This is a genomic window from Pseudomonas marincola (genome assembly GCF_900116605.1).
GTDB lineage: Bacteria > Pseudomonadota > Gammaproteobacteria > Pseudomonadales > Pseudomonadaceae > Aquipseudomonas > Aquipseudomonas marincola.
In genome coordinates, this window is the sequence record NZ_FPBC01000008.1 from 1 (window position 1) to 114448 (window position 114448).

Below are 114448 nucleotides of genomic sequence, written 5' to 3' on the forward strand. Positions count from 1 at the left end.
AAGCTGTTTTTCGAAGAATTTCTTCAATCTACTCAACCACTTGCGCTTCCGATCAAACCAGCTTCTCGTCAGCGGGAGGCGCATTCTACAGCGTTCAAAGCCGCTGTCAACACCTCGTTTTCTACCGCTTCCGATCACCGTGGCGATCACTCTAAAAGGCTTTAAAACCACCCTTCAGAGCCCGACGCATTCTACACAGCTTTCGCTGTTTTGCAACCCCTCTTTTTAAGCTAACTTCTTGTTTTCTAAGAAGTTTTCCGAGAGGTCGACGCCGGAAGAGGTGCGCATTATAGGCACCTCAGTTTTGCCGTCAAGGGTTTATTGCGGATTTGTTTCAATCAGCACTAAAAGGCCATCATCCAGGACAGAGTCCAGCAGAACCTTATGGCTTCAATTCATCAATGATCTGCAGCGCCGCCTTTACTCTCAGTGCATTCGGGTAGTTCTTGTTAGCCAAGAGCACTACCCCCACTCGCTTGGACGGGATGAACACGGCGTATGCACCGAACCCATTGGTTGAACCGGTTTTGTTAACCAGCCATTCGGAGCCAGCCTGCTCGCGCGCTGCTACCGGCTTAAGCGGATGTGGCTCCAGCGCCATGCTTGATGAGTTGCCTTGCAGCAACGTCTCCTGCGTTGTCGGGTAGCGGTACAGCTCCCAGCCCAATCCCTGGTACATGCCTTTAACCTTGTAATAAGGCCGTTGCGTCGTCGCTATCGCCCGTTGATACGGTTGCTTCAGTGCTTCACCTGACATATTCAGCTGAATAAAGTGCAGCACATCGCCTGCCGTGGTTTTAACCCCGTACGCTTGTGCGTCGAGCATTCCTTTACTCACGCGTACCGGCTGACCATTGGCCATGTAGCCTTGCGCATAATCAGGCATTCGGGCGGCAGGCACTTGCAGATAACTATGGGCAAGACCCAGCGCCGGAAATAGCTGTTTCTGCATTAACGTATCGAACGGTTTGCCCATGCTTCGCGCAGCGATATAGCCGAGCAGCCCGATACTCGGGTTTGAGTATTGCCGATGACTGCCCGCTGCATAGCTCGGCTGCCACTGACGGTAGAAGCGGTACATCTCAGGCTCATTATTAACGCCATCAGGAAACTGCAACGGCAAGCCGCCCGCACTGTAGGTGCCGAGCTGCAGCAAACTGATGTTATCGAACGCGCTACCACGCAAATCCGGCAAATGCTGCGTCACACGGTCAGTCAACGCCAAGTGGCCGCTCTCTTGCGCATACGCCGCCAGCGTTGCGGTGAAGGTTTTGCTTAGTGAGCCGATCTCGAAAAGGGTTTCTTCGGTTACCGGAACAGCCCCCTCGGCCGCGGCCAAGCCATAACTATATAGATAGCGCTCGCCATCTACGGTCACCCCGACCGCCATACCTTTGATGCCCTGCTCCTGCATCAGCGGCAATACGCTCTGATCCACTGCTGACTTAACTGACGTCTCGCTAAGCTTGGCTGCCTGCAGCGGATTAGCCGCCAACAGCGCCAGCAGTGACAACCCGGTTACCGCCGTGCGTCTTCCGTACATAGAAAACCCTTCTCCTGAATAGCCATTAGCAACAGATCTTTTATGACCGCAGCCTTACAGCACCTGCGCAGAATTGACCACGACACTGATCACCTAAACCCATCGCAGGCTGATACGTCTGACTAATCGCACCTTATAAGCGTTCCAAACCATGGCTTTGTTTGATTGACGCTCAGGCCAAAGCAACGTTTGATCGGCACATGCGTTATCTAAACCGAGCCGCCATGTGTCTCGATATTTAACCTGGCAATACCTCACCAATAACAACAATGAGGTCAGCTACATGCACGAGTCCCAGCAAGCCAAGAACGCCTGGCGCGTATTATTTCTGCTTTTCCTGGCCAACCTGTTCAACTTTTTTGACCGCACCATCCCCGCCATCATCATAGAACCGATGCGCATGGAGTGGAGCCTCAGCGATTTACAGGTGGGCCTGGCCGGCACCGTATTCACAATCGTCTATGCGATTGCCGGAATCCCGTTGGGCCGCATGGCCGACACGGGCTCAAGGCGCAAGATCATGGGCTGGGGCCTGCTCGTCTGGAGCGGTCTTACCGGCGCGACTGGCATGGCCGGTAATTTCATAACCTTCCTGTTTGTGCGCATGGGCGTAGGCCTTGGCGAGGCCAGTTACGCGCCTGCAGCCAACTCGTTGATCGGTGACTTGTTCCCCACCCAACGCCGTGCTCGCGCAATGGGCATTTTCATGCTCGGCTTACCGCTCGGCTTGGTCCTGGCGTTCTTCACTGTAGGTGCAATGGTCGAAGCATTCGGCAACTGGCGCGCGCCCTTCTTCATCGCCGCAGTGCCGGGCATGTTGTTGGCTGTGTTTATCTTCCTGATCAAAGAACCTTCACGCGGGGCGGCTGAGGTGGTCAAGTCTGCCACCACGCCAGTCGAAAAACCGCTGCGCAAAGTCCTGGCCATTCGCACCTTCTGGTGGTTGCTGCTGGCGGGGCTGGCATTCAATTTCGCAAGCTATGCGTGCAACACCTTTATGGTGCCTATGCTGCAACGCTACTTTCACCTGCCGTTGCAGCAGGCGGCGGTGGCCACGGGCGTGATTGTCGGGATTACCGGCCTGTTCGGCCTGACACTTGGCGGCTGGGCTGCCGATAAAGTTCATCAGCGCTGGGCCACCGGCCGCCTGATGTTTGCCGCCATCAGCATGTTCATCTCGGCACTGGCAACCGGTTACGCATTGCTCGCCGGACAAATAGAAGTGGGCGTATTCATCGCGGTGTTCAGCGTGGGCTGGCTGTTTTCGTACAACTACTTCACCTGCGTGTACACCGCCATTCAGGACGTGGTCGAGCCACGCCTACGCGGCACGGCGGTCGCGCTGTTTTTTGCAGGCTTGTACTTGCTCGGCGGCGGGATGGGCCCAGTGGTTGTCGGAATGTTGTCGGACCATTACGCTCACGCCGCCATGCTGGCAGCTGGCGCCAGCGAGATGAACGAAACCTTCAAGGCCATCGGCCTGCACGACGCAATGCTGCTGATTCCCGTTGCATTTGTGCTGACCACATTGGCCTTACTGCAAGCCTCTCGCTGCTTTGTAAAAGATGCAGAAACCATGCGCACCGGCATGGAGCAAGCGGCGCTGGCGTGAACAATCAGCTGCGCAAGATGAAGCCCATCTTGCGCAGCGTCCACTCAAGCGACGCACTGATCGAAGGCGGCTTGCAGATTGGCCGGATCAATTGCGCCGTGCGTCCCGATTACAATGAACTCACTGTAAGGGCTGGTTCCACGCCACGTGTCTTGCGGCTTGATTTCACTACGGCTGCCAACCAAATGCAGCACACAGCGCTTGTCTGCCACCTCAACCAGATTACAAACACCTTTGGCCCGGTAGATGTCAGCAGGCAACGATGCCAGAGTTTGGCGCAAGGCTTTGAGCGACAATGGCTTGTCGCTGCGCCAACTCCAGCTCGCAAATAGCGCCGAGTGATCCGTCACACTCGGCGTTTTAACTGAGGGTGCAGCGGCGTTAACCGGCCTGAAGGTTTGCGCCGATTTGAAACGTTCAACGCCAAGCACTAACTCCAGCGGCACATCACACTCAACGGCTTGCAACAGCCTGACATTGGGATACAACCAGCGCGAACGCAGAGCGTCCACCTGCTGCGGACTGACCTGATCGATCTTGTTCAACACAATAATGTCTGCCGCATCCAACTGCTCCATGGCCAATTGCGCCATGTCACCCTCAAGTGATTCGAACTGCGCGGCATCGACCACCGTCAGAATGCTGTCGATATGCAAAGCGTTACGAAACTGTGGATAACGCAAGGTGCTGGCAATCTTCACCGGATTGGACACACCACTCGCCTCGATCACAATGTACTCGGGCCGGTTCTCGCGGTTGTCCAGCAGCCGCCCCATCTGCTCGATCAGGTCGCTTTCGACCGTACAACAGATACAGCCGTTGGCCAGACTGACAGTCGTCTGGGTCTGGCTGACGATCAGTTGGCTGTCGATATTGATGGCACCAAAGTCATTAACCATGACGGCCATACGCAACCCGTGATCGCTGTTAAGAATGCGATTCAACAGGGTGGTCTTGCCTGCCCCCAGAAATCCGGAAACGATGGTGACCGGAATACTTTCTCGCCTGTGCATAAATTTCCGCCTCTTGGCTTGCAGTCAGGGCCAGGCCCTGACCCGATCAATCAGAAGTTTGGCAACTCGCCCTGCCAGACTGCGGCATGGTCGGTGTTGTTGAACTCGCCCTGTCGATCCCACATCACCTCGCCCTCAAGCAAGGTCAGTTGAACTTGAGTGTCATGAATATTGCCCTTGGCCGAGCGTGCGAACAGATCGCGGTCGAGCACAATCAAGTCCGCCGACTTGCCGACTTCAATGGAGCCGGCCTTATCTTCCATGCCCATGCACCAGGCGCCATTGATGGTCATTACACGGATGGCCTGCTCTAACGTAATCGGGTTGCCGTAAAAGCTGCCCTCTTCGCTGCCAAAAGGATTCTCGCGGGTGATCATCGCCTCGAAGCCGATCCATGGATTGATGCTGGATACCGGCCAGTCGGTGCCCATCACGGCTACGCCGCCAGCATCGAGCACGCCTTTGAAGTTATAGGCGCGTTGCATGCGTTCCTCACCGAACACCGTACGGGCGTTGGCAAAGGAGGACGGAAACCAGCCCACCGGGGAAAATTCAGCGGTTACCTGCAACTGGGCGAAGCGTTCCAGGTTGGCATCGAGCAGAGTCGTGCTGTGCGCACATTGGTGACGAACACCGCTGTCGCCATTACGCCGACGCGCTTCAGCCACTGCATCGAGAAACAAATCAGACGCGCCATCGCCGGTGCAATGCGCGATAACCCGCACGCCTTTTCGGTCCATGTCCACGACCATGTCGCTGATATGCTCAGGCGTCAGATTCAGATGCCCACGCCAGCTGGTTTCACCCGGCCATACGCTCGACAGGTAAGAGGAACGCGACTCATGAGTGCCGTCGAAATGGAACTTCACCGCGTTGGCATTGAGCCGGGCGCTGCGATAGAAATGCCGTTCACCCGCGAGCAACTCCCAACGCCGCTTGACCGGGAAAATATCATCCTGCCAACTGATTGCGGCTTCGACCCGCACCGTCAACTCGCCGGCCTGATCAATAGCTTTCAGTGCATTCAGGCGATGCTCGCAAACATGCACATACTTGGTTCCCACCACGCCATGACCACTCTGAAACTGCACACCCTCGCGGTACGCACGCTGCAAAGCATGCTGCGGGGTTGGCGGCATGGCGGCGTGGATCAACGCGTATGCACCGTCCACCAAAATCCCGTTAGGCACGCCGGTCACACTGTCGCGCTCGATATAACCGTGGCGCGGGTCCATGGTGTCGGCATCAATGCCTGCCAGCTCCAATGCCTTGGAGTTGACCATCATGCAGCCCCATGAACGGTCGAGAATTGCTACCGGACGATCCGGCATAAAGCTGTCCAGCCATTCGCGATCCGCTCCCAGGCCTGCTTGCTTGAAGGTGTACCGGACAAAATACTGCCCGTAGATCCAGCCCTCACCGGGGTTGGCCGCCGCGTAATCCAGCACAGCCTGCTTGACCTGCTCAGGCGTCGGGTCATCCAGCCCGATGTTCAAATCTCCGGAATAGCCGGGCGCCAGCGCAAGGTCGGGATGGGTGTGCATGTCGTACAGACCCGGCATGGCAAAGCGGCCATTCAGGTCCAACACTCGCGTTCGCTCGCCAATCAATGGCTGAACATCGGCGTAGCTGCCCACCGCGACAAACCGGCCATGTTTAATAGCGACGGCCTCAACCCAAGGCTGCTGCTCATTGACCGTGTAAATACGGCCATTGAAAAGCACCAACTCGGCAGCGCCGATGGCGCCCGCAATATTGGAGGAGAGATATTGATCAGACTTGGCCATTGGATAGTTCTCACATGTTCAAAGCGCGCGGGTGCTACGAAAAACCCTCTGCGCAGTAAATAGCGAATAAAAAAACCTTCACTTAGACGCCACTCGGGTGTCTGGGTGAAGGTGGGAAAATTGCCGGACTACAGGACCAGGTGCGCCATCAGCGACAGCACGGGCAAGGAGATCAGCACGCGCAGCAGATAGATCGCCAACAGGTCACGCAAGTGCAGGCCGAAGTTGGCACGGACCAGAATGATGGCCGCCTCGGTGAAGAAGATGATCTGGGTAACCGCAACGCCTACCAGCACAAAGCGGGTGATTTCGCTCTCAATCCCAGACGCCAGAATCGACGGCATGATGCTGTCGACAACACCCGCCAGCAGCGCCGGGGCTGCCTCAGCGGCCTGCGGAATCTGCAGCAGTTCCAGATAAGGCACCAGCGGCATGGACAACACATGAAACACCGTGGTGTATTTGATCAGTGACAGGCCGACGCAGCCGATCAACATCATTGCCGGATACACCGAAATCGCGATGTCGGCACTGATGTGCACGCCTTGCTTGATCAACTCCAGCGGACTGCTGGCTTTTTCAGCGCGCTGGATTGCGCGGCTAAGACCCAGGGCAAACAAACCCTGCCCATGGTCGTCATCGGTCACCAGTTGCTTGCCAACGCCTGGGGCGTAGGTGTCGAGCTTACCACGCAGTGGCGGCAGTTTTGGCACGATCAGGGCGCAGATAATTCCGGTAACCGCTACCGAGAGATACCACTGAATAAACACATGCTCCATGCCAATCAGCTTGAGTAGCAGGTAGGAATAGGCAATGGATACGATCGAGAAATTGGTCGAGATCACGCAGGCTTCACGACTGGAGTAGAAGCCGTTTCGGTATTGCTGGGTGGTGAGCATGATGCCCACGCTGGACGCCGACAGCCACGACGCCGCGCAGTCAACCGCCGCGCGACCCGGCAGGCCGAACAGCTTCTCGAACACACGACTGACCAAGGTACCGATGAACTCCATCAAGCCAAAGTCGGTCAGCAGCGGCAACAAAATGGCGGACAGCAAGTAGATCGCCAACACCACCGGGCCAACGTCGTACAACATCACCCCGCCAGTGTCGCGGCTCCAGATCCACTCAGGGCCGACCTCGAAAAACACCATCAACATCAGCACCGCACCGATCACCCTGACGGCGGTCCAAGCCAGGCTTGGATTGAACAGTTGAATAAAACGATTGGGGTTGTTTTTCAGCGGACTGAATCGCACCAACAAGGTAATCAGGCTGGGAATCGTCGCCACAGCAACGGTGGCCGGTACCATCATCGGTTTGAGCACATCGTTCACGTAGTCGATGATGAACGCAATCATCACCGTAATGCGCCCATCCACGCTCAATGGCGTCAGAAACAACAAAACACCAAACAAAGTTGGAATGATGAAACGCAGTAATTGCTTGGTGGTGTAGGGTCCCAATGGCGCTCCATGTTGACTTGACGTGGTTTGTGTCTCGCTTGATTCCAGCATGTTTTCACCTTTTTATAGTTGTGGTGCTGCCTGGTTTGCACGCAGTTCTAGTCATTCAAAGTCACGCGGTTGCGTGTATTCAGTCGCGAAACGTCGGGTCCAAACGGTCCAGTTTGCGTAATTCGGCCTGCCACACCAGCTCAACACTCTCCTGGTGATAAGCCGGGTGTTCGAACTGCTGAGCTGTCATTTCACAATCTTCACTGGACGGCATAATCAAAGGACGCCCGGTTTTCAGGGCCTCCAGTTGAATCTCACACGCCTTGTTGAGATAGAACATGAAGAAGTAGGCCTCAGCCACGCTGCGCCCAACGGTCAACAAACCGTGATTGCGCAAGATCGCGCAGTTGCGGTTACCCAGCGCCGCAACAATCCGCTCGCGTACTTCGAGGTCTAGCGGAATGCCTTCGTAGTCGTAGTAAGCCACGCGGTTGTAGAAGGCCATATTGGTCTGATTCAGCGGCAACAGCCCCTCCTCCATTGCCGCCACAGCCATACCCGCCAACGTGTGCGTGTGCATGACACACACCGCATCGTGGCGGTTCATATGAATGGCGCTGTGAATGGTGAAACCGGCGGGATTGACATCACTCAGGCTCGGATCAAGCTTTTTGCCGTTAACGTCGATGGCGAGCAGATTCGATGCGCAGACTTCGTCAGGTGCAAGACCGTACTGATTGATCAGAAATGACGGCTCGGCGCTCGGCAGGCGAGCTGAAATATGGGTAAACACCTGATCGCTCCAGCCATTAAGGTCGAGCAGGCGATATGCTGCTGCCAGATCGGTGCGTAACGATTGCTCGTGTACTGAATCACTCATCGAGTATTTGCGCCTTTTGTTATGTCACTCTGAAAACTGACTGATGCAATGCCGCACGCAGGCTCAGTCAGTGCAGCGGCATAGCTGCCATCCCTAGGCGTCAGGTTAAGGCGCTTGTTGTGTCAGAAATATCGATTTATCCTTGATACACTCATTCCAAAACGTCATGAACTATTGTGCGCCGACAACTTCCCAGCATGATCTCGCTCAGTTGTTTCACCGCTTTCGCGCGCCACATGAGCGTGACCAAGGCGGCGGCGGAACTGAACCTGACGCAAAGTGCCGTGAGCCGGCAAATCAAGAACCTTGAAGACATGCTCGGCTGCTCGCTGGTCGAACGCGTCAAGCAACGCCTGTTGCTGACTGATACGGGTCGCCAGTACGCGCAAGAGATCAGCCTGCTGCTGGACCAGATCGAAGCGGCTACGCATCAGGTTCGCAGCAGCCATACCGGGCACTTGCGCGTGGGCGCCGAGCCTTCTTTCACCACGCGCTGGCTATTGCCCAAGCTGCGTGATTACGCTCGCCAGCACCCCGAAATAGATCTGGAAATCATGAATGACCTGCGCCGTTTGTATGACGGCCACGAGGGATACGACGTCGGAATTCTCTACGGCGACGGCAACTGGCCCGGTTTCGATGCGTATCATTTGATGAATGGCGACATGCTCGCGGTGTGCACGCCGGAGCTGCTTGAGCGCTATGGAGAAATCCACCAACGCCGGGACATCTTGCGCTACCCGCTCTTGCACCATGCTGCGCATTCGGCGCAATTTCGCTCCTCGACCCAGCTATGGCTGGATGCAGCAGGGCTTTCGCAAAAGGAAATTGAAATGCTCCCGGGCCAACGCCTGGAACACTTCCAGTTTGTCCGCGATGCCGCGCTGCATGGTTTGGGCGCCACAGTGCTGCCGCGCTTTTTTATCACCGAAGAGGTAGACGCTGGCCGGCTGGTTATCGCCTGCGAGCAGCCTTTGAACTGCGGTCAGTACTACGTCGTAGTCCCCAAACACAACCGCGAACCCAAGGTCGATCACTTCGCCCAATGGCTGTTGCAATGGCGTGAAGCGTAACCAACACGGCAGCTAAACAGGCTGCGTCAATGCAACCTGAGCCTACTATCGCTGCATTAATACACCTGCGGACAAAAACTAGCTGCTGCGCCGTGCGGTGGATTCGCGGGCAATCAACTCAGAGCCGACATCATTGAGCATCGCGCCAACGCCTTCACCCTTGATTTGCTGGGTGAGTAATTCCACGGTGGTGTTGGCAACCAATTCTGCGGGCACCCGCACGCTGGTCAAGGCCGGTGAAGCCACGCGGGCGATTGGCAAGTCCCCGAAGCCACAGATGCCCAGCTCGCCTGGCACATCAATGCCATTACGCTGACAGGTAAACAACGCGCCGATGGCCGGCATATCGTTGGTGAAGAAGGCGCCGTCGAACTCAAGTTCACCGCGCACATAGCGTTCAATCACCGCAACTCCGTCATCAATATGCGGAATCGCCGAGGTGTTGTAGCGCAGCGGCTCGATGCCAAGCCCTTCGACTACAGCTTGGCGAAACCCCTGCCAGCGAAGATTTTCACGCGCATCTTCGTAGCCGAAGAATGCCGGCCGTTGATAGCCACAGTCGACCAGATGCTGACCCGCTGCTGCGCCTGCCGCCCAGTTCGAAAAGCCGACCACCTGCCCCACCGGCGTACGCGGCTCATCGCCCTCTGGTAAGTCCCATAACTCGACCACCGGAATGCGCGCCGCCTGCAATAACGTGAGGGTTTCGGGGGTGTGATAGCCGTATGCGAGGATCAGCCCGTCGAGTTGGCGACCGAGAAACGCACGGAGCATCTTGGTTTCTTCTTCGGGCGAGAAACGCGTCTCGCCGATCAACATGTGCAAACCCGCCTTGCTCAGGCCTTGTTGAAGAATTTCGATGGTGGTCGCCAGAATCGGGTTGGTGATTGTGGTGATCAATGCGCCCACGACTCCGCTGCGCCTAGTAACCAAGGCACTGGCAGCCAGATTGGGCACGTACCCCAACTCACGCACGGCCTGTTCAATCCGGTTGCGGGTCTCTTCCGAAACCAGCTCAGGCTTGCTCAGCGCGCGCGACACGGTCATGCCGGACACGCCCGCCAAGCGCGCCACATCCTGCACGGTGGGTTTATTTTTGATCACGCAAACAGTCCCCTATTGGTCACTCAACAATTATCCCTATCAACAGAGCGCAGGCCAATAAGGGCTGTGAAATGCATGTAACTGAAGGCGCAAGGCCGCGCCAACTGGTGGCTGCGGCGCAACTGCTTACACGGCGGACAGGAACTCGGCATGTTCCTGTATTTCAATAATCGTTGGCCGGTCAGCCTTGGCCGCGCTCAACAACAACTCACGCAACTGCTCGAAACTTTCAGCGCGCTCGGCATTGCAGCCGAAACCCTTGGCCAGCGTGAGGAAGTCCGGGGTGTAGATATCGACACCAATGGTCGGGATGTCACGATTTTGCATGTAGCGTTTGATTTCGCCGTAACCGCTGTTGTTCCACAGCAAGACGATCACCGGTGCATTGGCTTCCACCGCCGAAGCCAGTTCCGACAACGTGAACTGAATACCGCCGTCGCCGATCAACGCCACCACCGGACGCTCGGGAGCGGCCAGTTTGGCGCCAATGGCTGCTGGCAAACCGTAACCCAAGGTGCCGTAACCGGTGGATGAATTGAACCAGGTGCGCGGCTGATTGGCTTCAAACAAGTGATTACCGGAGTAGACAATCTGCGTTGAGTCGCCCGCAAAAATCATCTCAGGCAAGGTTTCCTGCAACACATCCAGCACGCGCTTTTGCGCACGCCAAGCTTCAGGAACTTGCGTATCCAATTGCTCACGCACCTGCGCCGCAAGTTTGCTGCCGGGACCTTGTGGATTGAATGCCGGCACTTCACCCAAGCCTGCCAACAGCGCCTTAATTGCCAGGCGCGAGTCACTGAGAATGGCGATGTCGGCCGGGTAATTGCGATTGAGCTGTTCAGCGTCGATATCAACCCGGATCAACTGGCTTTCAATCTGGAAGTTGCCGTCGAACACGGCGTCGTAGTCAGTCTCGCCCAGCTCAGTACCAATCGCCAACACCACATCGGCTTGCAGCACCAGCTCGCGCACCGGCACCAGCGACTGATTGGAGCCCAGCGCCAGCGGGTGGCCCTTGGGCAAAACGCCCTTGGCATTAATCGTATACGCGGTGGGCGCATCCAGCGCCTCGACCAGACGCTCAGCCTCGGCGCAGGCATGGGTTGTGCCGCCGCCGAGCAGCACCAGCGGGCGCTTGGCCGACTTGAGCATGTCTACCGCGCGCAGAATTGCATCCGGGCATGGCGCCGGACGGCTCGGCACAGCGCCTAGCTTGCGCTTGACGTGATCGGCAGAGGCGGTGATCACATTGATCGGAATCTCGATATGCACCGGTCGCGGACGGGCGCTGTTGAACACCGCAAAGGCGCGTGACAGCACCGCAGGTAATTCATCTGCGCGCATCAGCGTATGGCTGAACGCTGCAACTCCCGCCACCAGATTACTCTGCGAAGGCAGCTCATGCAGACGCCCGCCGCCCATGGCCAATTGCTCGGTGTTGTTGACACTGGAGATCACCAGCATCGGGATCGAGTCAGCATACGCCTGGCCCATTGCGGTGGTGATGTTGGTCATGCCCGGCCCGGTAATAATGAAGCACACACCCGGTTTGCCGCTGACGCGCGCATAACCATCGGCCATAAAGCCTGCGCCCTGCTCGTGACGTGGTGTGATGTGCGTGATTTGGGTGGCCGGCAAGCCGCGATAAAGCTCCACGGTATGTACCCCGGGAATCCCGAACACGGTGTCCACACCGAAACCTTCCAACATCTCGACCAACAACTCTCCACACGTCAGCATGACAGCACTCCAAGCACATAATTAAGCGATGGCAGTACTCTAACATCGAAATGTTATCGCTAACATAGCTCGTATCAGATTTGTCCAAATCACCGACAAAACGCCTCTGCCAGCTCAGGCTCAAGCCTGATAACCTCGCACTCTGGCATTAATGGAGAGACGCCATGGGCACCGCGTTACTGATCATCGATGTGCAACAGGCACTGTGCACGGGTGAATATTCAGCCTTTGAGGCTGACCGTGTGATCGCGGCAATCAACCAGCTCAGCGCACAGATGCACGCCGCCAACCTGCCAGTTGTTTTCATCCAACATGAGGAGCCCAGAGGCTTGCTGCAATTTGGAAGTGCTGGCTGGCAACTGGCAGCGACACTTGCAACCGGCCCGAATGATTTTCGCGTGCGCAAAACCACACCGGACTCGTTTCTCAACACCGAGCTGAGCGCACTGCTCGACGCACATGGCATCGATCGCCTGGTGATCTGCGGATTACAAAGCGACTTTTGTGTCGACACCACAACCCGCCGCGCTCTGGCCCTCGGCTACGAAGTGGTGCTCATCACCGATGCCCACTCGACGGTCGATAACGGTGTATTAAGCGCCGCGCAGATAATCGCTCACCACAACGCCACGCTGACCAATATTTCAAGTTTCGGTAAGCGCGCGATTGGCATCACCGCAGCCCAATTGCAACTTGATCCCGCTACTTGCCCGGCTAACTGAGAGGACGCCCCGCGCATGAGCCCATCTACACCCGAGCCTCAACTGCCGCAAAAACGCCTGTTCTTCGCCCTGCCCTGCGCCCAACCGCAACGCAAGGCCATCGCCCAATGGCGACGCGAGCTGGGGCTGCGCAATGGCAGCCCGGTGCCCAGTGAAAACTTCCACCTGACCTTATTGTTTCTGGGCGCGGTCGAACTCGACCAGATTGAACAGGTTTGTCAGGCGGCAGCAACCGTGCGTCGCCCGCAAGCGCCGCTGCGCATCACACTCGACCGCTTTGAGGTCTGGCAGCGCAACGCCCTCTTAATGCTTACGCCAAGCCAGCCGCCGAAAGCCCTCGGCCAATTAGCCTACGCCTTGCAACAAGCACTGCTGCCGCTCGGGCTCGGTGCCGAAGCCAAGGAGTTTCGCCCGCATGTCACCCTGTCGCGGCGTTTTAACTCAACGCTTCCCGAATCTCCAAGCGAACCTGAATTTTGGTTAAAATGTGATTACTTTGCGTTGTTTGAATCCCATCAAGGCCGCTACCGTGAAATCGCCCGCTGGCCACTCGACGGGGTTTAGCACGGCAGTCGATGAACAAGCCTGTTAGGGTGTTGCTCAACCGGTGAAGGTCGCCGGTTTGCAGTGCTGTCTTAACTCGATAATCCTGCCTGATTGCCCACGCGCAAGCTCTCTTGGCCACCCACGTGGCCGAATCACCCGAACAAGCATTCAGGGAAACTCCCCATGCGCAGTTGTAAATCACTTATCAGTCTGGCGCTGCTGGCCGCCAGCTATGTTGTTAGCGCCACGAGCGCAGTGGCTGCCAGTGCAGTGGCTGCCAGCCAAACGGTCAAACACGGCGAGGCCACCATCGAGTACAAGGTCGATGGTGCGGGCCCGCCGGTGTTGATGATTGCATCGCTAGGCCGCCCGGCCAGTGATTATGATCACCTGGCCCAGGTGCTGGTTGATGCCGGCTACAGCACAATTCGCCCGGAACCACGCGGTATTGGTGGAAGTTCCGGCCCGATGCAAGCGTTGACGCTGGATGATCTGGCGGGTGATGCACTGGCCACCGTGCCTGCCGATGCCAAGGAGCTGATCGTGATTGGCCACGCGTTCGGCCAGCGTGTCAGCAGTTTGCTGGCAACCCGCCATCCAGAGAAGATCAAACGAGTGGTCATGCTCGCAGCCGGCGGCAAAGCGCCAATGCAGCCAGGTGCTGAAGCCGCGCTGATGGCGTCTTTCAACCTCAAGCTGTCACCCGAGCAACACATGGACGCAGTTAATTACGCCTTCTTTGCACCCGGCAATGACCCCGAGGTCTGGCGCGATGGCTGGCACGCCAAAGTCGCCAAAATGCAAATCACTGCCGCCAAGGCGCAGCCTACAGAAGACTGGTGGGGCGCAGGCAAAGCCAAGGTTCTGGTGATTCAGGGCGAGCAGGACAAGATCGCCACGCCGGAAAACGGTGAACTGCTCAAGCAAGAGTTCGGCGACCGGATAACCCTGCAGCGGGTCAATAACGCCGGGCATGCGCTGATAGCGGAGCAACCGCAAATCATTGCGGACTCGGTGCTGGAGTTTCTCAAAGCCAAATAACCCGCCCGCTCTGGCAACTGGCGGCGCGGGCGCTGCGTAGATCCCGCGCAGCTCTCGAACTCAGTTGGCGTTTTCGATATTGGCCCGCACCCGCGCCAGCAATTCATTAAGTTGCTGGCACTCGGCGTCGGTCAAACCTTTGACCGCGCTGTTCGACACGTGGCGACCTTGCTCCTCGACGGTGTTGAACACCTCATGGCCGGTCGCGGTCAACTCCATGCGAATACTGCGTCGGTCGGTCTGATCAGCGCAGCCCTGCACAAAGCCCTTGCTCTTCAAGCCCTGCATCAGCCGCGCCAGCTGGGCTTTATCGCGCCCGCTGTGGGCCACCAGATCACTCTGGGTTGAGCCCGGATGACGGGCAAAGAAAGCCAACACCTTGAACTCCATGTGCGTCAGCTCGAAGGGCCCGTCGCGCAGGGAGCGGTATTGCTGCGCCCGATACAAATGCATCAGCGAGTGGATGGACTCAAAAACCTGATTGGCAATATCGCTGCTCATACTGTTGACTTTATCAACCATGTGAAATTATGATTGTTGATATTATCAACTTAACCCACCGAGGTACAACCATGGCAACTACCCAAGAGCGCCGCGTGCAACGCGTACGCCACGAATTACGCCGTCGCGATGTCCAGGTTACGCGTATCAATGCGATTGGTTCAGGCTTTGTCAGCCTGACATTTGCCGGCGAGGCTCTGCAGGATTTCACCTCGCTGGGCTTTGATGATCACATCAAATTCATGTTCGCCGACGCCGATGGCGAAACCGTGCGCCGCGACTACACACCGCGTCACTTCGACTCCGTGTCCAATGAACTCACCGTCGAATTTGCCCTGCATGGCGACGGCCAGGTGTCGGAATGGGCGCGCAATGCCAAGGTCGGCGACAACGCCATTATCGGTGGCCCGCGCGGCTCGATGATTGTGCCGATGGATTACGCCTGGCATTTGTTCATCAGCGATGAAACCGGCCTGCCAGCCGTCAGCCGTCGCCTCGAAGAGCTGCCGGTAAACAGCCACGCCATCGTTATCGCCCAGGTTGCTGATGCAGCGGACCAACGCAAATTTGCCGCACAGGCCAATGTGCAGGTGCAGTGGGTACAGAACGCCGATGAGCTGATCGATGCGGTAGTCGCTTTGCAATTACCCGAAGGCGACGGTTTCGCCTGGGGCGCGGGTGAAGCCTCGAGCATGGCCAAGGTGCGCAAGATTCTGGCCGACGACAAAGGTCACTCCAAGCAAGCCATGCGCGTGGCCGCTTACTGGCGTCACGGGGCGAGCGACTTCCATGAAGAGCTCAGCCAGCCCGAGTAAATCCTGAACGTGGCTGATTACCTGTCAGCCACGCAACCCGCAACACTCGGCAAGCACCTGTAGCTTGATGGCTTCTAAAACGGCCTGACAAACCGCTATGATCAAGCCATGAACTCGTCCATCGCCACCCGCCAACCCTGCCCGCCCGGCGCTTGCAATTGCGAGCGCGAGCAGCTTGTGGAAATCCCGGGCGGCGATACACGGATATTGCTGCTCACCCGCAGCGAAGAGAAACGCCTGCTCGAACGGCTCGAGTCAGTCAGTAGCCTGGAAGACCTGGAACACATGCAACGACGCATGTACCAGCAACTTGGCATCCGGGTGTCCATCGCGCCGGGTTTTAACGAGGTGCGCAGCATGCGCGGTATCGTCATCGACATCGCCGAGCAAATCGGCCTGTGCCGTAAAACCCGTCAGGCCATCCCCGCCGCCATTCGCCGCGCACTGGAACAGCGCCCGGAAATTGCCTACCGCTTGCTGGATTCCCACGACTTGCTGCGCGACGCGTAGCGCAGTGCGCGCCCACCTGAAACTGCATCCTCGATAACCACCAGCGCCGGTCATGTGCCGCTTGATTGCGCGCCAAACACAGCCGGGGTGCGACAACGCGTCAGGCTGATATGCTTTTTTTACAAAAAACTGAGCCTGTTCTAAAACACCTCGCAACCTGATCATGCGCTCGCCTGATAAAACCAGACGAGGCTCATGACGTGAGCGAGCGCATCCCCGCAACACTTATCGAACCCGCAACTTCCTCCAGCCCAGTGCGCCAGACGCCGGCGATGGCGGGAGGCGCAATTCACACCCGCAGTTTCACCGGGCTCTATCGCTCGCTGCGTCTTTACGGAGCCGGGGCCTTGTTCGTGCTGTACTTCGGCACGGCCTGGCTCAACTGGAACGGTCGCCAAGCCGTGCTTTGGGATCTGGGCAAAAGCCAATTCCATATTTTCGGTGCCACCTTCTGGCCGCAAGACTTCGTGCTGCTCTCGGCCATCCTGATCATCGCGGCGTTCGGCCTGTTCTTCATCACCGTATTCGCCGGGCGCGTGTGGTGCGGCTACACCTGCCCGCAAAGCGTCTGGACCTGGGTGTTCATGCGCATCGAGCACTTCACCGAAGGCGAGCGCCATCAGCGGATCAAGCTCGATAACGCGCCCTGGTCAATTAATAAACTGCTGCGCCGCACCAGCAAACATGGCTTATGGCTTGGCGTCAGCCTGCTGACCGCGCTGGCATTCGTCGGCTATTTCACGCCGATACGCGCGCTCAGTCACGACCTCATCAGCTTCAACCTGGGCACCAGCGAAAGTGTCTGGCTGTTTCTGTTCACCGCCGCCACCTACTTGAATGCCGGTTGGCTGCGGGAAAAGGTCTGCCGCGACATGTGCCCCTATTCGCGGTTTCAGAGCGTGATGTTCGACAGCGACACCTTGCTCGTGACCTACGATGCCAGGCGCGGCGAAAACCGTGGCGCGCGTAAAAAAGAAATCAATGCAAAAGCCGCAGGGCTCGGCGACTGCATTGATTGCACCGTGTGCGTACAGGTGTGCCCGACCGGCATCGACATCCGCGATGGCCTGCAACTCGACTGCATCAGTTGCGGCGCGTGCATTGATGCCTGCGACAGCGTGATGGATAAAATGGGCTATGCCCGCGGCCTGATCCGCTACACCTCCGAACGCGCATTGGCCGGTGGCCAGACTCGCTTCTTGCGCCCTCGCCTCGTGGCCTATGCCGCCACCTTGCTGGTCATGTTCGGCGCATTTGCCTGGGGCCTTGAGCAGCGTGATCTGATTGCGCTGGACGTGCACAAGGATCGCGGCTTGTTCCGCGAGAACAGTCAGGGCCAGATCGAGAACATTTATGTACTCAAGGTCATCAACAAAACCCAGCAAGCCCGCGACTATGCAATTGCCTTGGTCGACTCGCCGGACTTCGCGCTCAACGGCCAACAACAAGTAAGCCTTGAGCCGGGTGAAATTCTTGATGTGCCCGTTAGCGTGGTCATGCTGGCCGATAAGCCTGAACGCAGCTCAGTGCCGATCTACTTTGCGGTCAGCGACAGCGACGATACTGCCAGCCACGTGCGTGCCAAGAGCGCATTTGTTGCGCCTCTGAACCGGTAAGTGTTCGCATGTTCAGGCGCGGTCAGTAAAGTGTCGTTACCGACTGCGCTGAACTTACAGGACCGCATGAAACGCTACGAGAAATTTGCCGACGAAATTGCCGAGCTGATCAGAACCGGCGTACTCGCCGCAGGTGAAAAAGTGCCCTCGGTGCGTCACGCCAGTCGCACTTACGGCATCAGCGCCTCCACGGTTTTTCAAGCGTATTACTTGCTGGAAAGCCGGGGCCTGATTATCGCCCGTGCCCGCTCCGGCTATTTCGTTCGCGAACTCGCCCAGCACCCCCTCGCAGAACCAGACATCAGCGCGACCGCTGCCACCAGCACCGAGGTCGATGTCAGCGAGTTGGTTTTCTCGGTGCTGGGTTCTCTGAAAAATCCTGACACCGTACCTTTTGGTTCGGCGTTTCCCTGCCCGAGCCTATTCCCGCTGCCGCGACTCGCCCGCTCAATGGCGCACACCTTGCGCGACATGGCGCCAAATGAAGTCATCGCCGACATGACCGAAGGCAACCCCAACCTGCTCCGGCAGATCGCCCTGCGATACGGCGGCAGCGGCGTCGCACTGCAACGCGAACAGTTGGTGATTACCACCGGCGCACTCGAAGCGCTGAACCTGTGCCTGCAATGCGTCACCCAGCCAGGCGATCTGGTGGCCATCGAAAGCCCGGCGTTTTACGCCACCCTGCAAGTGCTCGAACGGCTCAAACTCAAGGCAGTTGAAATTCCCGTGCACCCGCGTGAGGGCATCGACATCGACATCCTCAGCCAGCGCCTGGATGAATTGCCGATCAAAGCCTGCTGGTTCATGAGCAGCCTGCAAAACCCGCTGGGCGCGAGCATGAACGAGGCCAAAAAGGCCGCCGTCTACACATTGATTCAGCGCCATCAGGTGCCGCTGATTGAAGACGATGTTTACGCCGAACTGTACTTTGGCGCCAATCCGCCCAAGCCCCTCAAAAGCTATGACCGCGACGGGCTGGTCATGCATTGCGGCTCGTACTCCAAATGCCTGGCTCCCGGTTATCGGGTCGGCTGGGTAGCGGGTGGGCGCTTTGCTGAGCAGATTCGCCGGCTCAAGCTGATGACCACCATCTCTCCTTCGGTGCCTGCACAGGCTGCAATTGCCGACTACCTGCAACATGGCGGTTTTGATCGTCACCTGCGCAAATTGCGCCACGCTTTGGAAACCCAGCAAGCCTCGATGCTCGCCTCAGCTGCGCGGCACTTTCCACCGGGCTGCCGGGTAACCCGACCTACCGGCGGTTACTTTTTATGGTTCGAACTGCCCAAGCAAGTCGACTCCCTGCAACTGTTCCAGCAAGCGCTGAACGAAGGCATTAGCCTCGCACCGGGGCCGATATTTTCCGCCAGCCGCGGCTTTGGCAACTTCATCCGCCTCAACTACGGCCACCCGTGGAGCCCGCAATGTGAGGCGGCCATGGCTACGCTCGGCGGGCTGATTCGCAGGTTTTGAATAGCCACGGCGCATGACCGCAGGAACGTGTTGAGCAGATTGGAGCTAGACGACTGGTCTAATCGGGTTTAGCATGCACCACATGAAGACAGCCACAGACGACACTCGCCAGCACATTCTCGACACCGGTCACCGGGTCATGGCGGCTAAAGGTTTTTCCGGCGTGGGGCTCAATGAGCTGCTGCAGGAAGCGGGTGTACCGAAAGGTTCGTTCTATCACTATTTCAAATCCAAAGAGCAATTCGGTCAGGCGCTGCTGGAGGACTACTTCAAGCGCTACCTTGAGGAATTGAGCGGCCGCTTTGCTCTTACCGAACAGCCTGTGCCTGAACGCCTGATGGGCTACTGGCAGAGGTGGTTCGACAGTTACAGCGCTGGCACCGGCGAGCAGCGTTGCCTGGTGGTCAAGCTAAGCGCCGAGGTGGCTGATTTGTCCGAGCCGATGCGCCTGGCATTACGCGATGGCACCGCCCGCGTGGTGGCTTGCATCACCGAATGCATCGAGACGGGCAACGCGGATGGTTCGATGAATCAGGCCGATCCGCAGCAAACGGCGGCTGCTTTGTATTCGCTCTGGCTGGGCGCAAGCTTGCTGACCAAGATTCAGCGCACACCGGTATATCTTGAGCATGCCATGCTCACCACACGCCAAATGTTAATGACCTGATCGTAGCCTTCGCTGCGCGTGTTTTGCTACACCCATGAACTAGACGACCAGTCTATTTCATACAGTTATATCGCTGCATAACCGGCTGGCCCGGTTTAATTGTCACACTGAACATCGAGGCTTTATTGGGTTCAATACACCTTGAATGTCAGTTTTTATCACTCATTAGAGGACTGCCCGCATGAACCAGAACCAGACCGTTAACCGTCAAATCGTTCTCGCTTCACGTCCACACGGCGCACCGAAACCCAGCGACTTCCGCCTTGAGCAGAACCCAATCCCTGAGCCGAAAGACGGTGAAGTTTTATTGCGCACGGTGTACATGTCGCTCGACCCGTACATGCGCGGTCGCATGAGTGATGCGCCCTCTTACGCCGCGCCGGTTGAAGTCGACGCGACGATGTGCGGCGGCACCGTTTCCCGCGTTGCAACCTCGCGCCATCCAGATTTCAAGGAAGGCGACTGGGTGCTTTCGGCCAACGGCTGGCAGGATTACGCAATCTCCGACGGCACCGGCCTGAACAAGCTGGGCAGCAATCCAAGCAATCCTTCCTACGCCTTGGGTGTACTCGGCATGCCCGGCTTTACTGCCTACATGGGCCTGCTCGATATCGGCCAGCCAAAAGCTGGCGAGACTTTGGTAGTCGCCGCAGCCACTGGCCCGGTGGGCGCAACAGTCGGCCAGATCGGCAAGATCAAAGGTTGCCACGTGGTGGGTGTTGCCGGTGGCGCCAAGAAGTGTCGGCATGCCGTTGAAGTGCTCGGTTTCGATGCCTGTATCGACCATTACAGCGATGACTTCGCCGAACAGCTGAAAGCAGCCTGCCCGAAAGGCATCGACGTCTACTTTGAAAACGTTGGCGGCAAGGTGTTTGAAGCGGTGTTGCCGTTGCTCAATACCAGCGCGCGGATGCCGGTGTGCGGCCTGATTTCCCATTACAACCTGACCGCCCAGGCCAATGGCCCGGACCGTCTGCCCCAGCTGACCCGGGCTATTCTGACCAAGCGCCTGAAGGTTCAGGGCTTCATCATTTTTGATGACTACGCTCACCGCTACGACGAGTTCGCCAAAGACATGAGCACCTGGCTCAGCGAAGGCAAGGTCAAGTTCCTGGAAGACCGTGTCAGCGAACTGGAAAACGCCCCGCAAGCCTTTATCGGTCTGCTCGAAGGCAAGAACTTCGGCAAATTGGTGGTACAGGTCGGCGAGGAATAAAGCCCGCATTGGCACGCGACACACCCACTCACGGCTGGACTGCCCTGCGCAGCCAGCCCTGCCTGATCAAGGATTATCATGAGCAATAAAACCATTTACGTCGAAGCCGGTGGCGGCTACGACAAAGTTGTTGAGCGCGACAGTGAAGTACACGCCCCGCAAGCCGGTGAAATCAGCGTGCGTCTGCACGCCAACTCGCTCAATTACCACGACTTCGCCGTTGTCAGCGGCGTTTGGGGCCCGACCGAAGATCGCATTCCCATGGCCGATGGCGCGGGGGTTGTCACTGCGGTTGGCGCGGGCGTCGATGAGTTTAAAGTGGGCGACAACGTGGTCAGCACCTTCTTCCCCCAGTGGGTTGACGGCAGGCCGCACGTGCTTGGATTCACAACGGTGCCGGGCGATGGCATCGACGGCTATGCCCGCGAGCAGGTAACTGCCAGCGTCAATTCGTTCACCCTTGCGCCAAACGGCTGGAGCCACGCAGAAGCGGCCACGCTCACCACTGCCGGCCTCACCGCCTGGCGCTCACTTATGGACGACGGCGCTTTGCAGCCGGGCGATACTGTGCTGATTCAGGGCACTGGTGGCGTTTCGATTTTCGCCCTGCAGTTCGCCAAGATGGCCGGCGCAACGGTTATCGCCACCTCCAGCAGCGATGAAAAGCTCAAGCGCCTCAGCGACCTTGGCGCCGACCATGTCATCAACTACCGCAAAGACCCGAAGTGGGGCGAAACCGCGCTGAAGCTAACAGGCGGCTATGGAGTTAACCACGTCATTGATGTCGGCGGCCCGGCAACTTTGGAGCAATCCATGGCGGCTGCCCGCGTTGGCGGGCAAATCTCGGTCATCGGCATTCTCGGCGGAGTCACCGGGAATCTGGCATTCGTCCCTGCGCTGATCAAGCAACTGCGCCTGCAAGGTGTGCTGGTCGGCAGCCGCGCCCAGCAGCAAGCCATGGTGCGGGCGATCAATGCCAACGGCATGCACCCGATTATCGACCGTCACTTTCCACTGAGTGAAATTGTCGAGGCGTTCCGCTATCAGGAATCCAATCAGCACTTCGGCAAGATCTGTCTGGATATCTAAACGCGGCACACGCTTTACCCAAAGCCCGCGACTGCTGCAACAGTCGCGGGCTTTGCACATCTGCCCATCGCTGGCAGCGTTTCTCCAGTTTACCCACGCACTTTGATGGCGCACGTCAGCGCGCAGCAATGTGTTTGACTGCGTGTAAACACGCGGCTGCGGGGCCTGAAGGAATGCACCATTTTGGACGTTCAAAGCCTTCTAACGGAGCGAAATATTCAATAAAATTATTATTTGAATTATTTAATTCATTGCCCTAGTCTCAGTTCCCAAGTCGCCCGCAAACGTTGCGGTGACCACCTAAAAAAAACAGTGAACGGGGAGCAAACATGAAAGCAAAAGTAATGTTGGGAATGTTCATGACAGCCGCAATTGCGCTGCCTACCTGGGCTGCAGACTGGACTGTAGGTGCAAACGTCGGCAACGTACCGTGGGAATTTCAGGACAAGAAAGGCGACATCGTCGGCTTTGAAGTCGATGTGGTCAAAGAGGTTGCCAAGCGCGCGGGCAAGACTGTCGAGTTCATCAATATCCCATTCAACGGCCTGTTCAGCGCCGTGCAATCCAACCGCGTAGATATCGCCATCTCGTCGATCACCATCACGCCCAAGCGTCTTGAGTCCGTCGCCTTCGCACAGCCGTACTACGACAGCGACCAGTCGCTGACCGCCCTTTCTACCTCCAAGGTGAAAAGCCTGGATGACATGAACGGCAAGGTAGTCGGCGTCGACACCGGCTCAACCGGCGACATGTGGGTAGGCACGCACAAAGGCGAATACAAGTTTGCCGACGTCTCGCGCTATGAAGGATTGTCGCCGGCCATGCTCGACCTGGCATCGGGTCGCATCGACGGTTACATCAGCGACATTCCGGCGCTGCAGTACTACATCAAAGACAAGCCGCAATACAGCGTCGTCGCGCGCATCCCTACCGGCGAGCGTTACTCGCTGATGCACGCCAAGGGCTGGGCAATGGCGGATGAGGTCAACGACATCATCTCCAAGATGAAAGAAGACGGCACCATGGGCAAATTCCACCAGCAGTGGTTTGGCGCCGAAGCGGACAAAGACTCAAGCACTGTGAAGGTTACTGCGGTGCTCAAGTAAGCCACGCACGTACCGGTTTGAAAGCGGCGGACGCAAGTTCGCCGCTCGCCTTGATCGAGGTTGCTAATGGATCTGTTACAAACATTTTTTAACTGGAACGTGCTCGTCGAGTCGCTTCCACTGATGATGCGCGGCTTGGGTGTGACCATTCTGCTCGGCGTGACCAGCATCATCCTCGGCCTTGCCGGCGGCTTGGTGCTGGCCCTGCTGCGGCTGTATTCGTATGCCCCGATTCGGGCGCTGGCACGGATTTACATCGACATCATGCGTTCGATTCCGCTGCTGGTGTTGCTGGTTCTGATTTACTACGCGCTGCCCTTCGTCGGCATTCGGTTGTCTTCATTCGCCGCTGCCACCGCTGCGCTGTCACTGGTTTCCTGCGCCTACAGCGCCGAAATTTTCCGCTCCGGCATTGAAGCCATTCCGCGTGGTCAGTTTGAAGCCTCGGCCTCACAAGGCATGAGCTTTTTCAACACCATGCGCGATGTAATCCTGCCGCAGGCTATCCGCATCGTCATGCCGCCGATGACCAGCAACTGCATCAACGTGATGAAAGACACCGCACTGGCCTCGGTTGTGGCCATGCCTGATCTGCTCAAGCAAGCCACGCAAGCCCAGGCGCTTGCCGCCAACCCGACGCCGCTGGTAGGCGCGGCCATTTTGTACCTGCTGTTGCTGTTACCACTGGTGCAGTTGGTCAGCTGGGTTGAACGACGCAATGCAGCCGGAGGCAAGACCGCATGAGCACGCTGATCGAAATTAAAAAACTCGACAAGTTCTACGGCAACTTCCAGGCCTTGAGCGATATCAACCTGCAAGTCGAGCAAGGCGAAGTGGTGGTGATTCTTGGGCCTTCCGGCTCAGGTAAATCGACTCTGATCCGTTGCATCAATCTGCTTGAAGACTATCAAGGCGGCGACATTCTGGTCGCGGGCGAACGCGTCGAACACGGCCCGAACCTGGCTGATATTCGTAGCGAAGTCGGCATGGTATTTCAGGGTTTCAACCTGTACCCGCACTTGAGCGTACTCGACAACGTCGCCCTCGCCCCGATTCGGGTGCGCAAGCTCAGCAAGCGCGACGCACAGGCCCGCGCCAAAGAACTGCTGATTAAAGTCGGCATGGGTGATCACGCACATAAATACCCCAGCCAGCTCTCTGGCGGCCAACAACAACGCGTAGCTATCGCCCGCACCATGGCGATGGAACCCCGCGCCATTCTGTTCGACGAGCCAACCTCGGCGCTCGACCCGGAAATGGTCGGCGAGGTGTTGGATGTCATGCAGAACCTTGCCCGCTCCGGCGTAACCATGGTCGTGGTTACCCACGAAATGGGCTTTGCCCGCCGCGTTGCGGACCGGGTGATATTTATGGAAAGCGGGAAAATCGTCGAACAAAACACCCCGGAACCTTTCTTTACTGCGCCACAGGAACCTCGCACCCAAGCGTTCCTGCAAGCCATTTTGCATCATTGATTTCTGCCAGGAGAACACCTTGAAAGCTCTTGATATTGACTACGTTCGCGCACAATTTCCGGGCCTTGCCAGCGGTTACGCCTACATGGATAACGCCGGCGGCTCGATGGTGCTCAAGCAAGTTGCCGAGCGTATAAGCGACTATCTGCTCAACAGCAGCGTGCAATTGGGTGCCTCGTATCAGCCTTCGGTGGATGCCGGCGCGCGCGTTATGCAGGCGCGGCATTCGGTGATGCAGCTGATCAACGCCGCTCACCCCGAAGAAGTCATCATGGGCGGCTCAACCACCCACCTGCTGCAGATTCTCTGCCGCGCACTGGCGCCGTCTTTGGGCGCAGGCGATGAAATTGTCGTCACCAACTGCGACCACGAAGCCAACATCGGCCCGTGGATCAAACTGTGTGAAGCGACCGGCGCGACCTTGCGCGTGTGGGAAGTCAGCCTCGACACCTGCGAGCTGGAACTGACCGACCTGAAAGCACTGCTCAACAGCAACACCCGTTATGTGGCCATGACCCACACCTCGAATATTCTCGGCTCGGTCAACCCAGTGGCCGAAGTTGCCAAGCTGGTTCACGCCGCCGGCGCCAAACTTTGCGTCGATGCGGTTGCCTACGCGCCGCACCGCCTGGTTGATGTGCAAGCCAGCGGCGCTGATTACTACGTTTACAGCTTCTACAAAACCTTCGGCCCGCACTTCGCCGTGCTCTGGGGCCGTCGTGAATTGCTGCTGGAACTTCCGAGCCTGAACCACTTCTTCATTGGTCAGGATGTTGTGCCGTACAAACTGCAACCTGGCAACGTCAACTATGAGCTGTCGTTCGGCTGCATCGGTATTACCGACTATCTGCTCGATGTCGCCGACAAGATCGGCGCAACCGGCAGCGAGCGCGAGCGTATGCAAGCCGCCTTTGATGCCTTTGAAGTGCAGGAAGATTTGCTCGCCAAACGTCTGCTGGGCTTTCTGCGCGAATGCCCGGGCGTGCGCATCATCGGCAAGCCCGACACGCAAGACCGCGTGCCCACCATCAGTTTCGTGGTTGAGGGCATGCAGTCCGAAGCCATCGTGCGTCAGGTCGATGCGCACAACATCGGCATCCGTTTTGGTGACTTTTATGCCCGCCGCCTGATCGAAGCGCTGGGCTTGAGCCAATACGGCGCTGTGGTGCGCGTATCGCTGGCACATTACAACACCCTCGACGAGGTTGACCGACTCATAATGGCGCTGGATCAAGCCATTGATTCACTGCGCTAAGCGCACCTCTCAACCTGAACGAGCCTGACTTATGGCCTTACCGGAAAACCTGGCGCAGTTGCGTGACGCCATCACGGCTCAACAAGAGCAACTGACAGAACGCTTGCGCGATGCCGCGCGCTACCTGATCGACAACCCGCATGAGGTTGCATTGACCACAGTGGCCGAGCTGGGCAAGCGATCGAATATTGCGCCATCGGCTTACATTCGCCTGGCTCAGGCGCTGGGTTTTGCCGGCTACAAGGATTTGCAGAGGCTGTTTCGTGCGCCGCTGCAACAGGCCGCAGACACCCATTACAGTGAGCGGATTCGTCACTACGGCGGCGAAAAACTGCTCGAAGACCCCAGCGATGTCGGCGGGATTCTGCGTGAATTCAGCCAGGCCAATATCGTCTCCCTCGAACACCTGGCCGAGGGTGGCGAACAGGCCAATATCGAAGCGGCGATTGCTCACTTGCAAGCGGCCCGCACCACATTTGTGATCGGCCTGCGCCGGGCGTTTCCGGTGGCGGCCTATCTCAGCTACGCGCTCAGCCGTGTCGGCCGGCGCGCCGTGCACATCAGTGGCGCTGGCGGCACATTGCCCGAACAAATCAGTGCGATTGCCACCGATGACCTGCTGATTGCAGTGAGCTTTCCGCCCTACGCGCAGGACACCATTGAGGCGTGCCGACAGGCCACCGAGCGCGGGGTCAAGCTGGTGGTCATCAGTGACTCGGTGCTGAGCCCCATTGGCCAGATGGCCGATACCGTGATTGTCGTAAGTGACGCTGAACTGCTCGGCTTCCGCTCGCTGACAGCCTCGTTCTGCGTGGCGCAAACATTAGCCATGGGCCTGGCATTTCGTGAATGGCAAATCAACGGCTCGCTCAGCCATGAACGCCTCGAAGACATCGACTGCTAACAACTTAACCCTATTGATTGAGCCACTGGCTCCGGAGACTGCCCCGATGGTTTCACCTGCACGCGATTTGATTGGTTACGGCAGACAACGCCCAAAAGGCACCTGGCCCAATGGCGCCCGACTGGCCATCAGCCTGGTCATTAATTACGAAGAAGGCTCCGAGCGCTCGCTTGCGATGGGCGATCCGGATCAGGAATCGATGACCGAATGGGGCAGCTATTCGATCCCCGATGGCACGCGCAATCTGGCCATGGAGTCGATGTACGAATACGGCTCGCGGGTGGGCATCTGGCGGATTCTCGACATTCTCGATGAGCAGTCAGTGCGCGCCACCTTCCACGCCTGCGCTGTAGCGTTCGAGCAAAACCCAGACGTCGCCCGCGCCGCAGTAGACGGCGACCACGAGATTTGCAGCCACGGTTATCGCTGGGAAGAAGTGTTCCGCTTAACCGAAGAACAAGAGCGCGAGCACATGCGTCTGGCGATTGAATCGTTCGAGCGCACATGCGGCAAGCGTCCGGTGGGCTGGTATTGCCGCTACGGCGCCAGCGTTCACACGCGCAAACTGGTCGCCGAGGAAGGCGGTTTCCTCTACGACTCAGACGCCTACAACGATGACGTGCCGTACTTTGTCGACGTCGAAGGCAAGCAACATCTGGTGGTGCCCTACACCGCCGACGTTAACGACTTCCGCTACTGGAACTCACCGGGTTTGTCGCAAGCCTCGGACTTTCTGGAGTACATGAAGGAAAGCTTCGACGTGCTCTATGAAGAGTCCGCCGATGGCCCGCGCATGATGTCGATCGGCTTGCACCCGCGCATGGTCGGCCGCCCTGGTCGGGTACGCGCGATCAAGCAATTCATCGAATACGCCCAGCAGAACAGCGGCGTCTGGTTTGCCACGCGTGAGGAAATTGCCCGCGCCTGGCTTGAGCGCAGCGAACCCCGCTAAACGCGCTCGGATGCCCGCCCCAGCAGGAGATCCTGCTGGGAGTCGGCCATCTCGCGCAGATAGGTCCAGGTGGCTTTCATCCGCGCAATATCCTTCAGCTCAATCGGCATGAGCATCCAGAAGGTCCGCGTGAATTCGATGCTATCGCTGAGAATCGGCTGCAGTCGCGGATCGGCCTCGGCTGCAAACGCCGGCAAAATCGCAATCCCCGCCCCCGCCGCAGCCGCTTGTTGCTGCGCCAGAATACTGGTGCTGCGCAGCGACACCTGCAACGGCTTGCCGATTTCATCCAGGTAGAACAATTCTTTGCTGTAGAGCAGGTCGTCGATATAGCTGACAAACCGATGACTGCGCAGGGTTTCGCGGCTGGTAATCGGCGCATGCGCCTGCAAATAAGTCGGCGAGGCGTACAGGCGCAGCACGTAATCGGTCAGCCGGGTGATGATGAATGGCCCGCGCTCAGGGCGATCCAGAGTAATCACGATATCGGCTTCGCGCCGCGACAAGTGCATGGTTCTCGGCACCGCAAGCAGATCAATCCCCAAGTGTGGATAACGCTGGGTAAATTCGGCGAGCTGCGGCGCCAGCATGACCGAGCCATAACCCTCGGTGACGCCAATGCGCACATGGCCGGAGAGCATTTCGGTTTGCTCTTCGCGCTCGCGTTCAATCGCCGAACACGCGCTTTCCATCGCCTCCGCTTGTGGCAACAGGCTGCGCCCTGCTTCTGTGAGGCTGTAACCACTGGTTTCGCGGATAAAAAGCTGGGCACCGAGGCTTTTCTCCAGCGCCTGGATACGCCGCGAAACGGTGGTGTGATCAACCTCCAAACGCCGCGCTGCCGCCGTTAACTTGCGCGTTCTGGAGAGCTCAAGGAAGTAACGCAGGTTGTCCCAATCCATGCTGACTACGCCTAACTGTGCAAAAACGCAGAATAGCAGTGCAGATATGCCAATTGATACGGGTAAAAACGCGCTGCTAGGATCAACTCAAGACCTCTCACTGCACAGCTGGCTGTTGAGGTAGCACCTGCTTTGAGAACAATTACCTCTGCGCTGTTTTCTACAGGAGTCATAACAACAATGAATACGACTACTCAAGTGCCTACCGTCAAGCTGCTTATCGGCGGCAAACTGGTCGAGTCCAAGACCAGCCAGTGGCGCGACATCGTCAACCCTGCCACTCAGGAAGTCCTGGCTCGCGTACCGTTTGCCACACCAGACGAGATGAATGCGGCAGTTGCCAGCGCCAAGGAAGCCTTCAAGACCTGGCGCAAGACCCCGATTGGCGCGCGGGCGCGAATCTTCCTCAAGTACCAGCAACTGATCCGCGAAAACATGCAGGAACTGGCGGCCATTCTTACCGCCGAACAGGGCAAGACCCTGCCGGATGCCGAGGGCGATGTCTTCCGTGGCCTCGAAGTGGTCGAGCACGCCTCGGCCATCGGTAACCTGCAACTCGGCGAATTGGCGAATAACGTCGCCAACGGCGTCGACACCTACACCCTGAACCAGCCGCTTGGCGTGTGCGCCGGCATCACGCCGTTCAACTTCCCGGCCATGATTCCGCTGTGGATGTTCCCGATGGCCATCGCCACCGGAAATACCTTCGTGCTCAAGCCTTCCGAGCAAGACCCGATGGTGACCATGCGCCTGGCCGAACTGGCTATGGAAGCGGGCGTGCCGGCCGGTGTGCTCAATGTGGTGCACGGCGGCGCGGACGTGGTGAACATGATTTGCGATCACCCCGATATCAAAGCGGTGTCGTTCGTCGGCTCAACCAAAGTCGGCACCCATGTGTACAACCGCGCCACGCAAAACGGCAAGCGCGCGCAGTGCATGATGGGCGCGAAGAACCACGCGATCATCATGCCGGACGCGAATAAAGAACAAACCCTGAATAACCTGCTCGGTGCAGCATTCGGCGCCGCAGGCCAGCGTTGCATGGCCTTGAGCGTGGTGATTCTGGTCGGTGAGGCGCAAAAATGGGTGCCGGAACTGATCGAAAAAACCAAGACGCTGAAGGTCAATGCGGGCGCCGAAGCCGGCACAGATGTTGGCCCTGTGGTGTCGTGCGCGGCGCTGGACCGTATCAGCAGCTTGATCGCCACCGGCGAGCAAGAAGGCGCAACGCTGGCGCTTGACGGTCGCAATCCGCAGGTCGCCGGTTATGCCAACGGCAACTTTGTCGGCCCGACCATCTTCACCAATGTCAGCCCCGAGATGAGCATTTACCGCGAAGAAATTTTCGGCCCGGTGCTGTGCATCATCAACGCGGCAACCATGGATGAAGCCATCGACATCATTAACGCCAACCCGAATGGCAACGGCACCGCCATCTTCACTCGTTCGGGCGCATCTGCACGACGCTTTCAGGAAGACATTGATGTCGGTCAGGTCGGCATCAACGTACCAATTCCGGTGCCTGTACCGCTGTTCTCGTTCTCCGGTTCACGCGCCTCCAAACTCGGCGATCTGGGGCCTTACGGCAAACAAGTGGTGCAGTTCTACACACAAACCAAAACCGTTACTCAGCGCTGGTTTGAGGAGGATGAAACAGGCTCGACGGTGAACACCACCATCACCCTCAAGTAATCTGCTGGGCGGCTGTGTAAATACAGCCGCCCTTTTGCCATCTGCTGAACAGGAGTAATCGCGTGCAATTCGAAACCATCCTGCTGGACATCCAAGGCCGAGTTGGCCTGATCACTCTTAACCGGCCACAAGCGCTCAACGCCTTGAACAGTGAGCTGGTACGCGAAGTCAATCTGGCACTCGATCAGCTTGAGCAAGACCCGAATATTGGCTGCATGGTCATTACTGGTTCGGCCAAAGCCTTCGCTGCTGGCGCCGACATCAAGGAAATGGCTGAACTCAGCTACCCGCAGACCTATCTGGACGATCTGTTTGGCCCGGCCGACCGCATCGCGGCGCGGCGTAAACCGCTGATCGCGGCAGTTGGCGGTTACGCTTTGGGCGGTGGCTGTGAGCTGGCGCTGATGTGCGACCTGATTTACGCCGCCGACAACGCCCGTTTCGGTCAGCCGGAAATCAATCTCGGCGTGCTGCCGGGCATTGGTGGCAGCCAGCGCTTAACCCGCGCCGTGGGCAAAGCCAAAGCCATGGACATGTGCCTGACCGGGCGCATGATGAACGCCGAAGAAGCCGAGCGTGCCGGTCTGGTCGCGCGGATTTTCCCAGCCGATACGCTGCTCGAAGAAACCTTGAAGCTGGCGCAGGGCATTGCCGAAAAATCGCTGCCAAGCGTGCTGCTGACCAAGGAATGCATCAACCGCGTTTTCGAGACCAGCCTCAGTGAAGGCGTGCGTTTTGAGCGCCGGGTGTTTCAGGGCATCTTCGCCAGCGCCGATCAGAAAGAAGGCATGAACGCCTTTGTCGCCAAGCGAGCGCCCGAATTCAAACACCGCTAAACAGCTAAAACGCTAAAACGCTAAAACGCTGCTGGCAGCGTTCCGATAACAACAATATCAAGAGGTAACGATCATGAAAATCGGCTTTCTGGGTCTGGGAAACATGGGCGGGCCAATGGCCCTCAACCTGCTGAAAGCGGGCCACCAACTGAGTGTATTCGACCTCGTTGCAGCCTCGGTCGAGCACCTTGTCGAAGCAGGCGCGAGCGCTGTCGGCTCGCCTGCCGAGATGGCCAAGGGCGACTGCGAAGTGATCATCACCATGCTCCCGGCCTCGCAACACGTTAAGGCTGTATACCTTGGCGAAGACGGCCTGCTGGCCAATGTCAAAGCCGGCGTGTTGCTGATCGACTCCTCAACCATCGATCCGATCAGCGCCCGTGAAGTGGCGGGCGCTGCGGTAAAGCACGGCAATCCAATGCTCGATGCGCCGGTATCCGGCGGCACAGGCGGCGCAGCAGCGGGCACCCTGACCTTTATGGTCGGCGGCGAGCAGGCCGACTTTGACCGTGCGCAACCGATTCTCGCGGCCATGGGCAAGAACATCGTTTATTGCGGCGGCGCCGGTAACGGCCAAGTGGCCAAGGTCGCCAACAACATGCTGCTAGGGATTTCGATGATCGGCGCCGCCGAAGCGATGAATCTGGGCGTGTCACTGGGCATGGACGCGAAAGTCCTCGCCGGGATTATCAACACCTCCAGTGGCCGTTGCTGGAGCACCGACACTTACAACCCATTCCCCGGCGTCATCGAAACGGCGCCGGCTTCACGCGGTTATACCGGCGGTTTCGGCACAGACTTGATGCTCAAGGATCTGGGCCTTGCCACCGAGGCGGCGAAGCAAGCCCGCCAACCGGTGATGCTTGGCGCAGCAGCCCAGCAGATTTATCAAACCTTCAGCCAGCAAGGTAATGGCGGCCTGGACTTCTCCGCCATCATCAAGCTGTACAGCAAGCAAGAGGGTTGAATATGAGTGATGCTCAAGCGCCGGTTCTGGCTGAGGTGCGCAACCGCATCGGCCATCTGACGCTCAATCGTCCGGACGGCCTGAACGTACTGACGCTGCCGATGGTGCGCCTGTTGGCCGAACGCTTCGAGGCCTGGAAAAACGATCCAAATGTGCTCGCCGTAGTGATCCGCGCAAACGGTGAAAAAGCCTTCTGCGCCGGGGGCGATGTTCGGGCCATCTACAACAGCGTCAAGGCCGGTGAAACCGAGCACGAAGTATTCTTCGCAGAAGAGTATGTGCTCGATCAGGAGATTCACGCGTATCCAAAACCCGTTGTCGCCCTGATGGACGGATTGGTACTCGGTGGCGGCATGGGCCTGGTTCAGGGCGCCACGTTGCGGGTGATCACCGAGCGCACAAAAATGGGCATGCCGGAAACCGCAATCGGCTATTTCCCGGATGTCGGCGGCAGCTATTTCCTGTCGCGTCTGCCGGGTGAGCTGGGCACTTATCTGGGCGTTACCGGCCTGCAAGTCCGCGCTCAGGATGCGCTATATGCCCGGCTCGCCGACTATTGCCTGCCCGCCAGCATGCTGGAGGAGTTCGATCGCTGCCTCGACAACATGCAGTGGACCAATCATCCCCGCGAAGCCCTGCGCAGCCTGATCGCCACACTCGCGGTAAATAAGTTGCCAGCGCCGGAGTTGCAGGGTCTGCAGGCGGTTATTGATCAGGTCTTTGCCTTGCCCGATCTGCCGTCTATGCGCACTGCACTGCGCAATGAATCACGCGAATCCTACAAGGCCTGGGCTCAGGCCACGCTTGAGATTTTCGAACAGCGCTCGCCAATGGCCATGAGCGTGACCCTGGAAATGCTGCGTCGTGGTCGTCAGCTGAAAATTGCCGAGTGCTTTGCCATGGAACTGCATTTGGGTGATCAATGGTTCGACAAGGGCGACATCATGGAAGGCGTTCGCGCGTTGATTATCGACAAGGACAGACAGCCTCGCTGGAACCCCGCCACACTCGATGAAATTGATCCGAACTGGGTCGATGGCTTTTTCAGCCCCCAGGCAACCCACAAGAACGCCGCACGCACTGCCAAGGCATAGCCCGCGCAGCGCTTCAGGTTTATTCGCAGCACAGTAGAACAAGAGAGAAATGTGATGCACGACCTCGAACTCACAGAAGATCAGCGGATGATCCGCGACATGGCCCGTGACTTTGCCCGCCGCGAAATCGCGCCCCATGCGCAAGCCTGGGAAAAAGCCGGCTGGATCGACGACGCACTGGTCACGCAAATGGGCGAGCTTGGCTTGCTCGGCATGGTGGTGCCCGAAGAATGGGGCGGCAGTTACATCGACTTCGTTGCCTACGCGCTGGCGGTTGAAGAAATCTCAGCGGGCGATGGCGCTGTGGGCGCGCTGATGAGCATCCACAACTCGGTGGGCTGCGGGCCGCTGCTTAAATACGGCAGCACCGAGCAGCAACAAACCTGGCTGCCTGATCTGGCCAGCGGTAAAGCCATAGGCTGCTTCTGCCTGACCGAACCCCAGGCCGGTTCCGAGGCGCACAACCTGCGCACCCGCGCCGAACTGCAAGGCGAAGAATGGGTTCTTAACGGCGCCAAGCAATTCGTCAGCAACGGCAAGCGGGCGCAACTGGCAATCGTGTTTGCGGTAACGGATGCAGAGCTGGGCAAGAAAGGCTTGTCGGCATTTCTGGTGCCGACGGACACGCCCGGATTCTGCGTTGAGCGTACAGAACACAAAATGGGCATCAAGGCCTCAGACACCTGCGCGGTGACGCTGACTGATTGCCGTATACCGGCCGCCAACATGCTCGGCGAACGCGGCAAAGGCCTGGCCATTGCCTTGTCGAATCTGGAAGGTGGACGCATCGGTATCGCGGCCCAGGCACTGGGTATTGCCCGCGCCGCATTCGAAGCCGCCCTGCTCTATGCGCGTGAACGCACCCAATTCGGCAAACCGATTAGCGAGCATCAAAGCATCAGCAACATGCTCGCCGACATGCACCTGCAGCTCAACGCCGCACGGCTTCTTATCCTGCATGCAGCGCGTCTCAAGACCGCAGGCTTGCCGTGTTTGTCCGAAGCATCGCAAGCCAAGTTGTTTGCCTCGGAGATGGCCGAAAAGGTTTGCTCCAGCGCCGTGCAGATACATGGTGGCTACGGTTATCTGGAAGATTATCCGGTAGAGAAATATTACCGCGACGCCCGCATCACCCAGATATACGAAGGCACCAGCGAAGTGCAGCGCCTGTTGATCGCAAGAGAATTGGCGAATTACGGCATTTAAAACCGCAGAGTTGAAGAAAGGATTGCGGCCCAATCGCCGCGATCCACACAACCCACAAAACCCACATATATCCGGAGGATGGATGGCGAAGCAAAGCGCCGCGATCCGTCAGGCCATTTACGCCACCCCACCAATCACGGATCAAACCGTCAGACCATCATGTCGGAAGCCGCTTTGCGGATTCCAACCTCCGCAGCCAAACCGAAACGCCGCAAGACCACCCAATCCACAAACCCCACATATATCCGGAGGATGGATGGCGAAGCACAGCGCCGCGATCCGTCAGGCCATTTACGCCACCCCACCAATCACGGATCAAACCGTCAGACCGCCATGTCGGAAGCCGCGTTGCGGATTCCAACCTCCACAAACACAAAGCCAAAACCCACCCACAAAACCCACGTGTATTCGGAGGATGGATGGCGAAGCAAAGCGCCGCGATCCGTCAGGCCATTCACGCCACCTCCAACAATCACGGATCAAACCGTCAGACCGCCATGTCGGAAGCCGCGTTGCGGATTCCAACCACCGGTTAAAACGTCACCGCTGAGGCATCAAACCCACTGATCATTACGCTTGCGGCGTACGCGCAACATGGTCGGCAAGATCAAACCGGCCAACAATCCACCGCCGGCGATGCTGCCGCCGTAGATCATGTACTGCATGAGCACTTGTTTGTTTTCGCCGCCGAGTTGCGCCTGCAACTCACGCACTTGCGACTGTGCCTGGGTCAATTCGCTGTCCAGCGATGATCGCGCGGCTTGCAGCTCATCAATCAGCTTTTTGCGCGCATCCATCGTCTCTTGCATGCCTTTGACGCGGGTTTTCCAGGTCTCGTTAATCCCGTCCAGCTCTGTGCTCAACTCGGTGACCTTCTGCTCCAACATCGGCAGGCGCTCGGCCTGGCCCGGTACGTCTTGCAGGTCGCGGCTCGGAATCCACACGGTGCTGCCACTCTGGCCGCGGACCTGGCTGTAATCACCTTTGGTGTTGAGCAGTTCGACGCGCTCACCCGAGGTGAGTGTTCCGACAATCCTGTAGCCATCCGTGGGGCCACTGCGAACGTAGGTACTGAGGCTGTCACTGACCCAGCGCGCATTGTCATTGCTCTCCTCGGCTTGTGCCTGGGTACCGCCCATCAGCAAGCCGCCTAGCAAGCAGGCGCCGAGTACAGGTTTCTGGAAGGAGGAGACGCAAGCGGAGAAATGACGAGATAGGGACATGGGTAAATATCTTCACGTAGCTTAAAAATGAAGCCCGAAAAACGAGCGTGATAACAATCGGCCCGGCCATTTGTTTTAGGCATTGAGCGTTGTGAAGAACGGCGATCGCGCAGCCACCCAATGGCGACTGGCCATCCCCCTTCCGCGAGGCCGACTACAGACTGACAACCGTAAATTGGATTGAGTTCACTGCGGATTCAGTGCATGTGATGGGTGGCGCAAAACAGCGAATTTGCAGGGTTGCGCTGAACGTACTTCAAAGCGCTCGACTCAGGGCGCCGCGATGCGCGCCAACACCTTGGGTGGCTGGGTGAGTGGCAAAGCCAGAATCAGCCCCTCGCCAGACGCCGGATAGATGCCGCTAAGGGCTGTGATGTTGACCTGATGGGAAATCAGCACCAGCCGCTGACTGCGCTCAAGAGCGTTGATCTGGGCAATAAGCGCCTGGGTTTGGCGGTTTGCGTTGTCTCGCTCGGTAAAAAACGAATCGAGCGCTTGCAGCGTCTCGACCTTGCCCGCCTGCATGCCTTTACCGGTATCAACCGCGCGGCACCAACTGCTGGAAAGAATGCGCAGCGGCGTGATGCCCTGCTGCTGCAACAACCTGCCCCAGCGCGCGGCTTGCTCACGGCCGAGAGGGCTCAGATTACGCTGAGTGGAGCAATCGCCAGGGGTGAAGTTGGCCGGATCGCCAAGCCCCGGCGCATCTGTGTGGCGCAGCAACAGCAGCGCAGACCCGCTGCGCAGTTGTTGCCAAGCCGCTTCTACAGTGGTTTGAGCAGAACTTGCGGGAGCGCACACGCAGCACAAAACAAGCGCCGCGAATCGCCCCCAGACGCTAGACCTTAACACTCCCCCGAGGCCCCATCAGCGCCCAGATAATCAAACCGACTACCGGAAGGAACAGAACGAGTAACGCCCACAAGATTTTCTTGCCAGTGTCCGTGTTGCTTTTAACGATGTTGATAATCGCCCAGATATCCAGCGCGAGGATTATCAGCCCGATGATTTCCGATCCCATTTGAATACTCCTGGCTCTTGGTTTGAATTTAGAGAATAGACGGCTACGACCAAACACACGTCGCAGTTGACTGACAACTCTTCAAAAGCGGCCTGTTCGCACCTTCCGGGCAACTTTGGTGGCGGATGTGGCATCAATCTGGAGCGCTGCAAAAAATATTTTCTTTTGCCTGCATCCAATTGCCGCTCTGGCGGGTAGTACCAGTAGCAGCCACTAATTTGCTGCTCCTTTTGCCACTCTGGAGTGACTCGCATGAACGTTAAAAAGAATCTCGGCCTTGCCAGTATCACCCTCATCGCCAGCAGCCTGTTGGTTGGTACTTCGACCGCCTATGCACAAATGGACCTGCCAGACACCATTAAGGTCCCAGCCGGCAATAAAATTGCGCTGGAAACAGTAGGCGTCGGCGAAATCACCTATGAGTGCCGCGACAAGGCCAGTGCCGCAGGCGAAACCGAATGGGTGTTTGTCGGGCCAAAAGCGGCGTTGAATGATCGCAGCGGCAAACAGGTTGGCGACTATTTCGGCCCACCAGCCACATGGCAAGCCAAAGACGGCTCGAAAATCACCGGCACACAAATGGCTGTCGCGCCTGCGGGCGATGGCAATATTCCCTACCAGCTGGTCAAAGCCAACCCTGCCGAGGGCAAGGGCGCAATGAGTGGCGTCAGCTATATCCAGCGCGTTGCTATCAAGGGCGGCGTAGCGCCGAGCAAGCCGTGCACCACCGCCAACAAGGGCAGCCAGGAAATCGTCAAGTATCAGGCCGACTACATTTTCTGGACCGCCAGCTAAGCTGGTAGACATGAGCAGGTTACGCACGGTGCAAACTCGACTAATCTGCTCAGACACCTCCCCGGCCGAACAGGCTGGGGTATCCAAAGACTGCCGGCGCCCGAAACTATTGTCCGTACCTGAGCCTTCCTTCGACTACGAAGCGTGTTTAGCTGATTGCGCCCGAGGCGAGCAGCAAGCGCTGCACAACCTATACGATCAGGAAAGTGCCCGCCTACTCGGCGTGGCTCTGCGCATCGTGCGCGACACTGCTCTGGCTGAAGACATCGTGCATGATGCGTTCATCAAAATCTGGGCGCGTGCGGCCAGCTATGACGCATCGAGAGGCTCCGCCCGTGGCTGGATATTCAGCGTGACCCGCCATCTGGCGCTTAATTTTATGCGCGATAACGCCCGCAATGCTTCAGCCAGCGAGTTTGACGAAAACGCCCTGCCCGACGACTCGGCAACCGTTATCGCCGACTCCTTTGAATACCGTGAACACAGCGGACGAATCTACAACTGCCTCGAGTTGCTCGAACCGGCGCGCCGCAACTGCATTCTGCATGCCTACGTTGACGGCTATTCGCATGCGCAAATCGCCGCGAAACTGGGCGCCCCGTTAGGCACCGTCAAAGCCTGGATCAAGCGCAGCCTGTCGGCCCTGCGGGAGTGCATGGGATGAGCCCGCAAGCAATCGACGAACTGGCCAGTGAATACGTGCTCGGCACGCTCAGCGCCGAACAACGCGACGAGGTACGCCAGCGCCTGGCCAGCGAGCCTGAGTTGCGCGCGGCCGTGGATGCGTGGGAGCAGCGTTTGCTCGACCTCACAGCGCAAGCTGAAAGCCAACAACCTTCGCCGCTGTTGTGGCGGCGGATCGAACGCAGCGTTAACAGTGCCCGCAGGCAAACCCCTGCCCAGCCAACTACTCAGTCGTGGTGGAACATGCTGCCACTCTGGCGTGGCCTTGCCGGTGCTGGTATCGCTGCCAGCGTGGTTCTGGCCAGCGTGCTGATGCTGCGCGGCGCGGCGGTGAGTGAACCGAGTTATCTGGTGGTACTGGTTGCCCCGCAGGACAAAGCGCCGGGCTGGGTGGTTCAAGCCAGTAACCGCGAGGAAATCCAGCTGATTCCGTTAGGGGTGGCAGAAATCCCGCAAGACAAAGCCCTGCAGTTCTGGACCAAAGGGGATGACTGGCAAGCGCCGGTTTCGCTGGGTCTGGTTAAGCCGGGACAAAGCTTGTCGATCTCGCTGGACAAACTACCGCCCTTGGCGCCCAACCAATTGTTCGAGCTAACGCTGGAGAGCCCGACCGGTTCACCAACGGGCAAACCGACTGGCCCTATTCAGTTTATTGGCCGTGCCGTTAAGGTGATTTAGCTCTCTCTGGAGTCCACCATTTAACATCAATAAAAATGCACTTATAAGCCAATATCATTCATTGGATGATTCTATCCGTAACCCGCACACTATCCGTCTAGCCCTTGTGCATGGCCTGAAACGACCGTATCAGGCCTTCGGCAATACCAACTACCTCACCAAAAGCCGAAGGCAAGGCCCTTAGAACCTCTGCGTGCGACGGATTAAAATGCCTATTCAAAGCAGTACCCAAATTGACCAATCCTATAACTACGAGGTTGTCAGACGTTTTACTCTGGCCACCTTGTTCTGGGGGATTATCGGCATGTTCATGGGCGTGTTTATCGCCGCCCAGTTGGTCTGGCCGGAGCTGAGCTTCGGCCTTGAGTGGACGACTTTCGGACGCCTGCGGCCGATTCACACCAACGTGGTGATTTTTGCCTTTGGCGGCAGCGCGCTGTTTGCCACCTCGCTGTATGTGGTGCAGCGCACCAGCAGGATCAGGCTTATTTCCGATGGCCTGGCCCGCTTTGTATTCTGGGGCTGGCAGGCCTGCATTCTGGCAATGGTCATCAGCTATCCGCTGGGCATTACCACGTCCAAGGAATACGCCGAGATGGAATGGCCGATTGCGATTTTAGTTGCAGTGGTCTGGGTGGCTTATGGCTACTTATTCTTTGGCACGATTGCGCGCAGAAAGGTTAAGCACATATACGTCGGCAACTGGTTCTTTGGCGCCTTCATCATCGTCACGGGCATGGTGCATGTGGTCAATCACTTGTCTGTTCCGGTAAGCCTGTTCAAGTCCTACTCGGTTTACTCCGGCGCCACCGATGCCATGATTCAGTGGTGGTATGGCCACAGCGTGGTCGGCTTTATTCTGACCGTGGGCTTTCTCGGCATCATGTATTACTTCGTGCCCAAGCAAGCCGAGCGCCCCATTTATTCTTATCGCCTGTCGATTGTGCATTTTTGGGCGATTATCACCCTGTACATTTGGGCTGGTCCGCACCACCTGCATTACACCGCACTGCCTGACTGGGCGCAGTCTATCGGCATGGCCATGTCGCTGGTGTTGTTGGCGCCCAGCTGGGGCGGCATGATCAACGGCATGATGACGCTCTCAGGAGCGTGGCATAAATTGCGCGAAGACCCGATTTTGCGCTTTTTGGTGGTGGCCTTGGCGTTCTACGGCATGTCGACGTTTGAAGGGCCGATGATGGCGATCAAAACCGTCAACTCACTCTCGCATTACACAGACTGGACCATTGGCCACGTGCATGCAGGGGCGCTGGGTTGGGTCGCGATGATCTCCATTGGCGCGCTGTATCACATGCTGCCCAAGCTGTATGGGCGCAGCCAGATGTACAGCATCCGGCTGATCAACGTGCACTTTTGGATGGGAACCATTGGCACCGTGCTGTACTTGGCGGCCATGTGGGTCAATGGCATCACTCAAGGTTTGATGTGGCGTGCAGTAAACGCCGATGGCACGCTGACTTATTCATTCGTTGAAGGCTTGCAAGCCAGTCACCCCGGATACCTGGTGCGCCTGATTGGCGGCGGAATTTTCGCCAGCGGCATGCTGCTGATGGCTTTTAACGCCTGGATGACCATCCGTGCAGGGCACGCCGTGGAAAACCTGCGCATCGACGCCGCTCACGAACCGGCAGTGGCCTGAGGAGACAACCATGCACCTGTTGATTATCTGTATCGCCAGCATAATTTCAGTCTGGGGCTTGTATCGCAGTCTTTACCTGAACAATGACGAGGAGTTGATACAAGCGGGCTTGCTACCGTTTGCTGACGATCCCGATGCTGCCGAACGCGTAGAAGCGAAAACCGGCTTGCATTGTGATCATGTGTTCAACCCCGTCGCTGAAGCAGAGTTCGAACACGGCGATGTCTTTGACGCTTAACACGCAACAGTTCCATAACCAGGGATGGTACCTGCGGTGTCTTTAGGCACGGCTTAGGCTCTCCAGTATGATGGTGAGCCTTTTTTATATTTACTCTATTGTCGAAAGCACCTTGGTTTATGACTCGTTCACAACATTTTACGGCCTGGCTGCGTGCCTTCAAACCGGCCCCGATACATACCCGTCCCAGCGAATGGATCCGTGCCGCTCTCGGCGCCGGAGCCGCACTGCTGTTGAGCAGTTGGTTATGCAGTGTTCTCTTTGGCCTTGAAACAGCCCAGCATCTGGTCGGCCCTCTGGGGGCCTCAGCCGTGCTGTTGTTTGCCGTTTCATCCGGCGCACTGGCGCAGCCCTGGTCAATTATTGGCAGCTATCTGGTCGCCACTCTGGTCGCGCTCGGCATTACCCATTTTTTTGGCTACAGCCTGTTCAGCGCCAGCGCCGCATTGACCCTCACACTGATACTCATGTGCACCGTCCGCTGCTTACATCCACCCGGCGGCGCACTGACACTCTGCGTGGTATTCGCCAACCCCAAACTCAGTGAAATGGGCTTGCAGGCATTTTTGCCGGTGATTGTCAGCGGTGCGTGCTTGCTTTGTTGCGCCTTGATTTACAACAACCTCACGCGTGTGCGCTATCCGCGCCAGCCAGCCGCAGCGCCAGCATCCGGGGATCACCACACGCGTGACCCTGCGCCGCAGTCGCGCGTGGGTATTACCAGCAAAGATTTGGATCAGGCGCTGGATGAACTCGGCGAGTTTGTTGACGTGACCCGCGAGGACCTCGAAACGATTATCCGCAGCACCGAGAAACACGCGCTGCGCCGCAGCATGGGGGATATTCGCGCGTCACAGGTCATGTCGCGCGATGTGATTTGGGCCAATCCGCAGACGAGTGCGCAAGAAGGCCTGCGGATGCTGCTGTTGCACCATTTGAAAGCCCTGCCGATTCTCGATGAGAAGTACCACTTGGTCGGCATCGTCAGCTTGGTCGACTTGGTCACGCCCAGCCTGAGAATGGCGAAAAAGCGCCGCTGGATCGGTTTGCGCAAACGTGATGAGGTCGTTCTCAGCGACATCATGAGCAGCCCGGTGAGTTGCGTAAACAGTGATGCCCACGCCGTTGAGCTGATTCCGCTGCTCTCGGACCGTGGCTTACACTGCCTGCCGGTAATTGAGCATGGCAAGATGGTCGGCGTCATTACTCAGTCCGACTTGATCGCTGCCCTGCACCGCGATTTGCTCAGCCATCTGGGCTGAGCAAATACGCTTGAGTCGCTGCCTTGTTAAATCAGCGGCTCCCAACGCTGCGACCAGTCGGTATCACTCGCGACCACTTCGCGCAGCGCGCTGAACGCGTGCTGCAGCGTCTGGGAGTCACGCTCCCGTGAATAGACCAAATACGCCGGAAAACTAAACTCCGGCGCCTTGGGTACACGTTGCAGATAACCTTTCTCGATGTAGCTTTCGACCACGCGGGAGCGGAAATAGCCCGAGCCACCATTTTCAAGAATGTGCTGTAGCGCTAAGGGGCCGAGGTTGATACTCACCGAAGCCTTGGCCTTATCAGGCAAGGCGCTGTCGTGCTGACGGCGAAAGCCTTCGCCCCAGTCCACATAAACATAAGGGTCTGGGTTGGCCGCACGCACCATGACCAGCTTTTCTTCGAATAACTGCTCAACCTGCAGGCCAGGCCAGTATTCGGGTTTGAACACCACGGCGGCATCGAGCACACCGCGCTCCAGTAGGCGCAACAGCGTCATGCCTTCCGCCATTTCCGTGCGGATTGCATAGCTGGGAATTTGCTCGCGCAACGCACCGATCCACTTAAGCATCAGCGGATTACACAAGCTGACCTCCGCCCCAAGATGCAACACATGGTGGAAACCGTCAGGTAGCGGCAGCTCACGCTGCGCCGCGTCCCACGTCTCAAGCATCTGGGTGGCAAACACGACAAATGCTTCGCCATCGGCGGTAAGTTTCGCCCCGGCCCGATTACGGATGAACAGTGTGCAATTGAGGTGGCTTTCCAGTTTTTGAACCCGCGCACTGACGGCCGTCTGGGTCAGGTGCAGACGCTCGGCCGCCGCAATGAAACTGCCGTGACGGGCAATTTCCAGAAAAGTACGGGTCAGGTCGATATCCATGGGCTGCACTGCGCAAGAAGTGAGTCGCTATTGTAGCCAAACCATCCCAGCCGCATGCCCATTAAAAAGGGTGCGCTTGTGGCGCACCCTTGGGGATGTTGCAGATTGAACTGCTGGTAAGAACACCGCAAAGGCTTGTGGCCAGTGAAGTGTATTTGCCGGACGGCGTGCGTCTCGACGAATCAGGTATAACCCAGGACCGTTACAGCGGGGTGACCAATCGCCCGTGACGGGCATATTCCAGCATATTGGCCAGCACCAACTCTTCCATGCGCAAGCGCGTTTCAGCGGTGCCACTGCCAACGTGCGGCAGAAGCACCACGTTATCCAGCGCCAGCAACTCGCTTGGCACCAACGGCTCTTCGGCAAATACATCGAGCCCGGCGCCGCCCAGCGTGCCGTTGCTCAGAGCGCTGACCAAGGCCTGCTGATCGACCACCGACCCGCGCGCCACATTGATCAGAATGCCGTTGCGGCCGAGCGCGGCAAGCTCGGCTGCCGAAATAAGATGATGCGTGGCAGCGCCGCCGGGACAGGTCAGGACCAGAAAGTCCGCCCACTCGGCAAGCGCCAGCAAATCCGCTTCGTAGGCCAACGGTGAGCCTGCAACCTGACGACGGTTGTGATAACGCACCTGCATATCGAAACCGCTCGCACGCTTGACCACGGCCTGACCAATGCGGCCCAGGCCGACAATGCCCAAACGCTTGCCGGTCACGCTACGCGCCAATGGGAAGTTGCCCATCAGCCAGCCGCCGTCACGCACGAATCGATCCGCCGCACTCATGCCGCGTGCGGTGTCGATAATCAGGCCCATGGCCAGATCGGCCACGCAGTCATTGAGCACATCAGGGGTATTGCTCACGGCAATGCCGCGATCACGGGCAACGTCGACCGCCAACGCATCGGTGCCCACACCAAAGCTGCAAATGGCCTTCACATTGGGCAGTTGCGCCAATAATTCAGCGCTGCAGCCGAAGCGCGCCGAAGTGGCAACCACTTCGAACTCACCGCCGTGCTGGGCCAGAAACGCCTGCGGATCAGTCTGCTGCCAAAGGGCAGTCACGTTGTACTCGTCAGCAAGACGCTGATTGAAACGCTCGGTAAGCGCGCCCACTTGCAGCACATTGAGACGTTGCATACACACTCCTTTTAGCAGGCTCGATCAGGTGATTGGCGCCGGGTTGAACAGGGTAATGTCGTTGTGCAGTTTGTAGTGTTCAGCCCAGGTTTTCTTCTTGCCGCTGGCCACATCCAGGTAATAGTGGAACAACTCCCAACCCAGCTCTTCAATGCTCGCGCGGCCAGTCGCAATGCGACCTGCATCGACGTCAATCAGGTCTGGCCAGCGCTGCGCCAGCTCGGTGCGGGTGGATACTTTAACCACCGGCGCCATGGCCAAACCATACGGTGTACCGCGCCCGGTGGTAAATACGTGCAGGTTCATGCCGGCAGCCAGCTGCAAAGTGCCGCAAACAAAATCACTGGCCGGTGTGGCGCAGAAGATCAGGCCTTTGCGGGTCACGCGTTCACCTGGGCCAAGTACGCCATTGATCGCGCTGTTGCCGGATTTGACGATTGAACCCAGCGATTTTTCCACAATGTTCGACAAGCCGCCCTTCTTGTTGCCCGGCGTGGTGTTAGCGCTGCGATCCGCCTCGCCCTTGGCCAGATAACGGTCGTACCAGTCCATTTCCCGCACCAGTTCGCTGGCAATTTCCTTGTTCTCGGCACGCGAGGTCAGCAGGTAAATGGCGTCGCGTACTTCGGTGACTTCCGAGAACATGACCGTGGCACCGGCGCGCAGCAGCAAGTCCGAGGCATAGCCCAGTGCCGGGTTGGCGGTGATCCCCGAGAAGGCATCGCTGCCGCCACACTGCATGCCCAGAATCAGCTCACTGGCCGGCACGGTTTCGCGGCGGCGCTGATCCAGTTTGCGCAGGCGGACTTCAGCCAACTCCATGATCTGCTCAATCATTTCAGCGAAGCCGTGCGACGAGTCTTGCAAGCGATACAACCACGGGTCGGTGAGATCAACCGAGCTGTCGCCCTGATGCATAACCTGCTCGGCCTGAAGCTTTTCACAGCCCAGGCTGATCACCAGCGCCTCGCCACCCAAGTTAGGGTTGCGCGCCAGGTTGCGCACGGTACGAATCGGGATGTAAGCGTCAGTCGCGGTGATCGCCACGCCGCAGCCATAGCTGTGGGTCAGCGCGACCACATCATCCACATTCGGATACTTGGGCAAAAGCTCTTCACGGATGCGCTTGACCGCATGATCGAGCACACCGGTCACGCATTGCACGGTGGTGGTAATACCGAGAATGTTGCGCGTACCAACAGTGCCATCGGCATTGCGATAGCCTTCGAAGGTATAGCCTTCGAGTGGCTCCTGCGCTTCGGGCACGTCGGTTGAAAGCGGCAGATTGGCCAGTTCCGGTGCGGTCGGCATGCTCAACTGATCTTCACGCACCCAACTGCCGCACGGGATCAGTTGCTTGGCGTAACCGATGGTCTGACCGTAACGGATAATGCGCCCGCCTTCGGGGACATCTTCCAGGCACACTTTATGGCTCTGCGGAATGTGATCAACGGTGACCAGGCCTTCGGCAAACGCGGTGCCGGCCGGCACGCCCTGATCGTTAACCACCACCATCACGTTGTCCTGTGGATGCAGGCGAATAAAACGCGGCGAGTCAGAATGTTCAATCAACTGCGACATAACGCAGACTCCTACAAATCAGGCGTGAGAAAGGATGGCGGTATCGGAATCGGGTTTTGCTGAATCAACAGGTGGCTCCTGCAGATCAACCCGTTTGATATCACCCACAATCACCAGATAACTGATAACTGCAATCAAGGCATTGGCACCGACATACACCAGCGCCCATTTGAACGAACCGGTGGCGCTGATGATGTAACCGATGACGATGGGCGTGGTAATCGAAGCCAGATTGCCAAAGGTATTGAACAAGCCACCACTGAGCCCGGCGATTTGCTTGGGCGATGTGTCTGAAACCACGGCCCAACCCAGCGCACCGACCCCCTTGCCGAAAAACGCCAGCGCCATGAAGCCGACTACCATCCACTCGGCCTCGACATAATTGCACAGCACCATGCTGGTCGAGAGCAGCAAGCCGCAGACGATGGGCGCCTTGCGCGCGAATGTCAGGGAATGGCCCTTACGCAGCAGGTAATCGGAAATCACCCCGCCGAGTACACCGCCGATAAAACCGCACACCGCAGGCAGCGAGGCAATGAAACCGGCTTTGAGAATGGTCATGCCGCGTTCCTGCACCAGATACACCGGGAACCAGGTCAGGAAAAAATAGGTGATGCCGTTGATGCAGTACTGGCCGAGATAGACGCCGAGCATCATCCGGTTGGTCAGCAACTGACGAATGTAATCCCACTTTGGCCCGGCATCGGCGCCCGCCTTTTTCGGCTGGTCCATATCCACCAGACCGCCATTACTGGCGATGTAATCCAACTCAGCCGCGTTGATTCGCGGGTGCTCGCGCGGGCCGTAGATAACTTTGAGCCAGATACCCGAGAAGATAATCCCGGCAGCGCCCATGACGATAAACACGTGCTGCCAGCCGAAGGTATAAACAATCCAGCCCATCAGCGGGGCGAACAAAACAGTGGCGAAGTACTGCGCCGAGTTGAAGATCGCCGATGCAGTACCGCGCTCGGCGGTAGGGAACCACGCGGCCACGATGCGCGCATTACCCGGAAAAGATGGCGCCTCGGCCAGGCCAACCAGAAAGCGCAACATGAACAGGCCAACTACTGCGGTAGAGGCGTTCAGTTCGCCGATATAACCTTGCAACAGGGTAAAAAACGACCAGGTAAAAATGCCCAGCGCATAGACCTTCTTCGAGCCGAAGCGATCCAGCAACCAGCCGCCCGGAATTTGCCCCAACACGTATGCCCAGCCAAAAGCCGAGAACACATAACCCAGAGTGACAGCATCAATACCGAGGTCTTTCTGCAGGCTGGAACCGGCAATGGCGATGGTCGCACGGTCGGCATAATTGATGGTTGTTACCAGAAACAGCATCAGCAAAATCAGGTAACGCACGCGCGTTTGTTTCAGGTCTTGCACGGAACGAACACTCCTACAGCTTATTTTTATAACGGAGTACAGCGACCGCCACCCCACACCCAGAGGGTTTGCTTACAGGGCCAGAGAGCCCTGTAAACGTGTACCGGAAAAGTGTGCGGGTGATGGCCTAACGGCAGGGTTCAGCGCACCAGGCAGGGGCGCTTGTTATCAAACTTCCAGTTCGGGATCAGGTACTGCATGGCAATCGCATCATCGCGAGAACCCAGCCCTTTTTGCTGATAAAGCTCATGAGCTCTGGCCAGCGCATCCCAATCCAGTTGCACACCGAGACCGGCGGTTTTAGGCACAGCCACCTTGCCCTGCACAATCTGCAAAGGATTGTGAGTCAGGTGCTGGCCGTCCTGCCAAATCCAGTGGGTGTCGATGGCCGTGACTTTACCCGGCGCAGCGGCAGCGACGTGGGTGAACATGGCCAGCGAGATATCGAAGTGATTGTTCGAATGCGAGCCCCAGGTCAGCCCCCACTCGTTGCACATTTGCGCAACGCGCACAGAACCTTGCATGGTCCAGAAGTGCGGGTCGGCCAACGGGATGTCGACTGACTGCAACTGAATGCAATGGCCCATCTGACGCCAGTCGGTGGCGATCATGTTGGTGGCGGTTGGCAGGCCGGTTTCACGGCGGAACTCAGCCATGACTTCGCGCCCGGAGTAACCGTTTTCAGCGCCGCATGGGTCTTCGGCATAGGCCAGAATTCCGTGCAGATCACGGCACAGGCGAATCGCATCTTTAAGCAACCAGCCGCCGTTCGGGTCCAGAGTGATACGCGCTTCGGGGAAACGCGCAGCCAGCGCGCGAATCGCCTCGACTTCCTGCTCGCCGCTGAGCACGCCACCTTTGAGTTTGAAATCGTTGAAGCCGTAACGCGCATGCGCCGCTTCGGCCTGACGCACAATGGTTTCCGGGCACAGCGCCTGCATATTGCGCACACGTTCCCAGGCGTCGTCGGCGTTGTCTGCCTGACGATAATCGAGGTCGGTCTGGTTGCGATCACCGACATAAAACAGATAGCCGAGCATCTCGACTTCATCGCGCTGCTGGCCTTCACCGAGCAAGGCTGCAACCGGCACACCGAGGTATTGGCCGAGCAGGTCGAGCAACGCCGACTCCAGTGCAGTCACCGCATGAATGGTGATGCGCAGGTCGAATGTTTGCAGGCCGCGACCGCCCGAATCACGGTCGGCAAAGGTGCGGCGAACTCGGTTGAGAATTTCGTTGTAGTTGCCGATGGATTGGCCAACCAGTAAAGCGCGTGCATCTTCGAGGGTCTGGCGGATGGATTCGCCGCCCGGTACTTCGCCAACACCGACATTACCGGCGCTGTCTTTGAGAATGAGGATATTGCGGGTGAAATACGGGCCATGAGCCCCGGACAGGTTCATCAACATGCTGTCCTGGCCGGCAACCGGCACGACAGTCAGTTCGGTAATTTTGGGGGCAGTTGCGCGGGTTTGTGCAGTTGCGGAAGCGTTCATAAGCGGGTCCCAAATTATTTTTATAAAGGGTCTGCGTATTCCATGAAACCGTGCAGCAGCGCCTCCCCGCCTATTGTGACGGCGGGGAGGCGTTTACAGTCAGCCGATATAGGTCGTCTTGACAGTGGTGTAGAACTCTTGCGCGTAACGGCCTTGCTCGCGGGAGCCGTAGGACGAACCTTTACGGCCACCAAACGGCACGTGGTAATCAACCCCGGCAGTCGGCAGGTTGACCATCACCATCCCCGCCTGAGCGTGACGTTTGAAGTGGTTGGCGTACTTCAGCGAAGTGGTTGCGATACCGGCAGACAAACCGAACTCGGTGTCATTGGCCATCGCCAGTGCCGCCTCGTAGTCGGCAACGCGAACCACGTTGGCCACCGGGCCAAAGATCTCTTCACGGCTGATGCGCATGTCGGCAGAACTGTCGGCAAACAGTGTCGGCGCCAGGAAGTAACCTTCGGTGTCGCACGTTACCAGACCGCCACCGCTGACCAGACGCGCACCTTCATCGCGGCCGATGTCGATGTAACGCAGGTCTTGATCCAACTGCGACTGCGAAACAACCGGGCCAATATCTGTGTCTTTATGCAGGGCATGGCCCACCTTGATCGAACGCATGCGCTCGGCCATCGCCTCAACGAACTTGTCGTGAATACCCGCCGTCACGATCAAACGGCTGGACGCCGTGCAACGCTGACCAGTCGAGTAAAACGCGCTCTGCACAGCCAGCTCGACCGCCGTTTTCAGGTCGGCATCATCGAGGATGATTTGCGGGTTCTTGCCGCCCATTTCCAGCTGAACCTTGGCCTGACGCCCAACGCAGGTTGCAGCGATGCTACGGCCAACGCCAACCGAACCGGTGAAGCTGACACCGTCGACCTTCGGGCTGTTGACGATAACGTCGCCCACCACCCGGCCGCTGCCCATAACCAGGTTAAATACGCCAGCTGGGATGCCCGAACGCGAAATGATTTCGGCAATAGCCCAAGCGCAGCCCGGCACCAGATCAGCCGGTTTGATCACCACGCAGTTACCGTAAGCCAGCGCCGGGGCGATTTTCCAGGCCGGGATTGCAATCGGGAAGTTCCAGGGCGTGATCAGGCCAACAACACCCAATGCCTCGCGGGTAACTTCAACCGATACGCCAGGGCGAACCGACGCCAGCACTTCACCGGCTTGGCGCAGGCATTCGCCGGCAAAATACTTGAAGATGTTACCGGCACGGCTGACTTCGCCAATGGCTTCAGGCAGGGTTTTGCCTTCTTCGCGAGCGAGCAAGGTGCCCAACTCTTCGCGACGCGCGAGAATTTCGCTGCCGATTTTATCCAGTGAGTCGCTGCGCGCCTGAATACCAGACGTCGACCAGGCCGGGAATGCTGCACGAGCAGCAGCGATAGCCTGTTCAACTTGCGCCGCGTCAGCTTGAGCGAATTCGCCGATTACATCAGCCAGATCGGATGGGTTGCGATTTACCGAATAAGTAGCGCCAGCCACCCACTCGCCACCGATGAAGTTTTCAAAGCGTTTTGTCTCAGCCACAAGTGACCTCCTGATAACAGGCCGCTGCTATGCAACGGCACGTCGAATGTAAGTGAACCCCGAACAACACAGGGGTTCCGGGGTTTATTACTGCGCGCCTTGTGCCTTGATCAGAGCAGCCAGTTGCTCGTATTCCTCAGGCAGCAGATCTGTCAGCGGGGCGCGAACCGGACCAGCATCGAAGCCTGAGATTTTGGCGCCGGCTTTAACGATGCTCACCGCGTAGCCTGCACGGCGGTTGCGGATATCCAGGTACGGCAGGAAGAAGTCATCAATGATCTTGCCAACAGTGGCGTGATCGTCACGGGCGATCGCCTGATAGAAATCCATCGCGGTTTTCGGGATGAAGTTGAACACCGCCGACGAATAAACCGGCACGCCCAGTGCCTTATAAGCAGCGGCATAGACTTCGGCAGTCGGCAGACCGCCCAGGTAGCTGAAGCGATCACCGAGGCGGCGACGGATAGACACCATCAACTCGATATCACCCAGGCCATCTTTGTAGCCGATCAGGTTCGGGCAACGCTCAGCCAACTGCTCCAGCAGCGGCGCCGTCAGGCGGCAAACGTTGCGGTTGTAGACCACCACGCCGATTTTCACTGACTTACACACCGCTTCAACGTGAGCGGCAACGCCTTCCTGACTGGCTTCGGTCAGGTAGTGCGGCAACAACAGCAAACCTTTGGCACCCAGACGCTCGGCTTCTTGAGCGTACTGAATCGCCAGACGGGTCGGGCCGCCAACACCGGCCAGAATCGGCACACCGCCGTCGCAGGTATCAACAGCTGTCTTGATAACAGCGGAATATTCATCGGGGGCCAACGAGAAAAACTCGCCGGTGCCGCCTGCAGCAAACAATGCAGACGCGCCGTAAGGCGACAGCCACTCAAGACGACGCGCATAAGTGTCAGCACGGAAATTACCGGCAGCGTCAAAGTCGGTCACCGGGAAAGACAGCAGACCGGAAGAGAGGATGGACTTCAGTTCTTGTGGATTCATTATTCGAACACCCTGGGGGAAAACGGTTATGTGAGTCAGTACAGGTACTAAACTGAAGAAATACGTTATCGTACAACTACACATATTGCCAACTGGATTTTCACTCCCAGCCGACAGAATACCGTTCGCTGCTGCAAATAATTACGCTGGTATTTCGGCCATATAACATGGATATAACCGCCATTCGCAGGCCACAAATCACCGCACAAGCCCAGCAATTCACTGCATCTCGCTAAATTTCACCCTTTAACGTAACGCGCATGTGCAAGCCTTTTCGACTTTAGTCACGTTGACATCCCAAACAAGTCCTGTTGAAATCAGCCAGCTCCAAGTCATACGACAACGTATGACCATACAAACAATAACAATCTTTGATTCAGGGCCGCCTAATGACTCCTACCTCATCAGCCCAACCACGTGTTAACCGCCTCCTGCTGACCGGCGCTGCCGGCGGCCTCGGCAAGGTACTGCGGCAGCGCCTTGGCCAGTATGCCGACATCCTGCGCCTCTCCGACATTGCTCAGCTGGAACCTGCCAGCGGCTCACACGAAGAAGTTGTGCCGTGCGATTTGTCTGACAAAGCCGCCGTGCACGCACTGGTAGAAGGCGTTGATGCGATTCTGCATTTCGGTGGAGTTTCAGTAGAGCGCCCGTTCGAAGAGATTCTTGGCGCCAACATCAGCGGCACCTTCCACATTTATGAAGCAGCGCGGCGCCACGGCGTTAAACGTGTAGTGTTTGCCAGCTCCAACCATGTGATCGGCTTTTATAAGCAGGATCAGCAACTCGATGCGCTCTCCCCTCGCCGCCCGGATGGCTATTACGGCCTGTCGAAATCCTACGGCGAAGACATGGCCAGTTTTTACTTTGATCGCTACGGCATCGAAACAGTCAGCATCCGTATCGGCTCATCGTTCCCGGAACCGCAAAACCGCCGGATGATGTCCACCTGGCTGAGCTTTGACGACCTCACCCAACTGCTCGAAAAATCCCTGTTCACGGCCAATGTCGGCCACACCATTGTTTATGGCATGTCCGATAACGCCAAAGTCTGGTGGGACAACCGCTACGCAGCACACCTCGGCTTCCACGCCAAGGACAGCTCCGAAGTGTTCCGCGACAAGGTCGAGGCGCAGCCGCCAGTTGCCGCCGATGATCCGGCGGCGGTGTATCAGGGTGGCGCTTTTGTTGCCGCTGGCCCGTTCGAATAAGTCGACGCGACTTAACCCGGCCCGCGAACAATAATAAGAGACGCCTCCATGCAAGCCGAATTGATACTCGACGCCCGAAATGCCGTCGGCGAAAGCCCGGTCTGGAACATTCAGCAGCAAGCACTTTACTGGGCCGATATTCCGGCGCGTCGCCTGCATTGCTGGCACGCCGCAAGCGGTCAGAGCCAAAGCTGGCAGGCCGATGAAATGCTCGCCTGTATCGCTCATCGCGCAGACAACAAAGGCTGGATCGGCGCGATGCAGAGCGGCATTTTCGACCTGCAGCCGCAAGCCGACGGCACCGTGCAAAGCCGCTTGCTGGCGAACGTCAATCACAGCCACGCTGATATGCGCTTCAATGACGGCCGCTGTGACCGGCAAGGCCGCTTCTGGGTCGGCAGCATGCTGCTCGACATGGCAGCGGGCATTCCAGCCGGCGCGCTTTATCGGTTTGCCGATGGCCAACTGAGCCAGCAACTCGACGGCTTCATCGTGCCCAACGGCCTCGGTTTCAGCCCGGATGGCCGCACGCTGTATTTGTCTGACTCTCACCCGAGCGTGCAACTCATCTGGGCATTCGATTACGACACCGACACCGCCACGGCGCATAACCGTCGCGTGTTCGTCGACATGAATCATTTCCCTGGCCGCCCGGATGGCGCGGCGGTCGATGCCGACGGTTGCTACTGGATCTGCGGTAACGATGAGGGCCTGATTCATCGCTTCACCCCGCAAGGCAAGCTGGATCGCTCACTCGCCGTACCGGTGAAAAAACCAGCCATGTGCGCGTTTGGCGGCGCGGATCTGAGCACCCTGTTCGTCACCTCAATCCGTCCCGGCGGCGACCTCTCCGATCAGCCATTGGCTGGCGGCGTGTTTGCTCTGCAACCGGGGGTGAAAGGCTTGCCCGAACCTGAGTTCCGGGGCTGACGCCCCAGGGTTTTCTGCTGTAACCAACGCTGTTCGCAACACTGCATACCAACAAAAACAAAACTGGAGATTCCAATGAACTTCAAACGCAAGTTGCTCGTCGCTGCCCTTCCTCTGATGTTCTGCATGTCGGGTGCCGCTCACGCACTGGAAATCAAATTCGCAGAGATTCATCCGGCAGGTTATCCAACCGTTGTTGCCGAAGAGGCGATGGGCAAGAAGATTGAAGCGGCCACCAACGGCGACATCAGCTTCAAGATGTTCCCAGGCGGTGTACTCGGCTCGGAAAAAGAAGTTGTCGAGCAGACTCAGATCGGCGCGATTCAGATGACCCGCGTCAGCCTCGGCATTGTCGGCCCGGTTGTACCGGACGTGAACGTCTTCAACATGCCATTCGTGTTCCGCGATCAGGCGCACATGCGCAAGATCATTGACGGTGAAATCGGTCAGGAAATTCTCGACAAGATCACCAATTCCGAATTCAACCTGGTCGCGTTGGCCTGGATGGATGGCGGCACCCGCAACCTCTACACCAAGAAGCCGGTGCGCAACATCGAAGACCTCAAAGGCATGAAAATCCGCGTTCAAGGCAACCCGCTGTTCATCGACATGATGACGGCCATGGGCGCCAACGGCATTGCCATGGACACCGGCGAGATCTTCAGCGCCCTGCAGACCGGGGTAATCGACGGTGCGGAGAACAACCCGCCAACCATGCTTGAGCACAACCACTACCAGAACGCCAAGTACTACACCCTGACCGGCCACCTGATTCTGCCGGAGCCGGTGGTGATGTCGAAGGACACCTGGAACTCGTTGAGCGAAGAGCAGCAGGCGCTGGTCAAGAAAGTGGCCAAGGAAGCCCAACTCGAAGAGCGCAAACTCTGGGATGCCAAGTCCGCAGCCAGTGAAGAGAAGCTCAAAGCCGCCGGTGTCGAGTTCATCACGGTCGACAAAAAACCTTTCTTTGATGCCACCGCTCCAGTACGCGAGAAGTACGGCGCGCCTTACGCCGATCTGATGAAGCGCATTGCAGCTGTCGAGTAATACCCTACTCCCTGAAAGCGCCTTGGCGGCGGCTTGCAATGCGTCGCCAAGGCAGTGGTGAAGCCTGATGAAAGATACCTTCTTACGCGTCAACGACGTGATCTACACCAGTTGCATCTGGGTTGCAGGTCTGTCGGTTGCGACCATGGCCCTGATTATTCCCTGGGGCATTTTTACCCGTTACGCACTCGGCAGCGGCTCCAGCTGGCCCGAGCCCGTGGCAATTTTGCTGATGGTGCTGTTCACCTTTATCGGTGCTGCCGCCAGCTACCGCGCAGGCGCGCACATGGCCGTGTCGATGGCCACCGATCGCATGCCGCAACATGTTCAGCGCTATTTAGAAGTGCTGGTGCAACTGCTTATGGCGACCATCTGCCTGTTCATGCTCATTTGGGGCATCAAACTGTGCGCTGCCACCTGGAATCAGTTCAACCCGTCTCTGCCAAGTTTGCGCGTCGGCCTGTGCTATTCGCCGATCCCGCTGGGCGGTGCGCTGACTCTGATTTTCATTGTCGAGCGCATGGTGTTTGGCGACCAGAGCCACCGCAAAGCGGTCAATTACGAACAACACGAAGAAAGCAGTGAGGCCCTGTCGTAATGGACGCTTTTATACTTCTTGGCACCTTTATTCTGCTCATCGTGCTGCGCATGCCCGTGGCGTACGCCCTCGGTTTGTCGGCATTGGCAGGCGCTTTCTGGATCAATATCCCGTTTCACGCGGTGATGATTCAGGTCGCGGGCGGGGTTAATAAATTCTCCCTGCTGGCCATTCCATTTTTCGTTCTCGCCGGCGCGATCATGGCCGAGGGCGGCATGTCCCGGCGTTTGGTCGCATTTGCCAGCGTGCTGGTCGGATTCGTCCGTGGCGGCCTGTCTCTCGTGAATATCATGGCTTCGGCGTTCTTCGGCGCGATCTCCGGCTCGTCGGTTGCCGACACCGCCTCGGTGGGCTCGGTGCTGATTCCGGAAATGGCCCGCAAGGGTTATCCGCGTGAATTCTCGACAGCCGTAACCGTAAGCGGTTCGGTGCAGGCACTGCTGACGCCGCCCAGCCACAACTCGGTGCTGTACTCGCTGGCAGCAGGCGGCACGGTGTCGATCTCAGCCTTGTTCATTGCCGGTATCGGGCCGGGGATTTTGCTCACCTGCGTGATGATGGGCATGTGCCTGGTCTTCGCCAAACGCCGCAGCTACCCGAAAGGCGAAGTGATCCCGCTCAAGCAGGCGCTGAAGATTTGCGTCGATGCGCTCTGGGGTTTGATGACCATGTTCATCATTCTCGGCGGCATTCTCAGCGGCGTGTTCACCGCGACAGAATCTGCAGCCATTGCCGTGGTCTGGGCGTTCTTCGTCACCATGTTCATTTATCGCGACTATAAATGGCGTGACCTGCCCAAGCTGATGCACCGCACCGTGCGCACGCTGTCGATCGTGATGGTATTGATCGCCTTCGCCGCCAGCTTCGGCTACATCATGACCCTGATGCAGATACCCGCGAAAATCACCACCGCGTTCCTGACCTTGTCAGATAACCGCTATGTGATCCTGATGTGCATCAACGCCATGCTGCTGGTACTTGGCACCTTGATGGACATGGCGCCGCTGATCCTCATTCTCACGCCGATTCTGATGCCAGTGATTACCGGTCTGGGCATCGACCCGGTGCACTTCGGCATGATCATGCTGGTGAACCTGGGCATTGGCCTGATTACCCCGCCCGTTGGCGCCGTGCTATTCGTCGGCGCAGCCGTGGGCAAAGTGACCATCGAAAACACCGTCAAAGCACTGCTGCCGTTCTACGCCGCGCTGCTGATGGTGCTGATGGCCGTGACCTACATTCCGGCTATTTCGTTGTGGTTACCGCACGCGCTGTTGTAAGCGCTGCATGACTCAGGGAGCGCCGCCTACGGGCGGCGCATGCTTGAATTGGCCAAGGATGCAAACCCCGCAATGTCTATTTCAACCCCGCTGCCACGGCACATTGCCGTGCTGCTACTGGCCTCACTAGCCTGCTCGTTCGCGGGCAATCACATTGCTGCGCGCATCGCCTTCGATCACGACACCGGCCTGTTACTGGCCATGCTCTGCCGCGCCGGCGTGACAATGCTGGCGCTCGCGGCACTGATTGCCTATCGCCGCGAGTGGGTTTCCCTGAGCCGCACGACATGGGGTTGGCAACTGCTACTCGGCTTACTCATTGCTATCCAGAGTTTCTGTATTTATTCCGCCGTGATGCGTATTCCGGTGGCGCTCGCCTTGTTGCTGGTCAACATGGCGCCGATTTTTCTCGCCCTGCTCAACTGGGCATTGGGCGGGCCCAGACCCACCCGCCGCGCGGCCATATTAATGGGCCTGATTTTATTCGGCCTGGTCCTGGCACTGAATGTTGCGGAGCAGCTTTCGAGCCAAACCGAAATCGATGCACGCTGGATCGAAGGCGTGATGTTCAGCGTCACAGGCGCTGTGGTGTTTGCTTTTGCCCTGTGGATTACCGAACACAAATTACACGCTGTGCCCGGCATGGTGCGCAGCGTGCTGACGCTGCTTGTGGTGTTTGTCGCTGCAGCTCTGGTCGGCAGCAGTGGCGTGGTCGCAAACGGCATGCACTTGCCAAGCGCTGCCACCGGATGGATCGCCCTCGCCTGCCTGGTTCTACTTTACGGGGCAGCCTTCTCCACCCTGTTTATATTCGTCTCGCGCCTCGACATCACCCGCAATGCCCCGGTGATGAACATGGAGCCGGTGGCGGGCCTGGTGTTTGGCTGGCTGATTCTCGATCAGCACCTTAACGGCATACAGATTATCGGCGGCCTTATCGTGGTCTGCGCTGTAGTGCTGCTGGCCTACAGCAAACAAAAGTAATCAGCCGCGCTGAATAGCGCGCCGCCGAAACAGGCAGCGTTCAACTGGGGATCAAGCATGCAACCCGCATTACTGTATCTCGAAGATTCGCTGACCCGCCTGAGCCTGCTCCCGGAGCGAGGCGCCAGCCTGGTCAACTGGACAATCAAGGCCACAGGCCAGCCGCTGCTGCGCCCCAGCGATGACGCCGCGCTTGCAGCCGGCACACCGAGACGACTGGCCTGCTACCCACTGGCGCCGTGGTCGAACCGGATTGCCAACGGCGGATTCGACTGCCCCGACGGCTGGCTGGCACTTTCGGCCAATACTGATCACGATCCTTACCCGATTCATGGCAGTGCCTGGCAACAGGCGTGGCACGTTGAACAACACAGCGCCGGTCATGCACGCCTGAGCCTCGATAGCCGCGAACCCTTTGCGTACCGCGCCGAGCTGGATATTTCGCTGAATGAAGGCTGTTTGCATCTGCGCTTACAGGTCACTCATCTGGCCGATGAACCCGCGTGGCATGGTCTGGGCTTGCACCCTTATTTACCCCGCACCGCCGCCACCCGCTTACAGGCAGCGGCCAGCGAGGTGTGGCTTGGCGCACCCGGCGAGCTGCCCAGTCAGCCGGGCGCGATACCCGCGCAATGGGACTTCGGGCAACGCAACTGCCTGCCAGACACGCTGATTGATCATGCCTTCAGCGGCTGGGATGGCCGCTGCGTGATAAGCCAGGAAGACGCCGGCTACCAACTGAACTGTAGGGCCAGCGGCGCGGATTACTTTTTGCTGTTCTGCCCTCCAGGCGGCGAGTTCTTCTGCTTTGAACCTGTGAGCCACCCGATCAACGCGCATCACTTGCCAGGCCGACCCGGCTTGCGCTTGCTGCGCAAGAACGAGGCAGCCGAAGTGGATTTCAGCCTGCACTACCAGCCGTTCAACGCGCCGCGCGAAACAGGCTGACCGGGTGAGATTCAGGGCCAACGCTGGCGCGTTAGCACAATGCTTACCGATGCTTCACGCGAGGGAAGAAAACACGATGTCATCCTACAACTAAAGTTTTTTAGCATTACCAACCCCTAACCCAGTGGCTGATCTTAAAAATCAGGCATCAGGCTAAGTTCGGCCTAAATAAAGCCGAAAATCAGCAAAAACAGGGTTAAAAGACAAAAAAATATCTCGAGTTAGCCAAAAGTAGACATTGACAATAACAAACCCAGCTATGAATAATCAGGCAAGTTGTATGACGACGTATAACACCAATAATAATCACAAAAACAGGTCCAGCATGAAGCTATCAATCCGCACTCCCCATCTGTCGCTTGTTCGCATCACGCAATTGCACCGCCCGATATTGGCGAATTTCAGCCTGGCGAATTGCGCCCAGTAGCTGTCGCTCAACCCAAAAGAATCTATCCGCACCCCGAACCGGCTCGCACTTCTTGCCTGTAGAACAGACCTGCGCGCGGTTTCGATGACGGATGCAACTCGGTCACACACTGGAGCAAAATAATAATGACTGCACGCAACGCCCTCTCTCTTGCTGTACTCAGCGCCATCGGCGCAGCTGCCCTGCCACTGAGCAGCCAGGCTGCTGGTTTTGCAGATGATGCCAAGGTCAACTTTGGCCTGCGCAACTTCTATATCAACCGTAATTTCACCAACCCGGCTTACCCGCAGGGCAAGGCTGAAGAATGGACCCAGAGTTTCATTCTGGATGCGCGCTCGGGCTTCACCGAGGGCACGGTCGGTTTCGGCGTCGACGTACTTGGCCTGACCGCGATCAAGCTCGATGGCGGCCGCGGCACAACCAGAACCGGCCTGCTGCCGGTGCATGATGACGGTCGCCCGGCGGATGATTACGGCCGCCTTGGCATTGCCGGCAAGGCGCGTATCTCGAAGACCGAATTGAAGATTGGTGAGTGGATGCCGGTGCTGCCGATTCTGCGATCCGACGATGGTCGTTCGTTGCCACAAACCTTTCAGGGCGGTCAACTGACCTCCAGCGAAATTGCTGGCCTGACCCTTTACGGCGGCCAGTTCCGTGGCAACAGCCCACGCGATGACGCCAGCATGGACGACATGACCTTTGGCAAAGGCGTTTCGGACCGCTTCAATTTCGGCGGTGGTGAATTCCGCTTCAACGAAGACCGCACAATGATTGGCGTCTGGGGCGCGGAACTGAAAGATGTGTACAACCAGCAGTTCTTCAATCTGGTGCACACCCAACCGGTGGGCGACTGGACGCTGGGCGCCAACCTCGGCTACTTCATCGGCGGCGAAGACGGCAGCGAACTGGCCGGCAAGATGGACAACAAAACCAGCTCCGGCCTGTTCTCGGCCAAGAGCGGTTCGCACACCTTCTACCTCGGCCTGCAGCGAGTCAGCGGTGACAAGTGGATGCGCGTGAACGGCACCAGCGGCGGCACCCTGGCGAACGATAGCTACAACTCAAGCTACGACAACGCCGAGGAACGCTCCTGGCAGGTTCGTTATGACTTCAACTTCGCAGGCCTCGGCATTCCCGGCATGACCTTGATGAACCGCTACATCAGCGGCGACAACATCAAAAGCGGCGCAGTTGATGACGGCAAAGAGTGGGGCCGCGAAACCGAGCTGGCCTACGTCGTCCAAAGCGGCGCATTCAAGAACCTGTCGATGAAATGGCGCAACAGCACGATTCGTCGTGACTTCAGCACCAGCGAGTTCGATGAAAACCGCCTGATCTTCAACTACCCGCTACCGATTCTGTAACACCTCACGCGACCTCCTCCACGTAGCACTTTACCCGCCCTTGAGGCGGTTTTTTTTTTGCCCGCTATTCACTAAGCGATACCCAAGCGAATCGCTCAGGTATTCGCCGCAAATACACGCGTAGTAGTGCAAACCATCCGCAACCAACAGCGGATAGCTCTAACCCGTCAAAACCCTGGATGAGATAAACAGCGCGTCGCACCAGCAAGACAGACCTAGGCGGCCTTGAAGACGCTGGGCCAGAACAGCCCAGCGGTATTACAAGCAACTCAACGGGTGTTACTGAGCGCCTTGGGCATCGATCAGAGCAGCCAGCTGCTCGTATTCCTCAGGCAGCAGATCCGTCAGCGGGGCGCGAACCGGACCAGCATCAAAGCCTGCGATTTTGGCGCCGGCCTTAACGATGCTCACGGCATAGCCTGCACGGCGGTTACGGATATCCAGATACGGCAGGAAGAAGTCATCAATGATCTTGCCAACGGTGGCGTGATCTTCACGGGCGATTGCGTGATAGAAATCCATCGCGGTTTTCGGGATGAAGTTGAACACCGCAGACGAATATACCGGTACGCCCAGTGCCTTGTAGGCAGCGGCATAGACTTCGGCAGTCGGCAGACCGCCCAGATAGCTGAAACGATCACCGAGGCGGCGACGGATCGACACCATCAACTCGATATCACCCAGGCCATCCTTGTAGCCGATCAGGTTCGGGCAACGCTCAGCCAACTGCTCCAGCAGCGGCGCAGTCAGGCGGCAAACGTTGCGGTTGTAAACCACCACGCCGATTTTCACTGACTTACACACCGCTTCAACGTGAGCGGCAACGCCTTCCTGACTGGCTTCGGTCAGGTAATGCGGCAGCAGCAGCAAACCTTTGGCACCCAGACGCTCGGCTTCCTGGGCGTACTGAATCGCCAGACGAGTCGGGCCGCCGACACCGGCCAGGATCGGCACACCGCCGTCGCAGGTATCAACAGCTGTTTTGATAACAGCGGAATATTCATCGGGGGCCAACGAGAAAAACTCGCCGGTGCCGCCTGCAGCAAACAATGCAGACGCGCCGTATGGCGACAGCCACTCAAGACGACGCGCATAAGTGTCAGCACGGAAATTGCCGGCAGCGTCAAAGTCGGTCACAGGGAAAGACAGCAGACCGGAAGAGAGGATGGACTTCAGTTCTTGTGGATTCATTATTCGAACACCCTGAAAAGCGAGTTGTGATGGGAGTAGTTCAGCTCATGCTGTAGTCATACGTTATCGTACAACTATAAATAAAACCATACCTGTCGTCTTGTAAATTGATAGGTAGCCGGCAACGTGCATAGCTACAGCACACGAACGTCTGCGAAATATTGCTTAAAAAGCATGAAATAGACGGCCTTAAGCCACTTAACCTCAGCCAAACACACAACCACAGCAATCCTCTCTTTACGCTGCAGGCGATGAAATACCTGTTTGCGATGACATCGTATCGTTGACAAGCGGGTTTCGAGATGTTGATAATCGAGCCAAGTCATACGACAACGTATAACACTAAAAACAACAATCGAATTACAGGCCCTGCTATGCCATTTTCATCACAGGCCCATCCGCACCTCTGCATCCGGTGCGGCGTAAAGTTGACCCGCACCAGCCTCTCAGCTGATGCCACTGCCCCATTTGCTACAGCCAATCAACTGCCACAGATTGGCAACCGCGCTCTCCCTTTCCATGCGGGGAGTGGCAGCCATGCGTGATTGCAAAAGCCCTATCGTCAGAACCATGCAAGTGATCCCCGTAGCGGGACACGACAGCATGCTGCTCAATCTCTGCGGCGCCCATGCCCCTTATTTCACCCGTAATCTGGTACTGCTGACCGACAACGACGGGCGTACCGGCATCGGTGAAGTGCCTGGCGGTGAGGGCATTCGTCAGGCACTGGAGCGCTGCCGCTCGCTGGTTATTGGCCAGCCGGTGGCACGCTACAACTTCATTCTCAACAGCCTGCGCCGCAGTATTGCCGGACGCGACGGCAGCGGCCCGCAGACCACTCAGCATCAGGTAACGTCTGAGTCCGAAGCCGCTGTGCTCAAGCAGCCGCACGAAATCAATCTGCGCCTCGACAACGTCATCACAGCAGTAGAAGCCGCCCTGCTCGACCTGCTCGGTCAGCACCTTGGTGTGCCGGTAGCCGAATTGCTCGGCAGCGGTCAGCAGCGTGATTCGGTGCCGATGCTGGCCTATCTGTTTTACATCGGTGATCGCAACCGCACCGACTTGCCTTATCTGAGCGGCGATGACAGCCAGCACAGCTGGTATCACCTGCGTCATCAGGAAGCTCTGACACCGCAGGCAATTGCCGATCTGGCCAGCGCCGCACACGCACGCTATGGCTTTAAAGACTTCAAGCTCAAAGGCGGCGTGATGCGCGGCGCGCAAGAGATGCAAGCTGTAGCGGCAATCAAGGCGCGCTTCCCTGACTCACGCGTAACACTCGACCCGAACGGCGCCTGGTCATTGGCTGAGGCGATAGAGGTTTGTCAGGGCCAGAACCATATTCTGGCGTATGCCGAAGACCCATGCGGGCCTGAAAATGGCTTTTCCGGCCGCGAGATCATGGCCGAGTTCAAGCGTGCCACCGGCATCCCGACGGCAACCAACATGGTCGCCACAGACTGGCGCCAGATGGGCCACTCGCTGCGCCTCGAGGCGGTCGACATTCCACTGGCAGATCCGCACTTCTGGACCCTGCAAGGCTCGGTTCGTCTCGCGCAGATGTGCGAAGAATTCGGCCTGACCTGGGGCTCGCATTCGAACAATCACTTCGATGTATCACTGGCCATGTTCACCCACGCCGCTGCCGCAGCACCTGGCCGTATCAGCGCAATCGACACCCACTGGATATGGCAGGAAGGCCAGGAACGCCTGACGCGTGAGCCGCTGCAGATTGTCGACGGCGAAGTGCGTGTTCCGCAGAAACCCGGTCTCGGTATCGAGCCCGACATCGACCGGATCATGCAGGCGCACGAGCTGTATCAGCAAGTCGCCAGCGGCGCCCGCGATGACGCCATGGCCATGCGCTATCTGGTGCCTGGCTGGCAGTACGACCCGAAAAAACCGAGCCTGGGCCGCGAGCCAGCCCTGTGAATCAGGCTCACGCAACACTGCTCCACGGTGACATTTAGCACGAGCAAGAAAACACCTAATAAACACAAAAAACCAAGCTGTAGTTCTGGAGAATGACAATGAAAAAAACACTGTGCGCCTCCCTTATCGCCTCCTTTCTTTCGCTCACTGCTGGCGCAGCTGTTGCGGCTGATGCAGCAAACTGGCCGACTCGCCCAGTGCAGGTTGTGGTAATCGCCAATGCTGGCGGTGACACCGATTTCAACGCCCGGATGATGGCCAAGTACTTCACCAAGGTCACCGGAAAGTCGATGGTCGTGACCAACGTCGCCGGCGGTGGCGGCACGCTGGCAGCCGAACAGGTTAAAGGTGCAGCCGCAGACGGCAACACCATCCTGTTCACCCACACCGGCCAGCTGATTGTTAACGAAGTGGCAGGTTTGAGCGAAGACAGCTACGACGCATTCGATATTTCCTGCATCGCCGGCGTCGATAAAGGCGCGGTGTTTGTATCGGGCAAAAGCTCGGGTATCGACACCCTCGATCAGTTGATCACGAAAGCCAAAGCTGAGCCCAACACCATCACCTACGGCACTGAAATGGGCAGCTTTTCCCACCTGCAAGGTCTGATGTTCGAGAAGCTTTCGGGCACCGATCTGAAGCTGGTCGACAGCGGCACCGTATCGGAAAAGATCGTTGCCCTGCTCGGCAAGCGCATCGATCTGGGCGCCATCAGCTACGGCTCGGTTCAAGACTACGTGACCAGCGGCAAGATGAGCGCACTGGGCCAGCCTAACGAAGAGCGTAACGCCCTGCTCGGCGACATCAAGACCTTCAAGGAACAGGGTGTTGATCTGGTGATCGACAAGCCTTACGTGGTGGCCTTCCCGAAAGGCACAGACCCGGCGATCGTCGCCAAAATGGCGGACGTGATGAAGCAGATCACCGAGCAACCGGAATACGCCGAAGAACTGAAAAAATCCTTCAAGCAACCGGTTAGCTACTACGGCACCGAAGAAGCCAAGGCAATCCTGAGCAAGAGCCGCGACACGTACATGCAATTCAAGGATGAGCTGCGTCAAACCAAGTAATCCCGCAACAAGCCGGGTGCGCCCGAATGGTGAGCGCCCGGCTGCTCTGTCCTGACGATTAAAGAGGATCCACCATGGATACCTGCAAAAGAAACGAGTTGCTGATCGGTCTGACGATGCTCGGCGCCGGCCTGGGCTACTTGTTCATGACCCTGCAATTGCCGAGAAGAGGCTTCGTCGATTCAGCCTTCGTGCCTTACATCCTGTCAGCCGTTTTGTGTCTGCTGGGCGTTCTGCAACTGCTGGCCTGGAAAAAACTGCCTAAGCCAACCGCAGGTGCAGCGGTTGAAAAAGAGTCGATTGATTACCTCACCGTTATTAAAAGCTTCGCCTTGGTCATCATCTACGTGGCCCTGCTGGAAACCGTCGGTTTCCCGATCATGACCGCCCTGTACCTGTATGTGCAGTTCCTCGTATTGACCCCTCTCGATCAGAAAGCCAATCACCTGCTGTATGCCGGGATCGCGCTGGTGTCGAGTGCGTCGATCTACTTCCTGTTCCGCGAGAGCTTCGATCTGTTGCTGCCCGCAGGCTTACTGAATTTCTAGGAGACGGCGATGATTGAACTCCTGCAACAAGGCTTCGGCGCCGTATTCTCGCCCTATATATTCGTGCTGATCACCCTGGGCGTCGCCGTCGGCATCGTCTTCGGTGCAGTGCCCGGCCTTTCGGCCACCATGGCCATCGCCTTGTGCTTGCCGCTGACCTATACCATGGGCCCGGCTGCTGGCTTGTCGCTGTTGGTTGCACTGTTTATCGGGGCAACGTCTGGCGGACTCATATCGGCGATATTGCTCAATATTCCGGGAACGCCCTCATCGATTGCGACCACCTTCGACGGCGCGCCAATGATGCGCCAGGGCCTGGGCGTTAAAGCCCTGGGACTTGGCGTGGTGTTCTCGTTTCTGGGGACTATTTTCAGTATTGGTGCACTGATGTTCATTGCCCCAATGCTGGCCGATATTGCCCTGAGTTTTGGCCCGCACGAATACTTCGCGATTGCCGTTTTCTCGCTCACGCTGATCGCCACGCTGTCCACCGGCTCCCTGGTAAAAGGCTTGTTTGCAGGCGCGCTGGGCTTTGCTTTCTCAACCGTCGGCATCGCCCCGGTTGAGGCCGTACGACGCTTTACCTTTGATCACCCGAGCCTGAACGGCGGCTTTGCCATGCTCACGGTGATGATCGGCATGTTCGCCGTGGCCGAGGTGCTCAAGTTTGCTGAAAAAGGCCGCTCGGCTGATCGCGCCAAGCCGCAGAACATCAGCATGAAAGGCATCAAGGGTTTCGGTTTCTCGATCAAGGAATTCATCTTCCAGATCCCTAACGCCACGCGTTCAGCCCTGATCGGTGTTGGCATCGGCATTTTGCCGGGCATTGGCGCCGGCACCTCGAACATCGTCTCGTACATCGCCGCCAAGAAACGTTCAAAAACCCCGGAGATGTTCGGTAAAGGCGCACCAGAAGGTGTGGTTGCCAGTGAAACGGCGAACAATGCCGGTATCGGCGGCGCGATGATTCCGCTACTGACCCTGGGCATTCCGGGTGATACCACCACGGCGATCCTGCTGGGCGGTTTCATGATCCATGGTATTCAGCCAGGTCCGTTGCTGTTCCTTACCCAGGGCGATTTGGTCTACACCATTTTCGCCGCGCTGCTTCTGGCCTCGGTGTTGATGCTGTTTCTCGAATTCTTCGGTTTGCGCATCTTTATCAAGCTGTTGTCGATACCCAAGCACATCTTGCTGCCGATTATTCTGGTGCTCTGCGTGGTCGGTGCGTTCGGCCTTAACAGCCGGGTCTTCGATGTCTGGGCGATGATGCTATTTGGCTTGCTTGGCTACGGATTCGTCAAAGGCGGCCTGCCAATTGCTCCGTTCATTATTGGTTTCATCCTCGGACCGATGGCCGAAACCAACTTGCGCCGTGGCCTGATGTTGTCTGACGGCAACTTCATGGGCTTCCTCAGCAACCCGATTTCCGCAGCCTTCCTGGCACTCGCGGCGCTGTCAGTGTCCTGGCATTTGGTTACTGCACTGCGCGGCAAAAAAGACGGCGTTGCTCAGCTTATGAGCAGCTAAGCGCTCAACCTCTCCGCAGTTCATCAATTTGCACCCCAACCCTGCTGTGACAACGCCCCAACGTTGTTACAGCACGGGCAACGCTGCCCTTCAAAACGCTACATCCACGGGAGAATCAGCATGCAAGACCTGAAAAACAACACGTCTGGTGATGATGATCAAATTGACTGGGTTCGCGTCGCTTCGGTATTTGTGCCGCTCGCCAATCCCATCAGTGACGCCAAAGTTCTCACGGGCCGGCAGAAGCCGATGACCGAGATCGCCATTCTGGTGGTCGAAATCGAAACCAAAGACGGTCATCGTGGCCTTGGCTTCAGCTATTCAAAACGCGCAGGCGGCCCCGGCCAGTTTGCCCATGCCAAGGAACTCGCTCCGGTACTGATCGGAGAAAACCCCAGCGACATCGCCAAGTTGTGGGACAAGCTGTGCTGGGCCGGCGCCTCGGTCGGTCGCAGCGGCCTGGCAACTCAAGCCATCGGCGCTTTCGACGTGGCCCTCTGGGATCTCAAAGCCAAGCGCGCCAACCTGTCACTGGCTCGCCTGCTCGGAGCTCATCGCGATTCTGTGCAGTGCTACAACACCTCGGGCGGCTTCCTGCACACCCCGCTCGAGCAGTTGATGATCAACACCGATATCTCGCGCGAAAAAGGCATTGGCGGCATCAAGCTTAAAGTCGGCCAGCCCGATCAGGCGCTGGATCTGCACCGCGTCAGCAGCATCCGCAAACATCTCGGCGACGCCTTCCCGTTAATGGTCGACGCCAACCAGCAATGGGACCGGCCAACCGCCCAGCGCATGTGCCGCCAGCTGGAACAGTACAACCTGATCTGGATTGAAGAGCCGCTCGACTGCTACGACGCCCAAGGCCATGCCATGCTCGCGCAGCAGTTCGACACACCAATCGCCACTGGCGAAATGCTCACCAGCGTTGCCGAACACTGGGAGTTCATCAAACAGGGTGGCGCTGACTATCTGATGCCGGATGCGCCGCGCATTGGCGGCATCACGCCTTATCTGAAAGTCCAGGCTCTGGCCGAACACAACGGCATGATGATTGCGCCGCACTTCGCCATGGAACTGCATATCCATCTGGCGGCCACCTACAGTCGCGAGCCCTGGGTCGAGCATTTCGAATGGCTTGAGCCGCTGTTTAACGAACGCATGGAAACCCGCGATGGCCGCATGCTGGTGCCAACCCGGCCAGGCCTTGGCTTGTCGCTGAGTGAACAGAGCGCACGCTGGACCGCACAGGAATTCACTGCGGGCAATCGCCCGTAGCACCCCACACCTGCTGGTTGCAGGCGGCCAACACCAAGCGCAACCGGCAGCACAGGAGACCGCGATGAGCCTCGCCACAAGCCCCGAATTTATTCGCCGTATCCAAAGCATCGTCGGCAGCGCCGGACTGGTGCAAGACCCCGAGCGCATGCACAGTTATCTGGTCGACTGGCGCAACGCCTACACAGGCAATGCAGCATTGATCGTCCGCCCGGCCAATACCGAAGAGGTCGCGGCGGTGGTGCGCCTGTGCCATGAGGCAAACGTCGCACTCGTACCGCAGGGTGGGAACACCGGTTTATGCGGCGGCTCGATCCCCGATGCAACCGGCCAGCAAGTGGTGCTGTCGCTCACCCGTATGACGCGCATCCGCGAGATCGACCCGGCCAACGCGACCATCACGGTCGAGGCCGGAGTCATTCTGCAGCAGTTGCAACAAGCCGCCAGCGAAGCTGGGCGTCTGTTCCCGTTGTCGCTGGGTGCCGAGGGCAGTTGCACAGTGGGCGGCAACCTCGCGACCAATGCGGGCGGAACCGCTGTTCTGCGTTATGGCAACATGCGCGAACTGACTCTGGGCATAGAGGTTGTGCTGCCTGACGGGCGTATCTGGAATGGCCTGCGCGGCCTTCGCAAAGACAACACCGGCTACGACCTCAAGCACCTGTTTATCGGCTCGGAGGGCACGCTCGGCATCATCACCGCTGCTGTACTCAAGCTGTTCCCCGCCACCCACAGCATGGCCACTGCCTGGGTTGCTCTGCCCTCACCAGAAGCGGCGATCGAGCTAATCAGCCATATTCGCGGAGTCTGCGCCGATCGCCTGACCGGCTTCGAGATGATGTCGCGGCAAAGCCTAGAGTTTGTCTTGAGCCATGTCGCCGGCTGTCGTGACCCGCTGACCAGCGAGCAACCGTGGTATGCGCTGATCGAGTTACGCGACACGATCAGCGATGCGCCACTCACCGAGCTGCTTGAAACCTGCCTCGGTCATGCATTTGAGCAGGGCTTGGTGGTCGATGCCGTGATCGCCAGCAATGACAGCCAAGCCGCCGCATTATGGGGCCTGCGCGAGGGCATTTCAGAGGCGCAGAACCATGAAGGGCCGAGCCTCAAACATGACATCAGCGTCCCGGTAAGCCAGATACCCGCGTTTATCGAACGCACGGATAAAGCCCTGCAAGCCACATTCCCGGGCGTGCGAATCGTCTCGTACGGGCACATTGGCGACGGCAATTTGCACTACAACATCAGCAAACCGGTGGGCGCCGACGATGTTGCATTCAAGGCCAACGAGCTGGCGATCATGGATATCATTTATCAGAGGACCGGCGAGTTTAACGGCAGCATCAGCGCCGAGCATGGCCTGGGGCAGTCGAAGCCAGCTGCGGCGGTGCGTTTCAAGGACCCGCTGGAGATCGAACTGATGCGCGCGATCAAACGCACGCTGGACCCAACCGGGCTAATGAACCCGGGCAAAGTATTTGCCGCCGAACAGTAACCGCACAGGCGCGTGAGCACCTGCGACGGCACATGCTCACGCGCTGTCTGCTGGCTTTGCGTATGGAGAAATCAGGCGTTCAGGGCTTCGGCTTCGGCCGCTTCGTGGGCCTGACGCAGACGTTCGCGGCTGTTGGTCAGGTGCAAACGCATGGCGGCGCGTGCTGCTTCCGGGTCCTGACGGGCAATCGACTCATAAATCTGCTCATGCTCACGGCCCAGACGCGCCATGTAATGCGCCTGATCATCATGGGCAATGCTCGCCGAATTGACGCGGGTACGCGGGATAATACTGGTGCCCAAGTGCATCATGATATCGGTGAAGTAGCGATTACCGGTGGCCTCAGATATCAGTAAATGAAACTTGAAGTCCGAAGCGACAGCGTCACCGGTCTGCGAGGTGGCATCTTCCAGCGCATCGAGCGCTTCGCGCATTCCCTTGAGCTGCTCGTCACTGCGGCGCTGCGCAGCAAGACCGGCTGACTCGACCTCAAGGCTGATACGAAACTCAAGCACCGCCAACACTTCACGCAAGGTGACGATAGTCGCCGGATCAATGCGGAAACCGCTGGGGCTGGGCGTGTCGAGCACGAAAGTGCCGATACCGTGGCGGGTTTCAACCAGACCGGCCGCCTGCAGGCGTGACAAGGCTTCGCGCACAACTGTGCGACTCACGCCCTGAGCCTCCATGATCGCCGACTCGGTAGGCAACTTGTCGCCACGCTTGATCAGACCCTCACGAATCTGCTCGGAGAGTTCGGCAACCAGCTCTTGCGCAAGACTGCGATGCTTGCGACGAGTACGCGGCGGCGGAGTCTGAGTATCCATAACGGCTTATATTCTCAACATTAATTGTGGGGTTAAGCATATCGCAGCAGTCGTACGATGACATCATTAAAAAGGCATCATTTATTATAAATAAAGGACATTCTGCGTAATACGAATCAGCTACAGGGCAATAAAGACGGGCAATACCGCAAAGATGCCATATTCACAGGTGATTACGATATCAGACGATAGAAGTGGTTTCTGCGCAGGTCGATCATCTGCCAGAGGCCAGACCGAGGAATAACCCAACCTGTGTCCCCGGCCCTGCGGCAACAACTTGAAGCAGCTAATTAAAACCCCGGTTTGCGCAGATATCCGCTGCGCACTCTCGGGGCTGGATTCATCGCATAAACCTGCGAATGAGGCCTGTTAACTTATGTGCGGGCAATTAGCGATTACCTCCGCGATCATCGCCTGGCTCACCGGCCGCATGTAATCCACGGTCATCGCCGACTTCTCCTGCGGCGTGCATACCACGGTCATCACCTACATGCATGCCACGGTCGTCACCAACGTGCATGCCGCGATCGTCGCCTAAATGCATGCCGTGATCGTCACCGGCCTCGCTGTGGTTGCCGTGGTCATCTCCGGCTTCAGAGTGATTTCCATGGTCATCACCGGCTTCATGCCCGGAATGATGACCACCACCATCATGGCCACTGTCGTTTCCTCCATGACCTCCGCCACCACTGCCGCTTCCACCGTGACCTCCGCCACCGCTTCCGCCTCCACTGCCGCTTCCACCGTGGCCTCCGCCACCGCTTCCGCCGCCTCCACTGCCACTTCCTCCGTGGCCTCCGCCACCGCTTCCGCCGCCTCCACTGCCACTTCCTCCGTGACCTCCGCCACCGCTTCCGCCTCCACTGCCTCCACCGCCGCTACCGCCCTCCTTTGCATAGGCAGTTGAGTAACCAGTCATGCTTAACGGGGCAATGGCTGCCGCGCCCACCAGCAATGCGCAGGCTGATAGAGCCAATACTTTCTTGTTCAGGTTCATGAATACGCACCTCATTATTGAAGTAACGAGCGCAAGCCAAGCCGAGGGAGCCTTGAGGCCCCCGGGCTGGTTACTTAAATATTGCAACATTTGCCGCAAACGCACCGGATTTCGACCAGTGGTGGTGAATGCATACCTGACTAACGAAGTTTCTGCAGGCCGCGTCAATAATGACCTCAGCGCATACAGCGGGGGATTCGCATTTCGTGAAATATCAAGTTTTAGGCGCAGTTTGCAAAGCCCGCATCAATACGGCGGATCTAACCTATGAGCGGCATTGTGCCGCAGGCAAAAATGCACTGCTTTGCACTCGGCAAACACGCATAAAGCGTTTAAACCAGAGGCTGCCAAGCGTTATTCGCCCATAACAAGAAAGGAAAACATATGCGTAACTGGACGTTCGGAACCCCCAAGGTTGCCTATATATCGGGCGGTGGAAGCGGCATTGGTTTGAACATCGCCAACGTGCTGCTTGAGGAAGGTTGCAGCGTGGCGCTATTCGATCTCAAGTTCGACGACGAAGTGTTACGACAACTGCGTAAACAATGCAGGGCCAGCCAAAAAGTCGAAGTGTACGTGGTGGATATTACCGATCCCCAAGCGGTTGATGCGGCTATGGATGAAGCCGCCCAGACGTTGGGCGCCGCCGATCTCGCCCTCAATTCGGCCGGTATTCTGCGCACTGGCGTGTTCACTGAAATGCCTTACGAGACGTTCGAACAGGTGGTGCGGATCAACCTGCTGGGCAGTCGCAACTTTGCCGCCAGCGCACTGCGTCATATGCACAGCGGCAGCCATCTGGTGCTGGTCGCCTCATTAGCCGGGATTGTTGGCACTTACACGCAAGCGGCTTATGTAGCCTCGAAACACGGCGTAGTTGGTTTGGCTGAAGTGTTGCGCCTTGAGCAGAAACTCAAAGGAATTGATGTCTCGGTTATCTGCCCAGGCGAAATCTCCACGCCGCTGCTGACCTATGAGCGTGAACACGGCAGCAATGTCACCAAACGGCTCAATGAAATCGCCGGCGTTCTTACGGTTGATGAAGCCGTGAGCGGCATCATGAAAGGCCTCCGCTCGCGTGAATTCATGATCACCCCGGGGTTTCGGGCAAAAATTCTGCGCGCTGTCGCACGCAAGGCTTCTGGACTGTTTCGCCGAACAATCGATATAAATCTGGCTAAAGCGATTGCCGAAGATCAGGCCTTAAGCCTTAAATAGGGCTTTCGCCGGCGCTGCTACGCAGTGCCGGAATTCACCAGAAGGCCGGAATCTCGGCTGCGCTTGCCAAGGATTGTGTACATGGGTGTTTTTCCTCTCCCCGACCTGCATATCTCAACCATCGCGGACATTCACGCACTGGAACAGACTGCCGTAACCGACTTGGCGCTGCCCAACAGCACCTACGAACTACTGCAAAATGCGGCCGCCACTTACGGCGACAAGGTCGCATTGCGCTTTCTGCCGAAAGCGACGCTTGATGAACAATCGATCAATCTGAGCTTCCGCCAACTCTTCGCTGGCGTCACCCAGACTGCCAACGCCTTGCATCAGCTGGGCGTAGACAAACACAGCGTGGTTTCGATGCTGCTGCCGAACCTGCCGCAAACTCATCTGGCCATCTGGGGCGCGGAAGCGGCCGGGATTTTCAACCCGATCAACCCGCTGCTTGAAGTCGAGCATATTGCCGCCATCATTAATGAAGCGCAGTCAAAAGTGCTGATCACGCTGGCGCCAATGCAAGGCAGCGATTTGTGGCAAAAAGCTCAGGCCATCAAGCAACTGGCGCCCTGCCTCAGCCATATTCTCACCGTCAACCTCACCCCCAGCGCAGACGGCTCGCAACACCTAAGCGACTCGGTGCTCGACTTCGACGCAACGATCAAGGCGCAACCCGCAGACCGGCTTATCAGTGGCCGCCAATTCGCTCCGGACGACATCGCCTCGTACTTTCATACCGGCGGCACCACTGGCACGCCCAAACTGGCGCCACACACCCACCGCAACGAGCTGGTGTGCTGCTATCAGATGGCCAGCGTGGTTAATCTGGACGCGCAAAGTAAGTGCCTCTGCGGCCTTCCGCTGTTTCACGTCAACGGTGTGTTCGTCACCGGCCTGGCACCGTGGCTGGTCGGCGCCGAGGTGATTCTGGCAACGCCTGCGGGCTACCGCACACCGGCATTGATGGAAAATTTCTGGGCATTGGTCGAGCGCTATCGCGTCTCGTTTTTCAGTTGTGTGCCGACCATTCTCAGTGGCCTGCTCGACAAGCCAAGCGAGGGCCATGATTTGTCATCGCTCGATGTCGCCCTCTGCGGCGCAGCGCCGCTGGCAACCGAATTGATGCGTAAGTTCGAGCGTAAAACCGGTATTGTTCTGCTCGAAGCCTACGGCCAAACCGAAGGCACCTGCGGCAGCACGGTCAACCCTAAACACGGCGAACGCCGGGTAGGCTCAGTCGGTTTACCCCTGCCCTATCTGAAAATTCGCATTGTAGAAGTCGATGCACAGGGCAAGTGGCTGCGTGATTGCGCGGTCAATGAGCCGGGCTGCGTAGCCATCTCCGGACCCAATGTTTTCAGTGGCTACAAGCAGGCGCAGCAGAACGAGGGCCAGTGGATTGCCGAAGGCTGGTTCAACACCGGCGATCTCGGACGTCTCGACGAAGACGGTTATCTGTGGCTGACCGGCCGCAGCAAAGACTTGATTATTCGCGGCGGCCACAACATTGACCCGCAAATGATCGAGGAAGCGTTCTACCAGCATCCAGAAGTTGCCGAAGCCGTGGCGATCGGCAAGCCGGACAAGCGGGTTGGCGAGGTGCCGGTTATTTTCCTGCAATTGCAAAAAGGAGCTGGCGTCAGCCATGACGAGCTGATGCGCCACGCTCAGGCAAGCATTCACGAGAAAGCGGCCGTGCCCAAAGAAATCCATCTAGTTGAGGCCATGCCGTTGACCGCCGTCGGCAAAATCTTCAAGCCGCAACTGCGCAATCAACTGATTGAACAGATGGTCACTGATGAGTTGAATGCCCTGCTGCAAACACCGTTTAAAGTGGCCGCACGGGTCGACAAAAAGTTGGGCCAATGCGTGATTGTTTCGACCACTGCCGAATCTGCTGCCACGGTTAAACAGGCACTGGCCGACTACACATTCTGTCTTGAGGTGAATCAGGGCTGAGTTGAAACTCACCGCGCAGGTATTCGCCTGAATACCTGCAAGCGTTGTACGAAAAGGGAGATTTATGAGCATTCGCAACGAATTTCTGGACTTGCAACGCCGTATTGGCGAGTCGGTACTCGGTCAGGATGATGTAGTGCGTCAAGTATTGCTGGGGCTGTTGGCCAACGGCCATGTACTGCTCGAAAGCCTGCCGGGTCTGGCCAAGACGCGCACGGTGAAAGCGCTGGCCGAACACCTCGACACGCGCATGAGCCGCATCCAGTTCACCCCCGACCTGCTGCCATCGGACATTACCGGCGGCGAAGTCCTGCACAGCAAAGACGGGCAAAACCAGATCCGTTTCGAGCCGGGCCCGCTGTTCGGCAATATCATCCTCGCCGACGAGATCAACCGTGCACCCGCCAAGGTCCAGGCAGCGTTACTGGAAGCCATGGAAGAACGCCAGATCACCGTGGCGGGTGAAAGTCACGCCATGCCGGAGTTGTTCATGGTGCTGGCGACGCAGAACCCGATCGAACAGGAAGGCACCTATGCGCTGCCTGAAGCGCAAATGGACCGCTTCCTGATGAAGGTGCAACTGGATTATCCCTCGGCAGAAAATGAAAGTGAGGTGTTGCGCCTGCTTCGCGCCGAAGAAAAACAGGGCCTCAAGGGCGATCGCCCGGCGGTGCAGCGGCTGGATCCGGCGCTGGTGTTTAAAGCCCGTCTTGAAATCAGCGAGATCCATGTCGCCGAGAGCATTGACCGCTATCTGATTGACCTGGTGAACGCCAGCCGCTCTGCCGCCGATTACGACGCCGACCTGGCCCGCTGGATTTCCATTGGCGCCAGCCCCCGTGGCGCGATCAGTCTGGACCGGGTAGCACGGGCGCATGCCTGGCTCGAAGGCCAGGACTTCGTTTCCCCGGATGATGTGCGCGCAATCATGCTGCCGGTTCTGCGTCATCGCCTGCAACTGAGCTACGACGCAGTGGCTGACGGGGTCAGCGCCGATCAGGTGGTGCAACGTATGCTCGATGTCGTCGCCGTTCCGGCATGAGCACCGCCGCCGATAATCAGGATTGCCCATGACTGCGCCCGCCGATAAAACCGATGGCTTCGTCTACGTGTCGCTCAGCCAATTAATGGCGCTGCAAACGCCTGCACGCGGCCTGAGTTTTGCCGCCCGGCAACCACGCGCAAGCATCCTCGCAGGCAACCACGCATCGCGCATGCGCGGTCGCGGGCTGAATTTTGATGAACTGCGTCGTTATCAGCCAGGCGACGACCTGCGCCACCTCGATTGGCGCGCCTCGCTGCGCACCGGCAAACCCTTTGTGCGTTCATTCAGCGAAGAACGCGACCGGCCGATGCTGGTGGTGGTCGACCAGCGCATCAACATGTTCTTTGGCTCAAGCCGAAGTTTTAAATCGGCAACAGCGGCGGAACTGGCCGCCCTCGCCGCCTGGATCGCATTTCACAGTGGCGACCGGGTCGGCGGTCTGGTATTTGACGACCAGCAGATTGAAAGCTTCGCGCCCCTGCGCAGCCGCGCCCGCGTGCAGGCACTCTGCGCGAGTATCTGCCAGCATAATCAGGCGCTGAATGCGGGCATTGCCGAGGTCGAGCACGACACACAACTCGACACGGTGTTGCAGCGCTGCCTGAATCTGGCCAGTCACGACCATACCTTGTGCATCGTCAGCGACTTCGCCGGCGCCACCCCGCGCACATTGCAACTGCTGCGCCAGCTCTCCAGTCACAACGATGTTATTGCCATGCAGGTATATGACCCAACGGCGCTGGCCTTGCCCGAGAGCGGACGCATACGGGTCACTCAGGGTGAGCTGCAGGTCGAGTTGGCGATTGATAAAAAGCACATTCGCCAGCCACTCGGCGAGTTTCTCACCGGCCGCCTGCGCGATGTCGCCAAGCTGTTAAGGCGCAGCCAGGTGCCACTGCTGATGATCAGCACCGCTGAAGATGCCTTAAGCCAATTACGCCGCGAACTCGGGCGCCTGCATGAGGTGCACCGATGAGCAGTGACTCACCCTTGATCAGCCAGCTTATCGAGTTGCCGCTGCCGGAACCGATCAGCTACATGCCGCAAACCTGGGGTTGGCTGGCACTGCTTGCGCTGATCGGGGCAGTGGCGCTGATTTACGCCTGGAGACGCGTGCAACGCTGGCGGCGTAATCGCTATCGCCGTGAGGCGCTGCAACAGTGGCAGCAACTCAATCAGCAGGCGCAAAGCAGCGATCCGACTCAGGCCGTTGCGGCCCTGCGTGAGCTCCCCGAATTGCTCAAACGCACGGCCCTGTCGATGCCCACAAACCCTCCGGTGGCAGAGTTAAGTGGGGCGCGCTGGCAGGCATTTCTGGCCAAGACTAGCGCCCAACCGCTGCCCGAGAACTTTGCCACGCAACTGGCATTACTGAGCTACGCCCCAGCGGCGAGGCTTGAGCAACTGGACGCGCAGCAACTGCTCGCGACCAGTCGCCACTGGCTGGAGACGCACAATGTGGCAGTTTGAATACCTCTGGCTGCTGGTGTTGCTGCCATTACCCTGGCTGGTTTATCGCCTGTTGCCCGCCTATCGCGAAGCCCGCAGTGCCGTGCGCGTGCCTTTTTTCAAGGCCATGCTGCAAGCCATTGGCGCCACGCCAGACGCCCAGAACAATCGACATGACCGCTGGCAATTGCTGCTTAATCTGTTGATCTGGGCGCTGCTTTTACTGGCCGCAGCACGGCCTGTTGAAGTCGAGAAACCCATCGTGCGTCAGCAACCGGTGCGCGACATGATGCTCGCCATCGATATTTCGCAGTCCATGGAGACGCGCGACTACCGCGATGAAAACGGCCAGTTGATCGACCGACTGAGTGCGGTTAAAGCAGTGGTCAAAGGCTTTATCGACAAACGCCAGAATGACCGGATCGGCTTGATCGTGTTCGGCAGCGGTGCCTTTGCTCAGGCGCCAATGACCCTCGATCACTCAAGCCTGGATATTCTGCTCGACGAAACCGCCATTGGCATGGCCGGGCCCAACACCGCGATTGGCGATGCCATCGGCCTGAGTATCAAGTTGCTTGACGCCGCCAAAGAGCGCGAAAAAGTGTTGATCCTGCTCACTGATGGCAATGACACCAGCAGCGCTATCGAACCGCAGCATGCCGCCATCATGGCCAAGAACCATGACATCGTCATCCACACCATCGCCATTGGCGACCCCAAAGCCAGCGGCGAAGACAAGGTGGATCTCACTGCGTTGAAACGCATTGCCCGCACCAGCAACGGTCGCTTCTTTCGCGCCGATGACAGCTCGGCGCTGGAACAGGTGTACGCCACACTCGATGCCATGACGCCGCACGATGTTAAAACCCTCAGCCATCAACCCAAACGTGACTGGTTCTGGCTGCCACTCGGCGCGGCGTTATTGCTGCTGTGCCTTTACCATCTACTGGCAATTGCCGCTGCACGTTTGCCACGCATGCATCCGCACAGCAAGGAAAGCTGATGGACATTGACTTGTCTGCCCTGCACTTCATCCGCCCACTCTGGCTTTTGCTGTTGGTGCCCGGGTTGTTGTTGCCGATTATCTGGCGCAACGGCCAGAGTATGCAGCGCCGGTTGAACGGCAAGATCGCGCCGCACCTGCTCGACTATCTGCTGCTGACACCGCAGGACAATCACCGCCTGCGCCCCGTGCATCTGTGCGCCGCGATCTTGATTATCGGCGCCATTGCCGCTGCGGGGCCGACCTGGCAGGAAGACCGCCCAGATTTTGTCGATAACCACGCGCCGCTGATTCTGGCGCTTGATCTGTCTCCCTCGATGGACAGCCGCGACGTGCCGCCGAGTCGCCTGGAAGCGGCCAAGAACAAACTGCATGATCTGGTCGAACGCCGTGGCAACGCGCACACCGCGCTGATCGCCTATGCCGGCAGTGCACACATTGTGTTGCCGGCCACCGATGATCCGGCGCTGTTGAACAGCTTCATTGAGCCCCTGAGCAGTTCGCTGCTGGAGATGCCCGGCAAGAACCTGCTGCAAGTGGTCGAGCAGGCCAAGCGGATTCTTGCCGCCGAAAAGGCCCCCGGCAGCCTGGTGATTATCAGCGACGGCGCCGACACCTCGCAGCTTGATGCGCTGCAACAGCAACTCAAGGGCAGCCTGTTGCAAGTGTTGATACTGGCGGTGGGATCTGAGGCGTCCAATTTTGATCGCCCGGGCCTGGAGCAACTGGCGCAGGCGCTGGATGCACCGCTCGGCAGCCTGACCCTGAATGATGACGACCTCGACTGGATTGAGCTGCATGCGCAGAAGCACTTCAAGGCTGCCAGCGGCGATGCCAACGAAACACGCTGGAAAGACGCCGGATACTGGTTGGTGTGGCCACTGTTGCTGATCGCACTGCTGTGCATTCGGCGGGGCTGGAGTATCAGTTGGAGCGCGGCAATCGTACTCGGCATTGGCTTGGCGCAACCTGCACCGGCGCAAGCGGGTGGCTTCGCGGACGCCTTTTTAACGCCCGACCAGCAAGGCCGCTGGGCCTTTGAGCATGGCCATCTGCCGGCCGCTGCCGCGCACTTCAAAGATCCTTACTGGAAAGGCATCGCCGCCTATCAGGCGTCTGATTACAAACTGGCCGTGAGCACGTTCAGTACCCTGGATACCGCTCGGGGCCAGTTCTATCTGGGCAATAGCCAAGTGCGCCTGTTTCAGTTTGCCCCGGCAATTGAGGCCTACAAACGCGCCTTGGCATTGCAGCCGGACTTTGCCGAAGCCAAGGCCAACCTGAAACTGACCCTGGCCCTGCAGGAAAAGAGCTTTGAAGACGCCGAGAACCTGCCGGGCGATAAAGCTGACGAGTTGAAGTTCGACAATACGAGCGATCGCGGCAAGGAAACCGAATTGAAAGCCGGCAAGGCGATCAGCGATGAGTTGTGGCTGCAGAACCTCAGCACCTCACCGGCGAAATTCCTCAAGCAAAAATTCTCCATGCAAAATGCAGCCAGAACTGCCGGAGGTACCGCACAATGAAATCCTGGCTGCTACTGCTCAGCTTGCTCGCGCTGTCATTTTCCGCCCACGCCAGCGAACCCGAATTACAGGTAACCGCACGGCTGGTTCCGGACAAAAACATTGTGGTTGGCAGCACCGTGAGACTGCAAATTGATGTGCTGGTCGAAACCTGGCTGACTGCCGCGCCGGATTTGCCAGAGCTGAAACTGTCGGGCGCAAGCGTAATCCCGAGCAACGGCCGGGCCCAGAACATCAGCCGCAAACAGGCCGGCAAGACCCTGTTTGGCGCAAGTTACAGCTACCTGATTACCCCGCACCAAGCCGGCAATTTTTCCATACCGGCGTTAACCATCGAGGCCAGCGTCGGCCAGGCTAGCGCCCCACTCAGCGCCAGCACTCAGCCCATAACCTTCAGCGCCGCGCAGCCTCCGGGCTTCGCCGCAGATGAAGTGCCATTGGTGGCCAGCGCGCTCGACTGGCAGCAATCAATCCATTATTCCGCGCAACCGCTGAAAGTAGGCGACAGCATTACCCGCGAACTGCACCTCAAGGCCCAAGACTCTCTGGCGCTTAATTTGCCAATGGTTGAAGCGCCAGCAGTCGATGGCCTGCGCCTGTATAAACGTGAGCCTGAAGTGTCCGACCTTGAAGATGGCCGCGGCCATAAAACCGGCGGCCAGCGTATTGATAGGCAAGTCTATGTGGTCGAACGTGAAGGCGATTTCAGTCTGCCGCCACTGAAGCTCAAATGGTGGGACAGCAGCGCCAACACCCTGCGCGAAACCAGCATTGACGCTGTCGAGTTCAAGGCTGCCGCCAGAGCGCCGCTAAATACTCCGTTCTCGGTTGAGCAGGACCTTGAGCAACTGGGCCAAAGCACCCGCATACATCTCTCGCAATATTGGTTGAGCTTGCTATTGGGCGCGGTATTGCTGACTGTAGTGGCGTACTACGCGCGTCCGTTAATCTGGCGCGGCCGCCGTATTTATCAGGCTCAGCGCGCGCGAATCAAGCAACAATGGCGAGCCTCTGCGCTATTTGCCTGGCGTCAGGTGGGCCCGCAGCTGAAACAGCCGCAACCGCAACTGGGGGCTTTTTACCTGTGGCTGCAGCGCCGCACCCAACGTCGTAGCCTGCGCCAATTCATGCAGTTGTTGCCGCCATCATTGGCCAAGCGGCTGAGCCGGTTTATCGAGCAACGCTATGCTCAGCAAACTGCCAACCCGCAGGCGGTGGAGGATTTGCTGGACGCCCTGCCGAACCTGCGCCGGGCGGCCAACAAGCGCACTGAACGTGCGCACAAGCCAGCGTTAAGGCCACTCAACCCGCATTAACCGCGCGGCGCTTCTGCAGGATTAAAGTTGCTGCGGTGCGCGGGCACACAATGCACCCAGCGCTTTAACCCACTCGGGATGATCATTCAGGCACGGCACCAGTTGCAGCGATTCGCCGCCTGCTTCGATGAACACCTCATTGGCGCGATCACCAATCTCTTCCAGGGTTTCGATGCAGTCGGCGACAAACGCCGGACACATGACTAGCACCTTTTTTACCCCTTGCGCGGCAAGCGCCTGCAAGTGTGGCTCAGTGTAAGGTTCGATCCATTTTGCACGCCCCAGTCGTGACTGGAACGAGACCGACCATGTGCCATCGGCCAACCCCATTTTCCGGGCAAACGCCTCGGCGCTGCGAATGCACTGCGCGCGGTAGCAACGGGCAACCACTTCATCCGACGCGGTCTGGCAGCAGTCCGCCCCTTTAAGGCAATGGCCAGTGGGGTCGAGCTTGCGCAAGTGACGCTCGGGCAAGCCATGAAAGCTCAGCAGCAAGTGGTCATATTCCTGCTGCAAATGCGGCGCGGCACTGGCAACCAATGCATCGATGTACTCGGGCTGATCGTAAAACGGCGCGACAATCGACAAGCGCATGTTCATGGCGTTGTCACGCATCACCCGCTTCACTTCCTCGATCACCGTGGTGGTGGTGCTGTCCGCAAACTGCGGATACAACGGCGCCAATGTCACTTGGGTGACGCCCTTTGCAGCAAGACGCTTGAGGCTGGACTCGATCGAGGGCTGACCGTAACGCATGGCCAGCTCCACCGGCCCGTGCTGCCATTCACTGCGCATGGCTTCGGTCAGGCGTTGGCTGAGCACCACCAGCGGCGAGCCCTGCTCCCACCAGATCGAGGCGTACGCGTGGGCGGATTGCTCCGGGCGTTTGATCAATATCAGCGACACCAGCAGCCGGCGCACCGGCCACGGCAAATCGATTACATACGGGTCCATGAGAAATTGATTGAGGTAGCTGCGCACGTCAGCAACATCAGTCGAGGCAGGAGAGCCCAGGTTAACCAGCAGCAGAGCGTGATCGGTCATGCAAAATCCTAATTCAGTGGGAACTCAACAGATCCGCGAGCGCCACATCCAATCGAGTGAAACGAAACTTGTAACCGGCGTCGAGCAAACGCTGCGGAACACAGCGCTGGCCGGCGAGCAGTAAACCGGACATCTCGCCGAGCGCCATGCGCAAAACGATGCTGGGTACAGGTAACACAGCAAAGCGACTCAGAGCGTGCGCCAGCTCATAAGTAAACTCACGGTTACGAACAGGATGCGGCGAGCAGACATTATAAGGGCCGCTGGCGCTTTGGTGACGCATAAGAAAATCTATGGCGCCGATTTCATCCACCAGATGCACCCAAGGCATCCATTGCCGACCGCTGCCGACATTGCCGCCCATACACATCTTGTAGAGCGGGATCAGGCGCTTGAGAAAGCCCTGCTTATTTGCCAAAACCAGACCGGTTCGCACCAGCACAACACGAATCCCCTGCGCTTCGGCACGCATGGCTGCCTCTTCCCAGGCGTTGCACAATTGCGCGGCGAAATCATTGGTTACCTGCGGCACATCCTCAGCCAATTCGCGCTCACCGCCATCACCATACCAACCCACGGCCGAGCCCGAGACCAACACCGCAGGTTTCTGTGCGCGCTGGCCCAGCCATGCCACCAACTCTTCGGTTAAACCAATCCGGCTCGACCAGAGCAGCGTCTTGCGCTCACTACTCCAGGGCTTATCGGCAATCGGCTCGCCAGCCAGATTAATCACCGCATCGAGTGGCTCGTCTGTCACCTCAGCCAACGCCGCAATGCCACGCACCTTGGCCCCGCAAAGCTCGGCCACGCGTTCGGGCGTGCGGCTCAGCACAGTCAGTTGGTGTCCTTGTCCAGCCCATAAATGACACAAGCCCCGACCTATCAGGCCAGTACCGCCGGTGAGCAAAATATGCATGACATCACCCTCTTTACACATCAGGATTTGGTGAACCACGGGATGCTTGAGCTAGTCTATTGGTACACACAAATCAGCATCCGTTACTATCAAGATAGCTAATCCTAAGCACAGGCATGCAAGTAACCACGGCCTATACTCTTATACATTAAGCATATTTTGTACAGCTCTAGTATAATTTGCACACTACGCCAGACTTACGAGGCTAACCATGACCGCTTCAGCTCCCATCGCCATTATCGGTACCGGTATCGCCGGGCTCTCCGCAGCGCAAAGCTTGCAGAGTGCCGGCTACGCGGTACAACTATTCGACAAGAGCCGTGGCAGTGGCGGGCGCATGTCCAGCAAGCGCAGCGATGCAGGCTCACTGGATTTGGGCGCGCAGTATTTCACCGCACGTGACCGCCGCTTTGTTGAGGCCGTGCAGCAATGGCAGGCGCGTGGCTGGGTCAGTGAATGGACGCCCAGCCTTTACAACTACAAACATGGCGAGTTGAGCCCGTCTCCAGACGAGCAAATACGCTGGGTCGGCAGCCCGCGCATGAGTTCAATTACGCGCGGCATGCTGGGTGATCTGCCGGTGCATTTCTCCTGCCGGATTACCGAGGTCATTCGCGGCGAGGAACACTGGAGCCTGCAAGACAGCGAAGGCTCAAACTACGGGCCATTTTGCCAGGTGATTATCGCCACTCCCGCCCCTCAGGCATCGACCCTGCTCGCGGCCGCACCGAAACTGGCCAGCGCTGCTGCAAGTGTTGCAATGGAGCCAACGTGGGCTGTTGCTCTGGCCTTTGAAAACGCCCTTGATAGCAATGTGCAGGGCTGCTTTGTACAAGACGATGCACTCGACTGGGTTGCCCGCAACCGCAGCAAACCGGGGCGTGAGGATGTGATGGACACCTGGGTGCTGCATGCCAGCAGCGCCTGGAGCAAACAACATTTGGACATGCCCAAAGAGCAGGTCATCGAACAACTGCATGGTGCGTTCGCCGAGATGATTGGCTGCTCAGTACCGCCGCCTTCATTCAGCTTGGCTCATCGCTGGCTCTATGCGCGCCCAGCCGGTGCGCACTCGATTGGCGTGCTGGTGGATTCCGATCTGGGCATTTATGCCTGCGGCGACTGGTGTTTGTCTGGCCGGGTGGAAGGTGCCTGGCTCAGCGGCCAGGAAGCGGCACGGCGTCTGTTGGAAAACCTGCAGCAGTGACCGCGCCTCTGCACCGACTCAACCCGCGCAAGTTGCTGCTGTCGAAATGGACGGCAGCACAACCGCGCAATCGCGAAAAACACTTTCTGGTGACCCAATTACACCTCGACGAAAACGACGAGGTGATTGCTGTAGAACTTGAAGCGGTTTACAGCAAACGCTCGCAACGCCTCGACTGGCAAGCCCTGCGCAACGCAGACCAATGGCTTACCGGCTGGCGCTAACTTCCCGCCGCAGATCCCTCTGTACAACTCTGCAGAGCACTGCCTCTGCCCGCCTTGCGACACATCCTGCAAAATATCGATGCAATATCTATACAAATAATTTGACTTGTACAATTCTGATCCTATGATAGAAAAAGTTGTACGGAGAATAGTTTTCGTACAAGTATTTATCACAGGGCCTGCCATGAACAGCCAAAACACTTCAGTCCGTAAACCCAAAATAGGCATCAGCGCCTGCCTGCTCGGCTCCGAAGTCCGCTACAACGGCGGGCACAAGGAATCGCGGCTGTGCAGCCGCACCCTGACTGAGTATTTCGACTTCATCGGCATCTGCCCGGAAGTGGCCATCGGCCTGGGCATCCCTCGCGAGCCCATCCGTCTGGTCGGTGATCCCGATGCGCCACGTGCCGTCGGCACGGTTGATCGCGAGTTCGACGTGACCGCGAAGCTGGCCGATTACGGCTCGCGCATGGCAGGCGAACTCACCGACATCAGCGGCTATATCTTCATGCAGCAGTCGCCTTCATGCGGGGTAAACCGGGTCAAGGTGTATCAGGACAACGGCCGCCCGAGCGAACCCAAAGGCCAGGGCATATTTGCCCGCGAGTTCTGCAAGCGCCACCCCAACCTGCCGGTTGAAGAAGATGGCCGCCTTAACGATCCGGTCTTGCGTGAAAACTTCCTGACCCGCGTTTTTGCTTATGCGCAGTGGCAACAACTGTGCAAAGACGGCCTCAGCCGTCATCGCCTCATTGAGTTTCACTCGCGCTACAAGTACCTGCTGATGGCGACCAACCCTCTGCAATACAAAGCACTTGGGCGTTTGCTCGGCAACATGGCCAAGCAGGAACTCAAGCCGTTGGCCGAACATTATTTCAGCGAGCTGATGCGCGCCTTGAAAACCTGTGCAACTCGTCGCACCCACAGCAACGTGTTGCAGCATCTCAGCGGCTACCTGAAACAGTCGCTGAGCAGTGAGGAAAAGCAGGAAATGCAGCAACTGATTGGCCAATACCGTCAGGGCATCGTGCCGCTGGTGGTGCCGCTGACACTGCTCAAGCATCACCTGCGCCAACACCCGGATCGTTATATTGCGCAGCAGGTTTATCTGCAGCCGCATCCCGAAAACCTCAGCCTGCGGAACGCCATATGAGCGAGCAACATACGTTGCCGCCGGATCAGGCGGAGCCTGGGCAAAATGCTGGCGATGACTACCAGAGCGCCATCGCCGAAGGCTATTTGCCGATTCGCGAAGTCGCGCGTATCACCGGCGTCAACGCGGTGACGCTGCGCGCGTGGGAGCGCCGTTATGGCCTGATCGTGCCGCACCGCACGCCCAAGGGTCATCGTCTGTATCACCAGAATCATGTCGAGCGCATTCAGGCCATCCTGACGTGGCTCAACCGCGGCGTTGCGGTCAGCCAGGTCAAGGGACTGCTGCGCGGCAACAACGCTCAGGTGCAGGAAGCTGATTCGCAGTGGCAGCAAAAATGCCTGCACATGCAGAGCGCAATCTACAGCCTCAACGAGCGCAGCCTCGATGAATGTTTGAATCGTGAGCTGGCTGTCTATCCGCCGCACACGCTGTACACCCAACTGCTCAAACCATTACTCGATGCCCTGCAATTACGCTGGCAGGGTCAGTTCGGCAGCCAGGTCGAGCAAGTGTTTTTCTACTCGTGGCTGCGCAGCAAACTGGGCGCGCGGGTGTATCACAACAACCGCCAGCACAACTCGGCACCGGTGTTGATGATCAACTTGTCCGACCTGCCGATGGCGCCGGAGCTGTGGCTCAGCGCCTGGCTGGTGAGCAGCGCTGAATGCCCGGTCGAAGTGTACGACTGGCCAATTCCGGCGGCCGAACTGGCACTGATTGCTGAACACGTCCAGCCGCGCGCCCTGCTCCTGCATTCCAGCCAGAGCCTGAACAGCCAGCAATTGCCGAAGCTGATTGGCAACTGTGATTGCCCCTGCCTGATCACCGGCGCGACCGTAGAAATTCATCATCAATTGCTGGAGCAACTGGCGGCAGATAACAGCCAGTTGCTGATCGCCCGCGACCCGCTAGCGAGCGTACACGCCTTATCCGATCTCGATTTGCTGAATAGCTGACAGGACGCTCAATGAATCAATTAATGTGGTTTCGCACAGACCTGCGAGTCAGCGACAACAGCGCACTTGCCGCCGCCATGAACGCAGGCCCAACCGTGGCGGTGTTTCTACTGAGCCCTGCACAATGGGCGCGCCACGATGACGCGCCGTGCAAGGTCGACTTCTGGCTGCGCAACCTTGCCGAGCTGAGCGCTGCGCTGGCAGAACTCAATGTGCCCCTGCTGGTGCGTAACGCCGACCTCTGGGAGCAGGCGCCGCAGGTCATTGCCCAATTGTGCGAGCAGCTGTCTGCGGAGGCCGTGCACGTCAATGAGGAATACGGCATCAACGAGACGCGGCGAGATAACGCCGTCGCCGCTGAGCTGGACAATCACGGCGTGCACTGGAGCAGCCACTTCGACCAACTGCTGTTTCAGCCCGGCAGCATCCTGACCCAGGCTGGCCAGTACTTTCAGGTATTCAGCCAATTTCGCAAGGTCTGCTATCAGCACTTGCAGCGCGCCGTTCCAGCCATTGTCGACACCCCAAAGGCGCAGGCCGAATTGTCGATCAAGGCCGATGAAGTCCCGCAATCGGTCGACGGATTTGCATCGCCGAGTGCGACGTTACAAGCGCTCTGGCCCGCCGGAGAAGCGGTTGCGCAACAGCGTATGCAGCACTTTGCTGATGAGCACATTCGCGACTACCAAACTGCCCGCGACCTGCCCGCAGTGCCCGGCACCAGCCAGTTGAGCAGCTATCTGGCAGCGGGCGTGATCTCGGTGCGCCAGTGTTTGCACCAGGCCTTGCGGCACAACCACGGTGAGTTTTCCGATGGCAACAACGGCGTCGTGACTTGGATTAACGAGCTGCTATGGCGCGAGTTCTACAAACATATTCTGGTGGGTTATCCGCGCGTGTGCCGTCACCGCGCATTCCGCCTGCAAACCGAATACCTGCCTTGGCGTAAAGCACCGCAGGACCTTGCAGCCTGGCAAGAGGGCCGCACCGGTATACCGATTATTGATGCGGCGATTCGCCAACTGCTGGAAACCGGCTGGATGCACAACCGGTTGCGCATGATCGTGGCGATGTTCCTGACCAAGAACCTGTTGATCGACTGGCGCGAAGGTGAGCGCTTCTTCATGCGCCATCTGATTGATGGTGATCTGGCGGCCAACAATGGCGGCTGGCAATGGAGCGCCTCGACCGGCACGGATGCAGTGCCCTACTTCCGTATCTTCAACCCGGTCAGCCAGTCGCAACGCTTTGATCCAGAGGGACGTTTTCTGCGCCGTTGGCTGCCGGAACTGATTGGCCTTAACAACAAGGACATTCACCACCCCGATGCCATGGGCGGGCTGTTCCGTCTCAGCGATTACCCGCGACCAATCGTCGACCTGAGCAAGAGCCGCGAGCGCGCCCTCAGTGCGTTCAAGAATTTGCCAACGCGCAGCGAACTCAATCTGGAGGCGGCCTACTGATGAGCGATTTCCTCGAACAATTCGCCCGCGATTTCAACGCACTGAATGCAGGCAACCTCGACCGTTTGGGCGAGATGTACAGCGATGACCTGGCGTTTACCGACCCCATGCACAGCATCAACGGGCTCAGCGATTTCAAGGCCTACATGAGAGAGATGTACGCCAACGTCGAGCAGATCGAATTCATCTTCGAGGGCTGCGACTACGTCGCTGAGGATCAGGGTTACCTGCGCTGGACGATGCGCTTTCGCCACCCACGGCTGGCCGCAGGCAAACAGATTGAAGTGCCCGGCTGCTCGCACCTGCGCTGGCGGGAAAAAGTCTATTACCACCGCGACTATTTCGATGCCGGCGCCATGCTCTACGAGCATTTGCCGGTGATGGGCGCAGTAATCAACTGGCTCAAAAGGAGACTGGCATGAACGCACGACGTATCTGGCTGACCGGAGCCAGCAGTGGTATCGGCGCAGCGTTGGCCGAAGAGTTGCTCAAGCAGGGCCATAAACTGGCACTCAGTGCACGTCGCGTGGAGCCACTGGTGGCAATGGCGCGTCGTTATCCGGAGCAGGTTCTGCTGGTGCCCGGCGACCTGAGCAACGTTGAAGAGGTGCGCGCAATCGGCCGCCGCATCGAGCAGAGTTGGGGCGTACTCGATACGGCAATCCTCAATGCCGGGACCTGCGAATACCTCGACAGCCAGCACTTTGAAGCCGCGATGGTCGAGCGCGTGGTCACTTCCAATCTGTTCACCACCAGCTATTGCATCGAGGCCGCCCTGCCGCTGCTGCGTCTTGGCCAATACCCGCATTTGCTCGCGGTCGGCAGCTCAGTGACCTATCTGCCCCTGCCACGCGCCGGGGCCTATGGTGCTTCAAAAGCCGCGATTCGCTACCTGATTGATTCCCTGCGCATTGACCTGGCCCATGAACACATCGATGTCACGCTGGTCAGCCCAGGCTTTGTCGATACACCTCTGACCCAGGAAAACGATTTTCCCATGCCGATGCGCTGGCCAGCCGAAAAAGCCGCGCGCCACATCGCCAAACGCATGGAGCGGCGGCCGCAGGAAATCGCCTTCCCCGGACTGTTTATCGCCGGCCTTACCACTCTGGCCCATCTGCCGGCTCGCCTGCGTCTGGCGATTGGCAAGAGCTTGTCGCGCAACCAACCTGCAGCGAAGGATCCGGCATGAAGATCGCCATCATCGGCAGCGGTATTTCCGGCCTGACCAGCGCTTACCTGCTAAGCCGCAAGCATGAAGTAACGGTATTTGAGGCCAGCGACTGGATTGGCGGGCATACCCATACCGTGGAGGTGAGTGCGGGCGGCGAGCAGCATGCCATTGATACCGGTTTTATCGTATTCAATGACTGGACCTACCCCAACTTCATTCGCCTGCTCGATACCCTTGGCGTGCGCTACAAGCCAACCGAGATGAGCTTTTCGGTCAACGATCCGGACACGGGTCTGGAGTACAACGGCAACAACCTCAACACCCTGTTTGCCCAACGCAGCAATCTGTTCTCGCCGACATTCCTCGGCATGGTCCGCGATATTCTGCGTTTCAATCGTCAGGCAACAGACGACCAACACAATCAGCGCATCAGCGAAACCACAACGCTGGGTGAATACCTGCGCAGTAATAATTACGGCCAGGCATTTATCAATCAGTACATCGTGCCGATGGGCTCGGCTATCTGGTCGATGTCACTGGCGGACATGCTCAACTTTCCGCTGCAATTCTTCATCCGGTTCTTCAACAATCATGGCCTGTTGTCGGTGAGCAATAGACCGCAGTGGCATGTGATTGAAGGCGGTTCAAGCCGCTACGTCGAACCGCTCTGCGCCTCATTCAAAGAACACATCCGCATCAACTGCCCGGTGCATAACGTTGAGCGCGATGAACAGGGCGTAACCGTGCACAGCGCGGCGGGTAGCGAGCGCTTCGACAAGGTGGTTTTTGCCTGCCACAGCGACCAGGCCTTGAAACTTCTGGCCGAACCGCTGGCGCTGGAACGCGAGATACTCGGCGCCCTGCACTACGCCGACAACGATGTAGTGCTGCACACCGACACGCGCTTGCTGCCCACCCGCAAACTAGCCTGGGCCAGCTGGAACTACCGTTTGGGCGGGCCGAGCGAGCAATCGGCAGCCGTAACTTACAACATGAACATTTTGCAGGGCATCGAGAGCCAGACCACCTTCTGTGTGAGCCTGAACCAGACCGCACTGATCGACCCGACGCAAATTCTCGCCCGCTATACCTATGCGCATCCGCAATACAGCCTCGCGGGCATCGCCGCACAAGCGCGCTGGCAAGCGCTGCAAGGCCAGGCCCATAGCTACTTCTGCGGCGCTTACTGGGCCAATGGTTTCCATGAAGACGGTGTGGTCAGCGGTTTGCGCGTGGCCCGCGAATTCGGTGAGGCGCTGTAATGAACAGTGCCCTTTACAGTGGTTGGGTCAACCACCGGCGCTTCACCCCGAAAAGCCACAGCTTTAAATATCGTATGGGCTTTATTTACCTGGACCTTGATGAGCAAGCGCAGGTGCTCAAGCTTTCGCGGCTGGCGGGCAGCAGTCGCTGGGCACCGCTGTGTATCCGTGAAGAGGATTTTTTACCGGCTTTCACCCGCAGCGGCATGCGCCTGATCGATGCCGTTCGCCAGCGCGTTGGCGAGGCCATCGGGCAAGTCCCACAAGGGCCGATTTGCCTGCTCACGCAACCGCGCAGTTGGGGCCTGGCGTTTAACCCGGTGAGTTTCTTCTACTGCCATGCAGCAGACGGCACGCTGGCCGCGATTCTCTGCGAAGTGAGCAATACACCCTGGCGTGAGCGCTATCACTACGTACTCCCTGCCACAGGTAGCGGCCAACAACACTTTGCTGTGGCCAAGGCCTTTCATGTATCACCGTTCTTGCCGCGCGATCTTGAGTACCGCATGTCGTTCAGCGCGCCGGCCAACCGCCTTGGCGTGTTCATGGCCGACTGGCAGGGCGAGACCAAGGTCTTCGATGCCAGCCTTAGCCTTGAACGCACCGAACTCAGCCGCAAGAGCCTGCACGGCTATCTGTGGCAATTCCCCTGGATGACCGGCAAAACCGTTGCCGCCATTTACTGGCAGGCCCTGCGCCTGCTGTTCAAACGCCTGCCCATTTTCAGCCATCAAGGCGCCAGCACTGATTTCAGTGTCGCCCTTCAGGACTCCAAGGAAGTACGCCATGAAAAGCTCTAGCCTGACTCCGACCAAAGACTCCGTGCGCACTGGCAATGGCATCGGTGCAAGCTTTCTGCGCATGGCAGTCATGCGTCAACTGGCGCAATTGCGCAATGGCGCCCTCGAAGTGGTGGATGGTAATGAACGCCAGTTGTTCGGCGATGCCATGGCGAGCCTGCGCGCCGAGCTTCACATCCACAATGACGCCATCTGGGGCATGGTCGCCAGCAATGGCTCGATCGGCGCCGGTGAGGCGTACATTCACGGTTACTGGACCTCGCCTGACTTAACGGCGGTGGTGCGCGTGTTTGTCAGCAACCTGGAAGTGCTGGACGCGATGGAAGGCGGCCTGGCGACCTTGAGCCGTCCGTTTATCAAGGCGCTGCATTGGGTCAATCGCAACACACGCAGCGGCTCGCGGAAAAACATCGCCGCGCATTACGACCTCGGCAACGACATGTTCGAGCAATTTCTTGACCCGACCATGATGTACTCAGCCGCCCAGTTCCAGACCCCTCAAGACACCCTGGAACAGGCGCAGTTGAACAAGCTTGAACGGATCTGCCAGAAGCTCGAGCTGAAACCCGACGATCACCTGCTGGAGATCGGCACGGGCTGGGGCAGCATGGCGATTTATGCGGCCATTCACTATGGCTGCAAAGTCACCACCACGACCCTTTCGCAGGAACAATACGACTATGCCGCCGAGCGGATTAACCGCCATCGGCTGCAAAGCAAGATCACCTTGCTGCTGGAAGACTACCGCGACCTGAAGGGCCGCTATGACAAGCTGGTGTCGATCGAAATGATCGAAGCTGTCGGCCATAAGTTCCTGCCGGAATACTTCGCCCAATGCGCGCGCCTGCTCAAAGATGACGGGTTGATGCTGCTGCAAGCCATCACCATTCGCGACCAGCGTTACGAGCAAGCCAAGAACAACGTCGACTTCATCCAGCGCTACATATTTCCAGGCGGCGCCCTGCCCTCGGTGAGCAAGATGCTCGATGTGATCTGTAAACACACCGACATGAACCTGCACCACATGGAAGACTTTGGCCTGCATTACGCGAAAACCCTGCGGATGTGGCACGATAACCTGCATCAGGCGCGACATAACCTTGAGCAGCTCGGCTACGACGAGTACTTCTACCGCATGTGGGAGTTTTATCTGTGCTATTGCGAGGGTGGCTTCATCGAGCGCACCATCGGCACCGCACAACTGCTCATGGCCAAACCGGCCGCCCAACCAAAGCCCTTACTCGGACGTTTTGATGTCTAAATTGCTGGTCAACGCCCTGCTGTTTCAACTCGGCTGGTTCACCTGCATTCTTGCGGGGAACAGCCTGTGGTTATTGATTGTCGGGGCGGTGCTGGCAATACATCTGCTCTGGACCAGCAGTTGGCACGCGGAAGGCAAACTGCTGATCAGCGTTTTTCTGGCCGGCAGCGCATTGGACACATTCCTGCTTAACCTCGGGCTGTTCCAATTGCCGGTCGAGAGCAAGGTTATCCCGCTGTGGTGGGCATTGTTATGGCCGCTGTTTGCCAGCACGCTTAATCATTGCCTGGCGTGGACCGCCAAACCGTGGTGGCGCGCCAGTTTGCTCGGCGCCTTCGGCGGGCCGCTTTCGTACTACGCCGGAGTCGAGTTGGCGGGTATCCAGATGCCCCACGGCGAATGGCCAACGCTGTTGTTGCTGGCTGTGATATGGGCTGGCGTCATGCCCATACTGCACGGTTTCAGTTCGCTGTACCGCAGCCAGTACGAGCAACGCTTGCGCACTCAGCGCTGAGCTTTCTGCGTTTTCGATCACGGCGCTCGCAGGCTTGGAGTAGACTGCGGGCATGACCGATGCCAAGCCCGACGCGAATATTCTCATTGCGCATGCCCAGCAGCCCGAAATTGCCTGCTCGAACTGCGCGGCCTGCTGCTGCCAGCTCGAAGTCATGTTGCTCACAGAAACCGGCGTGCCAGAGCGTTATATCGCTACCGATGAGTGGGGCGGTGAGGTCATGCTCAGACTCGACGACGGCTGGTGCGCAGCCCTTGATCGCGACAGCATGCGCTGCAGCATCTATGAGCGGCGCCCGCTTATCTGCCGCGAATTCGAGATGGGCTCACCCGAGTGCCAGGATGAACGACGCGGCATGAGCAGCATCTACCGCTAAGCGTGCGCTTGTCGCCCGCTTGCAGCAAAGCTGCATAGCAGGCTTACCAGGTTGATCCGGTCTGGATGTACAGCGCGGTATCTTCCGGGCCCCGCGCCACATCCACGCCCATGACCAGGCCGTAGCGTCGGGCAATCATGTAGCGGAATCCGCCGCCGACTGTATTCACTTCCTCTGCATCAGAAAAATCGCTGAAATCATCGGCTGCACGTCCGGTTCCGGTGAAGAACCCCAGCTTCCAGCGCTGATTGATTTTGTAGTCCAACTGGATTTCCGCGACCCCAACGCGGTTGCCTTGGTAGCGTGATTTCGGCACACCGCGCAGGTCGATGAAGGGCGGCACGTAAGGCGGCAGGTCGTCGCTTCCACGCGCGTTGACCCCGTCTACCTGCACACGCAGCCCAAGGTTCCACTGATCGTTCAGCTCCCAATAGTTGAGGCCCGAAAGCTGGTAGCTGGAATAGTCGTAATCACTGCCAATGGCATCGTCGAAGACGGTGTAGTTACTGGAGTAGTAATAACCGTGCTGGGGATTGAACGGGTTGTCACGGCTGTCGTATTCAAGCACCAGGCCCAGGCCAGAGGTGGTGGCCGAGCGCACGCTGTTGCTTTCGATGTAATCTTGCACCGCCAGTGGCAGGCGCGACAGATCGGGAGAGTTGGCCAGCTCGCCTTCCACTTTACGGTAAAGCTGGCGACCGCCGACAAACACATGCGTGTCTGGAAGCCGGTATTTGAGATCCTGAAACACCACCGGGCCGCGCAGGTTCAGCTCAATCGGCTGACTCAAGTCGCCCGTTCGCGGCAGTGAGTAAAACTCTAGATTGGGCGATGCGTAGGCCAGCACGCCGCGATAGCGCAGCGTGTCATCCAACCAGAAACCGAGATGCCCAATGGCGCCGGCCCACGTGCCATTCTCGGTGCCCATGCCGGCGACAATGCTGATGTTTTCAGGCAGCAAGGCTTTGTTTTGAGTGCGTTGTTTACGCTGCTCTTCAGACTCATGAAAGAACAGCGCCCCCAAGGCCAGCCCAGCGCCCACTGCGGGCTCGGTAATTATCCCCGGCACCGGCAGAAAACCGTGCGGTACTTCAGCCAGAAAGTTACTGGCATCGACTTGACCATCTTCAGGGTCAATAAACTTATCGCTTAAATCCGCGTTAGCGAATGTCGGCAGTGTCACAGTCAGAGTGACAAGCAAGGACTGCCACGTTTTCAACATAATCCAAAGGCTCTCGAACAGGGTCTGGCATTTAATGTAGCCCAACTGGCAGCCAGCGGTGATGCAATGAAGCCCCAACCCCAACTACCGCACGGAGCTGTTCGATGCTTGGTTAATAACTCATGGCAGAACAATGAGCAGAGGCCAATTGATCAGGCAAAACCGCTTAACCCAACGGCGACGATCCCACTCTCTTTAAAAACAGGCGCCCATAAAAAATGCCAGACAAAACCGCTGCCTGGCATTCTCAAGTGTACTGCGCTCATCGAGCGCAATCACGGGGCATTACTGGTTGAGCAACTGCCCAATCGCCGGGTCCTTGAACGCGCGCGTCATGGCGTCGCTCAATACATCGCTGACCAACTGTGTGTTGGTATCTTGGTTGGGCGACATGCCAAATCGTTGATTCAGCGATGCGCCGTAACGACCGCTGAAGCGGCGGTTGCTGTTCTGCACATCGGCGCGAATGGTTGCGCTGATATTGGCTTCGGTCACATACAGCTCATCTTTTGGCGACTGATATTTAAGGTCGGTCAGGGTCAGCGTCAGCTGCGGGGCATTAACCGCATTGCTGGTAGGGGTAAAGCCCAACAGGCGCACAGCGGCTTCTGCTTCGGCCTGCATGCGCGGCACCAGCGCTTCGCGGTTCACGCTGATGGCGCTGGTTTCCGGGTACAGCCCGCCGCGCGTACCGAGCACTGGCGATGAACGACCATCGGCAATTTTCACCACGACAGGCTGGCCATGGCCAACGGCGGTCAGTGATGAAGTCAGTTTAGGTTGAGGGGTGATTTGTTGAGGGCTGTGGGCACAACCAACCAGCGTAAGGCTGGCAACCGTAATCAGGCCAAACAGCAAGCGAGGCAACATGCTCATCTCTCCAATGACGTAGAACGCAAAAAGTGCGGCAAGTATACCCAGCGCGCAGACGCGCTAACAGCACTGCTAGTGAGACATATGTGCAGCAGCGCTGGTTCAATCAGGCTATTGGCAGCATGCGCCGTTGCTACTTTAGTCGCGGGACTATTTTCCCGAATGGCCCGATGAATTGCCCTGCCAATAGCCACAATCGCGGAAAAAACCTGCGTGCAAATATCGCCTGTGACACTAAAGCGCCACAACAGCTCGCTAAAAGCACCACGCTAGAGCCTTTTCCGCGCGGGCGCTTACAAACCGAACTATCTGGCTTACAGGCTCTCAAAATAGCTAAGAGTGACCAGTCGTCGCTCATGCGCGCGCAGACTAAGTGTTGGTTGACTGACCATTGGCCGAATAAAAGTCACGTCGGGCGATCAATTTTGCTGCATTCGTCTTATAATCGCGCCCCGATTATAAGGACGCCTCCTGATCGGGCCTTGCTTTTCAGCCTTGCCCCAGAGAGTCGCCCACTTCGTAAAGCCTTTTGCACGAAGACCACCCTGCCCGTGTGCCACAACCCAGCAATGGCGGCATCTGCAGTGTAGGTCGAGGCCGGCTTACGAACTTTTGAGGTTCATGTCTCCAAAAGAGCATGAAAAAAAACGGTTTTAACAACTTCACAAGAGTGTGGCGAAAAAATGAACAACTTTGCGGCGGGTTTGCGCACGGTTATCACTTCACCGGTGTCGTCAGGAGAGTTCAGCGACCGCTGATGAACGCTTTGCAGCGTTGATTCACGCATGGCCACTGGCTGTCAATTGGGTGCTGATTTTGGAGAAGCGATAATGGCGCAGAATAATTACGATTCAGTAGACGTGTTGCTGGTTGGGGCCGGCATCATGAGCGCGACGTTAGCCGTGCTGCTGAAAGAACTCGATCCAGCAATCAAACTGGAAATCGTCGAGTTGATGACATCCGGAGCGATCGAAAGCTCCTTCCCGTGGAATAACGCAGGTACCGGCCACGCAGGCCTGTGCGAGCTGAACTACACCCCTGAAGGCGCGGACGGCTCTATCGACATCAAGAAGTCGGTAAGCATCAACACGCAGTTCGAAGAATCGAAGCAGTTCTGGGCCTATCTGGTCGAGAAAGGCGCATTCGGCTCACCCAAGGACTTCATCAATGCCGTTCCGCACCTGAGCTTTGTGCGCGGTGAAGATGGTGTTGCGTTCCTCAAGAACCGCTTCAATGCACTGACTGCGCACCACGCATTCAGCGAAATGGAGTACACCGAAGACCGCGCCACCATGGCTGAGTGGATGCCGCTGATGATGCCGGGACGTGATCCCAACGAGCGCATTGCAGCCACCCGCGTCATGGCCGGTACCGACGTAAACTTTGGCGCCCTGACTCAGAAGCTGCTCCAGCACCTGAACAATCAGCCGGACGCCAGCGTCAAGTGCAACCAGAAAGTGGTCGGTCTGGAGCGTAACGCTCAGGGCTGGCGCGTGACGGTGAAGAACCCAACCAACGGCAACAGCCGCCAGATTCAGGCCAAGTTTGTATTCCTCGGCGCGGGCGGTGGTGCCCTGCCGTTGCTGCAAATGTCCGGCATTGAGGAAGGCAAAGGCTTCGGCGGCTTCCCGGTGAGCGGCCAGTGGCTGCGTTGCGACAACCCGGAAATCGTTAAGCAGCACCAGGCCAAGGTCTACAGCCAGGCCGAAGTGGGCTCGCCGCCGATGTCGGTTCCGCACCTGGACACACGCGTCGTCGATGGCAAGAAATCCCTGCTGTTCGGACCGTACGCCGGTTTCTCCACCAAGTTCCTGCGTCACGGCTCCTTGATGGACCTGCCGTTGTCGGTTCGTCCGAACAACATCGGCCCGATGCTGGCCGTCGCGCGCGACAACTTCGACCTGACCCGCTACCTGATCAAGGAAGTGATGCAGTCCGAAGAGAAGCGCCTGCAAACCCTGCGTGGCTTCTACCCGGAACTGGACCCGAAAGACTGGCGCCTGGAAATGGCCGGCCAGCGTGTGCAGATCATCAAGAAAGATCCGAAACGTGGCGGCATTCTGCAGTTCGGTACTGAACTGGTTGCAGCGCACGACGGCTCTATTGCTGCACTGCTGGGCGCATCGCCTGGTGCTTCGGTGACTGTTTCGATCATGCTCGACCTGATCCGTCGCTGCTTCCCTGAGCGCGCTCAGTCTGCCGAGTGGACGAGCAAGCTGGCCGAGATCTTCCCGGCTATGGGCGACGTGCTGGCCAAGGACGCTGAAGTCTATCGTCAGGTACAGGAGCGCTCCGACGCGCTGCTGCAACTCAGCGAGCCCGCAATGGCCTGAGGCTGTTGTGATTAGAAAAACCGCCTACGGGCGGTTTTTTTATGCCCGCGCTACGGCCTCAGACCGAGGTGGCGGTGTGCCGGAAACTGAAGTAGCGGCGCAATGCGCAGATCATCTCGACGTATTCGGCGGGTGGCGCCACCAGAGCGAAGCCCGAGTCGAAGCTGCCGGGCGTGACATCTTCACGGCACCATTGGCAGGTGGCGGTGATGTCGATGAAGCGCTGCGCAGGCTGGCCGGGAATTTTCAAACGCATCTCGAAACGCGCCCCCACCAGCAGCGGCAGCTCGCTGATCAGCATCATGCCATCGAGCGACACATTGCCAATGAAGCCCATCGGCTTATCGGTATTGCGGTTGTAGACCTTGAGATAGGAAGGTAGCTGCAGCCGACTGATATGACGTTGATTAGGCATAGTGGCACATCGCTATATTGAAATCTGAGTATAACTGCCTGCGCCGGCATTTGCAGACCTAGCTGCAATTTTTGCCGATTTCACTGCGCAATTGCTGCCGCGCCGCATCCATTTCCTGATCCGAATAATAACTGCGCTCGCCATCAGCGTCTGGCCGATAGTAACGATAACCTTCGGGCATCTGCTCCAACTGCTTGCGGAGTTTTGTGCAGGTCTGCTCGGTCTTGGCCCGGCGCTCTGCTGTAGCAGCAGCGGCTTGGGCCTGCTCATCGCGGCGGGCATCGTAAAATCGCTCGGTGCGGGCCTGACGCTCACGTGTGGCTTGATCACGCTCGACCACTTGCGGCTTGACCTCGACTCGCTGCGCGCCAGCACCATTTGGCCGCTGCTCGAAATGCACCTGCCCGGACGCATCAGTCCAGCGGTAGATCTCGGCGCTGGCCAGTCCTGGCAACAGCAGTACACACAGCAATAGCCGCATCAAACTTCTCCATGGATAAGCACACAAGCATACCCCTGAATGGCCAACACGCCAGTTGCTCAGCAGTTAAGCAACAAGCCCGGGCTGGGGCCTAGCGCGAGCCCAGAAGTGGCTTCTCGGTGGGCACATGGCCAAGCTGGCGCAAAGTTACCAGACGCGCACGTGCACGAAAAGCGTATTCGCTGGTTGGATAAGTGCTGATGATGAAATGATAGGTTTGCGCCGCATCCACAAATAGCCGCTGGCGCTCAAGGCACTGGCCGCGCAACAGCGATATTTCCGGCTGCAGATAGCGCCGCGATCGGCTGGTGCGCTCGGCCTTGGACAACTCCAGCAAGGCAGTCTCGCAATTGCCGCGATCATAGGCGCGGTAAGCGCTGTCTATATGATGGTCCAATGACCAGCGGGTGCAGCCGGATACGCCCGCCAGCACCAGCATGATGATCAATGCACGCATTACAACTCTCCTCGATAATTCCGCCTCAATACTCAGGCAAGCCTGAACCGTTGAGTGCACATGCTGATGCTATCGGCCGCCGGTTAAAATTCTTCACCGCCAATACGCGCATCACGCATTGCTTTAACGCTAGAGCAAATGCGTCATTCATGCTTTGGCACCCGCCGCACGGCGGCCACTTGCACAAATACAAGCCGACAGCGCTAAGGTAGTGCAGATGAACAATGACTACAGCGTTTTGCCGTAGTAGCCTCGCCACCAGTTGTATATCAGGAGCCTGAGCATGACCGTACGTCGCACCAAAATCGTCGCCACCCTTGGCCCAGCGAGTAACTCACCGGAGATGCTCGAACAACTGATCATGGCCGGCCTCGATGTTGCCCGCTTGAACTTCTCCCACGGCACCCCGGACGAGCACAAGGCTCGCGCCAAGCTGGTACGTGAAATTGCCGCCAAACACGGCCGTCACGTTGCGCTGCTGGGTGACTTGCAGGGCCCGAAAATTCGTATCGCCAAGTTCAGCAACAAGCGCATCGAACTGGCAATCGGTGATCACTTCACCTTCTCAACCAGCCATCCGCTGACTGATGGCAACCAGCAAATCGTGGGCATCGATTACCCGGATCTGGTCAAGGATTGCGGCGTCGGCGACGAATTGCTGCTCGATGACGGCCGCGTCGTCATGCGCGTGATCAGCGCCACAGCCGATGCGCTCAACTGCGAAGTGACTGTCGGCGGCCCGCTCTCCGACCACAAAGGCATCAACCGCCGTGGCGGTGGCCTGACAGCGCCAGCACTGACCGACAAAGACAAGGCCGATATCAAGCTGGCGGCCGAGATGGAACTGGACTATCTCGCGGTGTCGTTCCCGCGTGATGCAGCAGACATGGAATACGCCCGCCAACTGCGTGACGAGTCCGGCGGTACTGCCTGGCTGGTGGCGAAAATCGAACGCGCCGAAGCGGTCGCCGACGACGCCACACTGGACGGCCTGATTCGCGCCAGTGACGCGGTGATGGTTGCCCGTGGCGACCTCGGTGTTGAAATCGGCGACGCTGAACTGGTGGGCATTCAGAAGAAGATCATCCAGCACGCCCGCACGCACAACAAAGCGGTCATCACTGCAACGCAGATGATGGAGTCGATGATTCAAAACCCGATGCCAACCCGCGCCGAAGTGTCGGACGTTGCCAACGCGGTACTCGACTACACCGACGCCGTGATGCTTTCGGCCGAAAGTGCGGCCGGCGCCTACCCGCTCGAAGCGGTTCAGGCCATGGCGCGGATTTGCATCGGTGCCGAGAAGCACCCGACCAGCAAGAAGTCGAGCCACCGCATGGGCGAGACGTTCACTCGCTGTGACGAGAGCATTGCGCTGGCGGCCATGTACACCGCGAATCATTTCCCGGGCGTCAAAGCGATTATTGCCCTGACTGAAAGTGGCTACACGCCGCTGATCATGTCGCGCATTCGCTCATCGGTGCCGATTTTCGCATTCTCGCCGCATCGCGAAACGCAGGCCCGTGCGGCCTTGTTCCGTGGTGTCTATACCGTACCGTTTGACGCAGCAGCATTGTCGCCGGAACTGGTTAGCCAGGCGGCGGTGGACGAGTTGCTGCAACGTGGTGTGGTGCAGGCTGGCGACTGGGTCATCCTGACCAAGGGCGACAGTTACCACACGATTGGCGGCACCAACGGCATGAAAATTCTGCATGTCGGTGATCCACTGGTGTAAGCCAGACCGTGTTCACTTGCAGGCGCCCCCGGCCCTGCAAGTGAACAGGCTTTACCGGAAAAGCGCCTGATTAGCTGAACTGTGAGAAATCAGGCTGTCTGCGCTGCATGAACGCAGTCATTGCCTCACGCGCTTCCGGCGAGTGCAGGCGCTTGCAGAACAACGCCCCTTCTTCTTCGATCACCTCACGCAATTTCTGCCGATCCGGTGAACGCATCAATCGCTTGCTGTCCGCCAGTGCCGACGGCGGTAGCTGAACAAAACGCATGGCCATTTCCAACGCCTTGGCATGAGTCGCCTGACTGTCTTCCAACGCCTGATTGGCAATACCCCACTGCGCGGCCTGCTCGCCACTGAAGCTTTCACCCAGCAACAGCAACTCTGCAGCTTTTGCATGGCCCAACATCTGCGGCAGGATCAGGCTCGAGCCGAACTCGGGGCACAGGCCGAGATTTACGAAAGGCATGCGCAGCAGCGCGTCGCGCTGGGTATACACCAGATCGCAATGCAGCAGCAGGGTTGTGCCAATGCCCACGGCAGGCCCGCATACAGCGGCGACAACCGGTTTGCTGAACTCAAAGAGCCCAAGCATGAAATGGAACACGTTACTGCTCATGTCCCGCGGCGGGTTTTGCAGGAAGTCGGCAACGTCATTGCCGCTGGTAAAACAGTCATCGCCGCCAGTAATCAATACCGCACGCACTGAACTGTCGGCATCGGCGCTGCGCAAGGCTTCGGCGAGCTGGCCATACATGGCGTTGGTCAGGGAGTTTTTCTTTTCGGGGCGGTTGAGGCGCAAGGTAACCAACCCGGCGTTACGCTCCACCTGCACATGATCATTCATCACTCACATCTCGCTGTTATTGTTCAAGGGCGATGCATGCCTCGCCCCGAAAGTGGCTTTCAGCGCGCGTGAGGCACAAATAAATCGGTGAACACCTGGTTGCGGGGTACGCCGGCCAGATACAAGCGCCGGGCGAAGCTCTCAACCTGTTCAGGATGACCGCAGAGTAAAGCCTGAGTTTGCCGGGAAACAAGCCGTAGACCGGCCAAAGCCGCTGGCAACTCGGCCGCCGTCACGCAGCTCACGTGCAGCTGCGGATGGGCGTTGGCCAATATTTTTAACGACTCGGTCAAGTAGTGCTGCCCGGCTGAGGCGAGATGCAACACGCGTATTTCAGCCTGATGGTTTTGCCGCAAGGCTTCGCGCAACACGCCAAAAAGCGGCGCCAAGCCGGTGCCGGATGCCAACAACCACAGCGGCTTGGCTTGCCAGTCCGGGTCGTAATGCAAGGCTCCACCGCGCAGCTCTCCCAAAGCTACACTGTCGCCCGGCTGTAATTGACGGGCAAGCGAGGTGAAAGCGCCCTGCTCCGGACAATCGATGTGAAACTCCAGCCACGGATCTTCATCCGGCAAACTGGCCAGCGAATACGGCCGGGCAATTTGCTGATTTATCCACAGCAGCAGATGCTGGCCGGGCTCATAACTGAAAGGTCGCGCAGGTGTTAAGCGCAAGCGCAAGACGCGACTGCTCAACCAGTCGCAGCTGTGCACCGTCGCCGGGCGCGCATCGTTAAGCGGGTTGAACAGTTCGATCTGCACATCGCCCTGCACCTGACATTGGCAAGCCAGACGCCAGCCTTGCTGTCGGCGCTGGGCATCCAGTGCATCAGGCTTGGCATCGGCCAATTCGCCACTCACGCAGTGCACCATACAGGTATGACAACTGCCGGCCCGGCAACTGTAAGGCACGCGAATATCGGCACTGAGCAAGGCATCAAGCAGATTGGTTGCGGGCGCCACAGTCAGCAGTTGGTCGCCCACCCGAAGGTCAGGCATCTGCATCTTCCCAAGCCGCCGAGCAGCGATTGCGGCCATCGCGCTTGGCTTGGTACAGCGCCTGATCGGCGCGGTGCAGGGCGTCATCCAGATCGTCGTGTGCGGTTAGCAACGTCATGCCAACCGAAAGGCTCAGATTATTGATTTTTACACCCACGGGTTCGGCGTTACTGAAGGCTTCACGCAGGCGCTCACAACACGCGGTGAACTGATCTGCGTCGGTATTGGGCAACAGTAAAACAAATTCCTCGCCGCCGTAACGGGCAATGATGTCGCCTTCACGCAAACACGACTGCGCGACGCCGGCAAATGTTTGCAGAACCCGGTCGCCAGCGGCGTGCCCATAGGCGTCGTTGATGCGTTTGAAGTAATCGAGGTCAATCAGCGCCAGGCCATGCTGGCGGCCGTGACGCAGGAACTTCAATTCACGCGTCGCCAACCGGATAAAGTTACGTCGGTTACACAGCCCGGTGAGTTCATCGGTTGCAACCAGATCTTCAAGCTGGCGCATCATGCCGCGCAATGTGTCCTGATGCGCCTGCAACGCAACCCGGCGCTGGCGCATACGCTGACGCATGGACTGCAGATAGCTGGCAAACAAACCCAGCCAGAGCAAGACCACAGCGAGTGTGGCAACTTGCAGGATGGCCTGACTGACACTGCCAAGGGTGAAGTTGTAGGCCTGATACAGATTCAGGGCAATAAAACCGAACAGCGCATAGAGCGTGCAACGCCAGAACACCGCTGAGCGCAACTGGAACACACCGAAGAGTAAAATCAGTGCGTAGAACACCAAGAAAGTGCCACGCTCTTCAGCAGAAATTGCCAGCAGTGCATGCTGGCAGGTGATCCCGAAGAGAACCTGCGCTTCGGTCAGGCTGGGGTCATCAAAATGCTGATTGCGCTCGCTGATAAACAGCCAGAAAAACACAAGCTGCCCAGCCAGCACGCAACCTAATAGAATCAATAAGGCCGGAAGAGAGGCGGTCACCAGGTCGGAGAGGTGCGCCACAGTGCACAAGAAAGCTAACAGACAATAGGTTGCAGCCGCCATGCTGAATCGCCGCAGCAACAGCCTCTGCAATGACTTTGACGGTGCTTCCAAGTCACTCATTATTAGAATTCCATGCACTAGTGGCAAATCGCCGCTACTGTAGCCTGATCTTGACTATGTTGTCAGCCAAGCGTAGCCAAATAATTAGTTAGCTGTTAGCCATCAATCGCACGCGCTATAATGCCTCCCCTTTTTTTACGCCTAATGCGTCGATTTCTTCCGGCGCGTCCATAAGTTCCTGCCCAATCAAAGGAGCGCCAAGCATGACCGTGATCAAGCAAGACGACCTGATTCAGAGCGTTGCCGACGCACTGCAGTTCATCTCCTATTACCATCCGACAGACTTCATTCAGGCTATGCATGAAGCATACCTGCGCGAAGAATCCCCGGCGGCCCGTGATTCGATGGCGCAGATTCTGATCAACTCGCGCATGTGTGCCACAGGGCACCGCCCGATCTGTCAGGACACCGGGATCGTCACCGTTTTTGTCCGCGTGGGCATGAATGTTCGTTGGGACGACGCCACCATGGGCGTTGAAGACATGATCAACGAAGGTGTTCGCCGCGCCTACAACCTGCCAGAGAACGTGCTGCGTGCATCGATCCTCGCCGACCCGGCGGGCGCACGTAAAAACACCCGCGACAACACCCCGGCAGTGATCCACTTCTCGATCGTCCCTGGCGACAAAGTTGAAGTTGATGTCGCAGCCAAAGGCGGCGGCTCTGAGAACAAGTCGAAGATGGCCATGCTCAACCCGTCCGACTCGATCGTCGACTGGGTGCTGAAAACAGTTCCGACCATGGGCGCAGGCTGGTGTCCGCCGGGCATGCTCGGCATTGGTATAGGCGGTACGGCCGAGAAAGCCGCCGTCATGGCCAAGGAAGTGTTGATGGAGTCCATCGACATCCACGAACTCAAGGCTCGCGGCCCGCAGAACCGCATCGAAGAGCTGCGTCTCGAGCTGTTCGAGAAGGTCAACCAACTGGGCATCGGCGCTCAAGGTCTGGGCGGTCTCACCACCGTTCTCGACGTCAAAATCATGGATTACCCGACGCACGCAGCGTCCTTGCCGGTGTGCATGATCCCGAACTGCGCAGCCACCCGTCACGCCCAGTTCGTGCTCGACGGCAGCGGCCCGGCCGAACTGGAAGCGCCGTCGCTGGACGCCTACCCGGAAATCGTCTGGGAAGCGGGCCCAAGCGCACGCCGTGTTGACCTCGACACCCTGACCCCGGAAGACGTACAGAGCTGGAAGCCGGGCGAGACCATTCTGCTCAACGGCAAGATGCTCACCGGTCGCGATGCGGCGCACAAGCGCATGGTCGAAATGCTCAACAAAGGCGAGCAACTGCCGGTCGACCTTAAAGGTCGCTTCATCTACTACGTCGGCCCGGTTGATCCGGTAGGCGACGAAGTGGTTGGCCCGGCTGGCCCGACTACCGCAACGCGGATGGACAAGTTCACCCGTCAGATCCTTGAGCAAACCGGCCTGCTGGGCATGATTGGTAAATCCGAGCGCGGCCCGATTGCGATCGAAGCGATCAAGGACCACAAAGCGGTTTACCTCATGGCAGTTGGCGGCGCAGCCTATCTGGTGGCTCAGGCCATCAAGAAGTCGAAAGTCCTGGCATTTGAAGAAATGGGTATGGAAGCCATCTATGAATTCGAAGTCAAAGACATGCCGGTTACGGTGGCGGTCGACACTTCGGGTGAGTCGGTGCACATCACCGGCCCGGCCATCTGGAACAAGAAAATCGCCGACAGCCTGGCGATAGAAGTTCAGTAAGCCTGAGTCACTGCTTTGTATTCGGCGCAGCTCATCCCTGCGCCGTCAGCGACACCGCGAAAGCCCGGCCCCGTGCCGGGCTTTCGCGTTTCTATGCATAGCCTTTGATTGGTCATTAAATCATCCGGCGTCGCTTAATTCTCCGTTAAGAATCCTCACGCACACTTGCCTCGAAGATCATCACCGAGGCTATCAAAAATGGATCTACCCTGGACTGATCAAGATAAAGCGCTGGCGCTAATAGGTCGCGACACGCCTTTCAATCTCTATTGGGTACAAGCCAACAGCACGCGACGGGCGATTACCGAACACTTTATCGAAAAGCGGTTTGCCGAGCAGTACGCGGCAAAAATCCATCATTTCATGCCATCGCTGTTCAGCCTCGAAAACCAGCACGGTGAACTGGCCGGGGCCGTTGGTTTGCGCAGTGCGGGTCGCGGCCCACTGTTTCTTGAGCGTTACCTGGAGCATCCGACCGAACAGATTATCGGCGCCCTGCAAGGCATGCAGTTACCGGAGCGTGAGCATATTGTTGAAGTCGGCAATCTTGCGGCTGTGAGCGCGGGAGCCGGTCGCCTGCTGATTGTCGCGCTAACCGATCTGCTGGTGAGCTGCGGGTTCCGCTGGGTGACGTTCACTGGCACACCGGCATTACTCAACAGTTTTCAGCGTCTGGGCCTCGCACCGCTGTCGCTGGGTCGCGCAGACCCAGCCTGCATGGGTGATGAGTTGGCCGACTGGGGCTGCTATTACGACAGCGAGCCCCACGTAATGGTTGGCGATATTGCCAAGGGCCATCAACGCCTGCTGCAACTGGGCGCTTACCCGCGCATGGCCTATCAGCCTTACTACGCATTAGAGGACATACCCGATGTGGCCTGCAGCTAAGAGCTTCATCGAACACATAAACGCGCATGGTTCGCGTATTGCGTTGAGCAGCGGTGAACAGACTGTCACCTACTTAAAATTGCTTGAGCTTGTCAGCGAGCGAAGCGAACGCTTGCGGACATTAGGGGCAAAACGCGTTGCACTGGCACTTGATAACGGCTTAGACTGGGTCTTGTGGGACTTGGCTGTGCTCAATGCAGGCTTGGTTTGCATCCCACTCCCCAGTTTCTTCTCGACGGCGCAGCAAGAGCACGTACTCACAAGCGCCTCCGTAGACTGCTACATCGGCAAGGACGCTGACCCTATTCAAGCACTCGGTTTTAAGCCCTGTGCGCCTGACATTGCCCTTCGCCAAATTGGCGAATCGTGCGCCCTGCATCCAGGCACCTGCAAAATCACCTACACCTCTGGCACTACCGGCAACCCGAAAGGCGTTTGCCTGGATATTGCCGCGCAGTTGGCGGTCGCCAACAGCCTCTATCAGGCAAGTCTGCCTTGCAATATAGAAATCCACCTGTGCGTTTTACCACTGGCCACGCTGCTCGAAAACCTCGCAGGGGTTTATGCACCGCTGCTGGCCGGTGCTCGCATCGAGCTGTTGCCAATGGCGCAAATTGGCTTGCTCGGTGCAAGCCAGTTCGAACTGCCGCGCTTCCTTAACGCCATCAATACGATTAAGCCGAATAGCCTGATTCTGCTCCCGCAATTACTCCTAGCGCTGGTTACCGCCGCAGAGCGCGGCATGCCTGTGCCCGATTCGCTGCGTTTCATCGCAGTCGGTGGCGGGCGCGTCTCGCCGCAACTGCTGCAGCGAGCAGAGCAACTTGGGCTTGCCGTTTTCGAGGGTTACGGCCTTTCCGAATGCGCATCGGTGGTTTGCCTTAATACGCCTCTGGCGCATAAAAGTGGCACGACCGGCATCCCACTCGGACACGCAGAGGTACGCATTGGTGCGGATCACGAAGTGCAGGTCAAAGGCCCGCACATGCTCGGTTATCTGGGCGAGCCCGCGCTTGCGGATGAATGGATGGGCACGGGCGATCTGGGCCATTTTGACGGCGACTTTCTGGTGTTGCACGGACGCAAGAAGAATCAGTTCATCACCGCCTTCGGCCGCAACGTCAACCCGGAATGGGTGGAGTCCGAACTGGTCCAGCAGTTGCCAATCGCTCAGGCCTGGCTTTATGGAGAGGCGCTGCCGGCGAATATCGCGGTGATTGTGCCGCGCAGCCCGAGCATCCCGGATGCAGAACTGGCCGAGGCGATAAACGCTGTCAATCTGCAATTGCCCGACTACGCACAAGTTCATCACTGGATCCGCAGCGCGGAGCCATTCAGCGCCAGTAATCAACTGGCAACCGCAAACGGGCGCCTCAGGCGCAGCGCACTGCTCAGCCGCTACCAGAGCACCATCAATGAATTAATCACCAGTGAACATAGGGTTGGAGCGTCATATGAGTTTCTATGAATCACTTAATCAACAGACCGAAGCCGAACGCACTTACCTGCTGAGCGCGCCAATTATTCAGCAAGCCATGCAGGGGAAGGTGAGCGTAGTCAGCTACATCGCGTTTCTCACCGAAGCCTATCACCATGTGAAACATACCATCCCGTTGCTGATGGCCTGTGGCGCCCGCCTGCCCGAGCGCCTTGAATGGTTGCGTGAAGCAACGGCCGAGTACATCGAAGAAGAGTATGGCCATCAGGAATGGGTGCTTAACGACATTTCCGCCTGTGGTGGCGATAAAGAAGCGGTGCGCCACGGCAGCCCCAAGCTGCCGACAGAACTCATGGTCAGCTATGTCTATGACCGCATCGCCCGCGGCAATCCGGTGAGCTTCTTTGGCATGGTCAACGTACTCGAAGGCACCAGCATTGCGCTGGCCACGCAGGCTGCCGGGATCATTCAGGACAAATTGCAACTACCACCTCAGGCGTTCAGCTACCTGAGTTCGCATGGTGACCTGGATGTCGGTCACATCGAGTTTTACAAGGGCCTGATGGACCGTCTTGAAAATGAACAAGATCAGGCCGCCGTGGTGCATACCGCCAAAGTCGTTTACCGGCTTTATGGCGATATGTTCCGCAGCTTGCCGTTGTCTGCCTAGGGGAAATTAATGAATTTATTCGATTGTCGGGTACTGCTCACTGGAGCCAGCGGCGGCATTGGCCAGGCGCTGGCAACGCAACTGGTTGCCGAGGGCGCGCGCCTGCTAATAATTGGCCGCCAACTGACACCGCTTAAAGAGCTGGCCGACAAATACCCAGGCAAGGTTGATCTGGTGCAGGCTGATCTTACCCTGCGTGAAGGGCGCGATGCCGTGAGCGCCGCCGCGCAGCGTTTTGGTGGTTTGAACACGCTGATCAATGCAGCCGGGATCAACAGTTTCAATCTGCTCGATCATCAGGATGAAGCGGAAATCGCCGCGATGATCAACCTCAATGTAACCTCGACCCTGCAACTGACCCATCGCTTGCTGCCGCTGCTGCGCCAGCAAGGCCGTGCACTGATCGTCAATCTGGGCTCGACGTTCGGCTCCATCGGCTACCCCGGTTTCACCACCTACTGCGCGAGCAAGTTTGCCCTGCGCGGCTTCACCGAGGCGCTGCGTCGTGAACTGGCAGACACGCCGATCCGCGTGCTCTATTTCGCCCCGCGAGCCACCCGTACGGCAATGAATGCCAGCCACGTGGTCGCCATGAACGATGAACTGAATGTCAGCATGGACGATCCGCAACGTGTCGCCAGGCAATTGATCGACGCGATCGTACGCGAGCGCGAAGAGTCGTACCTCGGCTGGCCAGAAAAACTCTTTGTACGCCTCAACAGTCTGCTGCCGAAGATGGTTGATTCAGCGCTGCGCAAACAGCTGCCGACCATCCAGCGTTTCGCCCGTTCAAAGCATCAGGAGAACAAGCCATGATGACCCTGCACAACGTAATGCGTAACAGCCTGATCACACTGATGTGCTGCGCGAGCTTGCCCGCGTTCGCACTGAGCCCGCAGAGCCAGAAAAACCTTGAGCAACTGCAAGCACGCTGGGCCGAAGTAAACTATCAGCTCCCCAAAGAGCAGAAAGAAGCCGCATTCGCCAGCCTCAGCGAACAAGCCGGTAAAGCCCTTGGCGCCGAACCCAAGGCACCAGAGTTACTCATCTGGCATGCAATTATTCTGAGCACCTACGCAGGAGCCAAAGGAGGGCTCGGCGCCTTGAGTCTGGTCAAGGATGCCAAGGCCGATCTCGAACAGGCCATCGCCATAGAACCCAAAGCGCTGGCCGGTTCCGCTTATACCAGCCTCGGCAGCCTTTATTATCAGGTTCCCGGTTGGCCGGTAGCCTTTGGCGATGATGACAAGGCAGAGCAAATGCTCAAGCAAGCACTGAGCATCAACCCGAGCGGCATCGATCCTAACTACTTTTATGGCGACTTCCTGTTCCGCGACAAGCGCTACGCTGAAGCTAAAACGGCTCTGGAGACCGCCCTTGCCGCCACGCCGCGTCCCGGTCGTGAGTTGGCAGATAAAGGTCGCCGCGACGAAATCAACAAACTGCTCGCAGATGTAAACGCAGTCATGAAGTAAGCATTCGGCTAATCTCATGATAAAAAATCAATCAGGGAATTGAGTGATGCGCATACTGCTGGTTGAGGACGATGTGGCGCTGGCCGATGGTATCCAGATGGCGCTCAAGCCCGAAGGCTACACCGTCGACTGGGTGCAGGACGGCCGCAGCGCGTTGCATGCCTTGACGGGTGAAAGCTTCGACCTGGCCATCCTTGATCTCGGCCTGCCGCGTATGGATGGTCTGGAAGTACTGCGCAACTTGCGCGCCGCCGCCAATCCAGTACCGGTACTGGTGCTAACTGCACGCGACTCGACCAACGACCGGATTACCGGGCTGGATGCCGGCGCCGATGACTATCTGGTCAAACCCTTTGATGTCGCCGAACTCAAGGCACGTTTGCGTGCCCTGCTGCGCCGCAGTTTCAACCGCCCACAGCCGGCGCTCGAATATCGCGGAATCCGCCTCGACCCTGCCAGCCACGAGATCACCTTTGCAGGCAATCCAGTCAATCTGCCGCGTAAGGAATTTCTCCTACTGCATGAGTTGATCGCCCAGCCCGGCCGGGTAATGACCCGAGACAAATTGCAGCAGGCACTGTATGGCTGGAATGAGGACGTCGACAGCAATGCGCTTGAGGTGCACATCCACCATTTGCGCAAAAAGTTCTTCCCCGAGTTGATCCGCACCGTACGTGGCGTCGGCTATCTGGTGGATAAAGCCTGATGATCTCCATTCGCGCACGCACCCTGCTGTTACTGCTAAGCCTGTTATGCGTGGCGCTCAGCATGATTTCCCTGGTCAGCTACCACGACGCTAAACATGAAGTAGAAGAGCTGTTCGATGCGCAAATGGCGCAGACCGGCCGCCTGCTCGAAGGCATAGTCGGCGCCGACATGCCCCAGCAAGCGCGTACAGCACTGCAAAGTGCTTTAGATCAGGCGCTTAAATCGCACAACAGCGAGCAGGCCGATCCGCTCGCCACCGGCCACCCTTACGAAGGCAAACTGGCTTTTCAGCTATTTGATGATCATGGTCGAACGCTGCTGCAGTCAGCCAGTGCACCAACAGATGCTCTGGCGCAACTGCTCATCATCCTGCACCGCGACAAAGCTCTAAAACATGAGCATGTCGACGGCGAGCCGCTTTCAAGTTTCGGCCGCGCGCTCGTGGGTTATCACAATGTCTCGCTGGCGCAGCACAACTGGCGGTTATTCGTTCTGCACGACAACAAGGATAATCACTGGATCATGATTGCCGAGCGTGAGGATGTGCGCGGTGAGCTGGTAGGCAAGATCGCTCTGAAAGCCCTGTTTGCTGACATCATCGGCCTGCCTTTGCTTGCCCTGCTGGTGTGGCTGGCCATTGGCTGGGGGCTGGCGCCCTTGAAAGCAATGGCCGAGCGTATTCGTGCGCGCGCGCCAGATGACCTGGACCCGCTGTTGTTCAGGCCCTTGCCAACAGAACTGGAGCCTATGGCAGCGGCATTGAACCGACTGTTGCTGCAAGTGAAACAGCTGATCAGCCAGGAAAAACGCTTCATTGCCGATGCGGCGCATGAGCTGCGCACGCCGCTGGCAGTACTGCGTATCCATGCCCAGAACGCGCAAACGGCTGAAGACCCTCTAGACCGCAACAAAGCACTCAAACAGCTCAATAGCGGCGTCGAACGGGCGACGCGGGTCGTCGCGCAATTGCTCACGCTGGCCCGGCTAGACCCGCACAGCGTGCAGCTGAAAATGGTCGAGATCGACTTGCTCGGCTACGTCCGCAATGAGTTAGCTGAGCTGATCCCGCTGGCCTTGGACAAACAGCAGGAGCTGCTGCTGGAAGCGAACCCAGCCGATGACTTCCGCATCACGGCCGACAGCCCGAGCTTGGGAACATTGTTGCAAAATCTGGTCAGCAATGCAGTGCAGTACACCCCGCTAGGCGGAAGCATTGAGGTGCATATTGATGCACAATCCGACGCACTGCTGCTGAGGGTTCTCGACAGCGGTGAAGGCGTCGACCCGCAGCTGCGCGAAAAGCTATTTGAGCGGTTCTATCGCGGCTCAACTGGCGAGGGTGCAGGCCTGGGTTTATCAATTGTGCAGCGGGTGGTGGAATTACATAGAGGCTCCATCCGCCTCGACACATCGCCAATGGGCGGCCTTGAAGTGATTGTGCGACTGCCGCGCAACACCCGCACCAGAGCCCAAAATTCGGCGCCCAGCGTGTCATAATAACGGCATACGCCAACTCGATATCGCACAACACAAGAGCAAGCCGCCTGCGCAGACCGGTCTTGGGCTAGAGTTGAATCTTTAAACCTGCACAGAATTCTGATGATGCTCAGCACTGCCCTTTCGAAATTCACGCGCCTGCCATTGGTTAACACCCCAACACCACTGGAGAAACTCGAACGCCTTTCCAGCCAGCTGGGCACCGGTGTCTGGGTTAAACGTGACGACATCACCCCGTTCGCCCTGGGTGGCAACAAGGTTCGCAAACTCGAGTTTTTGGCAGCCGATGCCTTGGCACAAAACGCTGATACGCTGGTGACGGCGGGTGCGATCCAGTCCAATCACGTGCGCCAAACCGCTGCCATCGCAGCACGCCTCGGCCTCAAATGCCTGGCGTTGCTGGAGAACCCGATTGCCAGCAGCGACCGCAACTATCAGAGCAACGGCAACCGTCTGTTGCTCGACCTGTTTACCTGTGAAGTTGAACACGTCGCTAACCTCGACAACGCCGATGAGCAACTGCAAGAGGCCGCCGATCGTTTGCGCGCAAACGGACGCAAACCCTACATCGTGCCGATTGGCGGCTCCAACGCACTGGGTGCACTGGGCTACGTCCGCGCCGGGCTTGAGCTTGCCGAGCAAATCAAACTCACCGGCGAGCAGTTCTCGGCAGTGGTGTTGGCCTCGGGTTCGGCCGGCACGCACAGCGGCCTGGCGCTCGCACTCGAATACGCTTTGCCCGGTACTCGCGTGGTTGGAGTCACCGTTTCACGCACCGACGCTGCGCAGCGCCCCAAGGTTGAAGGTTTGCTGCAACGCACGGCAGAACTGCTGAATATCGCCGTGCCGGATGCCCTGCAAATTGAACTTTGGGATGGCTATTTCGCTCCACGTTATGGCGAGCCCAATGCAGCTACACTGCAAGCAATCAGTTTGCTGGCTGCCACCGAAGGACTGCTACTGGACCCGGTTTACACCGGCAAAGCCTTCGCCGGTTTGCTTGACGGCATTGCCAACCAACAGTTTGCAACAGGGCCAGTGCTGTTTCTTCACACCGGAGGCTCGCCGGCCTTGTTCGCGTATCACCCTGCCGCAGGTTGATAACGGCTATTAATCCCGTTCATTGGTCGCATCGGCGACTTCTGATTATTTTGTACCACCCCTCGCAGCCAAGCTGCGGGCACACCAGCCTAAGCGAGTGACACTATGAAGCTAGCTACTTTGCGTCGCCATTTCCTGATCACCAGCCTGGGCCTGATTCTCGGCTCCAGCATGATCAGCAGCACTTATGCCGCCGAGCTGCTTGAGCACATCAAGAGCACCGGGAAAATCCAGATCGGCCTTGAGGGCACTTACCCGCCGTTCAACTTTCAGGATGCGGATGGCAAACTGACCGGCTTCGAAGTGGACTTCGCCAAAGCGCTGGCGGCCAAGCTTGGCGTTGAAGCAGCGTTTCAACCGACCAAGTGGGATGGGATTCTCGCGGCCCTCGAATCCAAACGTCTGGATGTGGTGATCAATCAGGTGACCATCACCGACGAGCGCAAAAAGAAATATGATTTCTCGACTCCCTACACCGTATCCGGCATTCAGGCACTGACCCGTAAAGGTGAAGCCGACAGTATCAAGCAACCCGCTGATCTGGCCGGTAAGCGCGTCGGTGTGGGTCTGGGCACCGCATACGAGACCTGGCTGAAAGAGAATGTGCCGCAAGCCGACATCAAAACCTACGACGATGACCCGACCAAATTCCAGGACCTGATGGTTGGCCGTCTGGATGTGATTCTGGTGGATCGTCTGGCAGCCTTTGAAATGGTTGAAAAAACTTCGGGCAAGATGGCCGTGGCCGGAGAGCCGTTCTCACGTCAGGAGTCTGCAGTTGCCATGCGCAAAGGCGACCCGGAACTGCTCGCCGCGATCGACAAGGCCATGGCCGAGATGCGCGCAGACGGCAGCCTCAAGGCTATTTCCGAAAAATGGTTCAAGTCTGACGTCACCCAATGATCGAAGAAAGCCTACAGCTTGCGATGGACTCGGCGCCCTACCTGCTCAAGGGCGCCATGTACACGGTTGTCCTGAGTATTGGCGGGATGTTCTTTGGATTGCTGCTGGGCTTCATGTTCGCCTTGATGCGCCTCTCGCGCTTCAAGGTGCTGAACTGGCTCTCGCGCATCTACGTCTCGTTCTTTCGCGGCACGCCTTTGCTGGTGCAACTGTTCATCATCTACTACGGGTTGCCGCAGGTCGGTATCCAGCTGAGCCCGCTGCTTTCGGCACTGGTCGGCTTCTCGCTGAACATGGCCGCCTACACTTCGGAAATTCTCCGCGCCGCGATCTCCTCGATCGACCGTGGCCAATGGGAAGCAGCAGCCAGTATCGGCATGAACCGGATGCAGACACTGCGCCGCTCAATTCTGCCGCAGGCAATGCGCACCGCCTTGCCGCCGCTGGGCAACAGCTTTATCTCGCTGGTTAAAGACACGGCGCTGGCCGCAACTATTCAGGTGCCGGAGTTGTTTCGTCAGGCGCAGCTGATTACGGCGCGCACCTACGAGATCTTCACCATGTATCTGGCAGCGGCATTTATTTACTGGATTCTGGCGACTTTACTGTCGCACTTTCAGAGCCGCCTTGAGGCGCGCGTCAAC

General features: G+C 58.0%; 109 protein-coding genes (1 of these 109 cut by a window edge). 76 read left to right on the plus strand and 33 right to left on the minus strand.

Annotation, left to right across the window (positions count from 1 at the left end; translation table 11 throughout):
* Nucleotides 1-382: 382 nt before the first annotated feature.
* Nucleotides 383-1543: a class C beta-lactamase gene (gene ampC, locus BM395_RS13730; RefSeq protein ID WP_090512735.1), complete on the minus strand. Its 1161-nt coding sequence runs from the start codon at nt 1541-1543 to the stop codon at nt 383-385.
* 283 nt (nt 1544-1826) lie between these two features.
* Between ampC and BM395_RS13735 the strand changes: the two genes are divergently transcribed.
* Nucleotides 1827-3155, plus strand: a complete 1329-nt coding sequence (locus BM395_RS13735) for a spinster family MFS transporter (RefSeq protein ID WP_090512738.1) — start codon at nt 1827-1829, stop codon at nt 3153-3155.
* A gap of 44 nt (nt 3156-3199) precedes the next feature.
* Here BM395_RS13735 and BM395_RS13740 read toward each other — a convergent pair whose 3' ends face one another.
* The 4 genes from BM395_RS13740 to BM395_RS13755 form a co-directional block, all read right to left on the minus strand.
* The gene (locus tag BM395_RS13740) at nt 3200-4168 is read right to left on the minus strand and encodes a CobW family GTP-binding protein (RefSeq protein ID WP_090512740.1); all 969 of its coding nucleotides are present in this window, start codon (nt 4166-4168) and stop codon (nt 3200-3202) included.
* A gap of 50 nt (nt 4169-4218) precedes the next feature.
* Nucleotides 4219-5955, minus strand: a complete 1737-nt coding sequence (locus BM395_RS13745) for an amidohydrolase (RefSeq protein WP_090512743.1) — start codon at nt 5953-5955, stop codon at nt 4219-4221.
* Nucleotides 5956-6083: 128 nt separating this feature from the next.
* On the minus strand, nt 6084-7421 hold the full coding sequence (locus BM395_RS13750; protein WP_090512745.1) for a YjiH family protein: 1338 nt from the start codon (nt 7419-7421) through the stop codon (nt 6084-6086).
* Between the two features lie 130 nt (nt 7422-7551).
* Nucleotides 7552-8292, minus strand: coding sequence for a class II aldolase/adducin family protein (locus tag BM395_RS13755; RefSeq protein ID WP_090512747.1), 741 nt, complete (start codon nt 8290-8292; stop codon nt 7552-7554).
* A gap of 197 nt (nt 8293-8489) precedes the next feature.
* Between BM395_RS13755 and BM395_RS13760 the strand changes: the two genes are divergently transcribed.
* Nucleotides 8490-9365 carry a LysR substrate-binding domain-containing protein gene (locus BM395_RS13760; RefSeq protein WP_090512748.1) on the plus strand — a complete coding sequence of 292 codons (876 nt, stop codon included), beginning with the start codon at nt 8490-8492 and terminating at the stop codon, nt 9363-9365.
* Nucleotides 9366-9443: 78 nt separating this feature from the next.
* On the opposite strand, the gene BM395_RS13765 is transcribed toward BM395_RS13760, so the two are convergent.
* Both BM395_RS13765 and BM395_RS13770 read right to left on the minus strand, forming a co-directional pair.
* Nucleotides 9444-10469: a LacI family DNA-binding transcriptional regulator gene (locus BM395_RS13765; RefSeq protein ID WP_244528984.1), complete on the minus strand. Its 1026-nt coding sequence runs from the start codon at nt 10467-10469 to the stop codon at nt 9444-9446.
* A 126-nt stretch (nt 10470-10595) separates the two neighbouring features.
* Nucleotides 10596-12212 (minus strand): 5-guanidino-2-oxopentanoate decarboxylase, encoded by a 1617-nt coding sequence (locus BM395_RS13770; RefSeq protein ID WP_090512750.1) that lies wholly within the window; start codon nt 12210-12212, stop codon nt 10596-10598.
* Between the two features lie 164 nt (nt 12213-12376).
* On the opposite strand from BM395_RS13770, the gene BM395_RS13775 reads away from it, so the two are divergent.
* From BM395_RS13775 to BM395_RS13785, 3 genes are all read left to right on the plus strand, one after another.
* Nucleotides 12377-12934, plus strand: coding sequence for a cysteine hydrolase family protein (locus BM395_RS13775; protein ID WP_090512753.1), 558 nt, complete (start codon nt 12377-12379; stop codon nt 12932-12934).
* A 15-nt stretch (nt 12935-12949) separates the two neighbouring features.
* Nucleotides 12950-13498 (plus strand): RNA 2',3'-cyclic phosphodiesterase, encoded by a 549-nt coding sequence (gene thpR, locus BM395_RS13780; protein WP_090512754.1) that lies wholly within the window; start codon nt 12950-12952, stop codon nt 13496-13498.
* A 165-nt stretch (nt 13499-13663) separates the two neighbouring features.
* Nucleotides 13664-14521, plus strand: a complete 858-nt coding sequence (locus BM395_RS13785; RefSeq protein ID WP_090512757.1) for an alpha/beta fold hydrolase — start codon at nt 13664-13666, stop codon at nt 14519-14521.
* A gap of 60 nt (nt 14522-14581) precedes the next feature.
* Here the strand turns inward: BM395_RS13785 and BM395_RS13790 are convergent, their stop codons facing one another.
* Nucleotides 14582-15022: a MarR family winged helix-turn-helix transcriptional regulator gene (locus BM395_RS13790; RefSeq protein ID WP_197737969.1), complete on the minus strand. Its 441-nt coding sequence runs from the start codon at nt 15020-15022 to the stop codon at nt 14582-14584.
* 71 nt (nt 15023-15093) lie between these two features.
* On the opposite strand from BM395_RS13790, the gene BM395_RS13795 reads away from it, so the two are divergent.
* The 13 genes from BM395_RS13795 to BM395_RS13855 all read left to right on the plus strand — a co-directional run bounded on the left by BM395_RS13795 (nt 15094) and on the right by BM395_RS13855 (nt 28103).
* Nucleotides 15094-15837: a siderophore-interacting protein gene (locus BM395_RS13795; protein WP_090513166.1), complete on the plus strand. Its 744-nt coding sequence runs from the start codon at nt 15094-15096 to the stop codon at nt 15835-15837.
* A gap of 108 nt (nt 15838-15945) precedes the next feature.
* Nucleotides 15946-16347, plus strand: coding sequence for a hypothetical protein (locus tag BM395_RS13800; protein WP_069900982.1), 402 nt, complete (start codon nt 15946-15948; stop codon nt 16345-16347).
* Nucleotides 16348-16547: 200 nt separating this feature from the next.
* Nucleotides 16548-17963, plus strand: coding sequence for a cytochrome c oxidase accessory protein CcoG (ccoG, locus tag BM395_RS13805; protein ID WP_170860596.1), 1416 nt, complete (start codon nt 16548-16550; stop codon nt 17961-17963).
* A 66-nt stretch (nt 17964-18029) separates the two neighbouring features.
* Nucleotides 18030-19439 (plus strand): GntR family transcriptional regulator MpaR, encoded by a 1410-nt coding sequence (mapR, locus tag BM395_RS13810; RefSeq protein WP_090512763.1) that lies wholly within the window; start codon nt 18030-18032, stop codon nt 19437-19439.
* Between the two features lie 82 nt (nt 19440-19521).
* On the plus strand, nt 19522-20106 hold the full coding sequence (locus tag BM395_RS13815; protein WP_090513169.1) for a TetR/AcrR family transcriptional regulator: 585 nt from the start codon (nt 19522-19524) through the stop codon (nt 20104-20106).
* Between the two features lie 181 nt (nt 20107-20287).
* Nucleotides 20288-21322 carry an NADP-dependent oxidoreductase gene (locus BM395_RS13820; RefSeq protein WP_090512765.1) on the plus strand — a complete coding sequence of 345 codons (1035 nt, stop codon included), beginning with the start codon at nt 20288-20290 and terminating at the stop codon, nt 21320-21322.
* Nucleotides 21323-21400: 78 nt separating this feature from the next.
* Nucleotides 21401-22411, plus strand: coding sequence for a zinc-dependent alcohol dehydrogenase family protein (locus BM395_RS13825; RefSeq protein ID WP_090512768.1), 1011 nt, complete (start codon nt 21401-21403; stop codon nt 22409-22411).
* A gap of 329 nt (nt 22412-22740) precedes the next feature.
* Nucleotides 22741-23517: a transporter substrate-binding domain-containing protein gene (locus BM395_RS13830; protein ID WP_090512769.1), complete on the plus strand. Its 777-nt coding sequence runs from the start codon at nt 22741-22743 to the stop codon at nt 23515-23517.
* Nucleotides 23518-23583: 66 nt separating this feature from the next.
* A complete protein-coding gene (locus BM395_RS13835) occupies nt 23584-24261 on the plus strand; it encodes an amino acid ABC transporter permease (protein WP_069900996.1) in 678 nt (225 codons plus the stop codon).
* On the plus strand, nt 24258-24992 hold the full coding sequence (locus BM395_RS13840) for an amino acid ABC transporter ATP-binding protein (protein WP_069900998.1): 735 nt from the start codon (nt 24258-24260) through the stop codon (nt 24990-24992). Before BM395_RS13835 ends, BM395_RS13840 begins: the two co-directional genes overlap by 4 nt.
* Nucleotides 24993-25011: 19 nt before the next feature.
* A complete protein-coding gene (locus BM395_RS13845; RefSeq protein ID WP_090512772.1) occupies nt 25012-26247 on the plus strand; it encodes a cysteine desulfurase-like protein in 1236 nt (411 codons plus the stop codon).
* 31 nt (nt 26248-26278) lie between these two features.
* Nucleotides 26279-27151 (plus strand): MurR/RpiR family transcriptional regulator, encoded by an 873-nt coding sequence (locus BM395_RS13850; protein ID WP_090512775.1) that lies wholly within the window; start codon nt 26279-26281, stop codon nt 27149-27151.
* 46 nt (nt 27152-27197) lie between these two features.
* Nucleotides 27198-28103: an allantoinase PuuE gene (locus BM395_RS13855; RefSeq protein ID WP_090512777.1), complete on the plus strand. Its 906-nt coding sequence runs from the start codon at nt 27198-27200 to the stop codon at nt 28101-28103.
* Here BM395_RS13855 and BM395_RS13860 read toward each other — a convergent pair.
* Nucleotides 28100-29005 (minus strand): LysR family transcriptional regulator, encoded by a 906-nt coding sequence (locus tag BM395_RS13860; protein WP_090512780.1) that lies wholly within the window; start codon nt 29003-29005, stop codon nt 28100-28102. The genes BM395_RS13855 and BM395_RS13860 overlap by 4 nt on opposite strands.
* 180 nt (nt 29006-29185) lie before the next feature.
* Here BM395_RS13860 and BM395_RS13865 point away from each other — a divergent pair, with 180 nt between their 5' ends.
* From BM395_RS13865 to BM395_RS13885, 5 genes are all read left to right on the plus strand, one after another.
* Nucleotides 29186-30697: a CoA-acylating methylmalonate-semialdehyde dehydrogenase gene (locus BM395_RS13865; protein WP_090512782.1), complete on the plus strand. Its 1512-nt coding sequence runs from the start codon at nt 29186-29188 to the stop codon at nt 30695-30697.
* A gap of 62 nt (nt 30698-30759) precedes the next feature.
* Entirely contained in the window at nt 30760-31533 is a 774-nt protein-coding gene (locus BM395_RS13870) for an enoyl-CoA hydratase (protein WP_090512785.1), read from the plus strand.
* 73 nt (nt 31534-31606) lie between these two features.
* Nucleotides 31607-32500 carry a 3-hydroxyisobutyrate dehydrogenase gene (gene mmsB, locus BM395_RS13875; protein ID WP_069901012.1) on the plus strand — a complete coding sequence of 298 codons (894 nt, stop codon included), beginning with the start codon at nt 31607-31609 and terminating at the stop codon, nt 32498-32500.
* A 2-nt stretch (nt 32501-32502) separates the two neighbouring features.
* On the plus strand, nt 32503-33594 hold the full coding sequence (locus BM395_RS13880; protein WP_090512788.1) for an enoyl-CoA hydratase/isomerase family protein: 1092 nt from the start codon (nt 32503-32505) through the stop codon (nt 33592-33594).
* A gap of 54 nt (nt 33595-33648) precedes the next feature.
* The gene (locus BM395_RS13885; protein ID WP_069901016.1) at nt 33649-34800 is read left to right on the plus strand and encodes an acyl-CoA dehydrogenase family protein; all 1152 of its coding nucleotides are present in this window, start codon (nt 33649-33651) and stop codon (nt 34798-34800) included.
* A 554-nt stretch (nt 34801-35354) separates the two neighbouring features.
* On the opposite strand, the gene BM395_RS13890 is transcribed toward BM395_RS13885, so the two are convergent.
* The 3 genes from BM395_RS13890 to BM395_RS13900 all read right to left on the minus strand — a co-directional run bounded on the left by BM395_RS13890 (nt 35355) and on the right by BM395_RS13900 (nt 37044).
* Complete coding sequence (locus BM395_RS13890; protein ID WP_069901018.1) at nt 35355-36023, minus strand: TIGR04211 family SH3 domain-containing protein; 669 nt, start codon at nt 36021-36023, stop codon at nt 35355-35357.
* 270 nt (nt 36024-36293) lie between these two features.
* Nucleotides 36294-36824: a histidine phosphatase family protein gene (locus BM395_RS13895; RefSeq protein WP_090512790.1), complete on the minus strand. Its 531-nt coding sequence runs from the start codon at nt 36822-36824 to the stop codon at nt 36294-36296.
* A gap of 37 nt (nt 36825-36861) precedes the next feature.
* On the minus strand, nt 36862-37044 hold the full coding sequence (locus BM395_RS13900) for a PLD nuclease N-terminal domain-containing protein (RefSeq protein WP_090512793.1): 183 nt from the start codon (nt 37042-37044) through the stop codon (nt 36862-36864).
* A gap of 252 nt (nt 37045-37296) precedes the next feature.
* On the opposite strand from BM395_RS13900, the gene BM395_RS13905 reads away from it, so the two are divergent.
* The 6 genes from BM395_RS13905 to BM395_RS13930 all read left to right on the plus strand — a co-directional run bounded on the left by BM395_RS13905 (nt 37297) and on the right by BM395_RS13930 (nt 42361).
* A complete protein-coding gene (locus tag BM395_RS13905; protein ID WP_069901024.1) occupies nt 37297-37839 on the plus strand; it encodes a DUF3455 domain-containing protein in 543 nt (180 codons plus the stop codon).
* 109 nt (nt 37840-37948) lie between these two features.
* Nucleotides 37949-38503: a sigma-70 family RNA polymerase sigma factor gene (locus tag BM395_RS13910; RefSeq protein WP_244528986.1), complete on the plus strand. Its 555-nt coding sequence runs from the start codon at nt 37949-37951 to the stop codon at nt 38501-38503.
* Nucleotides 38500-39201: an anti-sigma factor gene (locus BM395_RS13915; RefSeq protein ID WP_090512798.1), complete on the plus strand. Its 702-nt coding sequence runs from the start codon at nt 38500-38502 to the stop codon at nt 39199-39201. The genes BM395_RS13910 and BM395_RS13915 overlap by 4 nt, the downstream gene beginning before the upstream one ends.
* Nucleotides 39202-39409: 208 nt before the next feature.
* Nucleotides 39410-40861, plus strand: coding sequence for a cytochrome-c oxidase, cbb3-type subunit I (gene ccoN / locus BM395_RS13920; protein ID WP_090512801.1), 1452 nt, complete (start codon nt 39410-39412; stop codon nt 40859-40861).
* A 10-nt stretch (nt 40862-40871) separates the two neighbouring features.
* Nucleotides 40872-41099 (plus strand): hypothetical protein, encoded by a 228-nt coding sequence (locus tag BM395_RS13925; RefSeq protein WP_090512804.1) that lies wholly within the window; start codon nt 40872-40874, stop codon nt 41097-41099.
* 119 nt (nt 41100-41218) lie between these two features.
* Complete coding sequence (locus BM395_RS13930; RefSeq protein ID WP_069900397.1) at nt 41219-42361, plus strand: HPP family protein; 1143 nt, start codon at nt 41219-41221, stop codon at nt 42359-42361.
* Nucleotides 42362-42387: 26 nt separating this feature from the next.
* Here BM395_RS13930 and BM395_RS13935 read toward each other — a convergent pair whose 3' ends face one another.
* The 7 genes from BM395_RS13935 to kdgD (BM395_RS13965) form a co-directional block, all read right to left on the minus strand.
* Nucleotides 42388-43248, minus strand: a complete 861-nt coding sequence (locus BM395_RS13935; RefSeq protein WP_090512806.1) for a LysR family transcriptional regulator — start codon at nt 43246-43248, stop codon at nt 42388-42390.
* 202 nt (nt 43249-43450) lie between these two features.
* Nucleotides 43451-44389, minus strand: coding sequence for a 2-hydroxyacid dehydrogenase (locus BM395_RS13940; protein WP_090512809.1), 939 nt, complete (start codon nt 44387-44389; stop codon nt 43451-43453).
* A gap of 24 nt (nt 44390-44413) precedes the next feature.
* On the minus strand, nt 44414-45970 hold the full coding sequence (gene garD, locus BM395_RS13945; RefSeq protein WP_090512812.1) for a galactarate dehydratase: 1557 nt from the start codon (nt 45968-45970) through the stop codon (nt 44414-44416).
* 18 nt (nt 45971-45988) lie between these two features.
* Complete coding sequence (locus BM395_RS13950) at nt 45989-47356, minus strand: MFS transporter (protein WP_090512815.1); 1368 nt, start codon at nt 47354-47356, stop codon at nt 45989-45991.
* A 140-nt stretch (nt 47357-47496) separates the two neighbouring features.
* Nucleotides 47497-48852: a glucarate dehydratase gene (gene gudD, locus BM395_RS13955; protein ID WP_090512818.1), complete on the minus strand. Its 1356-nt coding sequence runs from the start codon at nt 48850-48852 to the stop codon at nt 47497-47499.
* A gap of 99 nt (nt 48853-48951) precedes the next feature.
* Nucleotides 48952-50394 carry an aldehyde dehydrogenase family protein gene (locus BM395_RS13960; RefSeq protein WP_069900403.1) on the minus strand — a complete coding sequence of 481 codons (1443 nt, stop codon included), beginning with the start codon at nt 50392-50394 and terminating at the stop codon, nt 48952-48954.
* A gap of 87 nt (nt 50395-50481) precedes the next feature.
* Nucleotides 50482-51393 carry a 5-dehydro-4-deoxyglucarate dehydratase gene (gene kdgD / locus BM395_RS13965; RefSeq protein WP_069900404.1) on the minus strand — a complete coding sequence of 304 codons (912 nt, stop codon included), beginning with the start codon at nt 51391-51393 and terminating at the stop codon, nt 50482-50484.
* Between the two features lie 389 nt (nt 51394-51782).
* Here kdgD (BM395_RS13965) and BM395_RS13970 point away from each other — a divergent pair, with 389 nt between their 5' ends.
* From BM395_RS13970 to BM395_RS14005, 8 genes are all read left to right on the plus strand, one after another.
* On the plus strand, nt 51783-52604 hold the full coding sequence (locus BM395_RS13970) for an NAD-dependent epimerase/dehydratase family protein (protein WP_090512821.1): 822 nt from the start codon (nt 51783-51785) through the stop codon (nt 52602-52604).
* A gap of 48 nt (nt 52605-52652) precedes the next feature.
* Nucleotides 52653-53534: an SMP-30/gluconolactonase/LRE family protein gene (locus BM395_RS13975; protein ID WP_090512824.1), complete on the plus strand. Its 882-nt coding sequence runs from the start codon at nt 52653-52655 to the stop codon at nt 53532-53534.
* 75 nt (nt 53535-53609) lie between these two features.
* Nucleotides 53610-54581, plus strand: a complete 972-nt coding sequence (locus BM395_RS13980) for a TRAP transporter substrate-binding protein (RefSeq protein WP_090512826.1) — start codon at nt 53610-53612, stop codon at nt 54579-54581.
* A 67-nt stretch (nt 54582-54648) separates the two neighbouring features.
* Complete coding sequence (locus BM395_RS13985; RefSeq protein WP_069900408.1) at nt 54649-55179, plus strand: TRAP transporter small permease; 531 nt, start codon at nt 54649-54651, stop codon at nt 55177-55179.
* Nucleotides 55179-56459: a TRAP transporter large permease gene (locus BM395_RS13990; protein WP_090512831.1), complete on the plus strand. Its 1281-nt coding sequence runs from the start codon at nt 55179-55181 to the stop codon at nt 56457-56459. Before BM395_RS13985 ends, BM395_RS13990 begins: the two co-directional genes overlap by 1 nt.
* A 72-nt stretch (nt 56460-56531) precedes the next feature.
* Nucleotides 56532-57443, plus strand: a complete 912-nt coding sequence (locus BM395_RS13995; RefSeq protein WP_090513173.1) for an EamA family transporter — start codon at nt 56532-56534, stop codon at nt 57441-57443.
* A 57-nt stretch (nt 57444-57500) separates the two neighbouring features.
* On the plus strand, nt 57501-58391 hold the full coding sequence (locus BM395_RS14000) for an aldose 1-epimerase (RefSeq protein ID WP_090512834.1): 891 nt from the start codon (nt 57501-57503) through the stop codon (nt 58389-58391).
* A 552-nt stretch (nt 58392-58943) separates the two neighbouring features.
* Nucleotides 58944-60182 (plus strand): OprD family porin, encoded by a 1239-nt coding sequence (locus BM395_RS14005; protein WP_090512837.1) that lies wholly within the window; start codon nt 58944-58946, stop codon nt 60180-60182.
* 279 nt (nt 60183-60461) lie between these two features.
* Here BM395_RS14005 and kdgD (BM395_RS14010) read toward each other — a convergent pair whose 3' ends face one another.
* Nucleotides 60462-61373 carry a 5-dehydro-4-deoxyglucarate dehydratase gene (kdgD, locus tag BM395_RS14010; RefSeq protein WP_090512840.1) on the minus strand — a complete coding sequence of 304 codons (912 nt, stop codon included), beginning with the start codon at nt 61371-61373 and terminating at the stop codon, nt 60462-60464.
* A 537-nt stretch (nt 61374-61910) separates the two neighbouring features.
* Between kdgD (BM395_RS14010) and BM395_RS14015 the strand changes: the two genes are divergently transcribed.
* From BM395_RS14015 to BM395_RS14040, 6 genes are all read left to right on the plus strand, one after another.
* On the plus strand, nt 61911-63308 hold the full coding sequence (locus BM395_RS14015) for an enolase C-terminal domain-like protein (protein WP_090512843.1): 1398 nt from the start codon (nt 61911-61913) through the stop codon (nt 63306-63308).
* A gap of 98 nt (nt 63309-63406) precedes the next feature.
* A complete protein-coding gene (locus BM395_RS14020) occupies nt 63407-64378 on the plus strand; it encodes a tripartite tricarboxylate transporter substrate binding protein (RefSeq protein WP_069900414.1) in 972 nt (323 codons plus the stop codon).
* A 74-nt stretch (nt 64379-64452) separates the two neighbouring features.
* Nucleotides 64453-64926, plus strand: a complete 474-nt coding sequence (locus BM395_RS14025; RefSeq protein WP_090512846.1) for a tripartite tricarboxylate transporter TctB family protein — start codon at nt 64453-64455, stop codon at nt 64924-64926.
* A gap of 9 nt (nt 64927-64935) precedes the next feature.
* Nucleotides 64936-66456 carry a tripartite tricarboxylate transporter permease gene (locus tag BM395_RS14030; RefSeq protein WP_069900416.1) on the plus strand — a complete coding sequence of 507 codons (1521 nt, stop codon included), beginning with the start codon at nt 64936-64938 and terminating at the stop codon, nt 66454-66456.
* A 120-nt stretch (nt 66457-66576) separates the two neighbouring features.
* Nucleotides 66577-67734: an L-talarate/galactarate dehydratase gene (locus BM395_RS14035; RefSeq protein ID WP_090512850.1), complete on the plus strand. Its 1158-nt coding sequence runs from the start codon at nt 66577-66579 to the stop codon at nt 67732-67734.
* 64 nt (nt 67735-67798) lie between these two features.
* Nucleotides 67799-69232 carry an FAD-binding oxidoreductase gene (locus BM395_RS14040; protein ID WP_090512853.1) on the plus strand — a complete coding sequence of 478 codons (1434 nt, stop codon included), beginning with the start codon at nt 67799-67801 and terminating at the stop codon, nt 69230-69232.
* 71 nt (nt 69233-69303) lie between these two features.
* Here BM395_RS14040 and BM395_RS14045 read toward each other — a convergent pair whose 3' ends face one another.
* The 3 genes from BM395_RS14045 to BM395_RS23785 all read right to left on the minus strand — a co-directional run bounded on the left by BM395_RS14045 (nt 69304) and on the right by BM395_RS23785 (nt 70923).
* A complete protein-coding gene (locus BM395_RS14045) occupies nt 69304-70059 on the minus strand; it encodes a FadR/GntR family transcriptional regulator (RefSeq protein ID WP_090512856.1) in 756 nt (251 codons plus the stop codon).
* A 388-nt stretch (nt 70060-70447) separates the two neighbouring features.
* Nucleotides 70448-70603, minus strand: coding sequence for a hypothetical protein (locus BM395_RS23780; protein ID WP_170827760.1), 156 nt, complete (start codon nt 70601-70603; stop codon nt 70448-70450).
* Entirely contained in the window at nt 70594-70923 is a 330-nt protein-coding gene (locus tag BM395_RS23785) for a hypothetical protein (protein ID WP_170860597.1), read from the minus strand. Before BM395_RS23785 ends, BM395_RS23780 begins: the two co-directional genes overlap by 10 nt.
* Before the next feature lie 517 nt (nt 70924-71440).
* On the opposite strand from BM395_RS23785, the gene BM395_RS14055 reads away from it, so the two are divergent.
* From BM395_RS14055 to BM395_RS14090, 8 genes are all read left to right on the plus strand, one after another.
* On the plus strand, nt 71441-72274 hold the full coding sequence (locus BM395_RS14055) for an SDR family NAD(P)-dependent oxidoreductase (protein WP_090512862.1): 834 nt from the start codon (nt 71441-71443) through the stop codon (nt 72272-72274).
* Between the two features lie 81 nt (nt 72275-72355).
* Nucleotides 72356-74233, plus strand: a complete 1878-nt coding sequence (locus BM395_RS14060; RefSeq protein ID WP_090512864.1) for an acyl-CoA synthetase — start codon at nt 72356-72358, stop codon at nt 74231-74233.
* Between the two features lie 64 nt (nt 74234-74297).
* Nucleotides 74298-75275 carry an AAA family ATPase gene (locus tag BM395_RS14065; RefSeq protein ID WP_090512866.1) on the plus strand — a complete coding sequence of 326 codons (978 nt, stop codon included), beginning with the start codon at nt 74298-74300 and terminating at the stop codon, nt 75273-75275.
* A 28-nt stretch (nt 75276-75303) separates the two neighbouring features.
* Nucleotides 75304-76254 carry a DUF58 domain-containing protein gene (locus BM395_RS14070; protein WP_090512869.1) on the plus strand — a complete coding sequence of 317 codons (951 nt, stop codon included), beginning with the start codon at nt 75304-75306 and terminating at the stop codon, nt 76252-76254.
* Nucleotides 76251-76748 (plus strand): DUF4381 domain-containing protein, encoded by a 498-nt coding sequence (locus BM395_RS14075; protein ID WP_090512873.1) that lies wholly within the window; start codon nt 76251-76253, stop codon nt 76746-76748. Before BM395_RS14070 ends, BM395_RS14075 begins: the two co-directional genes overlap by 4 nt.
* Nucleotides 76735-77730: a vWA domain-containing protein gene (locus BM395_RS14080; protein WP_090512875.1), complete on the plus strand. Its 996-nt coding sequence runs from the start codon at nt 76735-76737 to the stop codon at nt 77728-77730. Before BM395_RS14075 ends, BM395_RS14080 begins: the two co-directional genes overlap by 14 nt.
* Complete coding sequence (locus BM395_RS14085) at nt 77730-79256, plus strand: VWA domain-containing protein (protein ID WP_090512878.1); 1527 nt, start codon at nt 77730-77732, stop codon at nt 79254-79256. The genes BM395_RS14080 and BM395_RS14085 overlap by 1 nt, the downstream gene beginning before the upstream one ends.
* A complete protein-coding gene (locus tag BM395_RS14090) occupies nt 79253-80572 on the plus strand; it encodes a BatD family protein (RefSeq protein ID WP_090512880.1) in 1320 nt (439 codons plus the stop codon). Before BM395_RS14085 ends, BM395_RS14090 begins: the two co-directional genes overlap by 4 nt.
* A 21-nt stretch (nt 80573-80593) precedes the next feature.
* Here BM395_RS14090 and hemH read toward each other — a convergent pair whose 3' ends face one another.
* Entirely contained in the window at nt 80594-81616 is a 1023-nt protein-coding gene (gene hemH, locus BM395_RS14095; RefSeq protein ID WP_069897772.1) for a ferrochelatase, read from the minus strand.
* Nucleotides 81617-81629: 13 nt separating this feature from the next.
* On the minus strand, nt 81630-82532 hold the full coding sequence (locus BM395_RS14100; protein WP_090512883.1) for a TIGR01777 family oxidoreductase: 903 nt from the start codon (nt 82530-82532) through the stop codon (nt 81630-81632).
* Between the two features lie 211 nt (nt 82533-82743).
* On the opposite strand from BM395_RS14100, the gene BM395_RS14105 reads away from it, so the two are divergent.
* The 12 genes from BM395_RS14105 (at nt 82744) to BM395_RS14160 (ending at nt 92925) form a co-directional block, all read left to right on the plus strand.
* Entirely contained in the window at nt 82744-83739 is a 996-nt protein-coding gene (locus BM395_RS14105) for an NAD(P)/FAD-dependent oxidoreductase (protein WP_090512886.1), read from the plus strand.
* 8 nt (nt 83740-83747) lie between these two features.
* Complete coding sequence (locus BM395_RS14110) at nt 83748-83963, plus strand: TIGR02450 family Trp-rich protein (protein WP_069897906.1); 216 nt, start codon at nt 83748-83750, stop codon at nt 83961-83963.
* Nucleotides 83964-84147: 184 nt separating this feature from the next.
* Nucleotides 84148-85116: a YbgA family protein gene (locus tag BM395_RS14115; RefSeq protein WP_090512888.1), complete on the plus strand. Its 969-nt coding sequence runs from the start codon at nt 84148-84150 to the stop codon at nt 85114-85116.
* Entirely contained in the window at nt 85113-86075 is a 963-nt protein-coding gene (locus tag BM395_RS14120) for a MerR family transcriptional regulator (RefSeq protein WP_090512891.1), read from the plus strand. Before BM395_RS14115 ends, BM395_RS14120 begins: the two co-directional genes overlap by 4 nt.
* A gap of 11 nt (nt 86076-86086) precedes the next feature.
* Complete coding sequence (phrB, locus tag BM395_RS14125; protein ID WP_090512893.1) at nt 86087-87538, plus strand: deoxyribodipyrimidine photo-lyase; 1452 nt, start codon at nt 86087-86089, stop codon at nt 87536-87538.
* On the plus strand, nt 87538-87960 hold the full coding sequence (locus BM395_RS14130; RefSeq protein WP_090512897.1) for a nuclear transport factor 2 family protein: 423 nt from the start codon (nt 87538-87540) through the stop codon (nt 87958-87960). The genes phrB and BM395_RS14130 overlap by 1 nt, the downstream gene beginning before the upstream one ends.
* A complete protein-coding gene (locus BM395_RS14135; protein WP_090512899.1) occupies nt 87957-88730 on the plus strand; it encodes an SDR family NAD(P)-dependent oxidoreductase in 774 nt (257 codons plus the stop codon). Before BM395_RS14130 ends, BM395_RS14135 begins: the two co-directional genes overlap by 4 nt.
* Complete coding sequence (locus tag BM395_RS14140) at nt 88727-89974, plus strand: NAD(P)/FAD-dependent oxidoreductase (protein WP_090512903.1); 1248 nt, start codon at nt 88727-88729, stop codon at nt 89972-89974. Before BM395_RS14135 ends, BM395_RS14140 begins: the two co-directional genes overlap by 4 nt.
* On the plus strand, nt 89974-90774 hold the full coding sequence (locus tag BM395_RS14145) for a DUF1365 domain-containing protein (RefSeq protein ID WP_090512907.1): 801 nt from the start codon (nt 89974-89976) through the stop codon (nt 90772-90774). The genes BM395_RS14140 and BM395_RS14145 overlap by 1 nt, the downstream gene beginning before the upstream one ends.
* On the plus strand, nt 90761-92035 hold the full coding sequence (locus tag BM395_RS14150) for an SAM-dependent methyltransferase (protein ID WP_090512910.1): 1275 nt from the start codon (nt 90761-90763) through the stop codon (nt 92033-92035). The genes BM395_RS14145 and BM395_RS14150 overlap by 14 nt, the downstream gene beginning before the upstream one ends.
* On the plus strand, nt 92028-92549 hold the full coding sequence (locus BM395_RS14155) for a DUF2878 domain-containing protein (protein WP_069897783.1): 522 nt from the start codon (nt 92028-92030) through the stop codon (nt 92547-92549). The genes BM395_RS14150 and BM395_RS14155 overlap by 8 nt, the downstream gene beginning before the upstream one ends.
* Before the next feature lie 52 nt (nt 92550-92601).
* On the plus strand, nt 92602-92925 hold the full coding sequence (locus BM395_RS14160; protein ID WP_090512912.1) for a YkgJ family cysteine cluster protein: 324 nt from the start codon (nt 92602-92604) through the stop codon (nt 92923-92925).
* A gap of 43 nt (nt 92926-92968) precedes the next feature.
* Here BM395_RS14160 and BM395_RS14165 read toward each other — a convergent pair whose 3' ends face one another.
* Together BM395_RS14165 and BM395_RS14170 are read right to left on the minus strand one after the other, a co-directional pair.
* The gene (locus BM395_RS14165) at nt 92969-94147 is read right to left on the minus strand and encodes a BamA/TamA family outer membrane protein (RefSeq protein ID WP_090513176.1); all 1179 of its coding nucleotides are present in this window, start codon (nt 94145-94147) and stop codon (nt 92969-92971) included.
* Between the two features lie 285 nt (nt 94148-94432).
* Nucleotides 94433-95017 (minus strand): YajG family lipoprotein, encoded by a 585-nt coding sequence (locus BM395_RS14170; RefSeq protein ID WP_069897785.1) that lies wholly within the window; start codon nt 95015-95017, stop codon nt 94433-94435.
* An 833-nt stretch (nt 95018-95850) separates the two neighbouring features.
* Between BM395_RS14170 and mqo the strand changes: the two genes are divergently transcribed.
* Nucleotides 95851-97353, plus strand: a complete 1503-nt coding sequence (mqo, locus tag BM395_RS14175; protein WP_090512915.1) for a malate dehydrogenase (quinone) — start codon at nt 95851-95853, stop codon at nt 97351-97353.
* 58 nt (nt 97354-97411) lie between these two features.
* Here the strand turns inward: mqo and BM395_RS14180 are convergent, their stop codons facing one another.
* The 3 genes from BM395_RS14180 to BM395_RS14190 all read right to left on the minus strand — a co-directional run bounded on the left by BM395_RS14180 (nt 97412) and on the right by BM395_RS14190 (nt 98706).
* Nucleotides 97412-97768, minus strand: coding sequence for a PilZ domain-containing protein (locus tag BM395_RS14180; RefSeq protein WP_069897787.1), 357 nt, complete (start codon nt 97766-97768; stop codon nt 97412-97414).
* Between the two features lie 58 nt (nt 97769-97826).
* A complete protein-coding gene (locus tag BM395_RS14185) occupies nt 97827-98252 on the minus strand; it encodes a DUF4124 domain-containing protein (protein WP_090512918.1) in 426 nt (141 codons plus the stop codon).
* A gap of 88 nt (nt 98253-98340) precedes the next feature.
* Nucleotides 98341-98706 carry a tetratricopeptide repeat protein gene (locus BM395_RS14190; protein WP_090512920.1) on the minus strand — a complete coding sequence of 122 codons (366 nt, stop codon included), beginning with the start codon at nt 98704-98706 and terminating at the stop codon, nt 98341-98343.
* Nucleotides 98707-98989: 283 nt separating this feature from the next.
* On the opposite strand from BM395_RS14190, the gene pyk reads away from it, so the two are divergent.
* On the plus strand, nt 98990-100441 hold the full coding sequence (gene pyk / locus BM395_RS14195; protein ID WP_069897790.1) for a pyruvate kinase: 1452 nt from the start codon (nt 98990-98992) through the stop codon (nt 100439-100441).
* A gap of 70 nt (nt 100442-100511) precedes the next feature.
* Here the strand turns inward: pyk and BM395_RS14200 are convergent, their stop codons facing one another.
* From BM395_RS14200 to BM395_RS14210, 3 genes are read right to left on the minus strand one after another with little or no spacing between them, the layout of a single operon-like run.
* A complete protein-coding gene (locus tag BM395_RS14200) occupies nt 100512-101285 on the minus strand; it encodes an enoyl-CoA hydratase (RefSeq protein ID WP_090512923.1) in 774 nt (257 codons plus the stop codon).
* A 59-nt stretch (nt 101286-101344) separates the two neighbouring features.
* Complete coding sequence (locus tag BM395_RS14205) at nt 101345-102283, minus strand: iron-sulfur-binding ferredoxin reductase (protein WP_090512926.1); 939 nt, start codon at nt 102281-102283, stop codon at nt 101345-101347.
* Complete coding sequence (locus BM395_RS14210; RefSeq protein ID WP_280142249.1) at nt 102276-103337, minus strand: GGDEF domain-containing protein; 1062 nt, start codon at nt 103335-103337, stop codon at nt 102276-102278. The genes BM395_RS14205 and BM395_RS14210 overlap by 8 nt, the downstream gene beginning before the upstream one ends.
* A gap of 263 nt (nt 103338-103600) precedes the next feature.
* Here BM395_RS14210 and BM395_RS14215 point away from each other — a divergent pair, with 263 nt between their 5' ends.
* From BM395_RS14215 to tcyL, 11 genes are all read left to right on the plus strand, one after another.
* Nucleotides 103601-105124, plus strand: a complete 1524-nt coding sequence (locus BM395_RS14215; RefSeq protein ID WP_090512933.1) for a fumarate hydratase — start codon at nt 103601-103603, stop codon at nt 105122-105124.
* A gap of 198 nt (nt 105125-105322) precedes the next feature.
* On the plus strand, nt 105323-106012 hold the full coding sequence (locus tag BM395_RS14220; RefSeq protein WP_090512936.1) for a thermostable hemolysin: 690 nt from the start codon (nt 105323-105325) through the stop codon (nt 106010-106012).
* Nucleotides 105996-107480, plus strand: coding sequence for an AMP-binding protein (locus tag BM395_RS14225; RefSeq protein WP_090512938.1), 1485 nt, complete (start codon nt 105996-105998; stop codon nt 107478-107480). The genes BM395_RS14220 and BM395_RS14225 overlap by 17 nt, the downstream gene beginning before the upstream one ends.
* Complete coding sequence (locus BM395_RS14230) at nt 107467-108120, plus strand: iron-containing redox enzyme family protein (protein WP_090512941.1); 654 nt, start codon at nt 107467-107469, stop codon at nt 108118-108120. Before BM395_RS14225 ends, BM395_RS14230 begins: the two co-directional genes overlap by 14 nt.
* 9 nt (nt 108121-108129) lie before the next feature.
* Complete coding sequence (locus BM395_RS14235) at nt 108130-108936, plus strand: SDR family oxidoreductase (RefSeq protein ID WP_090512945.1); 807 nt, start codon at nt 108130-108132, stop codon at nt 108934-108936.
* The gene (locus BM395_RS14240) at nt 108933-109595 is read left to right on the plus strand and encodes a tetratricopeptide repeat protein (protein WP_425287619.1); all 663 of its coding nucleotides are present in this window, start codon (nt 108933-108935) and stop codon (nt 109593-109595) included. Before BM395_RS14235 ends, BM395_RS14240 begins: the two co-directional genes overlap by 4 nt.
* 46 nt (nt 109596-109641) lie before the next feature.
* Nucleotides 109642-110301 carry a response regulator gene (locus BM395_RS14245; RefSeq protein ID WP_069897799.1) on the plus strand — a complete coding sequence of 220 codons (660 nt, stop codon included), beginning with the start codon at nt 109642-109644 and terminating at the stop codon, nt 110299-110301.
* The gene (locus BM395_RS14250; protein ID WP_090512947.1) at nt 110301-111800 is read left to right on the plus strand and encodes an ATP-binding protein; all 1500 of its coding nucleotides are present in this window, start codon (nt 110301-110303) and stop codon (nt 111798-111800) included. Before BM395_RS14245 ends, BM395_RS14250 begins: the two co-directional genes overlap by 1 nt.
* A gap of 105 nt (nt 111801-111905) precedes the next feature.
* Nucleotides 111906-112901, plus strand: a complete 996-nt coding sequence (locus tag BM395_RS14255; protein ID WP_090513181.1) for a D-cysteine desulfhydrase — start codon at nt 111906-111908, stop codon at nt 112899-112901.
* Nucleotides 112902-113006: 105 nt separating this feature from the next.
* Nucleotides 113007-113804: a cystine ABC transporter substrate-binding protein gene (tcyJ, locus tag BM395_RS14260; RefSeq protein ID WP_069897801.1), complete on the plus strand. Its 798-nt coding sequence runs from the start codon at nt 113007-113009 to the stop codon at nt 113802-113804.
* On the plus strand, nt 113801-114448 hold the 5' portion of the coding sequence (gene tcyL, locus BM395_RS14265; RefSeq protein ID WP_069897802.1) for a cystine ABC transporter permease. 21 nt of this gene lie beyond the right edge of the window; only the first 648 of its 669 coding nucleotides appear in the window; it begins with the start codon at nt 113801-113803; its stop codon lies off the right edge, out of view. The genes tcyJ and tcyL overlap by 4 nt, the downstream gene beginning before the upstream one ends.

Bases quoted from the DNA above. Each gene is read 5' to 3' on its own strand.
- ampC (WP_090512735.1), bottom strand. From the start codon at position 1,543: ATGTACGGAAGACGCACGGCGGTAACCGGGTTGTCACTGCTGGCGCTG.
- BM395_RS13735 (WP_090512738.1), top strand. From the start codon at position 1,827: ATGCACGAGTCCCAGCAAGCCAAGAACGCCTGGCGCGTATTATTTCTG.
- BM395_RS13740 (WP_090512740.1), bottom strand. From the start codon at position 4,168: ATGCACAGGCGAGAAAGTATTCCGGTCACCATCGTTTCCGGATTTCTG.
- BM395_RS13745 (WP_090512743.1), bottom strand. From the start codon at position 5,955: ATGGCCAAGTCTGATCAATATCTCTCCTCCAATATTGCGGGCGCCATC.
- BM395_RS13755 (WP_090512747.1), bottom strand. From the start codon at position 8,292: ATGAGTGATTCAGTACACGAGCAATCGTTACGCACCGATCTGGCAGCA.
- BM395_RS13760 (WP_090512748.1), top strand. From the start codon at position 8,490: ATGATCTCGCTCAGTTGTTTCACCGCTTTCGCGCGCCACATGAGCGTG.
- BM395_RS13770 (WP_090512750.1), bottom strand. From the start codon at position 12,212: ATGCTGACGTGTGGAGAGTTGTTGGTCGAGATGTTGGAAGGTTTCGGT.
- BM395_RS13775 (WP_090512753.1), top strand. From the start codon at position 12,377: ATGGGCACCGCGTTACTGATCATCGATGTGCAACAGGCACTGTGCACG.
- thpR (WP_090512754.1), top strand. From the start codon at position 12,950: ATGAGCCCATCTACACCCGAGCCTCAACTGCCGCAAAAACGCCTGTTC.
- BM395_RS13785 (WP_090512757.1), top strand. From the start codon at position 13,664: ATGCGCAGTTGTAAATCACTTATCAGTCTGGCGCTGCTGGCCGCCAGC.
- BM395_RS13790 (WP_197737969.1), bottom strand. From the start codon at position 15,022: ATGAGCAGCGATATTGCCAATCAGGTTTTTGAGTCCATCCACTCGCTG.
- BM395_RS13795 (WP_090513166.1), top strand. From the start codon at position 15,094: ATGGCAACTACCCAAGAGCGCCGCGTGCAACGCGTACGCCACGAATTA.
- BM395_RS13800 (WP_069900982.1), top strand. From the start codon at position 15,946: ATGAACTCGTCCATCGCCACCCGCCAACCCTGCCCGCCCGGCGCTTGC.
- mapR (WP_090512763.1), top strand. From the start codon at position 18,030: ATGAAACGCTACGAGAAATTTGCCGACGAAATTGCCGAGCTGATCAGA.
- BM395_RS13815 (WP_090513169.1), top strand. From the start codon at position 19,522: ATGAAGACAGCCACAGACGACACTCGCCAGCACATTCTCGACACCGGT.
- BM395_RS13820 (WP_090512765.1), top strand. From the start codon at position 20,288: ATGAACCAGAACCAGACCGTTAACCGTCAAATCGTTCTCGCTTCACGT.
- BM395_RS13825 (WP_090512768.1), top strand. From the start codon at position 21,401: ATGAGCAATAAAACCATTTACGTCGAAGCCGGTGGCGGCTACGACAAA.
- BM395_RS13830 (WP_090512769.1), top strand. From the start codon at position 22,741: ATGAAAGCAAAAGTAATGTTGGGAATGTTCATGACAGCCGCAATTGCG.
- BM395_RS13835 (WP_069900996.1), top strand. From the start codon at position 23,584: ATGGATCTGTTACAAACATTTTTTAACTGGAACGTGCTCGTCGAGTCG.
- BM395_RS13840 (WP_069900998.1), top strand. From the start codon at position 24,258: ATGAGCACGCTGATCGAAATTAAAAAACTCGACAAGTTCTACGGCAAC.
- BM395_RS13850 (WP_090512775.1), top strand. From the start codon at position 26,279: ATGGCCTTACCGGAAAACCTGGCGCAGTTGCGTGACGCCATCACGGCT.
- BM395_RS13855 (WP_090512777.1), top strand. From the start codon at position 27,198: ATGGTTTCACCTGCACGCGATTTGATTGGTTACGGCAGACAACGCCCA.
- BM395_RS13860 (WP_090512780.1), bottom strand. From the start codon at position 29,005: ATGGATTGGGACAACCTGCGTTACTTCCTTGAGCTCTCCAGAACGCGC.
- BM395_RS13865 (WP_090512782.1), top strand. From the start codon at position 29,186: ATGAATACGACTACTCAAGTGCCTACCGTCAAGCTGCTTATCGGCGGC.
- mmsB (WP_069901012.1), top strand. From the start codon at position 31,607: ATGAAAATCGGCTTTCTGGGTCTGGGAAACATGGGCGGGCCAATGGCC.
- BM395_RS13880 (WP_090512788.1), top strand. From the start codon at position 32,503: ATGAGTGATGCTCAAGCGCCGGTTCTGGCTGAGGTGCGCAACCGCATC.
- BM395_RS13885 (WP_069901016.1), top strand. From the start codon at position 33,649: ATGCACGACCTCGAACTCACAGAAGATCAGCGGATGATCCGCGACATG.
- BM395_RS13890 (WP_069901018.1), bottom strand. From the start codon at position 36,023: ATGTCCCTATCTCGTCATTTCTCCGCTTGCGTCTCCTCCTTCCAGAAA.
- BM395_RS13900 (WP_090512793.1), bottom strand. From the start codon at position 37,044: ATGGGATCGGAAATCATCGGGCTGATAATCCTCGCGCTGGATATCTGG.
- BM395_RS13905 (WP_069901024.1), top strand. From the start codon at position 37,297: ATGAACGTTAAAAAGAATCTCGGCCTTGCCAGTATCACCCTCATCGCC.
- BM395_RS13915 (WP_090512798.1), top strand. From the start codon at position 38,500: ATGAGCCCGCAAGCAATCGACGAACTGGCCAGTGAATACGTGCTCGGC.
- ccoN (WP_090512801.1), top strand. From the start codon at position 39,410: ATGCCTATTCAAAGCAGTACCCAAATTGACCAATCCTATAACTACGAG.
- BM395_RS13925 (WP_090512804.1), top strand. From the start codon at position 40,872: ATGCACCTGTTGATTATCTGTATCGCCAGCATAATTTCAGTCTGGGGC.
- BM395_RS13930 (WP_069900397.1), top strand. From the start codon at position 41,219: ATGACTCGTTCACAACATTTTACGGCCTGGCTGCGTGCCTTCAAACCG.
- BM395_RS13935 (WP_090512806.1), bottom strand. From the start codon at position 43,248: ATGGATATCGACCTGACCCGTACTTTTCTGGAAATTGCCCGTCACGGC.
- BM395_RS13940 (WP_090512809.1), bottom strand. From the start codon at position 44,389: ATGCAACGTCTCAATGTGCTGCAAGTGGGCGCGCTTACCGAGCGTTTC.
- garD (WP_090512812.1), bottom strand. From the start codon at position 45,970: ATGTCGCAGTTGATTGAACATTCTGACTCGCCGCGTTTTATTCGCCTG.
- gudD (WP_090512818.1), bottom strand. From the start codon at position 48,852: ATGAACGCTTCCGCAACTGCACAAACCCGCGCAACTGCCCCCAAAATT.
- kdgD (WP_069900404.1), bottom strand. From the start codon at position 51,393: ATGAATCCACAAGAACTGAAGTCCATCCTCTCTTCCGGTCTGCTGTCT.
- BM395_RS13970 (WP_090512821.1), top strand. From the start codon at position 51,783: ATGACTCCTACCTCATCAGCCCAACCACGTGTTAACCGCCTCCTGCTG.
- BM395_RS13975 (WP_090512824.1), top strand. From the start codon at position 52,653: ATGCAAGCCGAATTGATACTCGACGCCCGAAATGCCGTCGGCGAAAGC.
- BM395_RS13980 (WP_090512826.1), top strand. From the start codon at position 53,610: ATGAACTTCAAACGCAAGTTGCTCGTCGCTGCCCTTCCTCTGATGTTC.
- BM395_RS13985 (WP_069900408.1), top strand. From the start codon at position 54,649: ATGAAAGATACCTTCTTACGCGTCAACGACGTGATCTACACCAGTTGC.
- BM395_RS13990 (WP_090512831.1), top strand. From the start codon at position 55,179: ATGGACGCTTTTATACTTCTTGGCACCTTTATTCTGCTCATCGTGCTG.
- BM395_RS13995 (WP_090513173.1), top strand. From the start codon at position 56,532: ATGTCTATTTCAACCCCGCTGCCACGGCACATTGCCGTGCTGCTACTG.
- BM395_RS14000 (WP_090512834.1), top strand. From the start codon at position 57,501: ATGCAACCCGCATTACTGTATCTCGAAGATTCGCTGACCCGCCTGAGC.
- BM395_RS14005 (WP_090512837.1), top strand. From the start codon at position 58,944: ATGACTGCACGCAACGCCCTCTCTCTTGCTGTACTCAGCGCCATCGGC.
- kdgD (WP_090512840.1), bottom strand. From the start codon at position 61,373: ATGAATCCACAAGAACTGAAGTCCATCCTCTCTTCCGGTCTGCTGTCT.
- BM395_RS14015 (WP_090512843.1), top strand. From the start codon at position 61,911: ATGCGTGATTGCAAAAGCCCTATCGTCAGAACCATGCAAGTGATCCCC.
- BM395_RS14020 (WP_069900414.1), top strand. From the start codon at position 63,407: ATGAAAAAAACACTGTGCGCCTCCCTTATCGCCTCCTTTCTTTCGCTC.
- BM395_RS14025 (WP_090512846.1), top strand. From the start codon at position 64,453: ATGGATACCTGCAAAAGAAACGAGTTGCTGATCGGTCTGACGATGCTC.
- BM395_RS14030 (WP_069900416.1), top strand. From the start codon at position 64,936: ATGATTGAACTCCTGCAACAAGGCTTCGGCGCCGTATTCTCGCCCTAT.
- BM395_RS14035 (WP_090512850.1), top strand. From the start codon at position 66,577: ATGCAAGACCTGAAAAACAACACGTCTGGTGATGATGATCAAATTGAC.
- BM395_RS14040 (WP_090512853.1), top strand. From the start codon at position 67,799: ATGAGCCTCGCCACAAGCCCCGAATTTATTCGCCGTATCCAAAGCATC.
- BM395_RS14045 (WP_090512856.1), bottom strand. From the start codon at position 70,059: ATGGATACTCAGACTCCGCCGCCGCGTACTCGTCGCAAGCATCGCAGT.
- BM395_RS23780 (WP_170827760.1), bottom strand. From the start codon at position 70,603: ATGCATTTAGGCGACGATCGCGGCATGCACGTTGGTGACGACCGTGGC.
- BM395_RS14055 (WP_090512862.1), top strand. From the start codon at position 71,441: ATGCGTAACTGGACGTTCGGAACCCCCAAGGTTGCCTATATATCGGGC.
- BM395_RS14060 (WP_090512864.1), top strand. From the start codon at position 72,356: ATGGGTGTTTTTCCTCTCCCCGACCTGCATATCTCAACCATCGCGGAC.
- BM395_RS14065 (WP_090512866.1), top strand. From the start codon at position 74,298: ATGAGCATTCGCAACGAATTTCTGGACTTGCAACGCCGTATTGGCGAG.
- BM395_RS14070 (WP_090512869.1), top strand. From the start codon at position 75,304: ATGACTGCGCCCGCCGATAAAACCGATGGCTTCGTCTACGTGTCGCTC.
- BM395_RS14075 (WP_090512873.1), top strand. From the start codon at position 76,251: ATGAGCAGTGACTCACCCTTGATCAGCCAGCTTATCGAGTTGCCGCTG.
- BM395_RS14080 (WP_090512875.1), top strand. From the start codon at position 76,735: ATGTGGCAGTTTGAATACCTCTGGCTGCTGGTGTTGCTGCCATTACCC.
- BM395_RS14085 (WP_090512878.1), top strand. From the start codon at position 77,730: ATGGACATTGACTTGTCTGCCCTGCACTTCATCCGCCCACTCTGGCTT.
- BM395_RS14090 (WP_090512880.1), top strand. From the start codon at position 79,253: ATGAAATCCTGGCTGCTACTGCTCAGCTTGCTCGCGCTGTCATTTTCC.
- hemH (WP_069897772.1), bottom strand. From the start codon at position 81,616: ATGACCGATCACGCTCTGCTGCTGGTTAACCTGGGCTCTCCTGCCTCG.
- BM395_RS14100 (WP_090512883.1), bottom strand. From the start codon at position 82,532: ATGCATATTTTGCTCACCGGCGGTACTGGCCTGATAGGTCGGGGCTTG.
- BM395_RS14105 (WP_090512886.1), top strand. From the start codon at position 82,744: ATGACCGCTTCAGCTCCCATCGCCATTATCGGTACCGGTATCGCCGGG.
- BM395_RS14115 (WP_090512888.1), top strand. From the start codon at position 84,148: ATGAACAGCCAAAACACTTCAGTCCGTAAACCCAAAATAGGCATCAGC.
- BM395_RS14120 (WP_090512891.1), top strand. From the start codon at position 85,113: ATGAGCGAGCAACATACGTTGCCGCCGGATCAGGCGGAGCCTGGGCAA.
- phrB (WP_090512893.1), top strand. From the start codon at position 86,087: ATGAATCAATTAATGTGGTTTCGCACAGACCTGCGAGTCAGCGACAAC.
- BM395_RS14130 (WP_090512897.1), top strand. From the start codon at position 87,538: ATGAGCGATTTCCTCGAACAATTCGCCCGCGATTTCAACGCACTGAAT.
- BM395_RS14135 (WP_090512899.1), top strand. From the start codon at position 87,957: ATGAACGCACGACGTATCTGGCTGACCGGAGCCAGCAGTGGTATCGGC.
- BM395_RS14140 (WP_090512903.1), top strand. From the start codon at position 88,727: ATGAAGATCGCCATCATCGGCAGCGGTATTTCCGGCCTGACCAGCGCT.
- BM395_RS14145 (WP_090512907.1), top strand. From the start codon at position 89,974: ATGAACAGTGCCCTTTACAGTGGTTGGGTCAACCACCGGCGCTTCACC.
- BM395_RS14150 (WP_090512910.1), top strand. From the start codon at position 90,761: ATGAAAAGCTCTAGCCTGACTCCGACCAAAGACTCCGTGCGCACTGGC.
- BM395_RS14155 (WP_069897783.1), top strand. From the start codon at position 92,028: ATGTCTAAATTGCTGGTCAACGCCCTGCTGTTTCAACTCGGCTGGTTC.
- BM395_RS14160 (WP_090512912.1), top strand. From the start codon at position 92,602: ATGACCGATGCCAAGCCCGACGCGAATATTCTCATTGCGCATGCCCAG.
- BM395_RS14165 (WP_090513176.1), bottom strand. From the start codon at position 94,147: ATGTTGAAAACGTGGCAGTCCTTGCTTGTCACTCTGACTGTGACACTG.
- BM395_RS14170 (WP_069897785.1), bottom strand. From the start codon at position 95,017: ATGTTGCCTCGCTTGCTGTTTGGCCTGATTACGGTTGCCAGCCTTACG.
- mqo (WP_090512915.1), top strand. From the start codon at position 95,851: ATGGCGCAGAATAATTACGATTCAGTAGACGTGTTGCTGGTTGGGGCC.
- BM395_RS14180 (WP_069897787.1), bottom strand. From the start codon at position 97,768: ATGCCTAATCAACGTCATATCAGTCGGCTGCAGCTACCTTCCTATCTC.
- BM395_RS14190 (WP_090512920.1), bottom strand. From the start codon at position 98,706: ATGCGTGCATTGATCATCATGCTGGTGCTGGCGGGCGTATCCGGCTGC.
- pyk (WP_069897790.1), top strand. From the start codon at position 98,990: ATGACCGTACGTCGCACCAAAATCGTCGCCACCCTTGGCCCAGCGAGT.
- BM395_RS14200 (WP_090512923.1), bottom strand. From the start codon at position 101,285: ATGAATGATCATGTGCAGGTGGAGCGTAACGCCGGGTTGGTTACCTTG.
- BM395_RS14205 (WP_090512926.1), bottom strand. From the start codon at position 102,283: ATGCCTGACCTTCGGGTGGGCGACCAACTGCTGACTGTGGCGCCCGCA.
- BM395_RS14210 (WP_280142249.1), bottom strand. From the start codon at position 103,337: ATGGCGGCTGCAACCTATTGTCTGTTAGCTTTCTTGTGCACTGTGGCG.
- BM395_RS14215 (WP_090512933.1), top strand. From the start codon at position 103,601: ATGACCGTGATCAAGCAAGACGACCTGATTCAGAGCGTTGCCGACGCA.
- BM395_RS14220 (WP_090512936.1), top strand. From the start codon at position 105,323: ATGGATCTACCCTGGACTGATCAAGATAAAGCGCTGGCGCTAATAGGT.
- BM395_RS14225 (WP_090512938.1), top strand. From the start codon at position 105,996: ATGTGGCCTGCAGCTAAGAGCTTCATCGAACACATAAACGCGCATGGT.
- BM395_RS14230 (WP_090512941.1), top strand. From the start codon at position 107,467: ATGAGTTTCTATGAATCACTTAATCAACAGACCGAAGCCGAACGCACT.
- BM395_RS14235 (WP_090512945.1), top strand. From the start codon at position 108,130: ATGAATTTATTCGATTGTCGGGTACTGCTCACTGGAGCCAGCGGCGGC.
- BM395_RS14240 (WP_425287619.1), top strand. From the start codon at position 108,933: ATGATGACCCTGCACAACGTAATGCGTAACAGCCTGATCACACTGATG.
- BM395_RS14245 (WP_069897799.1), top strand. From the start codon at position 109,642: ATGCGCATACTGCTGGTTGAGGACGATGTGGCGCTGGCCGATGGTATC.
- BM395_RS14250 (WP_090512947.1), top strand. From the start codon at position 110,301: ATGATCTCCATTCGCGCACGCACCCTGCTGTTACTGCTAAGCCTGTTA.
- BM395_RS14255 (WP_090513181.1), top strand. From the start codon at position 111,906: ATGCTCAGCACTGCCCTTTCGAAATTCACGCGCCTGCCATTGGTTAAC.
- tcyJ (WP_069897801.1), top strand. From the start codon at position 113,007: ATGAAGCTAGCTACTTTGCGTCGCCATTTCCTGATCACCAGCCTGGGC.